General features: G+C 42.0%; 109 protein-coding genes and 1 pseudogene (2 of these 110 cut by a window edge). 89 read left to right on the top strand and 21 right to left on the bottom strand.

What is annotated here, in order from left to right; all coding sequences use genetic code 11:
- Positions 1-350: the 3' portion of a ParM/StbA family protein gene (locus EIZ39_RS08490; RefSeq protein ID WP_129199470.1), read on the top strand. Its footprint begins 832 nt before the window's first position; only the last 350 of its 1182 coding nucleotides appear in the window; its start codon lies beyond the left edge, outside the window; its stop codon occupies positions 348-350.
- Between the two features lie 9 nt (positions 351-359).
- Entirely contained in the window at positions 360-956 is a 597-nt protein-coding gene (locus EIZ39_RS08485; RefSeq protein WP_129199468.1) for a hypothetical protein, read from the top strand.
- A 189-nt stretch (positions 957-1145) separates the two neighbouring features.
- Here EIZ39_RS08485 and EIZ39_RS08480 read toward each other — a convergent pair whose 3' ends face one another.
- From EIZ39_RS08480 to EIZ39_RS08470, 3 genes are all read right to left on the bottom strand, one after another.
- Complete coding sequence (locus tag EIZ39_RS08480) at positions 1146-2060, bottom strand: nuclease-related domain-containing protein (RefSeq protein WP_129199466.1); 915 nt, start codon at positions 2058-2060, stop codon at positions 1146-1148.
- Between the two features lie 137 nt (positions 2061-2197).
- Positions 2198-3541 carry a S8 family peptidase gene (locus tag EIZ39_RS08475; protein WP_129199464.1) on the bottom strand — a complete coding sequence of 448 codons (1344 nt, stop codon included), beginning with the start codon at positions 3539-3541 and terminating at the stop codon, positions 2198-2200.
- A 133-nt stretch (positions 3542-3674) separates the two neighbouring features.
- Positions 3675-3890: a hypothetical protein gene (locus EIZ39_RS08470; protein WP_129199462.1), complete on the bottom strand. Its 216-nt coding sequence runs from the start codon at positions 3888-3890 to the stop codon at positions 3675-3677.
- 206 nt (positions 3891-4096) lie between these two features.
- On the opposite strand from EIZ39_RS08470, the gene EIZ39_RS08465 reads away from it, so the two are divergent.
- From EIZ39_RS08465 to EIZ39_RS08305, 33 genes are all read left to right on the top strand, one after another.
- Positions 4097-4654 (top strand): class I SAM-dependent methyltransferase, encoded by a 558-nt coding sequence (locus EIZ39_RS08465; protein ID WP_129199825.1) that lies wholly within the window; start codon positions 4097-4099, stop codon positions 4652-4654.
- A gap of 7 nt (positions 4655-4661) precedes the next feature.
- A complete protein-coding gene (locus EIZ39_RS08460; protein ID WP_483296030.1) occupies positions 4662-5852 on the top strand; it encodes a DEAD/DEAH box helicase in 1191 nt (396 codons plus the stop codon).
- A 143-nt stretch (positions 5853-5995) separates the two neighbouring features.
- Positions 5996-7654 (top strand): glutamine--tRNA ligase/YqeY domain fusion protein, encoded by a 1659-nt coding sequence (locus tag EIZ39_RS08455; protein WP_129199460.1) that lies wholly within the window; start codon positions 5996-5998, stop codon positions 7652-7654.
- Between the two features lie 125 nt (positions 7655-7779).
- On the top strand, positions 7780-8886 hold the full coding sequence (locus EIZ39_RS08450) for a M24 family metallopeptidase (RefSeq protein ID WP_240675745.1): 1107 nt from the start codon (positions 7780-7782) through the stop codon (positions 8884-8886).
- A gap of 103 nt (positions 8887-8989) precedes the next feature.
- Positions 8990-10402 (top strand): NADP-dependent phosphogluconate dehydrogenase, encoded by a 1413-nt coding sequence (gene gndA, locus EIZ39_RS08445; protein WP_129199458.1) that lies wholly within the window; start codon positions 8990-8992, stop codon positions 10400-10402.
- A gap of 172 nt (positions 10403-10574) precedes the next feature.
- A complete protein-coding gene (locus tag EIZ39_RS08440; RefSeq protein ID WP_129199456.1) occupies positions 10575-11759 on the top strand; it encodes a class I SAM-dependent methyltransferase in 1185 nt (394 codons plus the stop codon).
- A 160-nt stretch (positions 11760-11919) separates the two neighbouring features.
- Positions 11920-12216, top strand: a complete 297-nt coding sequence (locus tag EIZ39_RS08435) for a DUF2325 domain-containing protein (RefSeq protein ID WP_129199454.1) — start codon at positions 11920-11922, stop codon at positions 12214-12216.
- A gap of 137 nt (positions 12217-12353) precedes the next feature.
- Positions 12354-13388 (top strand): sporulation integral membrane protein YtvI, encoded by a 1035-nt coding sequence (gene ytvI / locus EIZ39_RS08430; protein ID WP_129199452.1) that lies wholly within the window; start codon positions 12354-12356, stop codon positions 13386-13388.
- Positions 13389-13400: 12 nt separating this feature from the next.
- The gene (locus EIZ39_RS08425) at positions 13401-13724 is read left to right on the top strand and encodes a hypothetical protein (protein ID WP_129199450.1); all 324 of its coding nucleotides are present in this window, start codon (positions 13401-13403) and stop codon (positions 13722-13724) included.
- A 565-nt stretch (positions 13725-14289) separates the two neighbouring features.
- Positions 14290-15402, top strand: coding sequence for a 4-hydroxyphenylpyruvate dioxygenase (gene hppD / locus EIZ39_RS08420; protein WP_129199447.1), 1113 nt, complete (start codon positions 14290-14292; stop codon positions 15400-15402).
- Positions 15403-15420: 18 nt separating this feature from the next.
- Positions 15421-16530 (top strand): histidinol-phosphate transaminase, encoded by a 1110-nt coding sequence (gene hisC, locus EIZ39_RS08415; RefSeq protein WP_129199446.1) that lies wholly within the window; start codon positions 15421-15423, stop codon positions 16528-16530.
- The gene (locus EIZ39_RS08410; protein WP_129199444.1) at positions 16527-17153 is read left to right on the top strand and encodes a flavin reductase family protein; all 627 of its coding nucleotides are present in this window, start codon (positions 16527-16529) and stop codon (positions 17151-17153) included. The genes hisC and EIZ39_RS08410 overlap by 4 nt, the downstream gene beginning before the upstream one ends.
- 30 nt (positions 17154-17183) lie before the next feature.
- Complete coding sequence (locus EIZ39_RS08405) at positions 17184-18104, top strand: fumarylacetoacetate hydrolase family protein (RefSeq protein WP_129199442.1); 921 nt, start codon at positions 17184-17186, stop codon at positions 18102-18104.
- A 14-nt stretch (positions 18105-18118) separates the two neighbouring features.
- Entirely contained in the window at positions 18119-19279 is a 1161-nt protein-coding gene (locus tag EIZ39_RS08400) for a homogentisate 1,2-dioxygenase (RefSeq protein ID WP_129199440.1), read from the top strand.
- Between the two features lie 228 nt (positions 19280-19507).
- Complete coding sequence (locus EIZ39_RS08395; RefSeq protein WP_240675744.1) at positions 19508-20551, top strand: ABC transporter substrate-binding protein; 1044 nt, start codon at positions 19508-19510, stop codon at positions 20549-20551.
- Between the two features lie 31 nt (positions 20552-20582).
- A complete protein-coding gene (locus EIZ39_RS08390; RefSeq protein ID WP_129199438.1) occupies positions 20583-21515 on the top strand; it encodes an ABC transporter permease in 933 nt (310 codons plus the stop codon).
- Positions 21502-22290 carry an ABC transporter ATP-binding protein gene (locus EIZ39_RS08385; protein ID WP_129199436.1) on the top strand — a complete coding sequence of 263 codons (789 nt, stop codon included), beginning with the start codon at positions 21502-21504 and terminating at the stop codon, positions 22288-22290. Before EIZ39_RS08390 ends, EIZ39_RS08385 begins: the two co-directional genes overlap by 14 nt.
- A gap of 123 nt (positions 22291-22413) precedes the next feature.
- The gene (pdhA, locus tag EIZ39_RS08380; RefSeq protein WP_129199821.1) at positions 22414-23475 is read left to right on the top strand and encodes a pyruvate dehydrogenase (acetyl-transferring) E1 component subunit alpha; all 1062 of its coding nucleotides are present in this window, start codon (positions 22414-22416) and stop codon (positions 23473-23475) included.
- 3 nt (positions 23476-23478) lie between these two features.
- Positions 23479-24462: an alpha-ketoacid dehydrogenase subunit beta gene (locus EIZ39_RS08375; protein ID WP_129199434.1), complete on the top strand. Its 984-nt coding sequence runs from the start codon at positions 23479-23481 to the stop codon at positions 24460-24462.
- Between the two features lie 39 nt (positions 24463-24501).
- Positions 24502-25767, top strand: coding sequence for a dihydrolipoamide acetyltransferase family protein (locus tag EIZ39_RS08370; RefSeq protein WP_129199432.1), 1266 nt, complete (start codon positions 24502-24504; stop codon positions 25765-25767).
- Positions 25768-27192: a dihydrolipoyl dehydrogenase gene (lpdA, locus tag EIZ39_RS08365; protein WP_129199430.1), complete on the top strand. Its 1425-nt coding sequence runs from the start codon at positions 25768-25770 to the stop codon at positions 27190-27192.
- 114 nt (positions 27193-27306) lie between these two features.
- Positions 27307-28584: an MFS transporter gene (locus EIZ39_RS08360; RefSeq protein ID WP_129199428.1), complete on the top strand. Its 1278-nt coding sequence runs from the start codon at positions 27307-27309 to the stop codon at positions 28582-28584.
- 133 nt (positions 28585-28717) lie between these two features.
- Positions 28718-29017, top strand: a complete 300-nt coding sequence (locus tag EIZ39_RS08355) for an EthD family reductase (RefSeq protein WP_129199426.1) — start codon at positions 28718-28720, stop codon at positions 29015-29017.
- A gap of 9 nt (positions 29018-29026) precedes the next feature.
- Complete coding sequence (locus EIZ39_RS08350; protein WP_129199424.1) at positions 29027-29488, top strand: PaaI family thioesterase; 462 nt, start codon at positions 29027-29029, stop codon at positions 29486-29488.
- A 70-nt stretch (positions 29489-29558) separates the two neighbouring features.
- The gene (locus EIZ39_RS08345) at positions 29559-29951 is read left to right on the top strand and encodes a PaaI family thioesterase (protein ID WP_129199422.1); all 393 of its coding nucleotides are present in this window, start codon (positions 29559-29561) and stop codon (positions 29949-29951) included.
- Between the two features lie 30 nt (positions 29952-29981).
- On the top strand, positions 29982-30764 hold the full coding sequence (locus tag EIZ39_RS08340) for an enoyl-CoA hydratase-related protein (protein WP_129199420.1): 783 nt from the start codon (positions 29982-29984) through the stop codon (positions 30762-30764).
- 120 nt (positions 30765-30884) lie between these two features.
- A complete protein-coding gene (gene paaK, locus EIZ39_RS08335; RefSeq protein ID WP_129199418.1) occupies positions 30885-32210 on the top strand; it encodes a phenylacetate--CoA ligase PaaK in 1326 nt (441 codons plus the stop codon).
- Between the two features lie 22 nt (positions 32211-32232).
- Positions 32233-33006, top strand: coding sequence for an enoyl-CoA hydratase-related protein (locus tag EIZ39_RS08330; RefSeq protein WP_129199416.1), 774 nt, complete (start codon positions 32233-32235; stop codon positions 33004-33006).
- An 8-nt stretch (positions 33007-33014) separates the two neighbouring features.
- A complete protein-coding gene (locus EIZ39_RS08325; RefSeq protein ID WP_129199414.1) occupies positions 33015-33791 on the top strand; it encodes an enoyl-CoA hydratase-related protein in 777 nt (258 codons plus the stop codon).
- Between the two features lie 39 nt (positions 33792-33830).
- Positions 33831-34688: a 3-hydroxyacyl-CoA dehydrogenase NAD-binding domain-containing protein gene (locus EIZ39_RS08320; RefSeq protein WP_129199412.1), complete on the top strand. Its 858-nt coding sequence runs from the start codon at positions 33831-33833 to the stop codon at positions 34686-34688.
- A complete protein-coding gene (locus EIZ39_RS08315; protein ID WP_129199410.1) occupies positions 34672-35409 on the top strand; it encodes a 3-hydroxyacyl-CoA dehydrogenase family protein in 738 nt (245 codons plus the stop codon). Before EIZ39_RS08320 ends, EIZ39_RS08315 begins: the two co-directional genes overlap by 17 nt.
- A gap of 14 nt (positions 35410-35423) precedes the next feature.
- The gene (locus tag EIZ39_RS08310) at positions 35424-36623 is read left to right on the top strand and encodes a thiolase family protein (RefSeq protein WP_129199408.1); all 1200 of its coding nucleotides are present in this window, start codon (positions 35424-35426) and stop codon (positions 36621-36623) included.
- 22 nt (positions 36624-36645) lie between these two features.
- The gene (locus EIZ39_RS08305) at positions 36646-37842 is read left to right on the top strand and encodes a thiolase family protein (RefSeq protein WP_129199406.1); all 1197 of its coding nucleotides are present in this window, start codon (positions 36646-36648) and stop codon (positions 37840-37842) included.
- Between the two features lie 53 nt (positions 37843-37895).
- Here EIZ39_RS08305 and EIZ39_RS08300 read toward each other — a convergent pair whose 3' ends face one another.
- Entirely contained in the window at positions 37896-38195 is a 300-nt protein-coding gene (locus tag EIZ39_RS08300; protein ID WP_129199404.1) for a hypothetical protein, read from the bottom strand.
- A gap of 354 nt (positions 38196-38549) precedes the next feature.
- Here EIZ39_RS08300 and paaX point away from each other — a divergent pair, with 354 nt between their 5' ends.
- The 14 genes from paaX to glgP all read left to right on the top strand — a co-directional run bounded on the left by paaX (position 38550) and on the right by glgP (position 53255).
- On the top strand, positions 38550-39374 hold the full coding sequence (gene paaX / locus EIZ39_RS08295; protein ID WP_129199402.1) for a phenylacetic acid degradation operon negative regulatory protein PaaX: 825 nt from the start codon (positions 38550-38552) through the stop codon (positions 39372-39374).
- 184 nt (positions 39375-39558) lie between these two features.
- Complete coding sequence (locus tag EIZ39_RS08290) at positions 39559-40437, top strand: branched-chain amino acid ABC transporter permease (RefSeq protein ID WP_129199400.1); 879 nt, start codon at positions 39559-39561, stop codon at positions 40435-40437.
- On the top strand, positions 40437-41444 hold the full coding sequence (locus EIZ39_RS08285) for a branched-chain amino acid ABC transporter permease (RefSeq protein ID WP_129199398.1): 1008 nt from the start codon (positions 40437-40439) through the stop codon (positions 41442-41444). The genes EIZ39_RS08290 and EIZ39_RS08285 overlap by 1 nt, the downstream gene beginning before the upstream one ends.
- Complete coding sequence (locus tag EIZ39_RS08280; protein WP_129199396.1) at positions 41441-42244, top strand: ABC transporter ATP-binding protein; 804 nt, start codon at positions 41441-41443, stop codon at positions 42242-42244. The genes EIZ39_RS08285 and EIZ39_RS08280 overlap by 4 nt, the downstream gene beginning before the upstream one ends.
- A 5-nt stretch (positions 42245-42249) precedes the next feature.
- Entirely contained in the window at positions 42250-42990 is a 741-nt protein-coding gene (locus EIZ39_RS08275; protein ID WP_129199394.1) for an ABC transporter ATP-binding protein, read from the top strand.
- Positions 42991-43050: 60 nt separating this feature from the next.
- Positions 43051-44259, top strand: a complete 1209-nt coding sequence (locus EIZ39_RS08270) for an ABC transporter substrate-binding protein (RefSeq protein WP_129199392.1) — start codon at positions 43051-43053, stop codon at positions 44257-44259.
- 74 nt (positions 44260-44333) lie between these two features.
- Positions 44334-45155 (top strand): methyl-accepting chemotaxis protein, encoded by an 822-nt coding sequence (locus EIZ39_RS08265; protein ID WP_129199390.1) that lies wholly within the window; start codon positions 44334-44336, stop codon positions 45153-45155.
- A gap of 187 nt (positions 45156-45342) precedes the next feature.
- Complete coding sequence (paaA, locus tag EIZ39_RS08260) at positions 45343-46326, top strand: 1,2-phenylacetyl-CoA epoxidase subunit PaaA (protein WP_483296027.1); 984 nt, start codon at positions 45343-45345, stop codon at positions 46324-46326.
- A 15-nt stretch (positions 46327-46341) separates the two neighbouring features.
- Positions 46342-46671 (top strand): 1,2-phenylacetyl-CoA epoxidase subunit B, encoded by a 330-nt coding sequence (locus EIZ39_RS08255; RefSeq protein WP_129199388.1) that lies wholly within the window; start codon positions 46342-46344, stop codon positions 46669-46671.
- A 24-nt stretch (positions 46672-46695) separates the two neighbouring features.
- Positions 46696-47523, top strand: a complete 828-nt coding sequence (gene paaC / locus EIZ39_RS08250) for a 1,2-phenylacetyl-CoA epoxidase subunit PaaC (protein WP_129199386.1) — start codon at positions 46696-46698, stop codon at positions 47521-47523.
- Between the two features lie 15 nt (positions 47524-47538).
- Positions 47539-48027, top strand: a complete 489-nt coding sequence (paaD, locus tag EIZ39_RS08245; protein WP_129199384.1) for a 1,2-phenylacetyl-CoA epoxidase subunit PaaD — start codon at positions 47539-47541, stop codon at positions 48025-48027.
- A 37-nt stretch (positions 48028-48064) separates the two neighbouring features.
- Entirely contained in the window at positions 48065-49510 is a 1446-nt protein-coding gene (locus tag EIZ39_RS08240; protein WP_129199382.1) for an NAD-dependent succinate-semialdehyde dehydrogenase, read from the top strand.
- Between the two features lie 301 nt (positions 49511-49811).
- Positions 49812-50486 (top strand): hypothetical protein, encoded by a 675-nt coding sequence (locus EIZ39_RS08235; protein WP_129199380.1) that lies wholly within the window; start codon positions 49812-49814, stop codon positions 50484-50486.
- A gap of 642 nt (positions 50487-51128) precedes the next feature.
- On the top strand, positions 51129-53255 hold the full coding sequence (gene glgP / locus EIZ39_RS08230) for an alpha-glucan family phosphorylase (protein WP_129199378.1): 2127 nt from the start codon (positions 51129-51131) through the stop codon (positions 53253-53255).
- A gap of 55 nt (positions 53256-53310) precedes the next feature.
- Here glgP and EIZ39_RS08225 read toward each other — a convergent pair whose 3' ends face one another.
- Positions 53311-53955, bottom strand: a complete 645-nt coding sequence (locus EIZ39_RS08225) for a thiamine diphosphokinase (RefSeq protein ID WP_129199376.1) — start codon at positions 53953-53955, stop codon at positions 53311-53313.
- 119 nt (positions 53956-54074) lie between these two features.
- Between EIZ39_RS08225 and EIZ39_RS08220 the strand changes: the two genes are divergently transcribed.
- The gene (locus EIZ39_RS08220) at positions 54075-54791 is read left to right on the top strand and encodes an iron-containing redox enzyme family protein (protein ID WP_240675743.1); all 717 of its coding nucleotides are present in this window, start codon (positions 54075-54077) and stop codon (positions 54789-54791) included.
- Positions 54792-55054: 263 nt separating this feature from the next.
- Here EIZ39_RS08220 and fabF read toward each other — a convergent pair whose 3' ends face one another.
- Positions 55055-56287: a beta-ketoacyl-ACP synthase II gene (gene fabF, locus EIZ39_RS08215; RefSeq protein ID WP_129199374.1), complete on the bottom strand. Its 1233-nt coding sequence runs from the start codon at positions 56285-56287 to the stop codon at positions 55055-55057.
- Between the two features lie 160 nt (positions 56288-56447).
- Between fabF and EIZ39_RS08210 the strand changes: the two genes are divergently transcribed.
- On the top strand, positions 56448-58217 hold the full coding sequence (locus tag EIZ39_RS08210; RefSeq protein ID WP_129199372.1) for a M3 family oligoendopeptidase: 1770 nt from the start codon (positions 56448-56450) through the stop codon (positions 58215-58217).
- Between the two features lie 51 nt (positions 58218-58268).
- Here the strand turns inward: EIZ39_RS08210 and EIZ39_RS08205 are convergent, their stop codons facing one another.
- Positions 58269-58571 carry a 2Fe-2S iron-sulfur cluster binding domain-containing protein gene (locus EIZ39_RS08205; protein ID WP_129199370.1) on the bottom strand — a complete coding sequence of 101 codons (303 nt, stop codon included), beginning with the start codon at positions 58569-58571 and terminating at the stop codon, positions 58269-58271.
- The gene (locus EIZ39_RS08200; RefSeq protein WP_129199368.1) at positions 58568-59047 is read right to left on the bottom strand and encodes a CBO0543 family protein; all 480 of its coding nucleotides are present in this window, start codon (positions 59045-59047) and stop codon (positions 58568-58570) included. Before EIZ39_RS08200 ends, EIZ39_RS08205 begins: the two co-directional genes overlap by 4 nt.
- A gap of 63 nt (positions 59048-59110) precedes the next feature.
- Here EIZ39_RS08200 and EIZ39_RS08195 point away from each other — a divergent pair, with 63 nt between their 5' ends.
- Positions 59111-59575 carry a hypothetical protein gene (locus tag EIZ39_RS08195; RefSeq protein WP_129199366.1) on the top strand — a complete coding sequence of 155 codons (465 nt, stop codon included), beginning with the start codon at positions 59111-59113 and terminating at the stop codon, positions 59573-59575.
- A 5-nt stretch (positions 59576-59580) separates the two neighbouring features.
- On the opposite strand, the gene EIZ39_RS08190 is transcribed toward EIZ39_RS08195, so the two are convergent.
- A complete protein-coding gene (locus EIZ39_RS08190) occupies positions 59581-60261 on the bottom strand; it encodes a TerC family protein (RefSeq protein ID WP_129199818.1) in 681 nt (226 codons plus the stop codon).
- 227 nt (positions 60262-60488) lie between these two features.
- Here EIZ39_RS08190 and EIZ39_RS08185 point away from each other — a divergent pair, with 227 nt between their 5' ends.
- Both EIZ39_RS08185 and EIZ39_RS27705 read left to right on the top strand, forming a co-directional pair.
- The gene (locus EIZ39_RS08185; protein WP_129199364.1) at positions 60489-60776 is read left to right on the top strand and encodes a 2Fe-2S iron-sulfur cluster-binding protein; all 288 of its coding nucleotides are present in this window, start codon (positions 60489-60491) and stop codon (positions 60774-60776) included.
- Between the two features lie 223 nt (positions 60777-60999).
- Positions 61000-61473: a DUF5366 family protein gene (locus EIZ39_RS27705; RefSeq protein ID WP_368666308.1), complete on the top strand. Its 474-nt coding sequence runs from the start codon at positions 61000-61002 to the stop codon at positions 61471-61473.
- A 34-nt stretch (positions 61474-61507) separates the two neighbouring features.
- On the opposite strand, the gene EIZ39_RS08180 is transcribed toward EIZ39_RS27705, so the two are convergent.
- On the bottom strand, positions 61508-63388 hold the full coding sequence (locus EIZ39_RS08180; RefSeq protein WP_240675742.1) for a transglycosylase domain-containing protein: 1881 nt from the start codon (positions 63386-63388) through the stop codon (positions 61508-61510).
- 75 nt (positions 63389-63463) lie between these two features.
- Between EIZ39_RS08180 and EIZ39_RS08175 the strand changes: the two genes are divergently transcribed.
- A complete protein-coding gene (locus EIZ39_RS08175; RefSeq protein ID WP_129199362.1) occupies positions 63464-64165 on the top strand; it encodes a glycerophosphodiester phosphodiesterase in 702 nt (233 codons plus the stop codon).
- 7 nt (positions 64166-64172) lie between these two features.
- Here EIZ39_RS08175 and EIZ39_RS08170 read toward each other — a convergent pair whose 3' ends face one another.
- Positions 64173-65237 carry a YheC/YheD family endospore coat-associated protein gene (locus EIZ39_RS08170; RefSeq protein ID WP_129199360.1) on the bottom strand — a complete coding sequence of 355 codons (1065 nt, stop codon included), beginning with the start codon at positions 65235-65237 and terminating at the stop codon, positions 64173-64175.
- A gap of 126 nt (positions 65238-65363) precedes the next feature.
- Here EIZ39_RS08170 and EIZ39_RS08165 point away from each other — a divergent pair, with 126 nt between their 5' ends.
- On the top strand, positions 65364-66983 hold the full coding sequence (locus tag EIZ39_RS08165; RefSeq protein WP_129199358.1) for a M20/M25/M40 family metallo-hydrolase: 1620 nt from the start codon (positions 65364-65366) through the stop codon (positions 66981-66983).
- Positions 66984-67015: 32 nt separating this feature from the next.
- Here the strand turns inward: EIZ39_RS08165 and EIZ39_RS08160 are convergent, their stop codons facing one another.
- Entirely contained in the window at positions 67016-68395 is a 1380-nt protein-coding gene (locus EIZ39_RS08160) for a sigma-54 interaction domain-containing protein (protein WP_129199356.1), read from the bottom strand.
- Between the two features lie 215 nt (positions 68396-68610).
- Here EIZ39_RS08160 and EIZ39_RS08155 point away from each other — a divergent pair, with 215 nt between their 5' ends.
- The 12 genes and pseudogenes from EIZ39_RS08155 (at position 68611) to EIZ39_RS08100 (ending at position 85102) form a co-directional block, all read left to right on the top strand.
- The gene (locus EIZ39_RS08155; protein ID WP_129199354.1) at positions 68611-69801 is read left to right on the top strand and encodes an ornithine--oxo-acid transaminase; all 1191 of its coding nucleotides are present in this window, start codon (positions 68611-68613) and stop codon (positions 69799-69801) included.
- 38 nt (positions 69802-69839) lie between these two features.
- Positions 69840-71405, top strand: a complete 1566-nt coding sequence (pruA, locus tag EIZ39_RS08150; protein WP_129199351.1) for an L-glutamate gamma-semialdehyde dehydrogenase — start codon at positions 69840-69842, stop codon at positions 71403-71405.
- A gap of 122 nt (positions 71406-71527) precedes the next feature.
- Positions 71528-73285, top strand: a complete 1758-nt coding sequence (locus EIZ39_RS08145; protein WP_129199350.1) for a LytS/YhcK type 5TM receptor domain-containing protein — start codon at positions 71528-71530, stop codon at positions 73283-73285.
- A gap of 2 nt (positions 73286-73287) precedes the next feature.
- Positions 73288-74034 carry a LytR/AlgR family response regulator transcription factor gene (locus EIZ39_RS08140; RefSeq protein WP_129199348.1) on the top strand — a complete coding sequence of 249 codons (747 nt, stop codon included), beginning with the start codon at positions 73288-73290 and terminating at the stop codon, positions 74032-74034.
- 157 nt (positions 74035-74191) lie between these two features.
- Complete coding sequence (locus EIZ39_RS08135; RefSeq protein WP_129199346.1) at positions 74192-74536, top strand: DUF485 domain-containing protein; 345 nt, start codon at positions 74192-74194, stop codon at positions 74534-74536.
- Between the two features lie 7 nt (positions 74537-74543).
- Positions 74544-76109 (top strand): solute symporter family protein, encoded by a 1566-nt coding sequence (locus tag EIZ39_RS08130; protein WP_129199344.1) that lies wholly within the window; start codon positions 74544-74546, stop codon positions 76107-76109.
- 297 nt (positions 76110-76406) lie between these two features.
- Entirely contained in the window at positions 76407-78074 is a 1668-nt protein-coding gene (locus EIZ39_RS08125; RefSeq protein WP_129199342.1) for a sigma 54-interacting transcriptional regulator, read from the top strand.
- A complete protein-coding gene (gene gabT / locus EIZ39_RS08120; RefSeq protein ID WP_129199340.1) occupies positions 78071-79405 on the top strand; it encodes a 4-aminobutyrate--2-oxoglutarate transaminase in 1335 nt (444 codons plus the stop codon). The genes EIZ39_RS08125 and gabT overlap by 4 nt, the downstream gene beginning before the upstream one ends.
- A gap of 26 nt (positions 79406-79431) precedes the next feature.
- The gene (locus EIZ39_RS08115) at positions 79432-80829 is read left to right on the top strand and encodes an APC family permease (RefSeq protein WP_129199338.1); all 1398 of its coding nucleotides are present in this window, start codon (positions 79432-79434) and stop codon (positions 80827-80829) included.
- A 321-nt stretch (positions 80830-81150) separates the two neighbouring features.
- Positions 81151-82089 (top strand): glutarate dioxygenase GlaH, encoded by a 939-nt coding sequence (gene glaH / locus EIZ39_RS08110; protein WP_129199336.1) that lies wholly within the window; start codon positions 81151-81153, stop codon positions 82087-82089.
- 17 nt (positions 82090-82106) lie between these two features.
- A complete protein-coding gene (gene lhgO, locus EIZ39_RS08105) occupies positions 82107-83321 on the top strand; it encodes an L-2-hydroxyglutarate oxidase (protein ID WP_129199816.1) in 1215 nt (404 codons plus the stop codon).
- 243 nt (positions 83322-83564) lie between these two features.
- Positions 83565-85102: pseudogene (locus EIZ39_RS08100) on the top strand (solute symporter family protein).
- A 306-nt stretch (positions 85103-85408) separates the two neighbouring features.
- Here EIZ39_RS08100 and EIZ39_RS08095 read toward each other — a convergent pair.
- Positions 85409-85774 (bottom strand): 2Fe-2S iron-sulfur cluster-binding protein, encoded by a 366-nt coding sequence (locus EIZ39_RS08095; RefSeq protein ID WP_129199334.1) that lies wholly within the window; start codon positions 85772-85774, stop codon positions 85409-85411.
- 188 nt (positions 85775-85962) lie between these two features.
- Here EIZ39_RS08095 and EIZ39_RS08090 point away from each other — a divergent pair, with 188 nt between their 5' ends.
- Complete coding sequence (locus tag EIZ39_RS08090) at positions 85963-86553, top strand: chromate transporter (RefSeq protein ID WP_129199332.1); 591 nt, start codon at positions 85963-85965, stop codon at positions 86551-86553.
- Positions 86550-87080, top strand: a complete 531-nt coding sequence (locus EIZ39_RS08085; protein ID WP_129199330.1) for a chromate transporter — start codon at positions 86550-86552, stop codon at positions 87078-87080. The genes EIZ39_RS08090 and EIZ39_RS08085 overlap by 4 nt, the downstream gene beginning before the upstream one ends.
- A 54-nt stretch (positions 87081-87134) precedes the next feature.
- On the opposite strand, the gene EIZ39_RS08080 is transcribed toward EIZ39_RS08085, so the two are convergent.
- The 4 genes from EIZ39_RS08080 to EIZ39_RS08065 all read right to left on the bottom strand — a co-directional run bounded on the left by EIZ39_RS08080 (position 87135) and on the right by EIZ39_RS08065 (position 93593).
- Positions 87135-91469 (bottom strand): leucine-rich repeat domain-containing protein, encoded by a 4335-nt coding sequence (locus tag EIZ39_RS08080; protein WP_129199328.1) that lies wholly within the window; start codon positions 91467-91469, stop codon positions 87135-87137.
- Positions 91470-91820: 351 nt separating this feature from the next.
- On the bottom strand, positions 91821-92669 hold the full coding sequence (locus tag EIZ39_RS08075; RefSeq protein WP_129199326.1) for a carbon-nitrogen hydrolase family protein: 849 nt from the start codon (positions 92667-92669) through the stop codon (positions 91821-91823).
- An 18-nt stretch (positions 92670-92687) separates the two neighbouring features.
- Complete coding sequence (locus EIZ39_RS08070; protein ID WP_129199324.1) at positions 92688-93305, bottom strand: GNAT family N-acetyltransferase; 618 nt, start codon at positions 93303-93305, stop codon at positions 92688-92690.
- Positions 93306-93398: 93 nt separating this feature from the next.
- Positions 93399-93593, bottom strand: a complete 195-nt coding sequence (locus tag EIZ39_RS08065) for a hypothetical protein (protein ID WP_129199322.1) — start codon at positions 93591-93593, stop codon at positions 93399-93401.
- A 421-nt stretch (positions 93594-94014) separates the two neighbouring features.
- Here EIZ39_RS08065 and EIZ39_RS08060 point away from each other — a divergent pair, with 421 nt between their 5' ends.
- The 8 genes from EIZ39_RS08060 (at position 94015) to EIZ39_RS08025 (ending at position 101269) form a co-directional block, all read left to right on the top strand.
- Entirely contained in the window at positions 94015-94854 is an 840-nt protein-coding gene (locus tag EIZ39_RS08060) for a sulfurtransferase (RefSeq protein WP_129199320.1), read from the top strand.
- Positions 94855-95205 carry a toprim domain-containing protein gene (locus EIZ39_RS08055; RefSeq protein WP_129199318.1) on the top strand — a complete coding sequence of 117 codons (351 nt, stop codon included), beginning with the start codon at positions 94855-94857 and terminating at the stop codon, positions 95203-95205.
- An 82-nt stretch (positions 95206-95287) separates the two neighbouring features.
- Complete coding sequence (locus EIZ39_RS08050; RefSeq protein ID WP_129199316.1) at positions 95288-96124, top strand: mechanosensitive ion channel family protein; 837 nt, start codon at positions 95288-95290, stop codon at positions 96122-96124.
- Between the two features lie 215 nt (positions 96125-96339).
- Entirely contained in the window at positions 96340-98028 is a 1689-nt protein-coding gene (locus tag EIZ39_RS08045; RefSeq protein ID WP_129199314.1) for a PhoX family protein, read from the top strand.
- A gap of 14 nt (positions 98029-98042) precedes the next feature.
- Positions 98043-98276: a twin-arginine translocase TatA/TatE family subunit gene (locus EIZ39_RS08040; protein WP_129199312.1), complete on the top strand. Its 234-nt coding sequence runs from the start codon at positions 98043-98045 to the stop codon at positions 98274-98276.
- Positions 98277-98338: 62 nt separating this feature from the next.
- Positions 98339-99067, top strand: a complete 729-nt coding sequence (tatC, locus tag EIZ39_RS08035) for a twin-arginine translocase subunit TatC (protein ID WP_129199310.1) — start codon at positions 98339-98341, stop codon at positions 99065-99067.
- A gap of 100 nt (positions 99068-99167) precedes the next feature.
- Positions 99168-100925, top strand: coding sequence for a SulP family inorganic anion transporter (locus EIZ39_RS08030; RefSeq protein ID WP_129199307.1), 1758 nt, complete (start codon positions 99168-99170; stop codon positions 100923-100925).
- A gap of 17 nt (positions 100926-100942) precedes the next feature.
- Positions 100943-101269, top strand: a complete 327-nt coding sequence (locus tag EIZ39_RS08025; RefSeq protein WP_129199305.1) for an ArsR/SmtB family transcription factor — start codon at positions 100943-100945, stop codon at positions 101267-101269.
- A gap of 78 nt (positions 101270-101347) precedes the next feature.
- Here EIZ39_RS08025 and EIZ39_RS08020 read toward each other — a convergent pair whose 3' ends face one another.
- Positions 101348-101560 (bottom strand): hypothetical protein, encoded by a 213-nt coding sequence (locus tag EIZ39_RS08020; protein ID WP_164984969.1) that lies wholly within the window; start codon positions 101558-101560, stop codon positions 101348-101350.
- A gap of 212 nt (positions 101561-101772) precedes the next feature.
- Here EIZ39_RS08020 and EIZ39_RS08015 point away from each other — a divergent pair, with 212 nt between their 5' ends.
- Genes EIZ39_RS08015 through mnhG form a run of 7 tightly spaced genes read left to right on the top strand, consistent with a single transcriptional unit; the run spans position 101773 to position 107554 of the window.
- A complete protein-coding gene (locus EIZ39_RS08015) occupies positions 101773-104190 on the top strand; it encodes a Na+/H+ antiporter subunit A (protein WP_129199301.1) in 2418 nt (805 codons plus the stop codon).
- Positions 104177-104602: a Na(+)/H(+) antiporter subunit B gene (locus EIZ39_RS08010; protein ID WP_129199299.1), complete on the top strand. Its 426-nt coding sequence runs from the start codon at positions 104177-104179 to the stop codon at positions 104600-104602. Before EIZ39_RS08015 ends, EIZ39_RS08010 begins: the two co-directional genes overlap by 14 nt.
- Positions 104602-104940: a Na(+)/H(+) antiporter subunit C gene (locus EIZ39_RS08005; protein ID WP_129199297.1), complete on the top strand. Its 339-nt coding sequence runs from the start codon at positions 104602-104604 to the stop codon at positions 104938-104940. Before EIZ39_RS08010 ends, EIZ39_RS08005 begins: the two co-directional genes overlap by 1 nt.
- The gene (locus tag EIZ39_RS08000; protein WP_129199295.1) at positions 104933-106411 is read left to right on the top strand and encodes a Na+/H+ antiporter subunit D; all 1479 of its coding nucleotides are present in this window, start codon (positions 104933-104935) and stop codon (positions 106409-106411) included. The genes EIZ39_RS08005 and EIZ39_RS08000 overlap by 8 nt, the downstream gene beginning before the upstream one ends.
- 6 nt (positions 106412-106417) lie before the next feature.
- Complete coding sequence (locus tag EIZ39_RS07995) at positions 106418-106894, top strand: Na+/H+ antiporter subunit E (RefSeq protein WP_129199293.1); 477 nt, start codon at positions 106418-106420, stop codon at positions 106892-106894.
- The gene (locus tag EIZ39_RS07990; RefSeq protein WP_129199291.1) at positions 106894-107178 is read left to right on the top strand and encodes a Na(+)/H(+) antiporter subunit F1; all 285 of its coding nucleotides are present in this window, start codon (positions 106894-106896) and stop codon (positions 107176-107178) included. The genes EIZ39_RS07995 and EIZ39_RS07990 overlap by 1 nt, the downstream gene beginning before the upstream one ends.
- Positions 107156-107554 carry a monovalent cation/H(+) antiporter subunit G gene (gene mnhG, locus EIZ39_RS07985; protein ID WP_368666307.1) on the top strand — a complete coding sequence of 133 codons (399 nt, stop codon included), beginning with the start codon at positions 107156-107158 and terminating at the stop codon, positions 107552-107554. Before EIZ39_RS07990 ends, mnhG begins: the two co-directional genes overlap by 23 nt.
- Before the next feature lie 91 nt (positions 107555-107645).
- Here mnhG and EIZ39_RS07980 read toward each other — a convergent pair whose 3' ends face one another.
- Both EIZ39_RS07980 and pyrR read right to left on the bottom strand, forming a co-directional pair.
- Positions 107646-109001: a uracil-xanthine permease family protein gene (locus tag EIZ39_RS07980; protein WP_129199287.1), complete on the bottom strand. Its 1356-nt coding sequence runs from the start codon at positions 108999-109001 to the stop codon at positions 107646-107648.
- A gap of 4 nt (positions 109002-109005) precedes the next feature.
- A complete protein-coding gene (gene pyrR, locus EIZ39_RS07975) occupies positions 109006-109572 on the bottom strand; it encodes a bifunctional pyr operon transcriptional regulator/uracil phosphoribosyltransferase PyrR (protein ID WP_129199285.1) in 567 nt (188 codons plus the stop codon).
- A gap of 312 nt (positions 109573-109884) precedes the next feature.
- Between pyrR and EIZ39_RS07970 the strand changes: the two genes are divergently transcribed.
- Complete coding sequence (locus EIZ39_RS07970; protein WP_129199283.1) at positions 109885-111072, top strand: M20 family metallopeptidase; 1188 nt, start codon at positions 109885-109887, stop codon at positions 111070-111072.
- 109 nt (positions 111073-111181) lie between these two features.
- On the opposite strand, the gene EIZ39_RS07965 is transcribed toward EIZ39_RS07970, so the two are convergent.
- Positions 111182-112312, bottom strand: a complete 1131-nt coding sequence (locus EIZ39_RS07965) for a M20 family metallopeptidase (protein WP_240675741.1) — start codon at positions 112310-112312, stop codon at positions 111182-111184.
- A 142-nt stretch (positions 112313-112454) separates the two neighbouring features.
- Between EIZ39_RS07965 and EIZ39_RS07960 the strand changes: the two genes are divergently transcribed.
- The 3 genes from EIZ39_RS07960 to hutH all read left to right on the top strand — a co-directional run.
- A complete protein-coding gene (locus EIZ39_RS07960) occupies positions 112455-113636 on the top strand; it encodes a M20 metallopeptidase family protein (RefSeq protein ID WP_129199279.1) in 1182 nt (393 codons plus the stop codon).
- 77 nt (positions 113637-113713) lie between these two features.
- Positions 113714-113971: a YuzB family protein gene (locus EIZ39_RS07955; RefSeq protein WP_129199277.1), complete on the top strand. Its 258-nt coding sequence runs from the start codon at positions 113714-113716 to the stop codon at positions 113969-113971.
- A 109-nt stretch (positions 113972-114080) separates the two neighbouring features.
- Positions 114081-115343: the 5' portion of a histidine ammonia-lyase gene (hutH, locus tag EIZ39_RS07950; RefSeq protein ID WP_129199275.1), read on the top strand. The gene runs 243 nt beyond the window's last position; only the first 1263 of its 1506 coding nucleotides appear in the window; the start codon lies at positions 114081-114083; its stop codon lies beyond the right edge, outside the window.

Genomic DNA, 115343 nt, shown 5'->3' with positions numbered 1-115343 from the left:
ATGATAGAAATCATATTATGGTAAAAGGTAGCCGGACAAGCGTCCATGATATAGTAGATCGTATTTTATTAGAATTAGCCAAAAAACAATATCGACACCTACGTAATATCTGGCAAAAGAACTCTCAGACAGAAATTGGGTACTTTGTTGGAGGCGGCGCCATTGTCTTAAAAGAGTATCTGAAGGCATTAAATAATAACTTAGATGGATATAACATTGATTTCTTTGAGGATGAAAAAGAAAGCATCTGGATGATGGCGAATGCTTATTATAAACTAATTGCCGATTTTGAAAGAAAAAATTTAAAGGCAAGTCAAAATGAAGAACAAAAAGTAGTAAAGTCCAATTAGGGTGATATCATGAAGGAAGCAGAAATCAAGAGAGGACAGCCTGTTACATTTCGAATCCCCTCGGATACACCTGAACATATATTAAGAACTTTGCAGCAGCTGAAGAAAACAGAAAGAAGGAATTTCTCCAGTAAAATTGCTGAGTTTGTGATAAATGGGGTAAGTGGGTCCATATCCAGACAACGTGAAACTCTAACGATCCCCTTGCCGAAAGGACTAAGCAAAGCTCAGCGAGATTGGTTAAAGCATGAGCACTCTGAGGCGCTTTTAGGGAGTATTGTCTATCAATTGCTGGCTAATCCTGTTCGAACAGCATCGCTTTTTACTTCAATTAACAGTAATGCACTGGAAATAGATGAGGCGCTCTATCTGCAGGAAGAAGTAGCTGTAAGTAGTGAAATAGAATGGGATACTATCGATTCTTCTTCACTTAGTAGTGAAGATAGTACTGATGAAAAAGTGGAGGAAGATGATTTAGATAACTTTAATTGGGAGACGGCAATAAGAGTTGAAACGCCATACTCCGAAAAAGAGGAAGAAGAAGAGGAAGAGGAAGGAGATCTTGATGATCTCCTTGGTGACTTCCTTGCACAGATGAATAAATAAACGATGGAGGGCCGAATGAGACCCCGAAATCGTAGAAGCTGCCATTTGGGGTAACCAAAACGGCGGAATGAGACCCTGAAATCGTTGAAGCTGCCATTTGGGGTAACCAAACCTGTCGAATGAGATCCCAAAAACGCCCAAGCTCTGACTTTGGGTAACCAAGGCGAGTTATCCCATGGACAAAGGATATTAATCTTTATCACTATAATAAGAGATCTTACCATAACCGATTTGTTTAAAGTTTCTCGAAAGTAACTTGCGAATGGTTTTTTTGGTTTTAATGATATCACACCATTCATAAATATAGTTTGTTGTTATTCTACTACTTGGAAAAAGTGTCCTAAATTCCTCAATACTACGTAAGACTGCCGGATAAAATTCTTCATTGAAACCACAACCGTGACATATTAAAACCTTTTTTATGAAGGTATCAAAAAGTTTATGGCAATTGGGACAGGCAATTCCTTTCTTAAGTTTAGAATAGTGGTATTCAGGTAAACGGTTGTAAGGTGATTCATCCAAGTGTAGAGACAACAAATGCTCAGCTAATTTTGAATGTGTATCTTTTAGTTTGGAGGGGATCTTATTTAATTTGCTAATGAAGCGATTAAGTTGAGTTGGAAAAATGATAGGTAGATTTTGAGGGGCCAGATATAACTGAAATTCGGGGTTTACAAAAATAAGATAAGATTCGATGGGTAAGGTAAATCCCAGATCTTGAAGTAGCCTTCGAAATAAGGATTCATTGCGCTGCAACTGCAATAGGGGATTCTTTATTTCATTTTTTGATAATGAGTACCATCTATCTGCCTCAATATAAAAATCACCCTCATAATTCTTTACCTCGAAGAGATATATGGTGTTTGAGGTTATTAATAATGAATCGATTTGAAATAAAGTATGGTTATATTCTAGTAATAAATCATTTAAAATAAGTCTTTCATGAGAAAGGTCATCTAACCTTTTATCAAACACTTTCTCTCCTATGTAGCCTTTTTCAAGATTAAGATAATAAGTTTCTTCTTTCGCTGAAAAACTCATACGGGCATATAGAGCTCTCATCATCTTAAGTTCTAGAGATTCGCTACGGGGTTTTATAATCAATACGCTTAACTTCTTTCATTGTTCACTTTAAATTAATAATATGACTAAATACAGAGATTAACAAGATTGGAAATAGAGTCTCTTACTTTGAGATGATAAAAAAGGAACCACTGACGGTTCCTTTTTAATCACTCTAGTTATCCCTCTTCTATCAACTCAACTGAGGCCTTAACATCTAAATAGCCAGCACCATAAATATACCCTTCCCTATTTCCCCATGGAGTTGCCCCTTTCATAAGGTATTTCTTTACTTGGTCGGGAGTCAAATTTGGCTTTAGTTCGAGTAGTTGGGCAGCTGCGCCGGCGCATATAGGGGTAGCCATGGATGTACCGGATAGCTCAAAGTAATTTTGCTCTCTGCGGCTAGCTTTTTGTAATTTATCTAGATATGAGTTAGGGGCTCTTAGGGAGATGATATTTACACCGGGTGCGAGGATATCCGGTTTTGGGTGATTATCAAAAGGGGTAGGCCCGCGGCTAGAGAAGCTTGCTACATCATCATCATCACGCGAAGGTGTATTTCTATCATCCATCGCTCCAACCGTAATGACAACGGGACTATTACCAGGGCTCGAAATTGTTCCTTCACTAGGTCCATCATTTCCGGCAGCTACTAGTACAACAATTCCTTCTCTCCAAGCAGCCTCTACCATTTGTACCATGGGATCGTCCTTAGCAGGGCGGTCAGGTGCACTTCCTAAGGACATTGAGATAATATTAATTTTGTGGGTTGTATTAGGATTATTATTATAATCGATGCACCATTGCACCCCATCCATTACGGTAGATAGAGACCCTGAACCCAATTTATCCAATACCTTTACCCCTATTACATATGCGTCTGGAGCCGGACCGGCATAATTTCCTCCAGATGCAGCCCCATTCCCTGCAGCATCACCAGCACAGTGAGTTCCATGCCCATTATCATCATAAGGATTGGTTCCTGTACCTACTAAGTCGACAAAATCAACGATACGACCTTCGAGATCAGGGTGGGGGTGAATTCCAGTATCGATCACAGCAATGGTTACCCCTTTACCCGTTAAAGGAACACCAGATGGGTTTACAACTTGATCAGAACGTACGGAAGGTTTAGCCACGTTAAGAAGAGCGCGAACCTCGCGATCCATATGAATCTTTCGAATGTGGTTACAATTTTCGAGGAGGGCTTCTATTGCTTGGGGAGTCATTTGAGCGGAACAACAATTTGTACTAGCAAAAGACTTTTTAATATGGCATTTGGTATGCTTCTGGCTTGTATCATGCACCTCTACTAAACCTTTCTCGTAACCTTCGCTTCCTTCAAATTCAATGATAACGGGGAAAGCTCGAAGCCTTTTTATACGCCCCTCCATCAGTCCATGAAGGAAACATGGGGTCCAGCGAAAGGGACGATATAAATTGACTAGTTCTTTGCGGAGAGTGTAATCGATCTTATCCCCATGGCGACGAACGAGTTGAACCATAGAAAATCCAAACATATCCCTTTCTCCTTTCTTTTTTTAATAGAAACGATAGTTATTTCTATGAAAATAGAAGAAGAGTGGAAACGGTATATGTCTATGAATCTATGAAAATGGGTTAAAGGGGGGGACCCGCTAGGTCAGCATGTCGTTATCCCTCACTTACCACCCTAAAATCCTCCTCTCGATGATCATGAAATGCATCACATACTTCTTGTAGAAACGCCTCTATACTTTGTCGGGGTTGACGATGGTAACCATATCTCCATCTTTGATTGTTTTCGTCCACCACATAAGCGTGATAGCCTTGGATCTCTTCTCCTTCGATGCGATCAAAAAAGTCCGTAAGCTCCACTTTAAATTCCATTTCATCTGTTCCTCCAATAGCAAAGAGTATAAGTAATTTTAAAAATTCCCTTTAGGTCCTATTGTTATTCATTTTAATGAAGAGATAGGTTTTGGACGTCGTTGAAAAATGGTGTAAGATATAAAGATCAAAATGGAAATTGGTGATGTTTTTTGGAATGGACAGGTGAAAGAATAGTACCAAAGCTTCTCAAGCCAACTAATGGAATGTTACTAGAGCATCTAGCGAGATATTATTTTGCTGCTCCTTATGTACAGGGACGGGTATTAGACATCGCCTGTGGGACGGGTTATGGAAGTCATATGGTGGCTAAGGAACGCAAGCGTGAGGTCAAAGAAATTATTGCTGTGGATAATGATGAAGAAACCCTATCCTATGCGAATCGAGAATATAATCATCAAAAGATTACCTATAAGAAGGCCGATGCTCTAGATCCTCAATTACCTGAGCAACTTGGGAAGTTTGATACGATCTTAAGCTTTGAGACGATTGAGCATGTACAGGAAGACCGGGTTTTTATGGACAATTTATATAAAATGTTGAAACCAGGAGGGACCTTGGTCATATCAAGTCCTTTTGGAAGGGGAAGAGGAATGCCCACGAGCGAGCCTTTTCACTTTCATCAGTTTACACCGGAGGAATTTGAACAATTATTTTTCCGTTTTTCCGAGGTTGAGATTTATTATCAAAGAGGCGTAACCTTTGAGATAAAGCCGAGAGATGGAGTACGATATTTTATTGGGATGGCTGTTTGTAAGAAATAGAATAGGGGTGCCAAATTTGTCAGCATTTTTAAATCTAGGAATACGTCCAACAATCAATGAAATACTTCAAGCAAATGGTCTTGTTCTTCCAACAGAGGTTCAAGAAAAAGTAATTCCTGTGCTTCTTGAAGGGAAGGACGTTATTGCCCAGGCCCAAACCGGTACGGGGAAGACGTTATCCTTCATCCTTCCCATCTTAGAAAGAATAGAAGTGGGATTACCCCATGTACAAGCTCTTATCTTGACTCCAACAAGAGAGTTAGCTCTTCAAGTGACCTCAGAAGTGAAAAAAATGACAGCTGGCCTTGATGACATCCATGTATTAGCTGTCTATGGGGGGCAAGATGTTGACCAACAGATTAGAAAGCTACAAGGTCACGTTCAAGTGGTCATTGCTACTCCTGGTAGATTATTAGATCACCTGCGTAGAGGAACGATTGAACTTACCAAGGTATCGATGCTTGTCCTCGATGAAGCCGATCAAATGCTTCATATGGGTTTTCTAACAGAAGTAGAGGAGATTATTAACAAGACTTCTGCCGATAGACAAACGATGCTTTTCTCTGCTACAATGCCTCAACCTATCCGTGATTTAGCATCTCAATATATGAAGAATCCTCAGGATATAAGAATAAGGAAGCACAAGATCACTTTAGATCTAATTAAACAATATGTAGTAGAGACTACGGATCGAGCCAAACCCTCCACGCTGCGAACGATTATTGATCAATATCGACCTTATCTAGCTGTCATTTTCTGTCGGACGAAGCGGCGTGCTAGTAAAGTAAACGAAACATTAACTCAAATGGGATATGTATCGGACGAGCTTCATGGAGACCTCTCGCAAGCGAAACGGGAAGAAGTCATGGAGCGATTTCGAGAAGCGCGCATTCAGTTGCTTGTAGCGACAGATGTTGCCGCCCGTGGACTAGATGTGGAAGGCGTAACACTGGTTGTGAATTATGATATCCCACATGATGTAGACAGTTATATACACCGAATCGGGCGAACAGGACGAGCGGGCGGAAAAGGGGTAGCCCTTACCCTTGTTGCGGCAAAGGATCGGGGTTACTTGGATCTTATTGAAAAAGGAATCGGCCAAACACTAAAACGAAAAGTGATCGAAGCAACTGAGAATAAGCCGAAGGATCAGTCAGGGTTTCCGGTAGAAAGAAGGAAAAGAATGAGATCACGCTAATGCCGTAAGCTCAAAGCTGAATAAATGGCATTGAATATGGTCAAAGCTGAGATACGTAGCTATATTTGGGTTTTTATGATATAAATACAAGTAAATAAGTGTTATCGGAATCGTTGATTAGATATAGAAAGGTTGGTATCCCTATGGAGAATAAACAAGGATCCTCTAATTTTATTAAAAATATTGTCATTGAGGATTTACAATCAGATAAATATGATCAAATCATCACGCGTTTTCCGCCTGAGCCTAATGGATATTTACACATTGGACACGCCAAGTCCATCGTATTAAATTTTGAGCTGGCTGATGAATTTAAAGGGAAGACGAACCTTCGTTTTGACGACACGAATCCATTAAAGGAAGACCAAGAGTTTGTTGATTCAATTAAAGAAGATGTATCCTGGTTGGGATATGTTTGGGACAGTTTGTTCTTTGCTTCCGACTACTTCGAAGAAATGTATAACCGGGCTGTTCTTTTAATAAAAAAAGGGAAAGCTTATGTCGATGATCTTACGGCAGAAGAGATTCGCGCCTATCGAGGAACACTAACCCAACCTGGGAAGGAAAGTCCATTCCGCAATCGTAGTGTCGAAGAGAATCTTGACTTGTTCGAGAGAATGAGAAAGGGAGAGTTTAAGGACGGTGAGAAGGTTCTTCGTGCTAAGATTGATATGTCTTCCCCGAATATTACCTTAAGAGATCCTGTTTTGTATCGTATTGCTCATGCTACTCATCATAATACGGGTGATCAGTGGTGTATTTATCCTTTGTATGACTATGCTCATCCATTGGAGGATGCGTTTGAAGGTGTAACGCATTCGATTTGTACATTAGAGTTTGAAGAACACCGTCCTTTATATAATTGGGTAATTGAAGAGTGCGAAACCGAAAGTAAACCTAAGCAAATTGAATTTGCTAGATTGAACATAACCAATACCGTAATGAGTAAGCGAAAACTTAAGAAGTTGGTTGATGAAGGGATTGTCGACGGATGGGATGACCCGCGCATGCCGACTATCTCTGGACTTCGCAGAAGAGGCTTTACGCCAGAGGCCATACGCAACTTCTGTATGGAAATTGGTGTTGCAAGAAGTCATAGTGTGGTTGACGAACAGATGCTTGAGCACTTTATCCGTGAAGATCTGAAAATGAAGGCTCTAAGAACCATGGGGATTCTTCGTCCCTTAAAGGTAGTGATAACAAACTATCCAGAAGGTAAGGTTGAGATGCTAGAGGCTGAGAATAACCCAGAAAACCCAGAGATGGGGCACCGACAAATTCCATTCTCTAGAGAAATCTATATTGAGCAAGATGATTTTATGGAAGAACCGCCAAAGGGGTATTTCCGCCTTTTCCCAGGCAATGAAGTGCGCCTCAAGCATGCTTATTTTGTAAAGTGCGAAGAAGTCATTAAGGATGAGCAAGGAAATGTTGTGGAAATTCATTGTACGTATGACCCTGAAACAAAGAGTGGTACCGGTTTTACAGGAAGAAAGGTGAAGGGGACGATTCACTGGGTCGAAGCAACGCATGCTGTTCCTGCTGAGTTTAGATTATACGAGCCTTTGATCCTTGATGAAAAGGAAGAAGAGGGAGAATCCTTCCTAGATCATATCAACCCAAATTCCTTGGAAGTGGTACAGGGATTTGTAGAATCCAACATGACCGAAGCGAAGGTGCAAGATAAATTTCAGTTTTTCCGCCATGGTTACTTTAATGTAGATCCTAAGTACACTACAGCTGAAAAGCTTGTGTTCAATCGAATTGTTTCCTTAAAGAGCTCATTTAAAATGGGAAAGTAAAGAAGAAGGAATGAGGGATGTCTGTGAGGCATCCTTTTTCCTTGTTTTCAACGATCTTTCTTGTTGTTTATTTCCACTATTTGTGTCACGATACGGATAGAAGATTCAAGTTTAATGGAGGTTAAATGATGGATAACATATTCACACAGCGTATAAAGCGCACGCTTTCCTATCTTGAAGAACAAAAGCTAGATGTAGCGATGATCACTTCTCCAACCAATATTTATTACCTGACGGGTTTCTATTGCGATCCACTTGAGAGGTTTATGGCCTTAGTATTTGACGTCGAAAAAGGGATTGTGCAGTTATTCGTTCCTTCCATAGATCTAGAAAGTGCAGCTAAGGCAACAGGGATGGATGGACTTACACCGATATCCGATATGGATCAACCCTATACCATCTTGAAGAATTGGGTAGGACGTTCCATTTCACAACTGGGCGTTGAAAAGAAGATGATGAGTTTGTTCCAAGCGGAAAGATTAAAAGAATGTTTTTCCGATGTTCGTTTTGTGGATGTTGAGGAGTTCATTACTTCCATGCGCCTCATCAAGTCTAGCGAGGATATTCAGATCGTGCGTAGAGCGATCGAAGTCATTGAAAAAGTCCTGCAACATGGAGTTTCTAAGGTGGTACCTGGGGTTACTGAATTAGAGATTACAGCCGAGCTTGAGTATCAGATGAAAGTATTGGGGGCAGATCGCCCAGCGTTTGAGACCATCTTGTTATCAGGCCCTCAATCAGCTCTGCCTCATGGCCGCCCGGGACAAAGGAAAATTCAATCTGGAGAGTTCTTATTGTTTGATTTAGGTGTATTTGTTGACGGATATTGCTCTGACATTACACGGACTTTTGTAGTAGGAGAAGCATCGGAGGAGCAAAAATCCATGTATGATGCTGTTCTTCAAGGAAATTTGAGAGGGATTGAAGCGGTTCAAGCAGGGAAGTCATTTGGAGAAGTCGATCGTGCAGCTCGGGAGTATATTGAGTCAGCAGGATATGGGCAGTATTTTATTCATCGATTGGGTCATGGACTTGGTTTAGATGTTCACGAAGCCCCGTCGATTCACGGACAGAATGAGATGACAATGCAGCCAGGCATGTTGTTTACCATTGAACCTGGCGTTTACATTTCTGGAGTCGGTGGTATTCGCATTGAGGATGATGTCTTTATCGGAGAAGACGGAAAAGCGAATGTCTTGACGACGTATCCGAAACATCTGATCGAGTTATAATGGAAGAGGATCTGTTGAGTACTTCTTGCACCAACTTCTGTTAAACTTTACTCTTTTTTCGTATAATAAATACTAAACTAACGCAGAGAAGGGCGGATACATAATGTCTAAGCAGCAAATCGGGGTCATCGGACTTGCCGTAATGGGTAAGAATCTGGCGTTGAATATAGAGAGCCGGGGATTTTCTGTTTCGGTCTACAACCGATCAGCGGAAAAAACGGAGGAACTACTAAAAGAAGCTGAAGGGAAAAACCTAGTAGGGACATACAGTATTGAAGAATTTGTAGAGTCATTAGAGACACCTCGTAAGATTCTTATTATGGTGAAGGCTGGGAAGCCTACTGATGATACCATTGAACAATTGAAGCCTCTTCTAGCTGAGGGGGATATTTTAATTGACGGAGGAAATGCCTACTTCCCGGATACTTTGCGCAGAAACAAAGATCTAGAATCTCAAGGCATTCGTTTTATTGGAGCAGGGGTTTCTGGTGGGGAAGAAGGAGCATTAAAAGGCCCAGCTATCATGCCAGGTGGACAGGAAGATGCTTACAAATTAGTTGAACCCATCCTAACTGCTATTTCTGCTAAAGTAGGGGATGATCCTTGTTGTACGTATATCGGTCCAGACGGGGCTGGTCACTATGTAAAGATGGTACATAACGGAATTGAATATGGGGATATGCAGTTAATTTGTGAAGCCTACCACTTGATGAAGCATACCCTGAACTTGAGTGCAGAGGAGTTCCACGAAGTGTTTGCTGAATGGAACAAGGGAGAACTCGACAGCTATTTAATTGAGATTACGGCTGATATCTTCACGAAGATCGATGAAGAAACAGGTAAGCCTATGGTTGATCTCATCTTGGATACCGCAGGCCAAAAGGGAACTGGAAAATGGACAAGCCAAAGCTCATTAGATCTTGGGGTTCCTTTATCCATTATTACAGAATCGGTGTTTGCTCGATTCCTCTCCGCCATGAAGGAAGAAAGAGTGGCTGCAAGCAAGATCTTGCGGGGCCCAAGTTCGACTGGCGTTTCTGTGAACCGTGAAGAATTTATTGAAGCTGTTCGCAAAGCTCTTTATGCAAGTAAGATATGCTCTTATGCACAAGGCTTTGCCCAGATGAGAGCGGCATCTGAAGAGTATAATTGGAACCTGAACTACGGCAACATTGCGATGATTTTTAGAGGGGGTTGCATTATTCGTGCGCAATTCCTGCAGAATATTAAGAATGCGTATGATCATAACTCAGAGTTAAAGAATCTCCTATTAGATCCTTACTTCCAGGATATTGTGGAGACCTATCAAGATGCCTGGAGACAAGTTGTATCCGTAGCGATTGCAAGTGGAATACCTGTACCAGCTTTTGCAAGTGCATTGGCTTACTTCGATAGCTACCGAACAGAAACACTTCCTGCTAATCTACTTCAAGCTCAGCGTGATTATTTTGGAGCACATACTTATCAGCGTATCGATAAGGTAGGGACGTTCCATACACAATGGATAAAAGAATAAAAAGAGAAAGAAGGCTATGGGTGTAAACTCATAGCCTTCTTTGATCATCGACTTATACGTTGTTAATAGGATGATGAACGGGGAATAATACCCATTATTGCTTGGATTTCTATCATCATTCCTGATATCTTGTAGTTAGCTTAAGGTTGATATGTGAAGGAGTAAATAAGGAATGGAAAAACTACAGTCATTACTTGCAGGGATTATCCCGTCGCGTTTATTGTATCAAGCCGTACTTAGTGGTGTAAGAAAGAAAGAACCTGATGGCATCCAAAAAGTTACCGTAAAACCGGTCGAACTAAAAGGGCAGTTCTTCTATCAATTCAGCTATTATTACGAGAAGAAGGTTCTTCACGATAATTTAACTGTGGAGGAAACGGAACAAAAGTTACAAGAGTTGTTTTCAGAAGTATTTAAGCAAGGAATGATCCATACGGCTGAAGCCGACTATCAGGTTTTAATAAGCAAGAAATTTAAGGTAACGATCTTAAAGAAACCCGCCTCAATAAAACAGGTTGAGCTTACACATAATCGGAAGAAAAATTACTTACTTGAAGAAGGAACCCCGATTCCGTTCTTAGTAGAATTAGGGGTAATGAACCCAGAAGGAAAGGTTCTCGCTAAGAAGTATGATAAGTTCAGGCAGATTAATCGATTCCTTGAGATGATTCGAGACATTGTACCGCATCTTAATAAGGATAGAAAGTTGACTATTTTAGATTTTGGGTGTGGAAAATCTTATTTGACGTTTGCTATGTATCATTATTTAAGGGAAGTAGAAGGACTTGACTTCCAAGTGGTGGGCTTGGATCTAAAGGAAGACGTCATCTGTCATTGCAATGAGTTGGTGGAGAAACTACAGTACAAGGACCTTCGTTTCTTAGTCGGGGACATTGCCAAATATACGGAAGTGGACCATGTCGATATGGTCGTTACCTTGCATGCTTGTGATACGGCAACGGACGCGGCACTAGAAAAAGCAGTTCGTTGGGGTGCGGATGTTATCCTTTCCGTTCCTTGCTGTCAGCATGAGATGTTTACCCAAGTGGAAAATGAGGTCTTGGATCCGATGTTAAAGCATGGAATCATTAAAGAGAGGTTCTCCGCTTTAGCAACCGACTCTGTAAGAGCTACCTTACTGGAGCTAATGGGATACCGAACGCAGATACTAGAATTTATTGATCTAGAGCATACTCCTAAAAATTTACTTATTCGCGCCGTCAAGGGAAAACAGACGAATGTGGATCAAATCGCGGAAAGTTATCTAGAGTTTAAACGATTCCTCCAAGTCACCCCGTATTTAGAAAAAGCACTCGAGGATAAGCTCGAGCCGATACTCGCAGGAATGAAAAAATAGAGCAAAGCCCGTTCGTGGAACGGGCTTTTTACTGTTATTACACTTTCTTTGGATCGGACAAAATTTTTTGTAAAATTAATTGACAACGATTATCATTACCTGTTATTATAAAGATAACGAAAATCGTTCTCAATAATATCAGGTGCAGGAGGGATTGGAAATGTCACTTATGATCGTAGGCGCAGACCACTTAGGGAATATTGAAGAAAAGTTATCTGAAATTGGCTATAGGGAGATTCTTCATATCACAGGAAGAAAACCACAGGAAGTGAAGAAAGATATACCGGAGAAAATAAACCTGATTCTCGTGCTTACGGATTATGTGAATCACAATCTTTCTAAGGTCATCAAACAAAAAGCCAAAGAACAATCCCTTCCCATTTGTTTTGCCAAGCGCTCCTGGAGCAGTATTCATCAAGTTCTGAATGAACATAGGCAAATCAACTACATATCATAACATGAAGTGATGCAATCATTCTGCATTACTTTTTTTCTTTTTAATAAAAAGAAATTTATCCCTGCCTATATATCCACTGTACAAGATTTTGGGTAGAATAAGGGTATAACATAAAAAAGGGGAAATGAAATGAGTTTATGTCCATACGTAAATTAATCTTGCCGTTACTAATAGGTGTACTGGGACTAATATTAGTTCTTCATGGAATTCCTCTTGTCCTTGCACTGATTACCGCCATTTTGCTTGAGCCCATAATACAACTAATGATTCGAGTCTTCAATATGAAGCGAATGCCCGCGGTAACCATTACTTATATCTTGTTCTTAGCTTCTTTTGGAATGGGTTCCTATTGGTTATCTACCCTACTGGTTGTTCAAAGTGTAGAGCTCGCACACAAGTTACCTATGCTTTCTGCCCATTTCTTCGAGACCCTAGAAAGATATATTATTGTATGGGAGAAATATTATGCTCTTCTTCCTGTAGAAACTATCTCTACGATTCAACAAGTCCTTAATTCTTTGAAGAATTCAGCTATGATAGCCGCATCCACCGTTACGAAGTGGATATTTAATATCGTGGCTGCACTTCCAGAGTTGTTACTAATTTCGATTGTTTATTTAATTAGCTTGTTTCTTATCAGTTTCGATCTACCTTCCTTGCGAAACGGGTTCATGAATTTGTTTACCCCTTCAGCTAAGGAAAAAGTGGATTTAGTCCTCAATCAATTATCAAGGGCCTTAGTTGGATTTCTTGGAGCACAAATTATATTGAGCTTAATGACATACCTATTGGCATTGATTGGGTTACTGATATTAGATGTGAAATATGCCTTTTTAATTGCCTTTATCATTGTATTGGTAGATATCCTTCCAATTTTAGGGACAGGCTCGTTCATTGTACCTTGGGCAGCGTACCAATTTTTTATTAATAATGATCAATTCTTAGCTGTGGGTCTTATTATTCTGTTTCTTGTGATCACTGTAGTGAGAAGAATTGTTGAACCTAAGATCCTCGGTGAGAGTTTGGGAATCAGCGCATTAGCGGCGCTCGCAAGTCTTTATATAGGTTTCCAGCTATTGGGGTTTGTAGGATTTATTTTAGGGCCTGCGATTGTTATTATTATTGAGGCCTTGTTAAAGGCAGGATTCTTAAAGGTGAAACTTGATTTCTAAAGGAGATATACAATGTTCTATTTAATTACTCAAGTTTTTTTAGAGGATCTAGAAAATCAGGATTTTGCGCAACAGGTCTCTTCCTTTCACGAGAAATTAGTGCAAGAGGGCTGTCGATTGTTAATCCATAGTGATCGTTTAGAGACATTCGTCTATAGCCTACAGGAGGAGAAGGAACCCGAACTTCGCAAGCTATGCAAGTCTTTTAGCCAATACTCAAAGCAGGTAGCCCAAGCAGACTTTCTTTTTGACTTCTTTACAAGAGAAGAGATTGAGAATAGCGGGCACTTTGAAAAGGAATTTATTGCAGCTCTAACCAGAGCAGAGGAGCGTTAGAAGGGAGGCCACTAGTTTTTTGACTAGTAAAGCCAAATGGAACAAAAAAGAGTAATTCTTATATTAACCATAATCTTTACATTTCTTATCAGTTTATTTTCTTATTTCGTATGGCTAGAAAGACAATTGTAATAGAATCGAAGTATAAAATAGGAGGAAAAAGGAGATCATAATACAAATCTCCTTTTTCTTGACCCTGTCTGAAAAAAGTTTGGACAGGAAGAGGAAACTTGCAGCTTATAGCTTCCAGGTTTTCTTGTTCTCCCCTTATAATTGCCCGCTAACGAGAGGTTAGTGGGTTTTTTTTGTCCAATTCAACGAATTCGGTAGATCATTATCTTTTCCTATCATATTAGAAACGATAGAAAAAATTTTACAACTCTCAAATACTTTGTTTATCAACAAATTAAACAGCTAGTAAATGCATCTTCAATAAGTTAAAGCGTTATTACATATGCGCAAAGCCCCTTTAATGTATATATTTGCTCAATTTATATTATTTAAACTATACTAATGGTAATTTCAATTAGTAATTTACAAATATAACTTTTAGGAGGTTTTATATATGCAAGAACAAGGTCTAATGCAACAAAATAACCAAGATTTTTTCCCAGTTCATGATGTCGACTATGTAGAGATGTATGTTGGTAATGCCAAGCAAACGGCTCATTATTATGCTACAGCTTTTGGATTTAAGCCAATGGCTTACTCTGGATTAGAGACAGGTGAACGGAGCAAAGTTTCTTATGTCCTTGAGCAAAATAGGATTCGTTTTGTGATCAGTGGGACGCTAAACTCTGAGCATCCCGTTGCGCAATTTGTGCTCAAGCATGGAGATGGTGTAAAGGACGTTGCTCTTCGCGTAGATGATGTTGAGAAGGCTTACAAGGAAGCAATTTCTCGTGGTGCTATTGCTATTATGGAACCGCATACATTAACCGATGAGCATGGCTCGATAAAGAAAGCTGTAATCGGTACCTACGGAGATACCATTCATACTCTCATTGAACGAAAAGACTATAAAGGTTCTTTTATGCCAGGCTATCAAGCGTTCGAATCAAACACTCCTTATCTTTCAACCGGTTTAATTGGTATCGACCATGTTGTAGGAAACGTTGAGAAAATGGAAGAGTGGGTTTCTTATTACGAAAAGGTAATGGGTTTCAAAGCGATGATTCACTTCGATGACGAAGATATTAGCACAGAATACTCCGCTTTAATGTCCAAGGTAATGACCAATGGAGCTAGAATTAAATTCCCTATTAATGAACCAGCAGAAGGAAAGAGAAAGTCCCAGATTCAAGAATATCTGGAGTACTATAACGGAGCTGGGGTACAGCATTTAGCCTTGCTTACGAACGATATTATTAAAACCGTAACTTCCTTGCGTGCTAACGGAGTAGAATTCCTTGAAACTCCAGATAGCTACTATGATATGTTGAATGAGCGCGTAGGTAAAATTGACGAAGATGTAGAAAGACTACGTGAATTGAAAATCTTAGTTGACCGTGATGATGAAGGGTATTTATTACAAATCTTTACAAAACCCATTGTAGACCGACCTACCTTGTTTATTGAGATTATCCAGCGTAAAGGGGCAAGAGGTTTCGGAGAAGGTAACTTCAAAGCTCTTTTTGAGTCTATTGAACGTGAACAAGAACGCAGAGGGAATCTATAGTCTGGAGGAAGAGCAAAAATGAATCTATTAGATAAGATTCCAACAAGGAAAGAGATTGAATCTCTAGGTGTCTATGTCCCAGGAAAACCAATTGAAGAAGTAAAGAGAGAACTTGGTCTCGAAAAAATTTATAAGTTGGCCTCTAATGAAAACCCTTTCGGGTTTTCTGATTTGGCCAGAGATGCTATGATACGCGAAGTGAACACAACAAATTCTTATCCTGAGGGGACTGCACCAGTCCTTGCAGAAAAAATTGCTCTTCACCTAGGCGTAGCAAAAGAATCAGTCATCGTAGGGAATGGATCTGATGAGTTAATTCGTTTATTAAGTCGTGCGTATATTCGTCCTGAAGACGAAGTGATTATGGCGGACGTGACTTTCCCTCGCTATGAAACAAATATCCAAATTGAAGGCGGCAAGGTGGTTACCGTTCCTTTAGTAGATGGTGTCCATGATCTTTCAGGCATGCTAGAGGCTATAAACGATCAGACAAGAATGATTTTTGTATGTAACCCGAATAACCCAACAGGAACGATTGTAGGACGAGTTGCCTTATCCGAATTCATAGAGAAGGTTCCTCCGCATATCCTGTTGGTGGTGGATGAAGCTTATTACGAGTACGTAACGGATGAAGACTATCTGCAGACTTTGCCCATGCTTGAGGATCATCCCAATTTAATTATCTTGCGAACTTTTTCTAAGATTTATGGGTTGGCAGCTTTAAGAGTAGGCTATGGTATGATGCATCCTTCTATTGTGAAAGAACTCATGAAGGTCAAAGAACCATTCAATACGAATCGGATTGCTCAAGCTGCCGCTTGCGCATCGCTAGATGATGCAGGATTTGTAGAGGATTGTAAACAAAAGAATGCGGAAGGAAGAACGTATTTAGCAGAGGAAGTCGCTAGATTGGGGTATTCTTCGTTTCCATCGCAAGGAAATTTCATTATGATCCAACTCGATCGTTCAGGGGACGAGGTATTCCAAGCTCTTCTAAAGCAAGGAATCATCGTTCGTTCTGGAGGCCTGCTAGGCTACCCGCAAACCATTAGGGTATCTGTCGGAACTCCAGAGGAGAATCAAGCTTTTATTCAGGCATTTAAGGAAGCGATGGTGACATCCCAATGATCGTTGAGCCAAGTACATTAGCCTGGAAGGATGCCTATAAATTATTAATTGGTTCCATCCTTCCTCGGCCGATCGCCTTTGTTTCTACAATAGATAAAGAGGGCCTAGCTAACCTGGCCCCCTTCAGCTTTTTTACGGGAATATGTGCGGATCCTTTCCTCGTTTGTTTTGCCCCAATGCGCAGGGGAACGGATGGCGAGAAAAAAGATACCCTTAAGAATATTGAAGCTACAAAAGAGTTTGTAATCAATATCGTTGGTGAAAAAATCGTCAGCCAGATGAATGATTGTGCCATTGATTATTCTTCTGAAATTGATGAGTTTGAGCAGGTGAAATTGACCAAAGCATCCAGCCAGATTGTTTTGCCTCCTCGAGTAGAAGAAAGTGATGTCCAGTTGGAGTGTGTACTCCGTGAAATTCTTGACTTTGGTGATCAACCAGGTGCAGGTAGCTTAGTCATCGGGCAAGTGGTTGCTGTTCATATTCGTGATGAACTATATAAGGATGGAAAAATTGATACCGAGATGCTTCAACCGATTGGTCGTCTGGCAGGACAGTCTTATACTCGGGCTGCTGCAGATACCTTCGTGCTGGAGAGAAAGACAGCAGCGATGAAACCCTAAGAAAGGGTTGACGTGCAGGGGGATAAACAGATGAGATTAGTGACATTTATCAATCCAGAAGGTGAGAAGAGAGTTGGCTTGGTAATGGATAATTCCATTATGGATGTAGAAAAAGCAAGCTCTGGAAAGATTCCTGCAAACATGCTCGACTTGTTAAAAGAGCAGGAGACTCATCTTCCCTTACTAAAACAACTAAATGATTCCACTCTAGCAAAAGAGGCAGTTAGCTATCCGCTTGGTGAAATTACGCTTTGTGCGCCGATTCCTAATCCTCCAAGTGTTCGAGATTTTTATGCGTTCGAACAGCATGTAAAGACGGCAAGGGAAAGAAGAGGGTTGTCCGTAGTGCCTGAGTGGTATCAGATCCCTGTTTTCTATTTTACAAATCATCATGCCATTATTGGTCCGAATGATCCGGTTCATCGACCAAGGAAAACCAACTGGTTAGATTATGAGTTGGAAATAGCTTGTATCATTGGTAAAAAAGGACGAAATATCAAGGCAGAAGAGGCGGATTCTTATATATTTGGGTTTACCATCCTTAATGATTGGAGTGCCCGAGATCTACAAAGACAAGAGGTAGCGGTTGGGCTTGGGCCTGCAAAGGGCAAGGATTTTGCGACTTCTATTGGGCCTTATTTAGTCACGAAGGATGAACTCGAAGTTTATCGAGTTGGAGATCGATATGATCTCTCGATGACTGCGAAAGTGAATGGGAAGCTGCTGTCAGAAGGTAACTTTAAAGATATTTACTATACTTTCGGCCAGATGATTGAGAGGGCGTCTGAAGATGCTACCCTATATCCAGGAGATATTATTGGATCAGGGACAGTAGGAACCGGTTGTATTCTTGAAATAGGGACAGAAGTGCATCGTTGGCTTGAGCCAGGGGATGTGGTAGAGCTTGAAATTACGGGGCTAGGAACATTGCGAACTGAAGTGAAGGATTAGGGGAGGGGCTAGCTATGCCTTTTTATAAACAGATGGGGGAGATTCCCAAGAAGCGGCACGTTACATTTAGAAAGGAAGATGGCTCTTTATACAGAGAGCAAGTGATGGGTACCAAGGGTTTTTCCGGTATTCAATCCATTCTCTATCATCACCATATGCCTACTTCCGTGTCAAAAGCAGAATTAATAGGGTCTTATATGCCTCAGTATGAAGAGCAGGGTGCACTTACTCATCGGCATTTCCGGACCGCTATGCATCATGAAGTTGGAGATGCGGTAAGCGGAAGAGAGTATGTGTTAGGTAATGAGGACTTGTTGATTGGTATTGTCAATCCAACGAAAGCGATGGATTATTTCTACCGCAATGGTGATGGGGATGAATTATTGTTTGTCCATAAAGGAACTGGCAAGGTAGAGACCATGTTTGGGACCCTATCTTACCGACCAGGTGATTATATTGTCATGCCTATAGGGACCATTCATCGTTTCTTACCGGATAGTGGAGAATCTAAATTTCTAGTTGTGGAAACCAACAGCTGGATTAGTACGCCTAAGCGTTATCGGAATGCTCACGGCCAGTTGCTTGAGCATAGTCCTTTCTGTGAAAGAGATATACGCGTCCCTGAAGAGCTCGTTACTCATTCGGAAACCGGGGAGTTTGAAGTTAGAACCAAGTCTCGTGGGCTGATTCACCGTCACGTCATGACTCATCATCCATTAGATGTAGTGGGGTGGGACGGCTATCTTTTCCCTTGGATCTTTAATGTGGAAGATTTCGAGCCTATTACAGGCCGTATTCATCTGCCTCCTCCAATCCATCAGACGTTTGAAGGGAATAACTTTGTCATTTGCTCATTTGTTCCAAGGTTATACGATTATCATCCTGAAGCCATTCCAGCCCCTTATTACCATAGCAACGTGGATAGTGATGAAGTGCTTTATTATGTTAAAGGAAACTTCATGAGCAGAAAGGGAATAGAAGAAGCATCCATTACGCTCCACCCGCTTGGCATTCCTCACGGACCTCATCCAGGTAAAATTGAGGCGAGTATTGGAAAGAAGGAAACACTTGAGCTGGCTGTCATGATTGATACCTTCCGCCCTCTCAAAGTGGTAAAGAAAGCCCAGACCTATGAGGATCAGCCATATATGTACAGTTGGTTGGAAAGCAAATAAAAAGGAGGAGTGTCTTCAAGGATTGAAGACACTCCAATATAATAAAAAATTCTAAATTAATGAATTATATACTATTGTCTTGACCTAAGCAAAATTGCAATTATACTAAAAAATAGAGTCCGTTATTTTTGCGTCATATTATGAGTGCTTCGTAACGGCTAATTCCAAGCCCAGACAAATGTGGGTTTTGGAAGCGTATACATCACTACACTAAAGGGGGCCAGTAATTTGAGAAAAATCTTTGTACCAATCGTATGCAGCTTAATGATGTTGATGACAGCTTGTGGAGGTTCGTCTTCTACGACTCAACCAGCTGAACCAGCTAAGCCAGCCGAATCGACAGCTGCCCCAGCAGCGGGAAATGCTGAAAAGAAGACCGTGAAGATTGGAATAACCCAGATCGTAGAACATCCATCCTTGGATGCGGCGAGAGAAGGTTTCCTAGCTGGTCTTAAAGATGGTGGTTATGTAGAAGGGGAAAACTTAAAGGTTGATATTCAGATCGCTCAAGGGGATATGAATAACAATACAACCATTGCACAAAAATTTGCTGCGGATAAAGTAGATTTGATTCTAGCCATTGCTACACCAAGCGCTCAGGCTGCGGCTCAAGCCACATCTGATATTCCTATTTTCTTTACAGCGATTACAGATCCGCTTGGAGCTAAGCTTGTAGGTTCTCTAGAGCAGCCTGGAAAGAATGTAACAGGAACTTCTGATACGCATCCAGAGGCGATTCCTAATACAGTCAAGACAATTAAAGAGTTCTTCCCTGATGCAAAGAATGTAGGGGTTATCTATAACTCTGGTGAACAGAACTCTGTTGTAAACGTAGAAAATGCAAAGAAAGTAATGCAAGAACAAGGATTAACAGCAGTTGAAGCAACAGCCTCAAATAGTTCTGAAGTAAAGCAGGCAGTAGAGTCTCTAGTAGGACGCGTGGATGTTATTTATGTACCTAAAGACAACACAGCCGTTTCCGCTCTTGAATCCGTTACACAAGTGGCAAACCAAAACAAGATCCCTATGTTTGTTGGAGAAATGGATTCCGTTAAACGTGGAGGATTTGCAGGATTTGGTTTCGAGTATTATGACTTAGGATACACCACTGCAAAAATGGCTATGGAAGTATTAGATGGCAGCAAGAAGCCTGCTGATATTCCAGTTGGCTTCCCAGAAGAATTGAACTTGGTCATTAACAAGAAGGCAGCTGAAGCTCAAGGTGTGACCTTGACTGAAGCAATGACAAGCAAGGCAGTAATGGTTGAATAAAAAGGAATAAAACAAGAAGGGAAGTGCAGGTATGGCAACAGCATTAATGGGTTCACTCGAATCTGGTATCATATTCTCGCTGATGGCATTGGGGGTTTATCTAACCTTCAGAATCCTCAACTTTCCCGACTTGACTGTAGATGGTAGTTTTACCACAGGGGGCGCCATGGCAGCAGCCATGATCGTAGCGGGTTATCACCCGCTACTTGCCACCTTTGCTGCAGTTATAGCGGGATGTATAGCAGGTACAGTAACAGGTCTCTTACATACGAAAGGGAAAATTAATCCCCTTCTTTCCGGTATTTTATCAATGATAGCGCTTTATTCAATTAACTTGAGAATTATGGGTAAAGCAAACATTGGTTTACTAGGAGAAGACACATTATTTAGTCAAGTAATGGCGATTGCTTCAAGCCCATTTACCATCATACTCACGATGGCAATCTTAATTTTACTTGTTAAAAAAGTAATCGATTGGTTCTTAGATACTGAGATTGGATTGTCCATTCGCGCTACAGGTGACAATGAAAAGATGATTCGCAGCTTCTCGGCGAATACGGATAACACCAAAGTGGCTGGTCTTGCTATTTCAAACGGATTAGTCGCTATGTCCGGAGCATTGATGGCCCAATATCAAGGATTCTCAGACGTATCTATGGGTATTGGGATGATCGTTATCGGTCTTGCGTCTGTCATTATAGGGGAAGCAATTTTCGGTCATAAGAACATTCGCCGTGCGACCATTGCGGTCATTGGTGGAGCCATCGTTTACCGCATTATCGTGGCTCTAGCATTACGTGTTGGTTTGAATCCTTCTGATATGAAGCTTATGACAGCTCTTATTGTTATAGCTGCTTTGATTGCACCAAAGGTAATAGACAGTTGGAAAGAAAAGAGAAAAAAAGCTCAGAAAAAACAGGCTTCCAGCACAGTCGTGAGAGGTGAAAATCATGCTAAAACTTAAAGCTATCAACAAGATATTTAACGAGGGTACCGTTGATGAAAAGATTGCTTTAGCCGATATTAACTTGACTTTAAAGCCAGGGGATTTCGTTACGATCATCGGAAGTAATGGAGCAGGAAAATCGACAATGATGAATATGATCTCAGGCGTGTTAACTCCAGATGAGGGTACGGTAGAGATTGATAATACCGTGGTGAATGACTTATCTGAGCATCAACGTGCACCTTTGATTGGCCGAGTGTTTCAGGATCCCATGGCAGGAACGGCTCCAACCATGACTATTGAAGAGAACCTAGCTATGGCCTTCTCTCGCAATAAGCGCCGTACGTTAAGTAAAGGGGTCAATGCCAAGCGTAAGGAAATGTTTTATGAGTATCTTAAATCGTTAGGTCTTGGACTCGAGGGTCGTTTAACTGCGAAGGTTGGACTTCTCTCAGGGGGAGAAAGGCAAGCGCTAAGTCTTTTAATGGCCACCTTTACTCAGCCCAAAGTATTATTGCTAGATGAACATACAGCTGCCTTAGATCCAGCCAGAGCAGAGCTCATCACGCAGTTAACGAAGGAAATTGTGGAGAAATCAAAGCTAACCACTTTGATGGTTACTCATAATATGAAGCAAGCAATTGATTTGGGCAATCGATTAATCATGATGGATAAAGGTCGAATCATTCTTGATGTTCCAGAAGAGGAGAAAAAGGATCTCACCATTGAAAGTCTGCTTAAGGAGTTTGAACGATTTAAGGGTGTAGCAAGCGACCGAGTTTTACTTGGATAACGACTGCTCAGTGGAGAGGGAACATATAGATAAAGGAAGGTGATGTGAATGGTAACGATCCATAACCTGAAAGAACAAAACGCTCAATTAGAAGCAATCACATCTTTGACGGGGGGAAACATGATGACCGAGTTGGTTCAGGTTTTGACACCGCAAGGAGAGCTTGTAGTAGATATTGAGGACAAAATTGATCCTGAAACTATGGTAAAAATGTATGAAAACATGGTCTTTGTTCGAACGTTTGACCGTAAATCGGTTATCTTGCAAAGACAAGGACGAATGGGGACATATGCCCCGTTTGAAGGTCAGGAAGCCTCTCAAGTTGGCAGCGCCATGGCCTTAACTGCAGGAGATTGGCTTTTCCCAACATATCGTGACCATGCCGCTAGCATTACTCATGGGCAGTCGCTCATGCGCGTATTCCTATATTGGATGGGACATATGGAGGGTTCAATTAGCCCAGAAGGAAAAAATATTATGCCTCCTTGCGTGCCGATTGCTACCCAGATGGTTCATGCCGTTGGAACAGCTTGGGCCAGTAAATTAAAAGGAGAAAAGAAAGTTAGCCTAGCCTATTTCGGTGATGGAGCCACATCGGAAGGTGATTTCCATGAGGCGCTAAATTTTGCTGGAGTTTATAAGGCACCAGCGATCTTCTTCTGTCAGAACAATGGATTTGCTATTAGTGTACCGTTCGATCAACAATCTGCTTCAGCTACAATCGCTCAGAGAGCACTTGCCTACGATATTAAAGGGGTAAGAGTTGATGGAAATGATATCTTTGCGGTTTGGCTTACGATGCAAGAGGCTATCGAGCGGGCTCACGCAGGTGAAGGCCCTACTCTAATCGAGGCTATGACGTTCCGTTATGGAGCCCATACGACGGCCGATGACCCGAAGAAGTATCGTAATCAGGAGACTCTATCTCAAGAGTGGCGAACGGAGCGTGATCCGATTGATCGACTTCGCACTTATCTAGAGAAGAGAAACTTGTGGAATCAGGATAAAGAGGAACAATTGCTCAAGCAAGCGGATGAGAAAATTGATGCAGCGGTAAAGGAAGCAGAGGATTATCCGAAATCAAAGCCATCTGATATGTTCAAGCACGTTTTTGCTGAGACGCCTTGGATGATCCAGGAGCAAGAGCAGGAACTCAAGCGGTTTACGGATAAAGGAGGGAACTAAAACATGAGTCGCAAAATAACCATTATCCAAGCCATTACAGAAGCCATGGATCAGAAGCTAGCCGATGATTCCCGAGTGATGCTGTTAGGTGAAGATATCGGAGTCAATGGTGGAGTATTCCGCGCTACAGAAGGGCTAATTGAAAAGTATGGAAAAGACCGTGTTGTAGATACCCCCCTTGCCGAGGCTGGTATTATGGGTTCTGCTATTGGTTTGGCGCTAAACGGAATGATTCCTGTTGCAGAAGTTCAATTTTTAGCCTTTATCTATCCGGGGTTTGAGCAAATTGTATCCCATGCCGCGAGAATGAGATATCGTACAAGAGGTCAATACCATGTACCTATGGTCATTCGTACTCCTTACGGAGCTGGTATTCGCGGACCTGAACTGCATTCTGAGAGTGTAGAAACCTTCTTTACGCATGTTCCGGGGTTAAAAGTAGTTGTACCAAGCAATCCTTATGATGCAAAAGGGCTACTGATATCGGCTATCGAAGACCCAGATCCGGTGATGTTCTTAGAACCAACCAAGATGTATCGAGCGTTTAAAGAAGAGGTTCCAGAAGAAATGTACCGTGTGCCTATCGGTAAAGCGAAGGTTGTTCAAGAGGGTACGGATCTATCAATTTTTGCTTGGGGCGCTATGCTGCGTGTCGCAATGAATGCAGCGAAGCAAATCGAGCGGGAAAAGGGCTGGAAATGTGAAGTGGTGGATCTTCGAACCTTATATCCACTTGATCGAGATACCATCATTGCATCTGTTAAGAAAACAGGAAGAGCCCTCGTTGTCCAAGAAGCTCATAAAACAGTAGGGGTGGCTTCTGAAATCGTTTCTTTGATTAACGATGAAGCGCTCATTTATCTAAAGTCACCAGTGAAACGGGTTACCGGATTTGATGTTCCTGTTCCACAGTTCTCTATTGAAGATGACTACATGCCTACGGAAGCTAGAGTCAAACACGGAATCGAGGAGACAATTCTATTTTAATATAGATTTTCTTCGTTAAATGGGAGGAGAGATATACAAATGGTTGAATTTAAGCTCCCTGATGTTGGAGAGGGTATGCATGAAGGGGAAATCTCCAAGTGGTTAGTCAAAGAAGGCGATCAAGTCAAGCAAGATCAGCCGCTACTAGAAGTACAAACAGATAAAGTGAATGCCGAACTAACTTCTCCAGTTAGTGGCTTAATCAAGAAAATCATGTTTGCTGAAGGGGAAACTGCTCATGTAGGTCAAACATTGGTCGTTATTGATAACGGATCAGCAAGCGAAGTTGCAGCGACAGCACTCATGTCAAAACCAGAAGAAGTCGTTGAACAGACTCAAGAAAGAAGCAAGGTTCGTCCTAGTGCCCTATTTGACCGAGCGCTCGCTACGCCTTATGTAAGGCAATTAGCGAGAGAATTGAAGATTGATATTGAGTTGGTAAGCGGCAGTGGCCCAGTGGGACGTGTAACCGAAGAGGATCTTCGAGCTTTCCTAGCAAACGGGCAAGTTCAGAGTAAGGTGGAAAAAGAGATCGTTACACCTCCTGCTGTAGCAGTCGATAAGAAAAAGCCGTCGTCTGCCGTAACGCTAGAAGAAAAACAAATGGAAGAACGCATTGCTTTAAAAGGAGTTCGTAAAAAGATTGCAGAACACCTTGTTAAATCCGTCTCTATTATTCCTCATGTAACGCATGTTGATGAGTTAGAGATGGACTCTCTAAAGGCGCTAAGGGAGAAGTGGAAAGCTGTTGCAGAAGAACGTGGAGTGAAGCTGACCTTTTTACCTTTCTTTATTAAGGCATTGGTTATTGCATTGAAAGAGTTTAAGACTCTGAACGCCTCCATAGATGACAGCACTCAAGAAATTGTATTGAAAAATTACTATCATATCGGAATCGCTACGGATACAAAGGATGGTTTGATTGTCCCTGTTTTAAAGAATGCGGATAAAAAGACGATCTACCAATTAGCAGAAGAGATTAGTGAGCTGGCTCTTCGTGCTCGCGAAGGAAAACTTACCTTAGACGAAATAACAGGTGGAACCTTTACGATCAGCAATGTTGGCCCTATCGGAGGGCTGTATGCGACACCGATTATCAATCATCCTGAAGTAGCTATTCTAGGATTGCATAAGATGGAGCCTCGAATGGTTGTCCGCGATTGGGAAGGAGTGATCCGTTTGATGATGCATATGTCCCTATCATTCGATCATCGACTCATCGACGGTGTCACAGCCGTAAGATTTACAAATCGGATCAAGCAGCTTCTTGAAAACCCAGATTTACTGATGATGGAGATGGTATAAATGGTTGTCGGAGAAATTGCAGTAGAAACAGATGTCGTTGTGATTGGCGGGGGGCCCGGCGGTTATGCCGCGGCTATCCGTCTTGGTCAATTAGGACAATCTGTCGTTCTTATAGAAGAGGATAAATTAGGTGGAGTCTGCTTAAATCGCGGTTGTATTCCTTCTAAAGCGTTGATCCACTCTGCTGGGGAATATCATAAGCTAGGAAGCTTAGGGAAAATGGGAATTCGTATTCCAACGAATGATTTTTCATTTGAGATGGAAGGTTGGCAGGATTGGAAAGGAGGCATCGTTTCTCAGTTAAACAAGGGGATTGAACATCTCTGCAAAGAGAACGGTGTCACGGTGGTGAAAGGAAGAGCATCCTTCTTATCGGATGATCGGGTAGGTGTGGAAACCGGAGGCGATTTTGAAACCTATAAGTTTCAACAAGCGATCATCGCCACGGGCTCAAGACCTTTTATTCCAGCCTTTATTGAGGTGGACCATACTCATATTCTGGACTCGACCTCTGCTCTCCAATTGAAAGAAGTTCCTAAATCACTAGCGATCATCGGCGGCGGATATATAGGAATGGAGATGGGGATGGCATTTGCCAAGCTTGGAAGTAAGGTAACGGTTGTTGAAATGGCTGATCGTATACTTCCACAAGTTTCTGCTGGCTTAGTTCGTGAAGTTACCCGTAATGCGAAAAAATTGGGTATGACGATCAAGACATCAACAAAGGTTGAGAATATCGGCTTGGATAACGGAAAAACGGTGTTAGAGGTTACTTCTGAAAAAGCAGGTAATGAAACCATTGTCAGCGATAAAGTGTTAGTGACAATTGGACGAATCCCGAATTCCGGTGGGCTTGGCTTAGATCAAGCTGGGGTCGAAATGGATGAACGAGGCTACATTCCGGTTGATGCTAAGTGCACAACCAATGTTCCACATATCTATGCTATTGGAGATATCACTCCTGGTCCAGCGTTAGCTCATCGTGCTTCTAAGCAGGGAATCGTAGCGGCGGAAGTGATATCAGGTTTAGCCAGCTCCGTAGACTCGCCGTTAATTCCTTATGTCATCTTTACTGAACCTCAAATTGCTGGAGTAGGCTACTCAAAAGAGGAGGCTGAACAACGGGGATTTGAAGTGAAGGTGGGGCAATTTCCATACCGGGCTAACGGACGTGCTCTGGCTACAGCTGAAGTGGATGGTTTTGCCGAAGTGATCGTGGACGCGAATACTCACTTGCTGTTAGGTATGCACATGGTAGGTGCGGATGCCTCCAATATGATTGGTGAAGGAGTCCTTGCTTTAGAACTCTCAGCAAGAGTAGAAGACTTAGCGCTGACTATGCACCCGCATCCGACGCTCTCGGAAGTATGGTTAGAGGCAGCTGAAGCAGCACTTGGCCATGCGATCCATATTGTGAATAAATAGGGTTATAGGAAGAATCCGTGAGAACGGGTTCTTTTTTTTACTTATTAGGGCTTGACTTAATGAGATATAATTAAATCAATTCTAAACATTTATATAATAACAGGAGTGGGGGAAATGGGAAAAACGCTACATCGGAGTTGGTGGATCCTTGTGATTGCCACGCTCAATTTGCTGGCATGTTTAGGCTTTGGAAGATTTTCTTTTGGGGCCATTATGCCCTTCATGAAGGAAGGTCTTACGCTTAATTACAGTCAGACGGGTTTAATTGCTTCTTCGGTTTTTCTTGGATATTTGTTGAGTGCAACGACAGTGGGGTATGCCGTCATGCGCTTTACAGCTAAGAAGGTTATCATTGTTTCGCTGTTTATAACCGTGTTAGGGATGATTGGAAGTGGACTATCCTATAATTTCTGGACAGCTTATCTTTCCTGTTTAATTATTGGAATCGGTGCAGGAGCCGGAAATGTAACCAACTTAGGGTTAGTAGGAAAATGGTTTGTCTCGCGGTACAGGGGAATGGCGTTAGGAGTAGTCAATGCTGGTTCAGGGATTGGAATGGTTTTAAGTGGAATATTCGTACCCTATATGATGGTCAGTTATGCAGATGATGGGTGGAGATTTAGTTGGTATATACTAGCTGCTGCGATACTATTATTTATATTGCTGAATCTCCTTTTTATGAAGAATGACCCTTCTGAAGTAGGAATGAATCCTTATGGAGATAGCGAGAGGAAGGAGGATAAAAAGACTGCGAAACAGGTCCATAGAGAGGATGAACATAAATCGCAAACGGTTTATCGCAATAAGCTGTTATGGATGATTGGATTTGTTTATCTCACTTGGGGTTTTAGTTATCTCATTTTTTCCACCTTTTTTATGGACTATCTGATTCAAGACGTAAGACTGGGAGAGAAAGCAGCAGGACAATTATTTGCAGTGGCTGGTTTTGCTAGCATACTAAGCGGTTATATCTGGGGTAGTGTATCGGATCGAATCGGGAGAATGCCATCTTTATTCCTCGTCTATATATCGCAGGCTGTCCTCTTATTAGCTTTTAGCATGACAGATCATTATGTCTTGTTATTGGTGGAAACGGTGTTGTATGCGGTTACGTTATGGGGAGTGCCGACCGTAATGGTAGCAGCGGTTGGCGATTTTGTTCATCCATTGAAGACCCCTGTTGCGATAGGATTTATTACACTCTTCTTTGGAGTGGGACAATTTATTTCTCCTGTTATTACCGGTACATTGGTTGATTTATCGGGTTCTTATTTAACAGCCTTCTTTTTGTCCTCTTTTGTCTGCTTTCTTGGCAGTGTGGGGTGCATTGTATTACACCTCAAGAGAAAGAAAGAATTGTCTGTTGTCCAGGATAATAGAATAACAATTTAAAACATATAAAATATACCTTGACTAGTCATTAACAATATTAATATACTAAAAATAAAAGATACGTGATAATAACGTTATATAAATTAAACGTTATATATATTACGTAATTACTTCGTTTGGAGGAGAATATCCCATGGTAAAATTAATCGCAATCTATCGCAAGCCGGAGAATGTAGAGGAATTTGATCAACATTATCATGACGTCCATGCACCGTTAGCGGCTAAGATGCCAGGACTGATTAAGCTTGAAGTGAATAAGATTTACGGTACTCCTATGGGAGAGAGTGACTTGCACTTAATCGCAGAGATGTACTTCGAAACCAAAGAAGCCTTGGTGCAAGCGTTGTCATCCCCAGAAGGAAGAGCAGCAGGAAAAGACTTAATGGGTTTTGCAGGTAAAGTCGTATCCATGCACTTTGCTGAAGTCCTTTAGGAGGTTCCTTTGAAACCGAAATTAGATGACCGTGAGATTCATCAGAAGTATTACGAGCAGATCTGTGAGAAGCTGCGAAACGATCCATTTGCTCAGTATCTTGGAGTTGAGTTAATAGAGGTCGGGGAAGGAACAGCTACGGCAGAAGTGGTTGTCAGGGATAATTTGCTGAATGCTCATGGCACAACACATGGAGGGGTCGTTTTCTCCCTAGCTGATGTGGTTTTCGCTGTAGCAAGCAACTCTTACGGGAAGACATCTGTCGCCCTATCCATGAATATTGGATTTCTGGCAGCAAGTTGGAAAGGGACGAAGTTGAGAGCAACAGCAGTAGAAGAGAAGCGAAATAACCGGACAGCTTGGTATCGCATTAAAGTGGAAAGTGAACGTGAGGTTGTAGCGATCCTTGATGCCTTGGTTTACCGTAAAAACGATTATTTTATCCCCCTGGAAGAAGCGGCGGAGATATAAACGAAAGGGAAGGGATGAGACCATCTGCTATACAGGGGTCTCTCCTTCTTCCAAGGATAGGGGTGAGACAATGAGCAATCAAACAAAAAATAGATTTAATCACTACTTAGGAATTGAGATTGAACAAGTCAATGATGAAGGTTGTGTCGCTGTCTTAAAGATTAGACCTGAACTTTACAATAGCTTAGAAGGCGTCGTCCACGGTGGGGTGACTAGCACGTTAGCTGATGTTGCAATGGGCCACGGAGCAGCACCACACGTAGACGGTGTGCAGCAGTGTGTAACTGTAGAAAGTAAAGTTAATTTTCTAGCTCCAGCTAGAGGAGAGTATCTAAGAGCAGAATCTAAGGTACTTAGAAGAGGCGGCAATACGATTGTCATGGAAGCCCGAATTACGACAGATGATGCGACACTTGTCGCTGTCGCTTTAGGAACTTACGCGAGGGTTCAACCTAAGAAATAAGCTAATATCAAGAGAGGGGCATGTAGAAAGATGGAGCAACCTGTACTACTAGAGCGAGATGGCCATCTGGCTATCATTAAGCTAAACCGGCCAGAGGAATTAAATGCCCTTAACTATGACACCTTGGCCAAGTTGGGTGAGATTGTTGAGCAGATACAGCTAGATTCCAAGGATATTCGTGTGGTAATCGTTGCTGCACAAGGACGTGCCTTCTGTGCTGGTGCAGACCTGAAGGAGCGCCGTACGCTCAATGAACAGCAAGTTCGCCGTAATGTGAGAAAAATTCGTGATGTATTTACGGCTATAGAGAGATTGCCTCAACCTACGATTGCGGCGATTAATGGCTATGCTTTTGGTGGAGGATTCGAGCTAGCGCTCGCTTGTGACTTCCGATACGCGGTTCAAGATGCGATGATGGGACTTACAGAAGTGAGCTTAGGGATTATTCCAGGAGCGGGCGGAACACAACGTTTATCTCGATTGATTGGGCCATCAAAGGCAAAAGAATTAATCCTTACAGCACGGAAGATATCAGCAAAGACAGCTCTTGATTATGGATTCTTAAATGGTGTGGCGGAAAGCCAAGAGCAGTTAACGGATCAGGCTCTTAGTCTTGCTAATGAGATTTTAGGAAATGCACCATTAGCTGTATACCAAGCGAAGTATGCGATAGATAAGGGAAGCAGCGTTGATTTACAGACGGGATTAGATCTTGAATCTAAAGCCTATGAAGTGATCATTCCAACGAAAGACCGACTAGAGGCCTTAGAAGCCTTCAGAGAGAAAAGAAAACCGGTTTTTCGAGGAGAGTAAACAAGTTTCTACTTGATTGAATATAGTTTAAAAAACTATTTATTTTGATATGTAATCGGTGCCAACGGTTTGTGGGGGAAATAAAAAAACCTGAAAAAGAGGATATGGAGGAGAAATAAAATGATATTCAATCCCGTAATGGAGACAATGTCGCGTGAGGAAATGCAGAAGCTGCAGTTGGAGAGATTAAAGGAAACATTACAGCGTGTTTATGAGAAGGTTCCTTTCCATAAAGAGAATTTTGACAAAGCTGGAATAAAGCCTGAGGATATTGGGTCTCTTGAAGATTTAAACAAAGTACCATTTATGAAGAAAACCGATCTTCGTGAAAACTATCCATTCAATCTGTTTGCTGTAGAGATGAATGAAGTGGTTCGAATTCACGGGTCCTCTGGTACGAAAGGAAAACCAACTGTTGTAGGCTATACCAAAAAGGATATTGAGAACTGGTCAGAGCTTGTTGCACGTGCTTTATGCTGTGCTGGCGGACGCCCTGGGGACATCTTCCACAACGCTTATGGTTATGGATTGTTCACGGGTGGACTTGGTTTGCATTACGGAATTGAATATATGGGAGCTGTAGCTGTCCCGATCTCTGGCGGTAATACACCACGTCAAATTACCCTGATTCAAGATTTCCAGCCAAGAGGGATTGCGGCTACACCATCTTATACTTTAAATATCGTAGAAGAAATGAAGAGAATGGGACTTGATCCAAGAGATACAAGCATTAAATATGGAATCTTCGGAGCAGAGCCTTGGTCTGAAGAGATGAGAGCTCAATTAGAAGCGGAATTGGATATTAAGGCGATTGATATCTATGGATTGAGCGAAGTTATGGGCCCAGGGGTTTCTATCGAGTGTTATGAAGCTCAAGACGGATTGCATATTGCAGAAGATCACTTCTTAGCGGAGATTGTTGATCCGAAGACAGGAGAAGTCCTACCATATGGTGAAGAGGGAGAATTAGTCTTTACTTCTCTTACGAAGGAAGCATTTCCAGTTGTTCGTTATCGTACGGGGGATATTGCCTCTTTAAACCCTGAAAAATGTAAGTGTGGACGTACCTCATTACGCATGTCCCGTATTAAAGGTCGCGTAGATGATATGTTAATTATTCGTGGAGTAAACGTGTTCCCAACGGAAATCGAATCCGTGTTATTAGGATTTAAAGAGCTTGCTCCATATTACCAAGTGGTCATTGAACGAGATGGTGCTCTGGATCGTTTTGAGGTTCATTGTGAAGTAACAGAAGAGTTCATGAACCAAATTGGAGCCATTGAGGGAAGTGCAGAGGTTGGTAAATTAGTAAAAGCGATCGGTCATGATATGAAGAATGCTCTAGGTGTGTCGGTTGTGCTACGTGTGAATAAGCCAAACTCTATTCCTCGCAGTGAAGGAAAAGCGATCCGTATTGTAGATAATCGTAATAAGGTTCTAGCTTAGTTGTTGTTAGGAGGAAAAAGGAATGGCCTACGAATTCATTAAAGTAACAGCAGAAGGACCGATTGGGATCATTACCTTGAATCGCCCAGAAGTCCTCAATGCCTTGAATTTAAAAATTGTAGATGAAATCGTGGGAGAGATGGAGCGGATGGATCGTGATGATGCCATCCGCGTCATCCTTATCACGGGTAATGATAAAGCTTTTGCAGCTGGTGCAGATATTGATGAAATGGCAGATGAAGCGGTTATATCAATGTTATTAAAGGACCAATTTGCGGTTTGGGATCGTATGAGTAAAATTAATAAGCCAACCATTGCTGCGGTGAGTGGATTTGTACTAGGCGGCGGTTGTGAACTTATGATGAGCTGCGACATGGTGGTTGCTTCGGAAACAACGAAAATTGGACAGCCTGAGATTAAATTAGGGGTTATGCCAGGAGCAGGCGGAACGCAACGTTTAACGAAAGCAGTCGGTAAGGTTAAGGCTATGGAGATGCTGCTTACAGGAGATCCTATTTCAGCAGAAGAAGCCCTTCATTATGGTTTGATCAATAAGGTTGTACCCGTTGAAGTCTATATGCAGGAAGCATTAAAACTAGCGAAGAGGATTGCTGTTCAACCCCCTGTAGCTGCTCGTTTGATTAAGAAATCCGTGCTTAAAGCCATGGATAATCCGCTTGATGAGGGAATGGAATACGAGCGCAATTGCTTCTATTTATTGTTTGCTAGTGAGGACAAGAACGAAGGGATGAAGGCTTTCGTGGAAAAGCGCCGTCCCCAATTTAAGGGAAGGTAGGGGCCAACATGTACGAAACGATACTCTTTGACCGAGTTGGAGGAGTGGCAAAAATCACGATGAACCGCCCGGATAAGTTCAACTCCTTTACCGAACAGATGCACAAGGAGCTAATGGATGCTCTTAAGAAGTCAGAGAAGGACGCGGAAATACGTTGTATTGTGTTAACCGGAGCGGGAAAAGCCTTTAATGCGGGTCAAGACCTCGGAGAGGTTCAAGGTGGCAAGGTGGATTTTGGAGCCTTCTTACGCAACCGTTATAATCCGCTTATCACTCAATTACAAAAGATAGAGAAACCGATTATTGCTGCTGTGAATGGAGTTGCTGCAGGAGCTGGAATGAGTCTAGCTCTTGCTTGTGATATTCGTTTAGTAAGTGAAAAGGCTTCTTTCGCAGATGTTTTCGTAAATATTGGCTTAGTTCCTGATTCAGGTGGATGCTACTTCCTTCCTCGAATTGTCGGTATGGGTAAAGCATTAGAATTAGCGATGACAGGTGATAAGGTCACTGCGGAAGAGGCCTATCGTATTGGTTTAGCCAACAAGGTAGTAGCTTTAGAGAGTTTTGACCAAGAGGTCATGGAATATGCAAATCGTTTAGCTAACCTTCCTACAAAGGGAATGGGGTTAATTAAGCGTACAATGTACAAAGGATTAACGATGGGCTTAGAAGAGACATTGGAATATGAAGCATACGCACAAGAGATTGCCGGTGCTACGCATGACCATCAGGAGGGTGTACAGGCCTTCTTTGAAAAAAGACCCCCAGTTTTCAAAGGAAATTAGACATTCTTCAATAGAATGGAAGAAGGAGGGATATTCAACATGACTGCTTATCAAGTAGGAGTAATTGGAGCTGGAACGATGGGAGCGGGAATCGCTCTTGTCTGTGCTCGCAAGGGCCATCGTACTTGGCTTTTGGATGCGAATCCAGTTGTATTGGATAAAGCACAATCTTATCTTCAGGCAACCTTAAAGAAAGACGTAGAAAAAGGAAAAATTACGGAACAACAAAAAGAGGAAATCTATCAATCTATCGTTCCCGTATCTGAGATTCAAGCTTTAGCGAATTGTGATATCGTCATTGAAGCAGTACCCGAAAGACTAGAGTTGAAAAAATCAATATTCTCCTCGCTTGTTGATATCTGTTCGCCAGAAGCGTTGTTGTTAACCAATACATCCTCGATCTCGATCACAGAGATTGCAGGAGGGCTTAAGAATCCAGAGCGAATTTTAGGATTTCACTTTTTCAACCCTGCTCCTGTTATGCCGTTGGTTGAAGTCATTCACGGGAAGAAATCTAGCCCAGAGAATACAGAGAAAGCTTATCAATTTGCCAAAGATCTTGGTAAGGTCCCTGTCCTTGTAGGGGATACTCCAGGCTTTATTGTAAATCGCGTAGCACGTCCTTATTATAATGAAGGTTTACGAATTCTCGGGGACCGTGTGGCAACAGCAGATCAGATTGATAACATTATGAAAAAAGCTGGCGGATTTAAGATGGGTCCGTTTGAATTACAAGATTTAATTGGTATTGACATTAATTTTGCGACAACGGAATCTGTCTATACCAACTTCTTTCATGAAGGGCGCTTTAAGCCGAGCCGTATTCAACAGCGTATGGTTCAAGCTGGCAATCTAGGAAGAAAGACAGGTGAGGGTTTCTATGACTACAACAAATAGGATCATTCTACTTACCGGGATAAGCCCTCTCTATCAAGAGCTAAAAGAGTTAATAGAAAGCCAAAATCATCAAGTTGTCTCTATTCAAGAGTTAGACCAATGGAAGGATCGCATTGATCTCGTAATGGAAGTTAGCAGTCTTGATTTAGAGGCAAAAAAGCAATCTATTAAGATTTTAGATGAGGTCTTGCCAACAGACGTACCGATTCTAACAAGTTCACTTGCCATCACCGCAACAGAAGTAGCGTCTTGGGCAAATTCATCCGAACGAATCTGCGGATTTGGTACCCTTGTCCCACTAGCAGAGCGTGAATTGTTTGAGGTGGCTCCGGCCCTGCAAACCTCAGAAGCCACCTTGGATCAAGCTAAGATGTTTATTGAAAGTCTTGGAAAAGAGGTTGCTGTGGTAGAAGATGAAGTAGGATTGGTCTTCCCAAGGGTCTTATCTCTCATTATTAATGAGGCTGTTTTTACCGTTATGGAAGGAACGGCTACACCTGGTGATATTGATATTGCCATGAAAAAAGGAACCAACTATCCATACGGTCCTCTCGAATGGGCAGATCGAATTGGACTAGATGAAGTTTATGCGATTATCCGTGGGTTGCATCGAGATCTTGCAGAGGAGCGCTATCGTCCAGCTCCGTTATTGCGCAAGCTTGTTCTCGCGGGACGGGTAGGTCAGAGAAGCGGTCAAGGCTTCTACAATTACCAAGGATAAGAGGTCGGATAACGATGACACTATCAAATAAGGATGTATATGTTGTAGCAGCTGCTAGAACACCTGTCGGAAAATTAGGTGGAAGCTTAAAGGATGTCCCGATGGATGATTTATGCGTTTCGGTTATGCAAGAAGTTGTACGGCGCTCTCCCATCACAGGTGAACAAATTGACGGCGTCATTATGGGGAATGTCATTTCTGCAGGTCCTTTTATTAATATTGCTCGTGTAGGGTTGCTTAAGGCAGGGCTTCCAGAGTCATTACCTGGCTTATCCGTAAACCGCGTATGTGCTTCTGGCTTAGAAGCTATTAACTTATCAGCTCAATCGATTCAAGCCGGCCACGCTGGGATTATGTTGGCGGGAGGGGTTGAAAATTTGACTCGTTCTCCTTATATCATGGAGAAGTTTTCCCAGCCTCATCAACGTGGAGCACAAACATTAATAGAATCCTTTGGTGGCCCTCGTTCAGCGCCTGTGTCTTTATATGGTGAATTAACGATGGGAGATACAGCTGAGAACGTAGCAGAGAAATTTGAGATTAGCCGTGAGGATCAGGATGAATTTGCTCTAGAGAGTCAACGACGCGCTATTCGAGCGATCGATCAAGGGTTATTTAAAGAAGAAATTGTTCCGGTTGTTATCCCTAATAAGAAGGGTGAACCTACCGTATTTGACACGGATGAGTACCCGCGCCGTGATGCATCTCTAGAATCTTTATCCAAGCTGCGACCTGCATTCCGAAAAGGTGGTACAGTAACTGCTGGTAACTCTTCTGGAATTAATGATGGAGCAGCAGCGGTTTTGTTGATGAGTGAAGAGAAGATGAAGGAAACTGGTGCTAAGCCGTTAGGGCGAATTGTACATTTTGCTTGCGGTGGGGTTGATCCAAAAATTATGGGTATCGGACCGGTTGTAGCCATACGAAAACTACTGGCTGATGTTGATCTATCCATTGACGATATCGACCTGTTCGAACTCAATGAAGCATTTGCCTCACAATCCTTGGCATGTATCCGAGAGCTGGGTCTTCCTGCCGATCGAACCAATGTCAATGGAGGAGCGATCGCCTTTGGTCATCCACTAGGAATGAGCGGTACTCGACTGCTAATTACCGTTCTTTATGAGCTTCGTCGCCGCAATAAGCGTTATGGCGTTGTTTCCTTATGTATCGGTGGAGGACAAGGGCTGGCAACACTAGTCGAGGCGCTGTAACAAAAGAGGAGGAGAAAATCCAATGAAGACGCCGGTAATTATTGACGGAGTTCGTACCGCTATTGGTCGACATGGAGGAGCTTTAAAAGATGTTCGTCCAGATGATCTAGGAGCTGTAGTCATCAAGAAATTATTAGAACGAAACCCGATTGATCAGGAGCTGATCGATGACGTCATCTTCGGTTGTGCCAATCAAGCTGGAGAAGATAATCGAGATGTAGCAAGGATGTCCCTGCTACTTGCGGGGTTGCCTGTGACTGTCCCTGGTGTTACGGTTAACCGTCTATGTGGTTCAGGTTTAGAGGCTGTCAATCAATCCGCTAATGCCATTGCGGCTGGTCGTGGTCAGGTTTACCTTGCCGGTGGTACGGAAAGCATGACCCGTTCACCCCTAGTTATGATTAAACCGGGAACGGCTTATCAAAGAGGAAACATGCAAATGCATGACACCACTTTAGGGTGGAGACTGATTAATCCTAAAATGGATGCGGCGTATACGATATCTCTAGGTGAAACGGCAGAAAATGTAGCCGAACAGTTTAACATCAGCCGTGAGGCGCAGGACGAATTTGCTCTTGCAAGCCAACAAAAGTATGGCAAAGCTCTAGCAGAAGGAAAGTTTGCTTCTGAGATTGTGCCTGTGGAAATCAAAGGGCGTAAGGGCGATGTTACGATCTTCGATCAAGATGAGCATCCGCGTCCAGAAACGACCATGGAGCAGCTGGTGAAGTTGAAACCTGCATTTAGACAAGGAGGAACGGTTACGGCGGGTAATTCCTCTGGTTTAAATGACGGAGCAGCTGCACTGCTTATGATGGATGAAGAGATGGCACAGCAGTTGGGTCTAAAGCCGAAAGCAAGAGTAATAGCTTCAGCGGTGGCAGGGGTAGATCCGACAATTATGGGTATTGGACCTATACCAGCCACGAGAAAGGCATTAAAGCAAGCCGGATTAACGGTTGACGACATTGATTTATTTGAGTTTAATGAAGCATTTGCTGCTCAAGCGCTTGCCTCTATTCAAGAATTAAATGTTGATATGAATAAAGTGAATGTGAATGGGGGAGCGATTGCCCTAGGTCATCCGCTAGGATGCAGTGGAGCTCGTATCTTGACTACTCTTCTTCATGAGATGGAAAGACGACAAGTACGTTATGGTTTGGCTACGATGTGTATTGGTGTAGGCCAGGGGATTGCTACTATTATTGAGCGCGTATAAGATACATTGTTCAAGATGTGTAAAAAAAAGCCACGAGGGCATTAAACTCGTGGCTAAACTCTTAATACTTGAGATAAAAATAAGGTAATTTCCCCTCTGGTAAAAAATTGCCCTTCTTCGCCTTCATCAGGGAGAACAAGAGCGGTTGAAACCGAGAAGATCTCTGAATTTTCAGGTGTGTAAAAAAGGAGCTGAACCATTTCGTTATTAGGAAACAGCCACGTTACTAACTCACAATTCGTTGTCGTGCTGCTATTAACATTGATGATGTAGTCTTCATAAGGATAGGTTTCCTCGTGTTGTATTGCAATTTCTGTCCCCTCGTAATAATGAAGCAAGGTTCTGGCCATCATTCGCAGTCCACCTTTCCGTATTGAATTTCTCTATTTTATCCCTAAATGAGCACTTATATAGAGGCTCTGTTAGATCGTATTGTTGAGATTGTTTATTGTACATCAATTACTTTTCCAATGGCAATAAACCGGTTTAGTTGTTCACAAAAACTTAACAAACAAAAACGCTGCCAGTTTAAAAGAAGACTATATCAAAGATTCAAAAAAATAAATTGACGACGTAAATTGTATTTAATATAATAACGTTAATAATACGTTATACTAAAATATCGTCATACAATAACGTGAAACGGATGCAGTCGTTAACATAATAGTGCATAATAGATAAGACGATTTTTAAAGGAGTTGATCTCATTGAAGCCCCAATCGCTGCTATTTACTATATATGGGGAATACGTAAGGCATTATGGAAGCGAGATATGGGTGGGGAGTTTAACGAAGCTGATGGGGGAATTCGGTATGACGGAGCAAGCTGTTCGAGCGGCGATCTCCCGAATGCTTAGACAGGGATGGTTAGAATCTAAGAAGCTAGGTAATCGAAGCTATTATTCGATGTCGAGTCGTGGGAAGAAAAGACTAGATGAAGCTGCTGCCCGTATTTACAAGGTGGACAGTCAGGGCTGGGACGGAACTTGGTGTATTGCTAGTTATAATATTCCTGAAGATCATCGCAAGCTGCGGGACCAGCTGCGTAAGGAGCTTAGCTATTTAGGATTTGGGATGTTAACTAATAGTACGTGGATTTCCCCTAATGACTTGGTTGATCGACTGAAGGATATCACACATGCCTACGAAATTAATGATTATGTTGAAATCTTCTCGGCTTCCCATCTAGGCTGGAGTGAAGCGCAACAATTAGTTCAGAAGTGCTGGAATCTAGAAGAGATTAATGAATCATATAAGGAATTCATTAATATATATCAGCCACAATACAAGGAACACATGGAACAAATGAACAAGAAGCAAGAGATTCCAGATAATGAATGCTTTGTAGAGAAGACAAAGTTAGTCCACCACTATCGGAAATTCTTGTTTATTGACCCTGATCTTCCAGAAGAATTACTCCCAACTATTTGGTTTGGGGGAGAGGCAGATGAGCTGTTCAAAAATTATTACAACCTACTTCATCCAGGAGCGGTTAAGTTCTTTGAAGGCGTTTACGAACCGATTCCAGTGTAGCTTCCAGAATTAAATATGTAAGGGCTCTAAAGCTTAAGGAATTAGAGCCTTACTATAGATAATAAAAAAAGAGAAACAACTGTTTTGGGAGGGAGAGGAAGTTTTTTAGTCCTGATGAAACCGTATTCAAAGAAACTAAGTTGGTGGGAGAACTAGGGAATCTGAACTAGGGGGGGGAACGTAAGTGACAGAGTTATTTCAGTATATTGCAAACGGTATCGTTTCTGGCGGTATTTATGCCATTGTCGCAGTTGGATTTATCACAATCTATAACGTAAGTAAAGTAATCAACATGGCCCAAGGAGAGTTCCTAATGCTCGGGGGGATGTTGACGGTTACATTTATTAGTATGAAGCTTCCCTATGCTGGGGCATTCATCCTGGCAGTGCTACTTGTAACTGGGCTAGGGATCTTAATTCAAAAAGGAATTATAGCCAACGCAAAAAATGCCAATCCAGTTAGTTTGATTATCTTAACCATTGGGGTGTCCATCCTCATTCGTGGATTAGCGAGCCTCTTTTGGGGGAAGGATCCCTTCGCACTAGAACCATTAACAAGTAATAATCCAGTTTCTGTAGGCGGTGTAAATGTAGCACAACAGAGTATCTGGGTTATTCTATCGGTATTACTTATTCTTTTAGGTTTATGGTATTTGATGGACAAGACGATGTTAGGTAAGAAAATTAATGCCTGTTCTGTCAATCCTTTAGCAGCTAGATTAATGGGAATTAGTCCTTCGAAGATGACCATGCTGTCCTTTGCGATCAGCGCGGCAACAGGGGCTGTTGCAGGAATCGTGATCGCTCCGTTAAGTGTTACTGCTTATGATGTTGGAGTGCTGCTAGGGGTAAAAGGTTTTGCTGCAGCGATCCTTGGTGGGTTAGGAAATCCGTTAGGTGCAACGGCAGCAGGGTTCTTGTTGGGATTATTGGAATCAATGGGGGCAGGTTACGTAAGTTCAGGTTTAAAGGATGCCTTTGCCTTTTTGATCCTCATTGCGGTACTACTGATTAAACCAACCGGACTCTTTGGAGAACGCAGTGTTGGAAAGGGAGGCCTGTAATGAATAAAGACAAAAAATTCAGAAAAGGCATATTGGTTTATCTACTAATTGTTCTGCTTTTTCCTATTGTAATTACGGATGATTACTATCAATCGGTTGGAGTTATTATTGGACTTCATGCTATTGTTACCATTGGTTTGTGTTTAGTGATGGGGCTTGCAGGACAGATTTCACTTGGACAGGCTGCATTTTGGGGATTAGGAGCTTACACATCTGCTGTATTAACAACGAAATACGGAGTACCACCAGCACTTGGTCTAGTGGCAGCGGCGCTAGTACCTGGATTCTTTTCCTACCTGTTAGCTCGAGCAATCGCTGGTTTGCAAGGTTACTACCTAGCGATGGCTACTCTTGCTTTTGGATATATCGTCCAAATTGGAATTAAAGAGTGGGAACCTGTAACCGGTGGAGCTAATGGGATCATCGGGATACCTTCTATCGCTTTCTTTGGCCAATCAGAGATGGGAATGTACTATCTTGTTTGGGGATTTGTAACACTTGTTTTGCTTTTCTCTTTAAATATTTTGAATTCCCGTGTTGGACGTGCTTATCGCGCTATTCATAAGAGTGAAATTGCTGCAACATCCATGGGAATTGATGTTCGAGAATTTAAGTTAAGTGCATTCGTAGTAAGTGGAATGTTTGCTGGGATTTCGGGCGGTCTCTATGCTCACTATATTGGAATTCTAGATCCACAGCCATTCGGTATGCATGAATCTATTGTCTTTATCACAATGGTTGTGGTAGGTGGTATGACGAGTATATGGGGGGCTCTAGTAGGGACGGTCATTATTGAGCTTATTAGCGAAGGCTTAGTAGCTGCTAGTCACGTCATTCCTGGACTTAAGGGAGATATCGATACGATTGTATTCGGAGCCATTCTTGTTCTTATCGTCATGTTTATGCCAGAGGGACTCGTTCCTCGTATTCGAGCAGCTTATCTAAAATATCAGGTGAAGAAGTCAGAGTATCCTCAACAGAAAAAGGAAGGGAAGACGGTAGCATGACGGAAAAACTACTAGACGTTCAGCAGATCACAATGGATTTTGGTGGGGTCCGTGCCGTTAATAATGTTTCCTTTGAAGTAGGTGTAGGAGAGATTGTAGCTCTTATTGGACCCAATGGAGCAGGGAAGAGTACCGTATTAAACATGGTTTCTGGTGTTCTTCTACCGACACAAGGAGAAATATTCTTTAAAAACCAGAGACTATCAAGAGTGAAGGGTCATGAGTATCCAGGTCTGGGCATTGCTCGAACCTTTCAGAACTTACAAACCTTTGATGATATGACTGTTCTAGAGAATGTTATGGTAGGCTTTCATTCTAATACGAAGTCAGGAATTCTATCGTGTGGCCTAAAGCTTCTTTCCTCTCGTAAGGAAGAAACAGAGATGTATGACCGTGCCTACGAATTGCTTAAGTTGGTTGGGATTGCAACACTAGGACATCATCAGGCAGGAAGCCTATCCTATGGTAAACTTCGCCTCATGGAGATTGCACGTGCCCTTGCTACGAATCCTAAATTGCTGTTATTGGATGAACCTGCTGCGGGTCTAAACCATTCGGAAACCCTAGAGATGACTGAGATGTTTAAACATATTCGAAAGCAGGGTACTGCCATCCTTCTCGTAGAGCATGACATGGATATGGTTATGAATGTAGCGGATCGAATTGTTGTACTAGATCAAGGAGGAAAAATTGCAGAAGGCCTCCCTGCAGAGATTCAAGAGAACCCGAAGGTCATCGCTGCCTACTTAGGACAGGAAGATGAAGCGGCAGAAGAACAGTCCGTACAAGGGGGAGTGTAAGGCTTATGGCAGCTAAAACCATATTACAAGTACAAAATATTACAGCCCGCTATGGTCCTGTTCAGGTTCTTCATGGGATTAATATGAACGTAAAGGAAGGGGAAATCGTTTCCCTTCTTGGCTCCAATGGTGCGGGAAAAACGACACTATTAAACTGTATTTGCGGTTTGCATGCGGCAAAGGAAGGAAGCGTTGAATTTGATGGTCAGAACATAAGCTCCGTTCCAGCCGAGAAAGTTGTATCCTTAGGGATGGCGCATGTACCGGAGAGAAGACAGATCTTCTCTACGCTATCTGTTGAGGATAATCTATGGCTCGGTGCTTCCCATCGAATGCCTAAGGTGAGTAAGAAAGAGATTCTTAAAGAAATGGACACCATCTACCAGCGCTTTCCGATTCTTTCGGAGAGAAAGTGGCAGATGGGCGGGACATTATCCGGAGGACAACAGCAGATGTTGGCTATAGGACGTGCCCTACTGTCTCGACCTAAACTCCTTCTACTCGATGAGCCATCTCTAGGTTTAGCTCCATTAATAGGGAAGGAAATCTTGCAAATTGTTCAGGAAATACGAAATCAATGGGGAACGACTGTTTTGTTAGTAGAGCAGAATGCTAGAGCGGCTCTCGCCATCTCTGACCGCGCTTATGTGTTGAATACCGGTAAAGTCGCTATGGAAGGTAGTGCAGCGGAAGTCTTGAAAGATCCTAGGGTTCAATCTGCTTATTTAGGGAAAGCCCACGCTTAGGTGTTATTGCAAGATAACATAGATGTTTATTGTATAAAAATTAAAGGGGGATTTTTTCGAATGAGAAAGCTGATCAAAAAGAGTTTACTACCAATTATGACTGCTTCCTTAATGTTGATGACGGCTTGTTCTGGGGGTGGCTCCGGTACACCGGCAGCTGAACCAGCTTCATCCAACAGCAATGCAGAAGCGCCGGCAGCAACAGATCCAATTAAGATTGGAGCTATCTTCTCATTAACGGGTCCTAACAGTCCGCTTGGTGTACCTGAAAAGCAAGCAGTTGAGCTTTTAATGAAGGAAATTAATGCAGAAGGCGGCGTGAATGGACGCCCATTAGAGGTTATTTTTGAAGACGACAAATCTGATAATACAGAAGCCGTAAAAGCTATTAAAAAGCTTGTTTCTTCTGATAAAGTAACAGCGGTATTAGGTTCTTCTGGTAGTGGTCCATCTCTTGGAATGGCAGAATATGCTTCCAGCCAGAAGGCTACCATGATCTCCATGGCAGCTGCTGACCAAATTACGAACCCTGTACGTGCTGGCATCTTTAAAACACCTCATACGGACGTACATGCTACCAAGCGTGCTTATAAGTTCTTCCAAGAAAAAGGATGGGACAAAGTTGCAATTCTTTATGATAGCAACTCCTATGGAAGCGGATTTGCTGTTCAATTAAAGAAGTTTGCTCCTGACTTTGGAATTACTATTGTTGCTGAAGAAAAATATGGAACACAGGATCCTTCTATGAGCTCCCAGTTAACAAAGATTAAGGGAACGGATGCTCAAGCTATCTTTATTGCAGGTACAAACCCTGGACCGGCTACAATTGTTAAGGAAGCAAAACAACTTGGGGTTAACATCCCGATCGTAAGCTCCCACGGTAGTGCAAATGGTAAATTCTTAGAACTAGCTGGCGATTCTGCTAATGGTGTTTACATGGTTGCTGGTAAGTTGCTTGTAGCTGATCAAGTAGATCCAAGTGATTCCCAAGCTGCTATTATCAAGAAGTTCGTTGAAGGCTATCAAGCGGCTTACAATGCTCCAGCTGATGGTTTCGCGGGTTATGGTTATGATGGATTAAACATTCTTGTAGAAGGGTTAAAATTAGCTGATGGAGATGCTGCGAAGCTTGCTGATGCCCTACAACAAGTGAATTATGTTGGAGTAACAGGAGAGTTTAAGTTTACTGCTGAAGACCATAACGGTCTACATGAAGACAGTATGATTATGGTTGAAGTGAAAGATGGTAAGTACGAGCTAGTTAAGTAGTCACCTATGGAGAAAAGAGGGTTCTTTAACCCTCTTTTTTTTGACCAAAGATGGTAAAAGGAGCGGGTATTATCATGTCGGAAATCTTAAAAAGCTTGTTAGCAGTTGCTCCTATTCTAAGTAAGGGGCTTGTCTACGATTGTATGGTAGGAGTTACAGATACGGAAAAATTTCTTGCTTATTATCCGGGAGGAAATCTGGATTTGAAAATTAAAGTGGGGGATCAGTTACGTCCAGGAAGCATTAATTATACGGCGGTAAAGGAAAAGAAGAGAATTATGAAGGTTGTACCTCGAGAAGTTTATGGGATCCCCTATATTGCCGTGGGCTTTCCCATTGTAGAACATGGCCAAGTGGTTGGTTGCTTAGCAACCGGTGTTTCTACAGACCGTGAGGACCGTTTGAAGGCCATGGCAGATGAATTAGCTGATGCCGTTGGTAACATTATGCTCAACACAGAACAGGTCTCTAAATCCTCGATTCAACTGGCTTCTACAAGTCAGGAAATTAGCTCCTCTACACATATTGTTCGGCAAAGAATAGAGGAGACCTCGAAGATGAGTGAGTTGATTCGGAATGTATCCACACAGACCAACATTTTAGGAATTAACGCAGCTATTGAAGCAGCCCGAGCTGGTGTTCACGGAAGAGGTTTTTCTGTGGTGGCTGAGGAAATTCGAAAATTGTCCGACAGCACGGCGTCCTCTACTCAATCTATTTCCCGCCATCTTCAAGAAATGAGTCAATTGATTTCGGTTGTAACTCAAGAAATGGAAAACACAAATCAATATACCTTACAGCAATCATCCCAACTGCAAGAGCTTTATTCTGTCATTCAGAGACTACATGGAATGGCGGAAGAGCTAAAGAGTCTAGCCAAGCTAGAAGTAAAGTAAGAAACAACTATACCAATTTACTAAATATTAAGGTCAGTGAATGAATTCGGAATATCCTATTGACAAGAATATATGACGGTATGTTATTATAACGTTATAAAAACGTATTACGATCTGTGCATATCGTAATAGATGGCTAGCGTAGATAAACAACGGGGCTGACTATGTGTTGAAAGGGGAGGTTTAAATGGTAAAGATGGTTGAAAAGGCAGAGATGGTAACGACTCAAGAAGAGCAAGCGAAATACAATGAGTTTATTGCAAAGATTGGACGTGGAGAAAAGATTGAGGCAGACGATTGGATGCCAGAAGATTACCGTATTCAGTTGATTAAACTTATCGCTATGCATGGTCTTAGCGAGATTATGGGAGCGTTTCCCGAGAAGGAGTGGGTACCTAAGACTCCTACCTTAAAGAGAAAGCTATCCCTCATGGCTAAGGTTCAAGATGAAGTTGGACACGGACAATTACTCATTCGTGTTGCGGAAGATTTAATGAAGCCACTGGGTAAGTCCAGAGAGGATATTATGTCTGATTTATTCTCCGGTAAATTGAAGTTCCACAACGTCTTCCATATGGAAACGAAGAGTTGGGCAGATGCTGCACTCATTGGTTGGCTAGTGGATGGAGCTGCGATCGTTACACAGAAGATGTTGGCTCATACCTCTTATGCGCCATACGCTCGTGCACTGAAGCGAATTATCCTAGAAGAAAGATTCCATGCTTACCATGGTGAAGATATGGTTATCGCTCTTGGCGACGGTACGGAGATGCAACGTGAGATGATGCAAGACGCATTAAACCGTTGGTGGCCAGCTCTGTTAATGTTCTTCGGTCCACCAGAAGAAGGCGGACTCAAGAGTAACCAAGAACAAAATATTCGTTACAAGATCAGATATAAGACAAATGAGGAGTTAAGACAAGAATTCCTTGATAAATATGTCCCACAAATCCAAGCACTTGGACTCAAGGTCCCAGACGAGAATATCTATTACGATGAAGAAAAACAAAAATGGGTATATACTCATGCCGATTACACTTACTTAAGAGATGTTATTGCCAAGAACCAAGGGCCGCGCTCTCAGAACCGCTTGAACCTTCGTAAGATCGGCTTCGAGAATAATGCCTGGGTAAGAGAAGCTCTACTTAAAAAGCAAGAGGAAATCAGCTAGGGAGAGGTGTAATCCATGAGTAACCAAGAAATCAAAGATTATGATGTATACGAGGTCTTCAGCCAGAAGGATTTAACGTCGAAGTTTGAGAGCCAGTTCAGCTTACTGGCTCCAAACCCTGAGATTGCTTTAAGTATGGCACAGGATAACTTCATGCGAAGAGAAGAAGTACCAGCCAATCTTTTTGTCGTCAAGAGAGATCATATTCACTACATGTCTCCTGAGAACCGCCAAGCACTTCTTCGCCTTGAGAATAAGGACTATCGTCAGCCAGCTCACTATGGATACATTCCATCGAAGTGGCGTGAGTTAAAAGAAAAAAACACACCAAGTGCAAAAGTGTAAGGGATAAAGGGAGGGGCGAGTAAAGTGAGTAAAATATATCAAACACCAGAAGAAGCGAAGCAAGACCAACAATACTTGGAAACCTTAGCTGAACTAATTTACCAATTAGCAGATGATGACCTATTAATTAGCCACCGTGGATCCGAATGGTTAGGATTAGCTCCACATATCGAAGAAGATGTTGCCTTCTCCTCGATTACTCAGGACACGATGGGCCATGCAGCTATGTATTATCAAATGCTAGAAGAACTGGGATTTGGGAAGGCCGATGACATCGCTCATCTTCGTAAGCCAGAAGAGTATCGGAATGCTGCTCTTACAGAACGAGTGAATGGTCAAGGACACTATAAAGAAAATCCTGATTATGACTGGGGTTACGCAATTATGCGTAATTATGCCTATGAAGTATTTAAGAAAGCTCGCCTTGATGCATTAGAGAATTCCTCTTACGCTCCATTAGCTGATACGGCAGCTAAAATTAAGAGAGAACAATTCTATCATCTATATCACTGGGAAGTATGGATTGATCAGCTTTCTCACAGCACAGAAGAAGCTCAAAACCGTCTGAATGCTGCACTTAAGAAGACTTGGGAAGACGTTTCCTCTTTATTTGACCTTGGATCTAAGGGTGCGAAGATGGTTGAGCTTGGACTAATTGAATCTGTGGATGTGTTGAAGGAGAAGTTCATCAGCAGAATCCAAGCTAAAATAGAAGGTGCTGGACTGGAATGGCCAGGTGAGTTTAAAGCGCTTGAGACAACTGGAAGAGAAGGAAAGCATTCTCAAGAATTTGTTGATGCGTTAAATGAACTTAACGAAGTTTATAAGCTAGACCCGCAAGCATCCTGGTAAGAGGAGTTGGTTACGATGCAAGAGGCATTAACGTCGCTTGAGAAACAGGTTTGGGAAAAACTTCAGCTCGTTACAGACCCTGAAATCACTTCCGTAAGCTTGATTGAAATGGGAATGGTCGAAGCGGTCGAGATTGCTGAAAGCAAAGTGACCGTTCGAATGATTCCAACGTACATTGGCTGTCCAGCATTAAATATGATGGAAAATGATGTCGTGAAGTCCGTATCAGATATTGAAGGAATTGACGAGGTAGAAGTGATTTTCCTTAAGAAGCCGATCTGGACTTCCGACCGCATTACAGCGGAAGGAAGAGAAAAGTTAAAAGAGTATGGAATTGCACCTCCACCCCTTGAATCTAAGCAAGAAGGGGTTTGGGAGATTGAATGCCCATATTGCAACTCTCCTAAAACTGTTATGAATAATATTTTTGGACCTACAGCCTGTCGTAGTATTTTTTACTGTAATAGCTGTAAGAATCCTTTTGAAGCGATTAAACCTGTCTAAGCTAAACCTTTAGTGAGATAAAACCTAGGAGGGAATTATGTCGGATTTAGTGAAAAAGATGTATATTAACGGAGAATGGATTTTAGCAGAGAGCGAAGAAACCTATGAAGTCATTAATCCGGCAACGAGTGAACCGGTTGGTGTAGTTAGCTATGGAGATGATCGTGACACAGCGAAGGCGATTGATGCTGCTCATGCCGCATTCAAAGGTTGGTCTCAGCTAACCGCTCGCGAAAGATCAAAGTATCTGAACAACCTGTATGAATTAATTCGCAAGAACCGTGATGAGCTAGCTGCTATCATGTCCGCAGAAATGGGTAAACCACTTGGAGAAGCGAAGTTTGAGGCACTTGGTGCTGCAGACAACTTTATGTGGTATGCCGAAGAAGGGAAGCGGATTTACGGTGAAACGATTCCTTCCTCTATGGCCAATAAGCGTTTGATGGTTATCAAGCAGCCTGTTGGTGTTGTTGCAGCGATTACTCCTTGGAATTTTCCTGTTAACATGTTAGCAAGAAAAATTGCCCCAGCGTTAGCTGCAGGTTGTACGGTTGTTGTTAAGCCAGCTATGAAGACCCCTCTTAGTGCCATTCGTATGTTTGAGTTGATCGAAGAGGCCGGGTTCCCTAAGGGTGTTGTAAACCTTGTATTGGGCAAAGCAAGTGCGATAGGAAGAGAGATTACTGAAAATCCTAAGGTGGCTAAGATCACTTTCACCGGTTCTACAGACGTTGGAAAGAAACTGATGGAAGGGGCAGCAAAACAGGTTAAACGAATTAGTATGGAGCTTGGCGGACATGCACCATTCATCGTATTCGAGGATGCAAACCTAGATGCAGCTGTACAAGGATTGTTTGAGAGTAAGTACCGCAACACCGGTCAAATGTGTATTTGTACGAACCGCCTATATGTTCAAGAATCCATTGTGGAGGCGTTCACAGAAAAGCTAATTGAGCGCTTGAAGAATACCAAAGTGGGTGACGGAAGAGTAAAAGGGGTTGAAATCGGACCGCTTGTTGATGAGGGCTCTTTAAATAGCGTTATGGCTCACATTGAAGATGCGAAGGAAAAGGGTGGGACGATTGCTTTCGGTGGGAACCGCTTAACTGAAGGAGAGTACAGTAAAGGATTCTTCTTAGAGCCAACGGTTATTACCAACGTAACTCCAGATATGAAAGTTTGCTATGAAGAAACATTCGGTCCTGTTGTACCTATCATTCCTTTCAAGGATGAAGCATCTGTTATTGAAATGGCAAATGATACGGTTTATGGATTAGCTGCTTATGCTTATACGCAAAACAACAGCCGTTGCTTCCGAATTGCTGAAGCGCTTGAATACGGAATTGTAGGAATCAATGATGGCTCCCCTACTCAAACTCAAGCTCCGTTTGGTGGGTTTAAGGAAAGTGGAATTGGTCGTGAAGGTGGACACTATGCATTAGAAGGATTCCTAGAGACGAAATTTGTTTCTTTCGGAATTTAATAGAATAATTAGTCGAATCTATGAATATACTAATTAAATTATGTGGAATATCGACGATAATGCCATATATTCTATGCCGCCAATGAGCGGCTTTTTTTATTTTTATAAAAATGAGAGTGATACCCCTCGGAGCCTGTCGAACATTTCTCTGAGAGTAGACAATCTCTTACAATTTACACCTCTTTCCAGGCTTGTCCTATGCATGTAAAATAAAGGTAACAAATGAAACGGACGGCGTGGCCTAGCCCGGGATCAGGCCAACAGTCAGTCAACTGAAAAACATTAAAGGAGAGTGTAAATAATGGATAAGCTGAATGTAAGAGTAGGTTTAATATTCACTCAAGTAATGTTTTGCGATGGGAATGGAAAACTCCACTACTACCGTGTGATGACTGACCTGGCTAGCCCTAGAAAGAGTATTCGAGAAGTATTTTCTATGATGAAAAAGACTCTTCTTGAAAGTCCTTGGCAAGATGGGAGAAACCCTTTTGATTTAATCCATATCGAATTAAAGTACAAGAATATTAATTATACAAGCATACTTGAATCCTTAAGAGAGGAACTAGGGCACTATCTATCAGAAGGTTGTCTCGTAAATATCCAAACAGTAAATGAAAATGAGGAGGCGGTAGAAATGAAAGAATTCGAGTTGGTGCAAAGCAGACGTTTAGGGAATTTAAGTTATATTCATAAGTCTGACCAAGACCTTACTTCGATCTTCTATATGGAAGGTGTAATATTCCCTTTATACCGTCAAGAGACAGGTATTATGCAAGTTGATGATTCAGTAGAGCAAAAATGGATGAATCGCACAAGTATGGTGTATACCGATAGAAAAGTAAGACCTGAAATGAGAACGAGAGGTCATTATATTTCACAACTGAATACTACAGAACATCGCAGGGGCTCACCGCAAACAAGTCTTGTCGCTGAAAGGCGAAGTGGAGAGAATGCTGTAAAGCTCTGGGACGGATAAGAATTATCTAAAATAATCTGGAAAGAAGGGGGTGGAATAACTCCAAATTGTTTTAAGCGGGTTAAGGCGTCCTTTTAAGGCATAGGATTAACTATGTCTTTTTTTTATTTTTACTTCTCTGTCAGTTGATGTCGATAGAATGCAGAGTTTGTTGAAGGATTTCAGGAACCTTTCTGATGAACTTCTGATAAGATTGAATCTAGATATCCTAACCAAATTGTGGAGGTAAGTATGATGAAATATACTTGTGAGTATTGTTGCCAGATCTTTCAGATGCCAACCAAATGTCCTACGTGTGGAAGTGGCAAGGTAAAAACCCTTATTATTATAAACCAAAAAAATACAGATAAAAAGTAGTTTAGTAGGGCTCATTTAGGCTTATGGCTTACATCACCCATTTCCCTCACTTTTTAACTTTTCCACGAAAGGATCAGCCGTAATAGAATAGGAATACGGTCTGTGGGTAATCATAGTTGTATCCCCCACTAGTTTTGATTAAGGAGCCACAATGGTTCCTTCTTTTTTTGTGCCCTAATCTATGAATGCTATCATATTTGAAGAAGGATTTCTCGAGCAAAGGAACCCCATTTCACTGTCCGCATATCCTATAGGTAAACATCACGTTTGCGATGAGGTGAAAATATGGAAGCGAAGATCGCCTATTTTTCTGCGGAGTTTGGGATAGACGCGTCTTTACCCATCTATTCTGGAGGTTTAGGGGTATTGGCAGGAGATCACGTGAAGGCCGCGAACGATCTAGGTGTTCCGCTAATAGCCGTAGGAATATTATATCGAAGGGGATACTTCCAACAAAGTTTAGATGAGGCAGGGAATCAGCAGGTGTATTATCCCGAGCATCAACCGGAAGATCTACCTATTCTTCCGATTCTAGATGACAATGGTCAGCCTAAATGGATTACTGTTCCCATTGAGGGCCGTACCGTTTACTTAAGGATTTGGAGGGCTGAGGTTGGAGATGTTCCGGTGTATTTATTGGACGCTCATCATGAAAAAAATACTAAAGAAGACCAAAGCTTAACGAATCATCTGTATGGAGGAAACACAGATACAAGGATAGCACAAGAAATCATTCTTGGAATTGGCGGTGTGCGATGTCTTCGTGCGGTTGGGGAAGAGCCTGAGGTTTGGCATATGAATGAAGGGCATTCCGCGTTTATGTCTCTGGAAAGAATTCGAGAATATTCAGCTCAAGGCATTTCTTTTGAAACAGCGCTTGAGGCAGTTAGAGCCTCAACGGTTTTTACTACTCATACTCCCGTGCCCGCAGGACATGATCATTTTTCCTTTGAACAGATGGATCGTTACTTAGGTCAGTATTATTGGCAACTAGGTGCGTCAAGGGAAACGGTATTAGAACTTGGCCGGATTGAAGATCGGTTTAATATGACTCGATTAGCAGTAAGTACGGCATGCAAGGTCAATGGAGTAAGCAAACTTCATGCAGAAGTCACCAAGGAGCTGTTCCATCAGTGGACGCCAGATATCCCAAAGGAGCATATTCAAGTTACTTCCATAACCAACGGAATTCATACCAAAACGTGGGTTTCAAAGGAGATGGAGAAGCTTTATAACCGATATCTTCAACCGGAGTGGAAGACAAGAATTGCCGAGCGAAAGATTTGGGAAAAAGTAAAAATGGTTTCAAACGAGGAACTTTGGTCAGCTCATCAGCAAGCCAAGCAAGAGATGATCCAAGCATTAAGGCTACCTGATCTTGCATCTACTTTAACGGTTGGGTTTGCAAGGCGATTTGCAACCTATAAGAGAGCATTGCTTTTGTTTAGGGATTTAGAGCGGTTAGAGCAGCTAGTGGGGCAGCTAGAGCGTCCTATTGCCTTTCTTTTTGCTGGTAAAGCTCATCCTGCGGATCTTCCTGGACAGAAGCTCATTCGTCAGATATGGCAGTTATCGCAAGAGGATCGTTTTAAAGATAAGATATTCCTTCTCGAAAACTATGATATGACAAAAGCAAAATATTTAATATCTGGTGTAGATGTTTGGTTGAATACGCCTATCAAACCCATGGAGGCAAGTGGAACCTCCGGGCAAAAAGCAGCAGTAAATGGAGTCCTAAATTGCAGTATCTTGGATGGTTGGTGGGCAGAGGGATATAACGGGAAGAACGGGTGGGCCATTGAAAGTGGAACACACCATTCTCCTGAAGAGCAAGATCAGGCAGATAGTGAAGAGCTTTATCGTTTGTTAGAAGAAGAGATTGTACCTATGTATTATCAAGAGCATACAACCTGGGTAGATAGGATGAAGGAATCCATTCAAACCCTTACCCCTGTTTTCAGTACTAGTTGTATGTTAGCTGAATATTGGGGTAAGCTGTATATTCCCACAGCCATTAGGGGGCGGAGATTTGCGGAAAATGGGTTAGAAGTTGCGAAACGTGTGTCTTCCTACAAGAAGTTTATTCGAGAAAACTGGCACCAAGTGCATATACAGAAGGCAGAATTAGTTGCTACCTATCCCAAAGTATTTACAGCTCATTGTAAGGTAAGGCTAGGTCCAATCTGGCATAAGGATGTACGCATTGAAGCTGTTGGACATCATGAACAGGAGGGACTATGGCGCAAAGAACTGCAGTTAGTAAAGGAACTTGATCAGGGGTATTACCTCTATGCAGGAAGTTTTCCTGGTACATTGGAGGATTGGAATAAGGCGATGGCAAATGTACGTGTCTTGCCAATCAGTCCAGATTTTTCTCACGATTTTGAGTTGGAATTGGTCAGATGGGGGTAAGACATGAAGCGAGCCTTAGAATGTTATTCTAAAGGCTCGTTTTTTTGTGTGTTGGTTAGTCCTTGCTTTTGATTACCAGCAATAAGCCAGAGTCGATTTCAATTTGTCCCACTTCCTTCACCAGCACATTACTAATTCCAAGCGAGTCTCCAACGTTCAGTGTCGCTTTATTTAAAGGGTATTGAAAACCAGTCAATGTTATTCCTGTAACTTGCAGGCTGAGAGGAAGAAGGGAGACGTGGTTATAATGGCTTTTTTCTACTTCCAAGTATCGATCCATAATCATAAGCTCATTTTTTTCATCGATGATGCGGCATGGAATTCTTTTTTCCAACCCTCTTCGTAATAAATGAACATTGGCCAGAGAATGATCAAATCGCGTACCAAGAGCACCAAGAAGCAAGATCTCTTCAGTGTTTTGCTTTAAAGCCCATTCAAAAGCCATTTCCGTATCGGTTTGGTCCTTCATAATCGGATCGCAATCGGAGTAGCTTACAGATTGGCGGCGGATAATTTCTCGTTCTTCTTCTGTAACAGAGTCGAAGTCTCCTAGTGCCAAGTCTGGTTGCAAGTGATTTAGAATAAGAAACAACGCTCCGCGGTCCACACCGATTAGCCTATCTCCTTGTTGAATTTCTTCTAGTGCCCAAGAACCAAGATTCCCGCCGGTAAAGAGTAAGATCCGATTTTTCTTTTTCATGATTTTTAGGTCCCCCAGGTCGAAATTGGCATTCGTTCATTAATTATACAACGGGGTAGGGGCGAGGGAAAAGTTATGATATGATACGTAGAGAAAAAGTATAGAAAAGGGGAGCTAAGGTGTTGTTTACAGACTATCAACAAGTAGAACAAGCGATCTGGGAGATCGTCGAGAAAGAGATTATACAAGGAGAATTCATGCAGTCGCTGCTAGCTGGAGAGTGGACACCAGAACAAGTCAGTGAGTTTGCTTTACAATATAGCTATTACAGCCGAAATTTCCCTCGTGTCTTAGGGGCAGCCGTTGCTGCTGTAATGCCTGAGGATGATTGGTGGGTACCGCTAGTCGATAATCTATGGGATGAAGGAGGAAGAGGGAACCCTAAGGCTTATCATTCCAAGCTTTATCATTCTTTTCTGATTACAGCTGCACCGCATGTCTCAACAAATGAGAAATATGTACCGGATTATCCTGTTTCACCGGCAACGGTGGGTGCGGTGGATACGTTTATTTCCTTCCTTCGTTCAGCCACTCCGTTAGAAGCTATGGCATCCATCGGATTAGGGTCGGAGTTGTTTGCGGGAAAAGTGATGGGATTGATTGGTGAAGGGTTGAGCCATGATCGTTATAACCAAGACCGGAAATTAAATTTAACCTTCTGGAAGGTTCATGCTGATCATCATGAGCCTCGTCATTATCAGCTTTGTAAGGATGTTCTTGTACGCTTTACCAGCCAAGAGGATTTACAAACCATCTACCGTGCAGGAGCCTATATCACTCGTTCCGAAGCTCGCTTCTATCAGGGGCTTATGGATCGCATGAAGAGCTTTGTTTAAGTGATCGTGGTCTGACCAAGGATTAGCGGAACGTTTTTCCCTTATTTCATGTTTAGGGGCTAAGATGGCCTTAATAGGGGGAAAAAGTTCCTTTATTCATATATGGAAGCGATTACATCCCTCCACAAAAGGAAATAACGGAAAAAATTCCTCTTATTCTGCTGTAAAACTGTGATTTCTGCAAAATAGGGGAAATTCTTACCGTTATTATTTTTGATGCCCACCAGAATACCAATAAGAGGTATCTGGATATGGCTCACCTCTTATAACTTCCTAAACGCTAACGTAACATTATGACCACCAAACCCTAGAGAATTGCTTAACACGACTCGAATATCCGCTTTTCTAGCTTTATTTGCAACATAGTCTAAATCACAATCTTCATCAGCTGTTTGGTAGTTCATGGTTGGAGGCATGATGCCATCCATGATAGCCTTCACGGAAAAGATCGCCTCAATGGCTCCAGCAGCTCCTAATAAGTGACCTGTCATAGACTTCGTAGAGCTAACGGCTAGCTTGTGGGCGTGCGCTCCAAATACGGTTTTGATCGCAGCGGTCTCATACTTATCGTTGTACGGTGTGCTTGTCCCATGGGCATTAATATAATCAACTTCTTCTGGATGCAACTCACCATCTTCTAAAGCTAGCTGCATCGCTCGAGCACCGCCTTCGCCATCAGGAGCAGGAGTCGTCATATGGTGTGCATCGCCTGTAGCCCCGTAGCCTATGATTTCGGCGTATATCCTTGCGCCACGTGTCATAGCATGCTCTAATTCTTCTAGGATCAGAATCCCACAGCCTTCTCCCATAACAAAGCCGTCCCGATTCTTATCGAATGGGCGACTTGCTGTCGTTGGATCTTCGTTAAAAGAGAGCGCCTTCATGGAGCTGAAGCCAGCCAAAGCCATGTCCGTAATAGGTGCTTCACTTCCCCCTGTGATCATGATATCTGCATCCCCACGTTCTATTACTTTAAAGGCATCTCCAATGGAATTGGCGCCAGAGGCGCAGGCCGTAACCGTACAGGAATTAATCCCTTTTGCTCCAAGGAAGATGGAGACTTGTCCAGAGGCCATATCTGGTATCAGCATCGGGACAAAGAAAGGACTGACTCGCTTATAACCCTTAGCCTCAAAGTTGCGGAATTGCTCTTCATAGCTTTCCATCCCACCATTCCCTGATCCAATCCATACCCCAACACGGGCAGCGTTGTCTTCATTAATTTCAAAGTTGGCATCTTTCATAGCCATCATGGAGGAGGCTACGGCAAACTGGGTAAAGCGGTCCATTCTTCTTCCTTCTTTGAAATCAATATAGTTGCCAATTTCAAAATCCTTTACTTCAGCAGCGACTTTAACTGGAAATTTAGATGCGTCTCTCCTGGTTAAAGGACCAATTCCGCTTTTCCCTGCTAAGAGGTTATTCCAGGTCGTCTCCACATCTAAACCTAATGGAGTAACACAGCCAACACCTGTTACGACAACACGTTTTTTCATTTTTTACACTCCTCAAGAGGTTGTTTTTCGAAATATCCCTATTTGTTATCATAACATCCTTAGCGTTTAGGGGCTATAACTGTTCTTTTTCTACACAGGGTTCCTTGTGTTACAATAGGTTTAAGAATTATCCAATTTTAAACAGAAAGAAGGGGAACCTATGGACATGCATTGGAGTCTTGATGCCTTATATCCTTCCTTTGAATCTGACTCATTCCAACGTGATTTTGAGAAGTGTCTTACAGAAATCGATAATATAAAAGAATGGGCAATGAAAAATTTGAAAGATCACGATTCCCCCGTGAAGACTATGGAGGAATATATCTCTCAGTTGAATGCCTTTTATCATCTTTATACCCGATTACATAGTTTTGCGGAATTAAATTTAAGCGTAGATGCGAAAAACGAGACAGCGATGCAGATGTCGGAGCGCCTTGAAGAAAAAGGGACGGATCTGGTGGAACCGACCGTGATGTTTCAGAAGTGGCTTGGTGTCTTTGAAAATCTAGAAGCCATTATAGCCGAAAGTGAGCTGCTTAAAGAACATCGCTACTACCTAACAGAGGCAGCCAAGCAAAATCGATACCTTCTTAGTGAGAAGGAAGAAGTGCTCATGGCAAAAATGAAAAATACAGGCTCCAATGCTTGGTCTAAGCTTCAAGAATTGCTTACTTCCACATTGTTGGTTGATATTCATATAGATGGAGAAGATAAACAGCTTCCCTTGTCTGTCGTAAGAAATATGGCTTACGAGAGCGATGCGAAATTAAGAAAAACAGCATATGAAGCCGAGCTTAAAGCGTATAAGAAAATTGAAGATTCCTCTGCTGCTGCTCTCAATGGGATTAAAGGAGAAGTAATCAGCACTTCGAAGATGCGAGGGTATGCCTCTGCTTTAGAGAAGACGCTGATAGATTCCCGAATGGATCAGGAAACTCTTGATGCTATGCTTACGGCGATGAAAGAAAGTCTGCCAGCCTTCCATCGATTTTTCCAGAAGAAGGCGGAGTTGCTTGGACATAAGCAAGGCTTACCTTTTTATGATTTATTTGCCCCAATGGGTGAAGTGAATATGACCTTTACCTATGAAGAAGCTAGAAGGTTTATTGTGGAACATTTCCGTTCTTATAGTGAGAAGCTTGCTCAATATGCAGATCATGCTTTCGAGGCCAAATGGATTGATGCAGAACCGCGAGAGGGGAAGCGAGGAGGAGCCTTCTGTTCGAATCTCCATACGATAAAAGAAAGCCGGATCTTATCCAACTTTACAGGAAGCTTCTCAGATGTCACCACCTTAGCGCATGAACTGGGTCATGGGTATCACGGAGCCTGTTTGAACGAAGAAAGTTTTTTAAACAGTGATTATCCTATGCCTATTGCTGAAACAGCATCCATCTTTTGTGAAACCATTATTAAGAATGCTGCGATTAAAGAAGCTAGTGAAGATGAGGCCTTTATTATTTTAGAAAATGAACTTTCTGACGCTGGTCAGGTTATCGTAGATATCTATAGCCGCTTCTTGTTTGAAAGTGAAGTATTCAAGCGTCGCGAAAACAGCTCTTTGTCCGTTAAGGAGCTCAAGCAAATTATGCTCGATAGCCAAAAACAGGCTTATGGTGATGGACTCGATTCTGAGTATCTTCATCCTTATATGTGGGCATGCAAGCCTCACTATTATTATGCTGAATATAATTATTACAACTATCCCTATGCGTTTGGATTGTTATTCGCTAAGGGGCTTTATGCAGAATATTTAAAGCGTGGAGATAGCTTTATTGTAGAGTACGATCATTTGCTCTCCGTAACCGGAAAGATGGACATTAAGAGTGTTGCAGCAATCATGAATGTGAATGTGACTTCTGTGGATTTCTGGAGAGGATCCTTGAAACTAATTGAAAAAGATATTGAGAAGTTTATTAGTCTTAAATAATTATGGAGAGGCCCGCTTATTACAAGCGGGCCTAGTTTAATGCTTGCCCACTCACTCCAACTCTTCTTTGAATCGAGTCATACAAGCCAGGCGGTAGCCTCCTGCAATGGTGGTTTTACCCACTTGAAGCGCTCTCTGTTCAAGTGGAGTAGGGGGAACTAAAAGTTCGCTGCCCTCTAATACATGGACGACACAGCTGCGGCAAGCTCCTTTTCTACAAATGAAAGGAATGCCTTCGCGTTTAGGATCGCTAAAGGGTTCATTGACAGTCTCCAATAAAAGGAGACCGGGTTGGTAGTCTAAAGAAAACCTTTTGCAATCATTGTTAAAGACAGAAATCGATAGTTGCTTCATGGCTGAAAATTTCCCCTTTTTGATAGCTGATTATGTATGTAAGCTGGGCGATAAAGCCGATAAATAGCCCAAATGGATAGATAGATTAATATGTCTGAAACTAAAGAAAATCCTAAAGTCCACCATTTATGGTGCTGAATGTGTCCAGTAATGAGGGTAACCCATTCTAACAGAACAGAAAAAAAGGTCCATCCAACCACGCGTTTGATGATGCCTCCCCACGCAAGAGGAGCATCTTGAGTAAAAAGATAAGCAACAACAGGGTACACACTAAAGTCCAGAAGCAGAGGGATGAGGTACTTAGAATGCGGCAATCCGTGATAGGACCAAAGCTTATAGTGAACCATAATGAGGTCCGTCCATAAGGCAAGGAAGCTTGTGTAAATCATAACCCCATATAATTCTCGAATTCGAGAATTATCCGCTTTCTTATAGAACCAGATCCAGGAAGCAAAAAACAGAACAATAAAATACATAGAGGGTTCTCCTAACATATTGGGTATATTATCAATAAATAGCCCAAATAACCGGGGGATGCTATGGTAACATTGATTGTAATTGAACTCATATCTCTTATTATTTTTTTAAAATTTGCTGATTTTAATCGGTTCCGTGAGCTAGTTCCGATTATTTTTACTGGCATTTATCTGAGATTCTTAGAGCATTATATCGTAATTGATTGGCTAGAACTTTGGCATATCCATGGAGCGAAAAATTCGGCATTATGGTTGCCTATTAGCGCTGATTTAACGGTATGGCCCATTGTCGCTTACTTTTACATTCAATATCTTCCTTCAAAGAGGGTAGGGGTGTACACCTTATTGTGGTCTTTACTCATGTTTGGCTATCTTCAGTTATTATTCAAGATTGATGTTGTTTCCATTAAGAAAGGATGGCATCCCATTTTATCTGCCCTTTTTATGATAGGTTATTTTACCGTACTTCTCCAGATTTGGAAATGGCTTAGAGGGCCGTATACATCAGAAAAGACTAGTCGAAACTAGTCTTTCTAAGCAGCCGGCTTCATCGCATTCGCTTGTTTTTTCATTCTTCCAAGGGCAAGCACTCCAATAATCACAAGGACTGCAAATCCCCACCGAATAAGAGCATTGTCTCCAATGTAATTTGCAATAAAGGGTTCTTTAACGATCATTTTGGCTGCTGTTAAGGCTAACACACCAGAGCCGATGTAAATAATAACGGGATAGCGTTCGATTAATTTTACGATCATGGTGCTACCCCAAACCATAATTGGCACACTGATAATTAACCCTAAAACAACAAGTAAGAAGCTTCCGTGTGCAGCACCAGCGACGGCTAATACATTATCTAGTCCCATTACCGTATCGGCAATAATAATGGTTCTAATGGCTGCAGCGATATTATCACCGGCGCTAACATTTTCATGATCTTTTTCGTCAGTCAATAGCTTGTAGGCAATCCAGATAAGGAGTAAGCCACCCGCTAAAAGAAGCCCAGGAATACGCAACAACCAAACAACAGCCAAGGTAGCAAGGGCACGAACCACAATGGCACCGGCGGTGCCCCAGAAGATTACTTTTCTTTGATGTTCTTTGGGAAGGTTACGTGCTGCCATACCAATAACGATCGCATTATCTCCAGCTAAAACTAAGTCGATTACAATAATCGCAAGCAACGCGGAAAAAAACTGAGCGGAGAAAAAATCCATTGTCTTCACTCCCATGTTAATGGTCTTTAGAAAATAGTCTATCCCAAACATGAAAAGAAGACGCTTGCCAAAAAACGGCTCTATTTCTATAAAATCAAAAGAAAAAGTAGTTGATTTAATAGTCGGAATACTGTATATTGTATACCAAGAATATTATTATCGTTAACACAGTTTATATATAACAAATAAGAGGTTCACAATATAGATGGACAAGGAGAGTGAATGATATGCCTCAAGTAAAATTTCATTATGGCAACGGTGAGTTGCATGAGCAGGAAGTAAAGGAGAATAGCAACTTAGTTGTACTGGCGGGTATTAAGAAATTTCCACATTTGAAGTACGGTTGCGGGATGGGAAAATGCACGAAGTGCAAGGTTCAAATCCTAGATGGCGCAGAAGCGTTGGCACCACCGAATTGGAAAGAAGAGAAGATGCTTAAGGAACAACTTGAAGACGGTTACCGTTTATGTTGCCAGTTATTCATTCAAGATGATATTGAGTTAAAACAGGAGTAGATGATGAAGAAGTAGGGCTTATCCTTAAGTTTAGGAGGAGCTCTACTTTTTTCTCTTAGTCAGGGTTTTCTTTACAGTTGTTTATCCACTTTGTATAGTAAGTAAAAGAAAAACAAATCAAGATAGGCTGTGAAGGAAACTGAAGAAAATACCCTATTTTACTCATTATCTAACCTTCTTTTCTATTTTACTGTTTAGTACGGCTTTCTCCATTAATGCAGAGATGTACATTTTGCAGGAACTGTCCAACTTCGGAATATATAAGAGCTTTATGGATGTCTTTTCAGAAAGTCACATTAAGTTAGCTCTCTGGTTTGCTTTGTTCTTGCTTTATTTTATGTTGTTCTCTGCGGTTCGCCTTATTGCTGATATGATGCTGGAGGTCTCTTTGTATTTCTTTTCTAAAGGGGATAAGCATCCTACAGTGCCTAGGCATTCAGGAGGAATATTTTATTTAATCCATAGTATAATTTCCATCTTTTTTGTTCATTCGATTTGGGTGCTCCTCTTTCTTTACGTTCTTGCGAACTTCATCGCCTTTGCTTTTTTATTGCAGCAGTTGCGGAGAAAATTGACACCTTTTAGGAAGATTGGGTTAATTTTTATGAATGTATTTTTTTGGGTTACGTTCTTTTCAACTGTCTTCTATGTCGGGCTTAAGTTGTATAATGGTTTGTTGAAAAGTATAGGAATTTAGTAGAAAAAAGGAATGGCTGTATACACGCCATTCCTTATTTCAATTCCGAGGAAACATACTGCATTAAGTCCTTCCACACCCGAAGATGAGGATGAGATTTCTCTACTGAGGCTAAGCTGATCGGTTTATCACTTCCTAACCAGATTCCAGCTGTGTGTCGATCCGTCAAACCAATAAACCATAGATCCTTAACTTGATCGGTGGTGCCTGTTTTTCCGCCAATGTAAGGAGAAGAAAAATCAGCGGTCTTAGCTGTTCCTTCTTTGACGACCTTAGATAAAAGGGTACGCATTGTCTCATTCGCGGGTGGACTCCAAACACGAATAGGCTGCTCCTTCCATTCATATAAGAGGTTGCCTCGCCGATCCGTTACTTTCGTTATGGAACGGGCTGGGAGGTATTGACCCTGATGGGCAAACGTAGTGTAGGCATTGGTCAACTCTAATGGAGTCATACCATAGGTGAATCCCCCGAGGGCCGCAGGGAGCCGGTAATCTTGTTCCGTTACTTTAGAAAAGGAAAAGGGCTCTAGATAAGAGAATCCTTTCTCTGGGCCTATTTGCCTTAGTAATCTGACAGCTGTTGTATTAAGCGAATATTTTACTGCAGTTTCTAGCGTAACTTTCCTATATTGGCGGCCGCCGTAATTCTTAGGACAGTAGTTATTAATGCAAATATTTTCTGCAGCCACTATGGAATGAATGGAAGGTCTGTATGCCTCTACATAAGGTCCATAGACAAGAAGAGGCTTAATGGAGGAGCCTGGCTGTCGATAGCTTTGGAAGACACGATTAAAACCATGTCTCTGCACGTCTTTCCCTCCTATTAAGGCTAGGATTTGGTTTTTCTCGTGGTCAATAACAGCAATGGCCCCTTCAATTTTCTTTTGTGGTACATGTTGAATCAATAACTGCTTGGCTTTTTCTTGTACGGCTGGGTGAAGACCTGTATGTATGACGACCCCTTGCTCATGCAGAAGCTCCTGTACACGCTGATTTAGTCGTTCTTGAATGACTTTTTTCTCTTCATCATTAACAGCCTGCAATAAAGCTTCTTTATATCCCTCCTGAATGGAAATAAGCTCATAAAACTCATGATAGACATAGGTGGAATAATCGGCAAATAAATGTTTGGGTTGTCCAATTTTTAGTTGTATAGGTTGTTGGATAGCCTGTTCAAGCTCAGTTGAAGTAATAAACTTCATGTCCAGCATTCTATGAAGAATCCATTTCTGACGTTCCACTGTGTGAGTGAAGTTCTTCAGCGGGTTATAGTAGGATGGATTATTCGGAATAGCACAGAGAAAAGCAATCTCCGCTAAGGTTAACTGTGAAGTTGGACGGCTGAAATAAAACTGGCTAGCTGCCTCGATCCCGTAGAGGCCATTGTGGAAAAAGACGGCATTGATATACAATTCAAGTATCTCTTGCTTTGTTAATTTTTTTTCAAGTTGATAGGCTAGAAGCACTTCTTTTAACTTACGATCCACTGTTTTTTCGTTACTGAGATACAGATGTCGTATAAGTTGCTGGGTTATGGTACTTCCCCCCTGTTCTATCTCATCCTTCTTGATGTTTACAATAAAAGAACGAGTAATTCCTGACACATCAAACCCCTTATGGTCAAAGAAATACTGATCTTCTGTTGCAATAAAGGCATGAATGACGTGGAAGGGAATCTCCTCCCATGAGATATATCGACGGTTTTGCTCTGAGATCACCTCTTCAAATAGAGCTCCAAGACGATCATACATAAAACTGTTTGTAGGAAGAGAGATTTCATCGGGTTGAACGAGTTGGTTGAGATTGTGAGAGAATTGCCGTGATAGATGGATTTCCCTGATAATATTCATAAATAGGATTGAGTATAACAATATGCAAAGGATGATGAGAAGAACACCGAGGCTTTTCTTCATATTCCTTATCCCTCGTTTCTCGGAAACAGTAATAAAATAATTTGTAGACACCAAAACAAAGAGGAGACTGATGCAATGAATCTTTGTATGGCTCATCGTGGTTGGTCGGGAAGAGCACCAGAAAATACGATGGCTGCTTTCCAATTAGCCTTTCAAGAACCACGAATACAGGCTATAGAGCTTGATGTACAGCTCTCAAAGGACGGAGTTCCTGTAGTTATACATGATTTTACCTTAGACCGTACAACAAATGGAACTGGATTTGTTTATCAATATACGTATAAGGAGTTGTCCCGATTGGATGCAGGGAAGGGGGAGAGGATTCCGACTCTTGAAGAGGTCCTACATGCGAGCAAAGGGAAGTGCAAGGTAAATATCGAATTGAAGACGGCCGGTAATTTGTATCCTGATATAGAGAAGAGAGTAGTTGAGGTAGTAAAAGACAATCAAATGGAAGAAGAAGTGTGTCTTACGTCCTTTGATCATCTAGTTATTCGTAAAGTGAAGGAACTTAGTTCACCTCCCCCAACGGGACTGATATTGAGCGGCATGCCCACTATGATATGGGAGCAATTGAAGGAAACAGGAGCAACGATTCTTTCTATGGATTACACTTTTTTAACGAGTGCTTTTGCCGAAGAGATGATCTCTAAGGACGTAGACTTGATCGCTTGGACGGTTAATGAAACGAATATGATCGAGCATGTGATGAATTTGCACCCTAGCATTCAAATTTGCACTAATTACCCCGAAAGGATGTTTTCAATTATAAAGTAAAGGGACGCTAAGGCGCCCCTTTTTCCATTCTGTCCAGCAGATACTTTGCATATTGAATGGGATTGCGCAGACTGGTTCGATCAGCTTCCCAATCGGAGATCTTTCTCCAGAGAGTCCTTCCTGGTTTAATATTAACCTCGATAATCCATATTTTTGCCTTCCGGTCTACGGCTATATCAAGGCCGAGTTCAACAAGTCTCTTGCGATATGCTTTTTCCAAGTACCTGGGAATAAGATAAGCAATTTGTTCTATTTTCTTGTTTAGTATCTTCGCTAATGGTTCAGTAAACTGTTCTTTTAGATAGGGATAAACAGGAAAAGCCTGACCGCCCCCTGTTAAGTTCGAGGTGATTTTTTCTTGATTGCCCTGTCTGACCCCCATACCAGTTAATACCCACTTTCCAAGACCGTTTTTCTGCATAAGCACTCGTATGTCGTAGACAGAACCTTTATGATCTCGGATGTCGATCCATTTTTGTACAAGATACCTTTCTGTGCGAATCAGCTCAGAAAGAATACGATGGAGTTCTTGCTCTGATACATACCTTGCTTCTTTGTTGTTCTCCTCCAGAGAATAACCTTGATTTTTAATAGAGAGTTTAATAATCCCGGTTCCGCCTTTTCCATTCAAGGGTTTGAGCATCACGGTTTGGTGTTTTTTTAGCATTGGTATAATACTAGATAAATTCAATGCTGCAGCAGTAGGTAGTAAATAAGGGGATAGCTGGCGTGATCGAAGCAAATGCTGTTGGATGGTCCACTTGTTCCCTAGACCGTATCCAAGAAAGGGGAGGTGTGGATGATTCTTAATTTTTTTTACCAAGTTAAGGGTTTCTAAGTCTGGATAATAGCCTATGTCATGATTTATAGAAGGAAAGGGTCGAGTGTGCTTGATCCATCTGCCATATTCATAAATATAGCCAAAAATAAATTGATCGGTTAAGTTTACTTCCTTAGGGGTGTACACAATGACGGTAGAAAAGCCTTCTTCAAGAGCAATGGAGGCGAGGGGGTGAAATCGGTGAGGATCGTTTACTTGGTGGACCATAATGCCAAGTACTCTTTTTTCCAAGGGGATCACCTGACCGTTAGAATGTCTTATACTACTTATATTCTTGATTTTAAGATTGGGGAAGGTGGATGCGGTAGAATTCAGAAAGTTGTATAATAATCTAACTAGGAATGGGAGGCGCGGAGAATGAAACGTTGGCAAAGTAGGGAACAACGAAAAGAGCTATTATTAAATCTAGTACAAATCCCCAGTGTTACAGGATCAATATCAGAAGTGGAGATCCCAAAATATATTGTAGAGCAGATTAACAAGTTGGAGTATTTCCAATTAAATGAAGGACATGTTCGTCTATATCCAACCGACGATGGACGGCAGTTGGTCACTGCACTAGTAAAAAGGGATCCACAGGTAAAGAAAACCGTCATTTTGGTGAGTCACTTTGACGTGGTCGATGTTCAAGATTACGGTTCATGGAAAGAGAAGGCTTTTCATGCGCAAGAGCTGACGGAGCTTTTCTACTCGTCTAAGCAAGACATGCCTCTGCAAGTCCAGAAGGATATGGAACAGGGGCGTTGGCTATTCGGACGAGGTACGATGGATATGAAGTGCGGTTTAGTTATGCACATGTCTATGTTGGAGAAGGCAGCCTTAGGGGAATTGGATGGAAATGTTCTACTATTGGCCGTCCCAGATGAGGAAGCCAATTCTGTCGGTATGAGGGCAGCAGTGCCTGCTTTATTGGAACTAGCGCGGGAATTTGAATTGGAATATCAGGTTGTATTAAATTCAGAGCCGATGTTTGCCAGATATCCGGGTGATTTAAATCAATATATCTACACTGGCTCCATCGGAAAGATCCTTCCCGGATTCTTATGCTATGGGAAGGAAACACATGTAGGAGAACCTTTTTCAGGGTTAAATGCAAACCTAATGGCTTCACAAGTTACTTGTGAAATGGAGTTGAATACAGAATTTTGTGAGGTAGTGGAGGGCGAAGTAACACCACCTCCAACCAATCTTATTCAAATGGATCTAAAGGAAGAATACTCTGTACAGATTCCCCATCGTGCGGTTACTTTGTTTAACCTGTTTTTGTATGAAAGGTCGATGACTGAGTTACAAGAGCTGTTGGTTACGGCCGCCACGAGAGCCGCTGGTCAAATCGAGCAATCCTACAAGCAGCAATCAGAACGGTTCTCCAGATTGGAGAAATCCAAGCCGGGAGAAGTTGAAGTAAAGGTCAAGACCTTTAGTGAGCTGATGGAGTATGCTACAGAGGTATACGGAACGAATAAAGTCCAAGAGGTTATCCAGACCGTTACCGCAGCACGAGGTGACAAGGATGATCGTGATGCGACAATCTCCTTAGTAGATGAAATAGCTATACTGTGTAAGGACTTGGCACCGATGATTGTCGTCTTTTTTGCTCCACCTTTTTATCCTGCGATCAGTTCAAGGAATCACCCGCTCGTTGAAAAGGTTGTAAAGGATATGGTTGATTATGCTAAGGTAGTCCATGGGTTGGAGTGGCTGGAGCAAAACTACTTTGGCGGAATTTCGGATTTGAGCTATGCAGGACTTCAGTTCCCTGTCGATCAAATGAGCCCGTTGGTAAACAACATGCCATTGTGGAATCAAGGCTATTCTTTACCACTTAAGGAGATGGAGGAATTTGATGTACCTGTGTTAAATATTGGTCCGGTAGGTCGGGATGCTCATAAGTGGACAGAGAGGCTAGATGAGGATTATGCCTTCGATATCTTACCAGACGTGCTGGAGGTAGCTATTAAGAAGCTTTTGAAGTAAGGGATAAGGACGGAGTAGTTCAAAGAAATGAACTACTCCCTAAACTTCCGTAACCGATATTGCAAGCTCTGCCGGCTTATCCCCAGTTGCTTGGCCGCTTGGGATATATTCCCGCCGAATTCTTTTAACGTTTTCTCTACATAGAAGCGCTCAAATTCTTCTACCTGTGTTTTCAATTCTTTGCTAAGGGTTTGGGAAGGGCTCCACATCATACTAGCTGAAGGGTCACTCGCTTCCGTGATCTTTACTTTCTTTCGCAAGTGATGAATAGGTAGATGATTATATTGAATGAAGGGCTCATCAACAATCAAGTTCATGGCTCCTTCAATCATATGCTGGAGCTCTCTAACATTTCCCGGCCAATCATAATCCATAAAAAACTGATGAACCTCTCGACTCACACCTTGGATTTCCATTTGAAAAAGTCGATTGTATTTCTTAATAAAGTGGTCAACTAACAAGATAATATCTTCTTTACGTTCCCGTAGAGGAGGGACGAATAGCGTTACGACGCCTAAACGATAAAATAAATCTTTGCGCATGTGATGCTTGGCTATCGCCTCAATGGGATCTTCGTTAATTGCTGCTAGAATTCGAACATCGATTTTGCGGTCTCTAGTATCCCCTATGCGTCGAATGACTCTTTCTTGCAAAGCATGTAGTAGCTTCGCTTGAAGAGCAATACTTAATGAATTCATCTCATCAAGAAAGAGAGTCCCCCCTTCAGACTGCTCAAAGAGGCCTGGTCGTTCTATAGCTCCGGTAAAGGCACCTTTCATTGTTCCGAATAGTAGACCTTCAATTAGTGTATCCGGAAGGGCAGCGCAGTTTTGGGAAAGGAAAGGGGCTGCTTGGCGCATGCTAGCATAATGAATGCTTTGAGCAAATAGTTCCTTGCCTGTTCCCGTTTCCCCCACAATGAGAACTGAGGAAGATGTTCTCGCTGCTCTTTTTGCATTATGAATAACTTCTTTTATAGCAGAGCTTTCCCCAATAATACTGTCAAACGTATATTTGATAACCCCTTTTTCAAGGATATTTTCTCGAATCAGTCGCTCTACTTTCGTGACATCGTTAGCAATTTCAATTGCACCATGAATCTTTCCGTCCTGAATAATGGGGAAAGTATGATTTATCGTTGTGATTTCTTTTCCCTTGGCATTAAAATACGTTTGTCTCACATTGTGGGAAGATACCCCTTTATTCAGCGCTTGTAAAAGTGTGCTATCCTGATCGCTTGGAAAGTGGAACACTTCGGCGATGTTCTTGTGTAAAACATCATGCTTATTCATTGCTTCAATTTCTTCCATTTTTCGATTGTATAAAATGGAAGTTCCTCGCTCATCAACGACATGAACCCCTTCGTTAACCTCATCTAAAATTTTTTCTAGGATATGCTCTCGATTTAACATACCTTCCCTTCTTTCTCATGCCATCTCTTATGTACTTATCATACTGCAAAAATAATTTGCCTTCTACGTGCCAAAATAAATTGCACTGCTAATATTTTCTGCACATAAATATGGAAATTTACTTATCTCCTCTGGGAGGTTTAAGTTGGCATATAAATTGCATAAAGTATAAAGAAGAAAATATGCTAGCGCAGTTTTAAAAGGAGGACATCGGTTTGAATACATCTCATATTATTAATAAAACAGAACAGTTTGGGGCAAGGAACTACCACCCGCTACCGATTGTCATTTCGAAAGCCGAAGGGGTATGGGTTGAAGATCCCGAAGGTAATCGATACATGGATATGCTTAGTGCCTATTCGGCATTAAACCAGGGACACCGTCATCCTAAGATTATTCAAGCTCTTAAGGATCAAGCTGATTGTGTTACTTTGACTTCACGGGCTTTTCATAATGATCGACTAGGAGAGTTTTATGAGCAACTCTCCAATCTTACAGGGAAGAACATGATTCTTCCCATGAACACGGGAGCAGAAGCGGTAGAGACTGCCATCAAGGCGGTTCGTCGTTGGGCTTATGAAGTAAAGAAGATTCCTGAAAATCAAGCGGAAATTATTGTGTTTGAAGGAAATTTCCATGGCCGGACGATTACCGTGACCTCTTTTTCATCTGAAGAAGAATATAAGCGGGGGTTCGGACCGTTCACTCCAGGATTCAAAATCATTCCTTATGGAGATTTGAATGCCTTGAAGGAAGCGATCACACCGAATACAGCGGCCGTCCTTATTGAACCGATTCAAGGAGAGGCGGGAATCCTCATTCCTCAAGAAGGATTCTTGAAAAAAGCCTATGAGCTTTGTAAGGAAAACCGTGTCGTCTTTATTGCAGATGAAATACAAACCGGCTTTGGACGGACGGGCAAGCTATTTGCTTGTGATTGGGATGAGTTTAAGCCTGATATGTATATTATGGGGAAAGCATTAGGTGGAGGGGTGTTCCCTATCTCCGCTGTAGCTGCCGATGAAGAAATTCTTGCTGTATTCAACCCGGGCTCCCACGGCTCCACATTTGGCGGTAATCCTCTTGGATGTGCCGTAGCAATTGCTGCGATGAATGTACTTGAGGAAGAGGACCTGGTAAACCGTTCAAGGGAAATGGGTCAATACTTCATGGACCAACTGAAAGAAATTCAAAATCCAATGATAAAAGAAATTCGGGGAAGAGGATTGTTCATTGGAGTAGAGCTAAAGGAAAAGGCTAGACCTTATTGTGAACAACTGAAAGAGAAGGGCTTATTGTGTAAAGAGACACATGAGACCACGATTCGTTTTGCACCGCCGCTTAATATTTCAAAAGACGATCTCGACTGGGCTATTACACGCATTAAGGAAGTCCTAGAGGTATAAAGATATAAAAATATAGAAACCGAGAGGAGAAACAGAATATGACGACCAGAACCATCCCGGCTTTTGTAAACGAGCCCTTTACTAATTTTTCTTTAGAAGAGAACAAGCAAGCCATGCTCGCTGCCTTAGCGAAAGTGAAGCAAGAGATAGGCAAGGACATTGCACTTCATATTGGAAAAGATAAGGTCATGACAGAGGACAAAATTGTCTCTATCAATCCAGGAAATGTAGACCAAGTTATCGGGAATGTAAGTAAGGCTACGAAGGAAATGGCAGAAAGAGCGATGCAAGTAGCCTTACAAACGTTTGAAACGTGGAAGAAGGTTTCTCCTAGGGAAAGGGCGGAGTTTTTGTTCAAGGCTGCTGAACTCATGCGTCAGCGCAAGCATGAGTTCTCGGCTCTATTGGTACTAGAGTCAGGGAAAAACTGGGGAGAAGCCGATGCGGATACAGCAGAAGCGATAGATTTTATTGAGTACTACGCAAGAGAAATGATCCGTTTAAGCGAAACAAACACCCATCAACCACTGGTTAAGATACCTGGAGAGGATAATCAATTAAGCTACACTCCTCTAGGTGTAGGAGTAGTTATCCCCCCTTGGAATTTCCCATTAGCCATCTGTGTAGGGATGACAACGGCTGCTGTGGTATCTGGTAATACGGTACTTCTTAAGCCGGCATCTGCAACACCGGTGATAGCTCATAAGTTTGTTGCCTTAATGGAAGAAGTAGGCTTACCTGCCGGTGTCATTAACTTTATTCCAGGCAGTGGGGCAGAGGTGGGAGATTATCTCACTACTCATCCGAAGACTCGATTTATTAGCTTTACAGGTTCGAAGGAAGTAGGCCTGCGTATTAATAAGTTAGCTGCTGAAACAGCAGAAGGACAAATTTGGATTAAGCGAATTGTAGCAGAGATGGGTGGAAAAGACGGCATTGTTGTGGATGAAACCACAGACTTAGACGTTGCGGCGGAAGGTATTGTTGCTTCGGCTTTCGGTTTCCAAGGTCAGAAGTGCTCCGCTGGATCTCGTGCTATCATCGTAGAATCTGTTTATGATCAACTTGTAGAAAAAGTCGTAGAAAGAACCAAGGCACTAAAAAACGGGCTTCCTGAGGAAAATTGCCCAGTAGGTCCTGTTATTGACAAGCAGGCTTATAATCGAATCTTGGAGTATATTGAAATTGGTAAAAGTGAAGGTCGGTTGCTCACTGGTGGAGGAAAAGCGGAAGGGAATGGGTACTACATTCAGCCGACCGTGTTTGCTGATGTCAGTGGTAAGGCCCGTATTATGCAAGAAGAAATCTTTGGGCCTGTTCTTGCCTTAGCGAAAGCTAAGAATTGGAAAGAAGCGATCGACATGTATAATGACACGGAATTCGGATTGACGGGATCCTTCTATTCTCAAGATGAAGATCGAATTGCTTATGCCCTAGAGACAATGCACTGTGGAAACTTGTATATTAACCGTAAGTGTACAGGAGCGTTGGTTGGGGTGCATCCATTCGGAGGGTTCAATATGTCTGGAACGGATTCTAAAGCAGGCGGTCACGATTATCTGTTATTGTTTACACAGGCGAAGTTAACGTCTAGAAAAATTTAGTTAGGATTAGGGTACCCCAAAGGAGTTTATAGGGGTACCCTTTTCTTTTCTATTAGAATCTTATCTCTTTTCGAAATAAAAATTGTTATAATAATAGTAGTGCCATGTAAGGGGGACTGAATTTGGAGCAGTTAACCTTGCTTTTATTTGAGCGAACGGGAATTCTCTTAATTCTAACATTCATACTCACACGAATTCCTATGTTTAGACAGCTGTTAGACAGAGAAGTGAGTTTTCGTACTTCTCTCTATTTTTCTATTATCTTTGGGACATTTGGAAGTGCCGGTATCTATGCCGGTGTGATTGTGACGGAGGACCAACTGATCTCTTCGTTTTGGATCACTACCTTAGAGCTGGATGAGGGACTAGCTCACTCCGCATTGGTTGGAGTAGTGATTGGGGGGTTATTGGGCGGTCCGGTAGTCGGAGTGGGTGCAGGATTGATTACAGGCATTCATCTTTTTAGTCTGGGTGGATTTACTGCCTTAGCTAATGGCTTATCTGCCCCGATTACGGGGTTATTAGCGGGGTGGATTGCCCGGTTCTTTTCCCATGAACGAGTGATTACTGCTTCTAAAGCTTTATTTATTGGAATGTTCGCGCCCATATTGCTCATGGGTCTCATTCTTATTTTTTCGTATCCACCAGACGAATCGATCCGATTAGTGAATACGATAGGGATCCCCATGGTGCTGACGAACAGCGTTTCTATTGCCATTTTTACCACGATGATTCGTGTAGCTCTGCATGAGGAAGAACGCTCTGCTGCATTTGAGACTCAGAGAGCGCTTAAGATTGCTGAACTGACCTTACCCTACTTGAAGAAGGGGCTCAAACCAGAAACTGCGCTTGCCACGGCCCATTTATTGAAAAAAGAGTTGAAGGCAGCGGCAGTGGCCGTGACAGATACAGAGCATATTTTAGCTCATGTTGGTATTGGGTCTAACCATCACTTGCCAGGAGAAGAGCTACAAACCGAATTAGCACGGACGGCAATTCGGACGGGAGAGGTTCAGATTGCTTACCACCGAAATCAAATTCAATGCAGGGAATCTAAGTGTCCTTTAGGGGCCTCTATTAAAGTTCCTATTATCCAAGCGGGCCGGGTTACAGGGATTATTGCTTTATATTTTAAGCGTCCACAGCAAATTACGAAAGTTGAGGAAGCGCTAGCCCGAGGACTTGGAACCTTGATTTCCAATCAATTAAATTTAGCACTTGCTGAAAACATGGCAAACCTGATGAAAGATGCAGAGCTTCGCATTCTACAAGCTCAGATCCATCCGCATTTTATGTTCAATACATTAAATTCTATTAATACTTTGATCCGACTAGATCCTCAGTTAGCGCGCCATGTAACGGTACAGCTCGGGACCTATATGAGATTAAATTTAAAGATGGTTTCCTCTCAGCTCGTCCCCATAAAGCAGGAAATGAGTCACTTGCAAGCCTATATTGAGATTATTAAAATACGATTTGCGGACCAATTTGCGATCCATTGTGAGATGGAAGAAGAGCTAGAAGAAGTTTTTATTCCGCCAGTCATCCTCCAGCCCTTAGTGGAGAATAGTATTCATCATGGTTTGAAGGGGAAGCCGAATGGCGGAGAGATTCGTATTCAAGTGAAGCGAGAAGGTAATCAGGTTAAAGTGGTTGTGGAGGATAATGGGTCAGGGATAGCTGAGGAAGTGATTGAACATATTGGCAAGACCTCTGTGAAAAGCCAAGAAGGGAACGGAATTGGTGTTTATAATGTGAATCAACGCTTAACTAGCCTGTTTGGACCAGATGCCAAATTGAATTTTGAAAATAGAGAGGGCGGGGGATGTCGGATTTTCTTTTCGATACCTTATGCTGCGCATAGAGAGGGAGAGATCTAGCCATGAAAATTCGTGCGATGATCGCAGAGGACGAAAGATTAGCTCGTGAGGAACTAAAGTATTTGCTTGAGCAAGAAGAGGTTGAAGTGCTTCCTAGTGCGACGAATGGCTTAGAGCTATTGAAATTAGTAGAGGAGCATGAACCGGATGTTGTTTTTTTAGATATTCATATGCCGGAGATGCAGGGTTTACAAGCTGCTCGAATGTTGTCTTCTCGTAAGAAGTGCCCGTTAATTGTGTTTTCGACAGCACATGAAGATTATGCCGTTGAGGCTTTTGATTTGGACGCAGTTGATTACCTATTGAAGCCGTATGATCACCATCGTTTAAAGCAGACTCTACAGCGAATCCGTAATCGTTTCCGGGAAACGGATGCCCATGAGAATGCACCCGTTTCTGCTCAAGCCTCTACGAAGGTGTCCAAGCTTCTAGTAGATGATGGAGAGCGTCTTATTGTTCTCGATCCCGAAACGATTCTTTACGCTTCTAGGGAAGAGCGAGTAATTGAGATTCACACGAAGACGCAAGTATATACCTCTAAGATGACGTTGCAGCAAATGGAAGAAAAGCTGAACTCCTATTCTTTTTATCGAACCCATCGCAGTTTCCTAGTTAATATGAACTATGTGTTAGAATTGATTCCATGGTTTAATGGAACGTATAATCTCGTGCTTAATGATGGAAAGAGAACGCAGATTCCGGTATCGCGTTCCTCGGCTAAAGAGCTCTTACAACGCTTGCAAAGATAATGACCGTTTGCTTTTGCCAGACCAGCCATCTAAGGCTGGCTTTTTGCTATTTGCACTTTCGATTTAACCATTCGCGCTAATTTTTACAATACTAGGAAATTTGCTTATATAATGACCATTAAACGCTTACAATTTTGAAGGAGGGTATGAAACGAAGATGAGCCAGGCGAAGAAGTTATCTGTCCACAATCAGGAGGAGCAGTCGGTTAATTACACGGAAATTGTTCAATCATCGCAATTCCAAAAGCTTATGAGAAGTAAGAACGCTTTCATTTTACCGATGTCTATTTTCTTTTTTCTCTTTTACTTTAGCTTGCCACTCATGACCTCTTACACCAAGGTGTTAAATCAACCTGCCATTGGTCCGGTAACTTGGGCTTGGGTATTTGCATTTGCTCAGTTCGTAATGACATGGACACTTTGCATTCTTTACTCCAAGAAGGCGCAGAAGTTCGATGAAGACGTAAAGCATATTATGAACGATATTAATAAAGGGAGGTAAAAAAAACGTGAATGCAACAGCTTTTTCACTTTTTTTATTGATTGTACTAGGAACTCTTGTTATTACGTATTTTGCCTCGAAGAAGACGAAGTCTACGAGTGACTTTTATACAGCAGGAGGAGGGTTAACCGGTTGGCAAAATGGACTAGCCATCGCTGGTGACTATATGTCTGCAGCGTCCTTCTTAGGGATTGCTGGGACGATTGCCCTCGTTGGATTCGATGGTTTCTTCTATAGTATAGGTTTTCTCGTTGCTTATCTTGTCGTATTGTACATTGTTGCTGAACCGCTAAGAAACTTAGGGAAATATACGATGGCTGACATGATTGCTGCTCGTTTTAATGATAAGAAGATTCGCGGAGTAGCCGCCTTAAACACCATTTCAATTTCCATATTTTATATGATTGCCCAGTTAGTGGGGGCTGGTGGGCTGATAAAGTTGTTATTGGGTCTTGATTATACGACCTCCGTTCTTATAGTCGGTACGCTTATGACGATCTATGTCGTGTTAGGTGGAATGACGGCAACTAGCTGGGTACAGATTATTAAGGCTGTCCTCTTGATGGTTGGAACCTTTATCATTTCCCTCATCGTGTTTGCTAAGTTTGGCTTTAGCTTCACTACGATGTTTGAACATATGAAAACAGCAACACCTATTGGAGATGCATTTTTAAATCCAGGGAATAAATATAAGGATCCGATTGAAACTCTTTCTCTTAACTTGGCTCTTGTACTGGGTACGGCAGGATTACCGCACATTCTTATCCGCTTCTTTACAGTAAAAGATGCAAAAACGGCTCGTCAATCCGTTGTCGTAGCTACATGGATCATTGGTGTTTTCTATATCATGACGATCTTCTTAGGGTTTGGAGCGGCAGCATTCGTTGGACATGAAGCTATTCTTGCTGCAGACAAAGCAGGTAATATGGCAGCACCACTACTTGCTCAAGCGCTTGGTGGAGATTTCTTGTTTGCTTTCGTTTCTGCCGTGGCCTTTGCAACTATTCTAGCGGTAGTAGCAGGACTCGTTCTATCAGCTGCATCAGCTTTTGCACATGACTTTTATAGTCATATCATCCGTCGTGGGCATGCAAGTGAAAAGGAACAAATGCTTGCGGCACGTTGGGCTTCCATCGGGGTAGCAATTCTGTCTGTTGTCTTAGCTCTCTTTGCTCAAAGTTTGAATGTTGCTTTCTTAGTTGCTCTAGCGTTTGCTGTTGGGGCAAGTGCTAATCTCCCTGTTATTATCTTCACGATTTTCTGGAGAAAGTTCAATACAACCGGTGCGGTTACCGGAATGATTGTTGGTTTGTTTAGTTCCTTACTCATTGTTGCATTAGGACCTAATGTATGGAGCCCTGAGGTAGGAAAAGCGATTTTAGTAGGTGAACCACTAATTAACTTGGCGAATCCTGGAATAGTTTCCATTCCGCTAGGTTTTCTAGCAGCATACCTTGGAACCGTGCTTTCATTTGGTAAAGCCGAAGACAAGAAAGCTGTTGATAAGAAATATGATGAGATCTTAGTTAAGTCTAATACCGGATATGGGGTTGCGAAAGTTTCAAACCATTAATAAAAAAGGAACTTGCTGCTAGTCATAGTAGTAAGTTCCTTTTCACATTTTAGACACTTTAGTAAATGTTGGTTGTAATGCTAAAATGCATTATATAGATGTTATTTTGCATTGTCTAATGAAAATAGTTAATTTCGACTGTTCGATTCGATTTGCATTATATAAATGTAAATGAATGATGCATGCGTGCATTAACAGTCGTCGTACTCCCTAGTAAAATCAAGGTTTCCACTGTTGGCACGATAATTGCATTTATAGTGTGCGAAGGGGGGATTCACATACAGAGGATGTGGGGAAATGGATAGGGAGGATTTAATTCATCTCTTCGATTCGGTAGATATAGGATATGTTATGTTTGATTCTGACCACCGGATCATCTTTCATAATCAACAAGCGAAGCAACTATTTAAAACAGAGAAGCTAGAGCATTTTAGTCAGTTGCCTTTATTCGTTCAAGAGATAGTAGGAAAATGGAATAGAGATGGGAATCGGCTTCCGACGAAGATAGACAGGTATCGTATGCATCTTAAATCGTTTCACTGGAAGGGTCAAGATGTTTCGTTACTAAGCGTTGTAGAAGATATAGAATATAACGAATTAGAATTGATCATTCGGGAGTCATTTGATGAGATTCTAGTCACAGATAGGCAAGGCACAATAAAAAAGATTAGTGCTCGCTGTGAAGAGTTATATGGAATGCCTGCCGAGAGATTAATCGGAAAAAAAACATCGGAGTTAGCTCATGATGCAGTTTTTACGCCTTCTCTAACACCGCTTGTTCTACAAGAGAAGAAGAAGGTTTCTGGAATTCAGATGACTAAGACAGGTAAGAAGCTTTACGTCATTGGAAACCCTATCTTTGATGATGAGGGAGAGATTTACCGAATTGTATTTAATTCACGTGAGTACTCAGAAATTGAAGCCTTAGAAAGTAGATTGCTAGAAACAGAGGATCTGCTCAATAAGTACCGGGAAGAGTTAAATCAATTAAAGCAAATCGTTTCCGATCAGAAGCCCGTCATTTACAATTCCAAAGAAATGAATCAAGTCTATCAGATCGCTTCTAAAGTGGCCCAGGTAGACTCTACTGTCCTGATTGTTGGGGAAACGGGAGTAGGAAAGGGTATGATGGCCCGATATATCCATCAAGAAAGCAGCCGCAGCAAGAATAAGTTAATTGAAGTGAATTGTGGTGCTATTCCAGAAAACTTAATTGAGTCAGAGTTGTTCGGATATGAACGGGGAGCCTTTACAGGGGCAAACAAGGAAGGGAAAAAAGGCGTAATTGAGCTGGCTGATAAAGGGACGTTATTCCTTGATGAGATTGGAGAATTACCGCTAAGCACTCAAGTGAAGTTACTTCAATTTCTGCAGGATAATACCTTCCGCCGTGTTGGGGGAAGTGAACTCATCCAAGTAGATACACGAATTATTGCTGCAACGAATCAAGAATTACCGCGCTTGGTGAAAGAAAAAAAGTTTAGAGAAGACTTTTATTATCGGTTAAACGTTGTGCCTATAACGATTCCTCCCTTACGTCATCGCAGTGAGGATATATCCATTCTTATTCAATTTTTTGTCTCTTCTTTTAATTCTAAATATGGGCTGCATAAGCAGTTGCATGAGGATATCTACCCGATGCTGTGTCAATATGCATGGCCGGGAAATGTTCGAGAATTAGAGAACTTAATCGAACGCCTTCTGGTAACTTGTGATGGGAATATCGTAAAAGTCGAAGAGCTTCCTAGCTATCTCTTAGAAAACAACACGGCAGACCAAGGCATTGTTGTAAAATCCTTAATCCCATTAAAAGAAGCGGTAGAGCAGTTGGAAAAGAAAATGATTACGATGGCTTATGAAACCTACAAAAATACGTACAAATGTGCAGAAGTATTAGAAGTAAATCAATCTACCGTAGTAAGAAAAATGAAGAAGTACTTAGAAGATGGAGGGACCAAAGTATGAATACTGTACAAGTCAACACAAGAGCGACATCTGATTCGCTTCATGAAAGAAGAATGAAGGCTGTTCCTAAAGCACCTTACCACGTGACATCCGTTTATGTGGATTCCGCTCAAGGAGCCCTTGTGAAAGATGTCGATGGGAATCGATATATCGATTTTGCTGGTGGAATAGGCATTCAAAATGTGGGGCATTCCCACCCAAAAGTAGTTCAGGCGGTTACCGAGCAAGTTCAAAAGTCGATTCATACGTGTTTTCACGTTGCTCCTTATGAATCCTATATTGAATTGGCAGAAAAGTTAAACGAGTTGACTCCTGGACAATTTGAGAAGAAGACGATGTTTGCCAATAGTGGAGCTGAAGCGGTTGAGAATGCGGTAAAGATTGCACGTAAATTTACAGGCAAGCCCGGAGTCATCTCTTTTGATCGCGGATACCATGGACGTACGTTACTTACCATGTCTTTAACAAGTAAAGTGAAGCCTTATAAAGACGGATTTGGACCGTTTGCACCTTCCACATATAAACTTCCTTATCCTTATTACTATCGTGCTCCTCACCAGATGAGTCCTGAGCAATTAGATGAAATGATTCTAAGTCAACTTAAGGATTTCTTCGTGAAGGAAGCTTCTGCAGATGAAGTGGGTGCTGTCATTCTCGAGCCGGTACAAGGTGAAGGTGGATTCGTGGTTCCATCCCGTGCATTTGTTCAGGGTTTAAAAGAGATTTGCGAGCAAAATGATATTCTATTTATCGCTGATGAGATTCAGACGGGATTTGGGCGTACAGGAAAGATGTTTGCTATTGAACACTTTGGTGTTGCTCCAGATTTAATGACCCTTTCTAAATCGATTGCTGCAGGATTACCGCTTAGTGCGATAACAGGACGTGCTAATATGATGGATGCACCGGATTTTGGTCAGTTAGGTGGAACATTCAGTGGAAGTCCAGTTTCTTGTGCGGCGGGTCTTGCTGTGTTGGAAGTCTTGGAAGAAGAAAGATTAGTAGAGCGTGCACGAGTCATTGGTGAAAAAATGACAAATAAATTCCTAGAGATGCAGGAGAAATACCCGATCATTGGGGATGTGCGCGGATTAGGTGCTATGTGTGCAATGGAACTAGTTAAGGATCGTCAAACGAAGGAACCTGCGAAAGAGGAAACAGCACAAATTGTAAGCGAATCTTGGAAGAATGGATTGTTTAGTCTAAGCGCTGGAATGTATGGGAACGTCCTTCGTTTCTTGCCGCCTCTTGTGATTACAGATCATCAGCTAGATGAAGGTCTTCAAATCCTTGAAGAGACGATTGCTAAAGTAGTCAATAACAAAACATAAAAAAATACAGGAAAAGGGGTAAGTCAATGAAGAATAACGTTAAATTCGAAAGAGTACTTTCTCGCTTTGATGTTTTATGTTTATCCTTCGGTGCCATGATTGGTTGGGGATGGGTTGTATTAACTGGAGACTGGTTAACATCTGCAGGGTTATTAGGTGCCATTCTTGCTTTCTTAGTCGGTGGAATTATTGTTACCTTTGTAGGATTGACTTACTCTGAATTAACTTCTGCTATGCCAAAGGCTGGAGGAGAGCACGCATGGACACATCGTGCTCTTGGCTCCAAATGGTCTTTCGTCGTTTCTTGGTCGATTTCACTAGGATATATTTCAGTGGTAGCATTCGAAGCGGTAGCTCTGCCAACGGTTATTGAGTATATCTTCCCTAACTATAAAGTGGGCTTTATGTGGACTGTTGCAGGATGGGATGTTTATGCTTCCTGGGTAGCTGTCGGAATGATTGGTGCCATTATTATTACGGCTCTTAACTATTTTGGATTAAAACAAGCAGCGAAATTCCAATTTATTGTAACCGTTCTCCTTGCTTTGGTTGGATTAAGTTTAGTAGGTGGTGCCGCCATCACACCAACTCCATCTGATGCAATCCCTTCTTTTATTAATGGTTGGACTGGATTTATGGCGGTTCTTGTCATGATTCCCTTTATGTTCGTGGGATTTGACGTTATTCCACAAGCAGCTGAGGAGATTAATCTTCCTCATAAACAAATTGGAAGTGTCCTAATTATCTCAGTTATTATGGCTGTAGTTTGGTATATTGGGATGATATTCGGAGTGGGTAAAGGATTAGGTCAGGGGCAATTAGCAGATTCTAGTCTAGCTACGGCCGATGCAATGGGAGCAATCTTCTCTAGTCCAGTTGCAACTCAAATTCTGATAATTGCAGGTGTTGGAGGAATTTTAACAAGTTGGAACTCTTTCTTGATCGGAGGAAGCCGAGTTATATACGCGATGGCTAAATCACACATGCTTCCAAGCTGGTTAGGTGAGCTTCATCCAAAATATAAAACGCCATCGAACGCCATTCTTTTCATTGGAGTACTTTCTGTGTTAGCTCCACTTTGTGGAAGAAAGATGCTAGTTTGGTTAGTTGATGCAGGTGGTCTTGCGATCGTTATTTCTTATTTACTTGTTGGTATTTCTTTCATCATCTTAAGGAAGCGTGAACCCCAGATGCCTCGTCCATTCCGTGCGGGGAATAACAGTGCAGTAGGCTATATTGCGGTGATTTTAAGTATTGGGTTAGCTGTTCTTTATATGCCTGGAATGCCAGCTGCGTTGGTATGGCCATACGAGTGGATCATCTTTGGAGGATGGTGGGCACTTGGTGCTTACTACTTAATTAAAACTCCTCATGAGGAATATGATTACTCAGAAGAGAAAGTAAAGAGCATACAAGTTTCTTAGAGGATGTAACGAAGTCATTGTTGAACAAAAAAAAGGGTTGACGGAATGTTATTAATATAATATGATATAAGTATAGTAGAAATATTGTTAATAACGCCTAAGCAGATAGCTCTGCTTAGTTCCGTAAAGCCTACAGTTCTACTGCTTCACAACTTCAATTATTAACTGAGAAAAATACGAGACTCTGAGAGATCAGAGAGGGAAGTATTTACAGCCAGTTATATCATTCTAGCTTTATTTAGAATGATGTAGCTGGCTTTTTGGTTTTACAAACAACCCCAAGCCCCTATTTTTTGATGGATAATAAGGAGGATATGAAACATGAGCACATTGGTAAACGAAAAGAAGATGAAGTATGAACAGAAGCAGGCTGGTTATGAAATCATTCCACATCCAGAGCATCACCGTCTTTACCATATCAAGTTAGATCAAGCAGTTATTTCTGAATTCTTGAAATCAACAGTGGATGCTATTCCTCAACGCTTAGAATATACTCCGTATGCTCGATTTGAGATGGCGAATAAGATGAAGCAGCTGCTTGGTGAGCAGTTCCAGCAAACGATTCGAGATATCTTACAAGATCGTGAGTCAGGCGGATTTACAATTGGAGTTCAAGGTGAAACAAGCAACCCAGATGATTATGTGCGATTTGCTACAGCTTTCTCTTATCTTGTTGGGATTGCCAACTTTGACGCGATGACGAATACGTTCTACGCTCGTTTTACCGTGAAGGATACGGATACCAGCGACTCCTACTTGCGTCAAGCCTACAGATTGTTCACCCTTCATACAGACGGAACATTTGTTGATGAACCAACGGATTGGTTGCTAATGATGAAGATGATTGAGCAAAACGCCAAGGGCGGAGAATCTCGATTGCTTCATCTTGATGATTGGGAAGAGTTAGAGAAGTTCTCGACTCATCCGTATGCATCCTTTAGAGTTCCTTATAAAGCGCCTGCTAGTAAGAACGTACAAGAAACTATCTATCGTGAGACGTTCTACTGGCAGAATAACAAGCCTTGCATTTGCTTTATTGACCAATTTGCTTACCCTGAGACGATTGATCTTGCAATGTACTTGAAGGAAATGTCTGACTCCATGGAGAATAGTTCTGCTACAAAGGCTATGCCGCTACCAGTTGGAGACTTAATTCTTTTGAACAATCGTTTCTGGTTGCACGGTCGAGCAGCTTTCGAGAAGCATCCTGAATTGCACCGTGAACTGATGCGTCAACGCGGACTGTTCTTTAATACCTAGAAGATGGGGGATTTATGATGTATGATTTCGCAATCGTTGGGGGCGGGATTGTAGGATTATCAACGGGGATGGCGCTGTCTAAACGCTATCCCAAAGCTCGCATTCTCGTTCTTGAAAAAGAGTCACAGTGGGCCAAACACCAAACCGGTCATAACAGCGGAGTAATACACTCTGGTATTTATTATAAGCCAGGGAGCTTTAAGGCGAAGTTTGCACGTGCGGGCAGCAACTCTATGGTTGAATTCTGTAAGGAATATGGAATTGAGCATGAGATCTGCGGCAAGGTCATCGTGGCTACGAAACCAGAAGAAGTTCCGCTTATGGATAACTTGTTTCAGCGTGGATTAGATAACGGGTTAGATATTTCCAAGATCGGAAAAGAAGAATTAAAAGAAAGAGAACCGCATGTTAACGGACTAGGAGCGATTCTTGTTCCAATGGCAGGTATCGTTAACTATAAGCAGGTATGCGAGACGTTCGCTGACATTATTCAAAAAAATGGCGGCGATCTTCGATTGAATACTACAGTCCAGAAGATCCACGAGACGAAGGGCGAAGTTGTCATCGAGACGAGTGCAGGGACGTTCCGCTCTAAATTCCTCATAAGCTGTGCCGGTCTGCATAGCGACCGAGTAACAAGATCCGCAGGAGTAGACACTGATTTAAAGATTGTTCCTTTCCGCGGGGAGTATTATCAATTAAAACATGATAAGAGACATCTTGTTAAGCACTTAATCTATCCGGTTCCGAACCCTGCCTTCCCATTCCTTGGCGTTCATTATACGAGGATGGTAGGCGGACATGTCGAAGCAGGGCCAAATGCTGTACTTAGTTTTAAGCGTGAAGGCTACACAAAAACAGACATCGATATAAAAGACTTAATGGAAGTTATGACTTATCCTGGTTTCTGGAAACTAGCGTCCAAGTACTGGAAAGAGGGAGCTGGAGAAATGATTCGTTCCTTCAGCAAGCAGGCCTTTGTTCGTAGTCTTCAAGAGTTAATACCTGAGATTCAGGCGGATGACTTAGAGACTGCTCCAGCAGGAGTTCGTGCGCAAGCCTTGAAGTCAGATGGTACTCTCGTGGATGACTTCCACATCCTAACTGGAAAGAGCAGTATCCATGTCTGCAATGCTCCATCTCCAGCAGCTACAGCATCGATTGAGATTGGAAAGTATATTACTGAACAGATTCCAGAAATGACGGACAAGAAGCTCTACGCCATATCTTAAGTGACTGTTTAGGGTCTTTACCGCTAGTTAGCTCAATACATGTCTATTGAGCTAACCATGGGGTGTTTGACGATTAACTTGGATTTATCAGCAGCACTCTTTTTTAACTCCATGAGGTGTACTTAGCGTACACCCCTTCTATACCCATTTGGAGGGATGATTCCCTCCTTTTTTTCGTTTCAGCTACCCTTAGAAGTGATATAATGGAAGAAATTTGGAGTAGGTCACTGGGGAGGCGAGTCCATGAATATATCCGGGGTCATCTTTTTTCTCGCTATCTTGGTTGGAACATTAGCTATAACGTATTCTGCTGTAAAGAGAACGACCAATACCAATGAATTCTATGTAGCGGGAAACCGATTAACAGGTTTACAGAATGGACTAGCTATTGCTGGAGATTATATGAGCGCTGCTTCGTTCCTGGGGATTACAGGTACGATCGCGCTATATGGGTTTGATGGGTTTTTCTATGCTATAGGTTTTTTGGTCTCATACTTAGTATTGTTACTCATTGTTGCAGAGCCTTTACATAATTTAGGTAAATTTACCTTAGCGGATTCTATTGCGGTTCGGTTTGATCATCAGTGGCTTCGCGGGATGATCGCGATGAATACGATGTCCATTTCTATCTTCTACATGATAGCTCAACTTGTAGGCGCGGGTGCCTTAATCCATCTTTTGCTTGATCTGGACCCCTCTATATCTATTTTTATTGTTGGTATGCGCTCATGACTGTCTATGTTGTGTTTGGAGGAATGGTAGCCACTTCGTGGGTTCAAATCATTAAGACTATTTTATTGTTATCTGGAACCATTATTATCAGCTTAATTGTCTTATCACGCTTTGATTGGAATATGTTTAAGATGTTTCATCACGTGACCACAGCAACTCCCTTAGGAGAGGGATTTCTCTTACCGGGGAATGAATTGAAGAATCCTCTTGAGACCATCTCTTTTCATTTAGCTCTTATACTGGGGACAGCCGGACTTCCACATATCATTACAAGGTTTTTCACGGTTAAAGATGCCATTGCAACAAGACATTCCCTAGTTACAGCAACTTGGATAATTGGATTTTTCTACTTGATGACCATCTTTTTAGGATTTGGTGCTGCCTCGTTTGTTCCTTGGGAGAAGATGCAAGGAGGGAATTTAGCCGTACCCCTTCTAGCTCATGCTTTAGGCGGAGATTTTTTAATGGCTTTTATCTCAGCCGTAGCTTTCTCAACCATTCTGGCCGTCGTTACAGGATTGGGCTTGTCGGCATCGTCTGCTTTTGCTCATGATTTTTATAGTACGATCGTACGTAAAGGACAAGCTTCAGAAGAAGAGCAAATGGTGGTGGCCAAGTGCTCTGCTGCTGCCGTAGGAATTATTTCTATATTCTTGGCCATTGCCGTACAAAACTGGAACGTCGCTTTCCTCGTATCCTTGGCTTTTGCTGTTGCTGCTTCAGCCAATCTTCCCTTAATCCTGTTGACTCTTTTTTGGAGAAGATTCAATCCTGTCGGGGCGATATCAGGGATCTTGACTGGTCTCATAGCCTCTGTCGTTCTTGTCATGATTAGTCCTAATGTTATGGATCCAAGTTCTGGGCTCATTCGTGCTGAAGCGATCTTCCCATTAAAAAATCCTGGCATCGTTTCCATCCCGCTTGGGTTTTTAGGAGCTTATATTGGTACGGTACTCTCAAGTAGACGAGGACATGCCGATAAGTATGATGAGTTACTATTTCGGGCCCATACAGGGGCTGTGTTGGAGAAAAAGGAGAATCCCGTCTAGTCAGGCGGGATTGTATAATGAATATACCCATTGTAGGGTATTTCGGAAGACATTTTCGGGTATAGTCTACTGGTGGCGGACGATTAAATGTAGCCAAAATACGATAGCAGTAAAAAGTTCCTTTATTTTATAAGAACATGGAAATTACAGAAAAATAGCAGGAAAAAGGTCCGTTATTTCCACTTTTGAGGGGCTAACAGCGCTTTCAAGCCCTATTAACGGAACTTATTTCCGTTAATAGGGCTCTTTTTTGCTTAAATGAGAAAATAGCGGAAAAATCTCCGCTTAGTCAGAGCCGTAACTTCGTTATGAAATCACAGCCTGACAGGCTAATCGATAGCCTTGAGAGAGGGCCCCATCCAATTTTTTATTTTCCTGTTGGTTCGGAGCGGATAGAAGGGACTGTCCATCTAGCACTTTTACCGTGCATTTGCCACATGTGCCCTTCATGCATTTGTACTCAACACTTTGCTTTTGTTCTAGTGCTGCAGATAATAATGTCGTATGTTTGACAGGTGTAATGGAAAAGTGGCTTTGTCCTTGGGAAATTCTAATCGATTGGTCCATTTGTTCTGGTTGCTTAGGTATACTGATGTTCGTGGGTGATGGTACCGGGGACTTGACTTTACTCCCTGGCTTTAAGGACCCGACAGACAAAGACTTCTTTTTCATTGGTACTCCTCCTGTAAGCTTTTTAACATCATAGCATGATTTCTGCTTGGAACAAAGGAAGGAAGAATGGATCGATAATAGATGGGTCTGTAGCTGGTTGGTAAACTATGTTAAAATGGTAAGTATTCGTCTATCCCTCTAGCAACAGCTAAGAGGGATACTTACTTTTGCTAAACGGAGGTGGAGAGATGCTAAAGAGTTATGGGGAATTGTTTATCGGTTTCTTCCGAGCGGGTATGCTGGGCTATGGAGGGGGGCCTTCTTCCATCCCTCTATTTCATAAAGAGGCCGTTGATAAGTTCAAATGGGTGTCTGATGAGGAATTTGGCAATATTCTTGCAATAGCCAATACGTTACCTGGCCCTATTGTAACAAAGTTAGCGGGATATATTGGCTACCGAGTGGCAGGAGTCTTGGGACTTCTTATATCTGTTCTTGCAACGGTGGTGCCTACAGTCCTCCTAATGGGATTGTTGCTGGGTTCTCTATATTCGATTAAAGATGCGTCTTGGGTAGTGGGGATGACTACCGCTATTCAACCTGTTATTGGAGTTATGATGTTTGTGTTGGCTTATGATTTTATCAAAAAGTCATGGAAGGGTGAAGGTCGTATCCTCACTCTTAGCCTAGTCGCTGCCAGTATTATTGCTCTTCAATTATTAGGAATTCATCCTGCTTTAATCATTGGGGTTTTATTAGCTTATGCTCTCCTTTGGGGTAGAAAGAATAAACAACAGGTGGAACAGCAGCCTGAGCAGAAGGAGGCAGCTAACAAATGATTTTTTGGGAAATATTTTTAGCCTTTTTTATACCCGGGATCGTTGGATACGGCGGTGGACCTGCTACTATTCCTCTGATTCAATATGAGGTAGTTGATCGCTATGGCTGGTTGACGATTGAGGAATTTGGTAATATGTTGGCCTTAGGTAATGCGCTTCCTGGACCGATCGCAACGAAAATGGCTGGATTTATTGGATATCAGGTTGGTGGAGTAACGGGGGCTATTATCGCCTTGCTAGCCACAGTTGCTCCTTCTTTAATTGCCATGATGGCATTAATGGGAATTCTCTATAAGTATAAGGACTCGCCTAGAGTGAAGAAAATGACGGCTTTAATCAGACCAACGATTGGTGTTATGCTAGGACTTATAGGTTATCAATTTGTCATTAATGGTTATATGAAGGCCGGAATTTGGCATACAATTATACTTATTGCAGTCAGTTTCTTGTTAATGGAAAAGTGGAAGGTGCACCCTGCACTGGTCATTGTAGGGACCCTCGCTTACGGGGGGATTGTGTTGGGGTAATATACAAAAAAAAAAGAAGGACTTAGGTTTTTGCCTAAGTCCTTAGGTTTAAGGTTACTTTAAGAAGTTTCTTGCTGTAATCACGATATCATATAGATCGATCTTACCGTCGCCATCGATATCGTAAGTTTTATTTTCTACCGTGCGAGTCTTCTCGAATTGTCTTGCCTGCAAACTGATATCCTCGATGTTGATGTTTTCGTCGGAGTTAAAATCCCCTGCATATAAGGTTAAAGTCGGCACAGTAACAGAAAGGAGCTCCTGCTTAACTTCAACATTACTTACAGAAGTCTTGTATCCCGGTGTTTTAATTTGAACAGTATAGTTACCCGTTGGAGCATCAAAGGAGTAGCTTCCATCTTTTTCTGTAACGGTATTAGCAACAACTTGGTTGCCATCTTTAAGCTCGACCGTATAGCCGCCTAGGTCACGCTTGCCAGCTTCGTCTTTAGGCAGTCGAGTGATATGTGAGTCAGGTAACGTAATGGAACCAGTTATTGATTTATATACTTCACCCTCATAGTTTTTGCTATAAGCTGGTATGGAAGTGTTACTGCTGCTAGCTAGCTTAATATTGTTTTCAGTAAAGTTTAGAGATAGCTGTCCTTCTGCATCATCGGCTACTTTAAACGTAATATAAGCTAAATCTCCGTTGCCGGAAAATCCGCCAACATCTCCAGTCTTAGTCACTGCGAAGGAGATGGTCCCAGCTGGGTTATCTACCATATTTTTAATTTCAGCCCCATGAATAATGACTCCTGGAGCTATCTCAATTTGTTCCGTGCTAATATCTGCATCAACTACTGACAATAGATTAGGGTTGAAACTCAACTTAAGAGAAGCCCCATATAGTTCTTGAGCTCCAGAGATGTGGATAGCAACGGTAAATGTGCTTCCTTTCGCTGCGCTTTGTGGTCCAACTAAAGTGAGAGTTGGCCCTAGATGTGGTACAGGACTTAGAATATCATATTGAACAAATACACCTTTAGCCTTTAGTTGTTCAATTACAGATGTAGAGTTTTCGTCTAGAGGATTTCCTGCTACAGAGACCCATTTAAGCTTGTTGAGATTTAATAAAGCACTAATATCAGAAATCTTGTTGTTGGATAGATCTACTTTTCTAAGATTAGAAAGGTTGGCGATTGCTCCGATGCTCTCAAGATGGTTTCCGGAAAGCCCAAGCTCTTGCAATTCAGAAAGACCAGAAAGCGATCCAACGTCATCAATTTGGTTTAAGTCAAGCCTTAAGGTTCTTAAGTTAGTTAGATTAGAAAGTATATCAATACTACTGATATTGTTCTTTATTAGACTTAACTCAGATAGTTCAGTTAAAGAGCTCAATGAGCTTAGATCTGTGATAGAATTGCGGTTTAAATGTAGAGTTTTAAGCTTTGTTAGCTTCTCTAAGTAGTCAACGAATTCAATATGGTTACCAGAAAGGTCCAAGTCATGTAATTGCATTAAATGACTTATTTGTTCTAATGTTTGTGGCGTTGCATGGTTATCGGCAAAGTATAAAGAAGATAAATTCTCAAACAACTCGATTCCTTCTAGGTTAGCAATTTGGGACATAGAGGCAGGCAACATGCCAAGGAAAAATACATCGCTCCAGTATAACTGTCCTTCTGGCTTTTGAATAAGGTCACGAACGACTTTTTCAAATTTTTGATCAGCAAGCTGAATTTCTTTATCAGGGAAGATCTCAATCGGACTCAAGATGTCGTATTGAACAAATACCCCTTTTGCTTGAAGCTGTTGGACAACCTCTAAGGTTGAATCGTTTATAGGATTACCTGCAATGGATACCCAGGTCAAGCTCTCCATATCAAGAAGTGGTTTGATATCTTCAATATGATTGTTAGAAAGGTCTAATTTACGAATATTCTTTAAGCTGCTCAAGCTATTAATTTCTTTGATTTCATTAGTAGAGAGATAGAGCTCCTCTAATTCCCTCAGGTTACCAAGCGAGCTAAGTCCCTCGATTTTATTCATATCAAGCTTTAATGTTCTTAGCTTTGCAAGATTGGATAAAGAGCTAATATCAGTGATATTGTTCTGGACAAGGGCTAGTTCTGTCAAGCTTGTCAACTGATTCAAAGGCTCGATATCAGAAATGTTATTGCGGTTTAGGTATAACGTTTGAAGCTCAACTAAATTAGCTAGCGGGCTAATATCCTGAAGGGAATTTCCAGACAAGTCTAGGTCAAGAAGGTGAGTAAGCTGACCAAGTTGGTAGACCGATCCTGATACGGAGTTATCCGCTAGATATAGTCCTGTAAGATTTTCTAGCAACTCTATTCCCTCTAGATTAGTAATTCCTTGCTTAGCTGCATTGAGTGATCCAAGGTAGTAAACGTCACTCCACCACAGTTCTCCATTAGGCTTCTGAATGAAATTACGGATCGCTTTTTCCAACTTCTTATCAGCGAACTCAATAATGCGATCATTCTCCAGGAAATCATAAAGGAACGGACTAGTAATATCATATTGAACAAATACGCCCTTTTTCATGAGTTCACGGATCACTTCGGCAGCGGAGTCGCTCATAGGGTTGCCAGCAATCGAAACCCAAGATAGGTTACTCATATTGAGCAATGGACTAAGGTCTTTAATCTTGTTGTTTGATAGGTCCAACTTACGAACTTGTTGAAGATTTCTTAAGCTTTCTATGCTTTCGATTTGGTTCTGAGATAATCGAAGTTCAACAAGATTGCTAAGGTTGGCTAGTGGGGTTAAGTTGTCTATTTGATTCTGATCTAGTTTTAAAGTTCTTAACTTCGTTAAGCCGCCTAAAGAGGCCAGTTCGCTGAATTGATTGTCTACGATACTTAGTTCTGTGAGTTCAGTCATATTGCTTATTGGATCTAAATCAGATAGATTATTGTGATCCAAGTATAAAGTTTGCAAAGCAGTTAGTTTAGAAAGCAAATCCATTCGATCCAAATCGTTGCCGGATAGATCTAAGTCAAGCAGGTTGTTCATTTCACTTAGATAAACAGCATTCGTCACCGTATTATCAGCGAAGTACAACCCAGATAAACTGTTGAACCATTTTAAATCTTCAAAGCTTGTAATATTGGCCTTAGATGCTGGTAAAGAGCCCATAAAATAGACATCACTCCACCAGATCCCCTCGCCTTCTTCTTTTTGCAGCAGACTATAAACGATCTTTTCTAGGTTCTTATCTTCAAATTCAATTAATCGATCTCCAGGAAACGCTCCTGGTGAAGGAATATCATACTGAACCATAACACCCTTGTCTTGAAGGGCTTTAATCGTATGGAAGGCAGAAGGCAATAATGGATTGCCTGCAAGAGAGACCCATTCTAAGCCATCTAAGGAAAGCAGTGCATCAATGTTGGTGATTTTGTTGTTGGACAGGTCTACTTGACGCAATTCTTTCAGGTTGGACAAAACATCAATATCTTTAATCGAGTTTCCTGAAAGTCCTAACCTAGTTAGAGCGGATAACGAGGAAAGAGAGCTAATATCAGAAATCTGGTTGTTAGCTAAATAAAGAGATTGTAATTTCACAAGGTGTCCTATGGCATCAATCGAGCCAATCTCGTTTTCTTGCAAAGCAAGCTCTGATAGCTCAGTTAAATGACTTAATGCACCTACGCTTTGAACTTGATTCCTATGAGCATGAAGCGTCTTCAGCTGTCCTAAATGGGTTAGGGAGTCCAAAGTGGATAATCTAGTTCCGGAAAGGTCTAGATCTTCTAGCTGGGTTAAGGTCGCGATTTGATAGACATCATGGGTAACCGCGGTATCGGCTAAATATAAGGAGGAGAGGTTTGCTAGCTTGTCGATACCATTTAAGCTTCTAACTTCGGAGTTTTGCAGAGGCAGCATGGCTAAAAAATAGACATCACTCCACATTAAGTCTCCATCTGGCTTATTTGCAAGGGTACGTAGGGCCTTATCTAAATGCTCGTCATCAAATTGAATGACGCGATCACCAGGAATGAAGCTGTAGACCTCAGAATAGACAGATTCTCCAACAGAATTCTCGGTTGTTAGCTTATAGTTGTACTGAGTCATAAATTCCAAGCCGCTGTCTACCAAATAGGTTTCCTCTGTTACAGAAATTGGCTTGAAGGTTTGCTCCGTAAGGGTAGAGCGTTGGATGTTATAATATGTAGCTCCTGTTACCGTATTCCATTCCAGTTTTACTTCATGGTCGGATACCGGTGTTCCTCGCAATTCACTAAACTTAAATTGTGGTGTCAATGAATGGCCTTCTGCTGTTTGCTTTGTATTATCCAGGCTGTTCGTTGACTCGACGACATCACCATTCTCAGCAGTTGCAGGCATCATCACAGATGAAGAAATCATGACGGGGACCATAAAAGAAGATAATTCACGAAATGCTTTTTTCTTTTCCACGATGGTTCTCCTCTCCTTTTTTGAATTGATTGGAGTAATACTCCATTTGTTAATATCCTTTATGACTCTATAAAAGTAGGTTATTAACTACTAAGATAGTAAATAGGCACTACCTGAATAAGGTAGAGTTGTCCCAATTACAAGCTGAGTGTACAATAACGGAAATAGGCGATACAATAAGATGGAAAAGAATTTACAAACTATTTACAATTATTCATGGATAGTTAACGTATAATTTACTTTACTTTTACAAGTTGTTAACGTTTCATGAAAATACAAGAAAATTAGGCTGATCTACAAACAAAAAGCTCTTACGTGATATCCACGCAAGAGCTTCTTTTACACATTACTTTATGCTTTATTATAAACTTCTGGTCTACGATCCCAATAAGGAGCCACATTCCCTTGTTCTCTGTTCTCTTTAAGAAGGGTTAAATCTGCTTGTCCTACTACGACGCCTCTCTCATTGACTTTTCCTTCCGCTAGGATGCCATCTGGTGGAAACGGGCGATCACAAGGTGCAAATAAACCGCCTTGGCTATAGCCTAGATCGATTTGCTCTACGCCTGAAACTTCCCCAATAATTCCGCACATGGCAACATAAAGTTGATTCTCGACCGCTCTCGCTTGGCTGCAGTTCTTTACGCGATGAAAGCCTGCTGCTGCGTCCGTGTAAGAAGGACATAGGATAATCTCAGCGCCTTTATCCGCAACGATTCGACCAGCCTCTGGGAATTCTACATCATAGCAGATAAGGATGGCGACTCGTCCGAATTCGGTATCAAAAACTTTAAACTCTTCACCAGGGGAGAGTTTCCATGCTCTTCTTTCTTCAGGGGTGAGATGGACCTTTCTCTGAGTTTCCAGACGCCCATCAGGAAAGAACAGAAAAGCAGTGTTGTAGAATTGACCATTATCCTGAACAATATGGGTTCCTGCTTGGATGATCATACCGGTTTCACGGCTGATACTAGCGAAGGTCTGAACATATTCCTCTGTCTGTTCATGAAGGAATTGGCAGGCTTCCTCATGAGTAAGGACAGGGCATAGGGCAAGTAAATTCCCCGTAACGTACTCCGGAAAAACAAGTAGCTTTACCCCTTGTTCTTGTGCAGACTTAACATGATTGTTGATTTGATTCCAGAAGTCTTCCCGTGTATTCAAAGATTGAAGTTCATATTGAACAAGACCGATTGTCATCGTATAGATACCCCCTGTTTAAATGTTAGGATTCTTCCATTCCACTAAGACGGCTTTATTTAGCGATTCTTCGTCGTCTAAATAATCATCTAGAATCTGAATCGGATGCAGGCCCTGTCTTAACATGAAGGTGAGTACAAGATCTTTAATCTCCCCACGTACGACCCGCTCAACGTATTCTTGACTTGTCAGCTGGTTTGCATAAAGGTGGAAGTTAGGGATTCGACATCCCGCTAAATAACGCTTTAGCCCTAGTTCAACTACGAGATCTTTGCGAGCTTGGTACAAGGCTGCTGCGATGCCGTTTCCACGATAGCTTGGCCTTACACAAACATCAATCCCATAAAGACTATCACCAGCAGGATCATGACTTCCTTCGATATAGCCGTTATCTGAAACTTCTACCCAAGTATGAGGCTTTCCATCAAATTGTATTAATAGAGAGGTGGCTGACCCGACAATTTTATCATCTAATAAGGCCACCATTGCTCCCTTAGGGAAGTTGCGAATATGGGCCTGAATTTGTTCTGGCTTCCACCAAAGATCCTCTGGAAATGGAGGGGGGAATGCTTCTCTTTGAAGGTCTAGAAGTCCTTCGAAGTCGTTCATCGTATAAGGGCGAATGACCAGGCTCATGTACAAAGATCTCCTTTCTGTTACCTTAAAATTCCTATCTTTTGATCATACCACATGACTCGAAAAATAGAAAAAAACGGGGAGAGTTCCCCGTTAAGATACACCAAGCAGTTCATTCATAAGCTGAATACGTTGGTTGATTACACTAATAAGATTGTGGACTTCAATCGTTTCATATTCGGATAGCTTATTTACATTTAAGGCTTCGATAAGGTCTTTTCTCTTTGCATATAACTCACTTATGCTGTAGGATTCGTAGATTTCCTCTCTAGTATAACTAACAGGCATGGTTTGAGCTCCTCTCTGGTATACCATTCTCTTTCTTTTATATAAAACTATAATATGAATGATAATTCATTGAAAGTTAAAAGATTCGATATTTATCGACAACTTACACAGACACCTATACTTTCCATTGGTGAGAAGATAAAATAGAAGAAACTGCCAATATTTGTTGGCTAACGGAGATGGTGGGATCCATAACAGGAGAATTTCCGGTTATTCTTGAAGTTGGCTTTATTTTAGGGGGAATAACGGGAAAAATTCCTCCTATTTGCGAAAAAAATGCTCATAAGGAGAGTTTTAGGCCAAGTAGCGGAAAAAATTCCTCCTATTTCGGTCCATTTTAATGCATATCTTAAAATAACAGGAATTCCTCCGCTTATGCTTCACCCACCTCCCTATAAAGGAAACGAAGGATGTGACCAATATGAGTAGATATCTAGTTACAAGTGAGTGGTTGAAGGAGAGATTGGATAATTCTCAAGTAAGAATTGTAGATTGCCGATTTATTTTGGGCAACCCTGGTGCAGGAAAACAAGCCTATGAAGAGGGACATATTCAAGGAGCTGTCTATTTTGACTTGGAGCAAGATATGTCAGGAACGAAAGGACGTCACGGAGGAAGACATCCTTTGCCTCCAATAGAGGAGTTTGTGGAAAAGCTCAGCCAAGCAGGAATAGGCAATCAAACGACCGTGGTGGCTTACGATGATCAGGGTGGGGCCATGGCTTCTCGTTTCTGGTGGCTATTACATTATCTAGGGCACGAAAATGTGTATGTACTAAGTGAGGGATATACAGCTTGGAAGGAAAAGGACTATCCCACTACGATAGACATCCCGTCTTTTGACTATGCTCCGTTTAAAGCTAGCGTCCGTCAGGACTTAGTAGTAGATATGAGTCTGGTTAAAGAGAAAAAGGGCCTAGACGAAGTAGTCTTAATTGATTCTCGTGAAGAGCGTAGATACAAGGGAATAGAAGAGCAGATAGATCCGGTTGCTGGCCATATACCCGGAGCGCAGAATTACTTTTGGAAGGGTGTCTTGGGTGAGAAAGGAACTTGGAAAGAGGCTGAAGAATTAGCACAGCAATTTAAGAGTATAGATCGAGCTAAAGAGATCATTGTTTATTGTGGATCTGGCGTTACAGCATGTCCGAATATTCTTGGTCTTAAAGAAGCAGGATATGAAAATGTAAAACTCTATCCAGGAAGCTGGAGCGATTGGTGCTCGTATGCCGACAATCCGGTGGGAAAGGAAAAGGAATAAATGGATCAACCAAAGATTATCATTGTGGAAGGCAAAACAGATAAGGAAAAGCTTCTTCAAATCCTCAATGAATCTGTGGAGATTGTATGTACCTTTGGCACGTTAAGTGACGATAAAATAGAAGAAATGATTTTACCCTTACAAGATGAGGATGTTTATGTTTTAGTGGATGCAGATGGAGCAGGGAATAAACTCAGACAGCAGTTGAAAAGGGAGCTTCCTAATGCTAAACATCTCTATACCCGGAGGATGTATAGGGAAGTAGCTACAACTCCATTAGAACACCTTGCAAAAATTTTGGACGACGCTCATTTCTCTGTACATGAACAGTACTTAATCGAACAGGAATAAAACATAAAAAACACATAATTCTTTGAGCCTCCTGAGTATATTTGTTAAACTATAGAACTAACAATGAAAAGGAGGCGTAAGTATGAATTTCCAGTGGGAAGAATGGCTTTCCTTGGGCTTGTATCTTTCCTTAATTGAAACAATAGGAAAGGCCTTGCTCGTTGTTGTCCTTGCATTAGTAGGATGGAAAGTGGCGAATAAAATTAGTACCCAGTTATTTGATAGTTTAGGAAATAAGTATCAATATAGTGAAAGAAAAGTGAAGACCTTAAGTAAAACGATTAATAGTTTAGTAGGTTATGTTGTATTTTTTATTGCTGCGATTATGATCCTTGGATTGTTTGGCATACCGACCGCTAGTATTCTGGCTGGTGCTGGGATTATTGGATTAGCTGTAGGTTTTGGCGCTCAAGGACTTGTAAGTGATGTCGTTACAGGCTTCTTTATTCTTCTAGAGAATCAGATTGAAGTAGGGGACTATGTTACCATGGGCGGCTACTCTGGAATTGTGGAGGAAGTAGGAATTCGAGTAACGAAGGTTCGTTCTTTTGACGGCTCTCTTCATTACATCCCTAACCGTGAAATTGGATCGCTCACCAATCATTCTAGGGGCAATATGAGAGCGTTGGTAGATATGAGCATTTCCTATGAGGATGACATCGATACCGCGATAAGCGTTCTTCAGGCCGCTTGTGATCAAGTTCGCGACAGGATGCCCGAGATTAAGGAAGGGCCCAACGTACTTGGGGTCCAGGCATTTGGCAGCTCAGATGTGGTTCTTAGGGTCATTGCAAAGACTGAAAATATGCAACAGTGGGCTGTAGAAAGAGAGTTAAGGAAAGCATTAAAGAAGGCACTTGATGATAATGGAATCGAAATTCCCTACCCTCATCAAGTTTATTTAACTAAGCAAGGATAAATAGAAGCTGTATGCAGCCTAAGACTGCATACAGCTTTTTTTGTGCAAAAGAAAGTGAATGTAAAAGTTTCAAATCCAACCTTGACATTTTCTTAACATTCTCAACAAAACGTTAACATGATCCACATAGTAAATTGATATTCTTTCGGTAATATAGGTTTTGTACTTAGGACAAGCTATCAAACTAAATTTTACATAACGAGGGAGAGGAAACAATGGAAAACATGAATCGTCGTAAGTTTTTGGGGTATCTTGGAACAGGAGCTGCTGCTCTAGCTGCTGCATCCGCCGGATTAGGAACTCTAGCACCAACTGCTGAAGCTGCTAATTCTGCAGATCACCTTTTTGGGTTTGACAAGGTAAAGAAGACAAAAAAGCCTCACGGTTTCTTCAAGCCAATTGATATCGATTGGTCCAACGATCTTAAATTGCCTGAAGGGTTCACTCATGATGTAATTGCGGTTTATGGTGATGTAATTAATCCTGCAGGGGACACTTTTGGTATGGGTGCAGATTTGAATGTGTTCTTCCCAATGAATGGATCCAGTGATAGAGGTTTGTTGTGGACGAATTGTGAGTATATAAGTGATGATAAATTATTAATCGATAGTGCAATGCCTGCTTCTATGCAAGGATCAAGTCTATTAACAAAGCAACTCTATCATCAGGGTGGCGCCATTATCGAAGTTTACAAGGATGCTAACGGTTCTTGGAAGATGGATACAACATCCACGTATGCTCGTCGTCACAATGGGCTAACTCCATTTAAATTGACGGGACCAGCTGCAGCTTCTTCCGCTGTAGGGGGAGCGACAACAGTTGAAGGTACTTGGGCGAATTGCTCCGGAGGTATGACGCTTTGGAATACGGTTTTATCCTGTGAAGAGAATTTTGAGAAGCAAGCTGGGCTGGCTAATCGTAATTCAACACATTACGGCTGGGTAATTGAAGTAGATCCTTTTGACGTAACTGATGCTGGTGTAGATAAGAATTTTACTCCTCGCAAACACACATCACTTGGACGTTTCAACCACGAAAATACGGCTATGGGATTAACGAAAGACGGTCGTATCGCTGTTTATATGGGTGATGATAAGAGAGGTGCATGTGTTTACAAATTCATATCGAATGGTAAATATGAACCTTCTAAAGGAAAAGCAAACTCCGCTTTACTAGAAGACGGAAAGCTTTACGCTGCTAACCTTGGATCTGGGAAGTGGGTAGAGCTAACGATTGCAGCTGTAAGAGCAGCGGTAGACAAATCCGATTTCAAAGTGCCTACAGCTATCCGTGCATACTCTGATGCAACAGTGGATGATCTTCGTGCCATGTTCCAGACTCAAGCCGATGTGTTAGTTAACACTCACGTTGCTGCCATTATTTTAGGTGCATCTCCAACTGACCGTCCTGAGGATGTAGAAATTAGCCCGTTTGACAATTCCATTTTCGTAGCCCATACGAATAATTCTCATCATGGTAATATCCATGGTCACATCACTCGTTTTATCGAGAAAGATAACGACTTAGGTTCCGTAGATTTCACTTATGAGATTTTTGCTGCTGGCGGAAGACAAAGTGGATTTAGCGCACCTGATAACTTAAGTTTCGATAGCAATGGCAATCTTTGGACAGTGACGGATTATAGTCCTAACCAAAATTCAAATATTATGAAGGATTTTGGAAACAACTCCATGTTCGTCATCCCGACATTTGGACCTAATGCAGGAGAAGCATTCCGTTTTGCTTCTGGTCCATCCGGATCTGAGTTAACAGGACCTTGGTTTACTCCGGATGAAAAAACTTTATTCCTTTCTGTTCAGCATCCGAGTGGTACTTGGCCACATCGTTCTGGAGACTCGATTCCAAGACCAGGTGTAGTAGCAATCAAAGGCTTTAAATTCTAGGAGTTGATGAAACTATGTTCTCTAACATTGGAATACCAGGGTTGATCCTTATTTTAGTCATTGCGCTTATTATCTTTGGACCTTCTAAGCTTCCAGAAATCGGACGAGCATTCGGACGCACCTTGACGGAGTTCAAGAGTGCAACGAAAGGGTTAGTGTCAGGTGACGAAAAGGAAGAAGAAAAGAAGGAAGAACAAAAGCCAGAGCTTGTAGCTGTTGAAAAAAAACAAGATAAGCCTGCTGTTTAATACACGGGGATGTAGACGGGATTACACCCGTTTACGTCCTTTTTATATATTGGAGGGGGAAAATGGAACAGCAAGAAATGCACTTAGTTGATCATTTAGGAGAGCTGAGAGGTCGTTTAATTAAAACGGCTATCGCTTTTTTGGTAGCCCTGGTTGCTTCCTTTATTTATGTGAAAGATATCTACAATTGGCTTGTGAGAGATCTAGATGGAAAACTAGCCATCTTAGGGCCAAGTGATATTTTATGGGTCTATATGATGATTGCAGGAGTCTTTGCTATTACGGTAACCATCCCTGTTGCTGCGTTCCAGACGTGGCGTTTTGTTTACCCTGCGTTATCGGTGGAAGAACGAAAGGTGACATTAAGCTTTATTCCGGGGTTGTTTATCCTTTTTGTCATTGGTCTGTCGTTTGGTTACTTTTTGCTATTTCCTAGCGTGTTAGGCTTTTTAACGGCTCTTTCGGCTGCACAATTTGAAACGATGTTTACGGCCGAAAAGTATTTTCGCTTCATGTTGAATCTAACATTACCCTTTGGGTTCCTATTTGAGATGCCGCTAGTGGTTATGTTTCTTACACGTTTAGGCATTTTGAATCCCATTCGCTTAGCTAAAGCGAGGAAACTAGCCTACTTTTTGCTAATTGTCGTATCAGTCTTAATTACTCCACCAGATTTCATTTCAGATATTTTAGTTCTAGTTCCCTTAATTGTTCTTTATGAGATTAGTGTGACTCTATCTAAATTTGTCTATAAAAAAAGGCTGAATGCACAAGCAGAGGCCGAAGTTTAAACCATCAAAACTCTTGGTGGTTTTTTTTTTATTATCCAATTTATAATGTTTATATATTCAAATATTCAAATATAACAAATATGACGAGAGAAGGGTTAGCATGAAGCTAGCGTGGTCAGGGAGATTTGAAGGATATTCATTAGAGCATGTTAAGAAGGACTTGTTGTCCGGCTTGATCGTGGGTATTATTGCAATACCTTTGGGAATGGCCTTCGCTATGGCCTCTGGAGTAAAACCGGAATACGGAATTTATACCACCATCACGGCAGGTATACTCATCTCTTTATTTGGCGGCTCTAAGTATCAAATCGGGGGTCCCACAGGTGCCTTTATTCCAATACTTTTCGCCGTTGTCATGCAATACGGATATGAGAACCTGCTGATTGCAGGGTTTATGGCAGGCGGGCTGTTGGTGTTAATGGGGATGTTTAAGCTAGGTGCCCTAGTGAAGTACATGCCAAGGCCTGTAACCATTGGTTTTACAAGTGGAATTGCGGTTATCATTTTTACTGGACAAATTGCTAACTTTCTCGGATTAGATGATGTGAAAAAACATGAGTATTTCCTTGATAATATGGTTGAATTGGTCACTCATCTGGGCACGTTTAATATCTATAGTTTTCTTACGGGACTTATCTGTTTAGGAATCCTGCTTGCTACACCGAGATGGTTTCCTAAGATTCCAGGCCCGCTCATGGGCTTGGTCATTTCTACAATAGTAGCAACTGTATTTTTTTCTGACAAAGTGGAGACGATTGGAACGGTGTTTGGAGGTATTCCTCAAGGCCTTCCTGAGTTGCGATTACCTGAGCTTACTTGGGATAAGATACAGATGTTATTTATACCGGCCTTTGTTATTGCGATGCTCGGAGGTATAGAGTCGTTGTTATCGGCCGTAGTAGCAGATGGAATGTCAGGGAGTAGACACAACAGCAACAAGGAATTAATAGGGCAAGGGATTGCGAACATGGTGACGCCTTTATTTGGCGGAATCCCTGCTACGGGAGCGATTGCTAGAACCGCTACAAACATAAAGAATGGGGCCGTATCTCCTATGTCAGGGGTGATTCACGGAGTTGTTGTTTTGCTGGTGCTCCTTTTTCTTGCTCCTTATGCATCCCACATCCCCATCGCGAGTATGGCACCGATTTTAATGGTAGTCGCTTGGAATATGAGTGAGCGGAAAGAGTTTTTTCATGTGGCAATGACAAGGACGAGTGACTCTTTTGTTCTTATTTTGACCTTTCTACTAACTGTTTTTACGAATCTAACGATAGCAGTGGAAGTTGGTTTAGTTCTAGCCGTACTGTTATTCGTTAAGCGTATGAGCGATATTTTAACTGTTGCTAAAGTACTTCCTGATCCAGCTGATAAAATAGTTAAGGCCCATATGGTTCGTGAAGGCCATGACTGTCCGCAGATTAGTATTTATAATATCGAAGGACCTCTCTTCTTCGGGGCAGCTCAACACTTTGAGAAAACCATTATGAATACAATCAAATTTAAACCGAAGGTTTTATTACTTCGTATGGGCAAGGTTCCTTATATGGACACAACCGGAGAATTGAATTTAGCAAGCATTGTAAAACATTTTCAAAAAAGTGGAGGGATTGTCCTAATATCCAAACTGGCTGAACAGCCTGAAGAGATGTTGAAAAAAACTGGGCTATACGAGAAAATTAGAGAAGATCACTTCTTTGATCACACAGGTGATGCCATTAATTATGCGCTTGCTCACCTCAATCGACTCCAATGTTTAGGTTGCAAGCATTTTGCCTTTCATGAATGTCAGCATCTTTCAGTGGCTGATCCCCATTATGAAGCAGGTCTCCCTAAGAGTGATAATATAACGGTTTAAAGGAAGGGGGAGAACAGATGAACGAATTGCCAAAGTTTAAAGCGGAATTTTTCAAAGCACTAGCCCATCCTTTGCGAATAAGAATACTAGAACTTTTATGTGATGGAGAAAAAAATGTAAATGAACTTCAAACGATCCTGGGTAGTGAGGGTTCGGCCGTATCCCAACAGTTAGCCGTCTTAAGAAATAAAAATATCGTGAGTTGGCGTAAGGAAGGAACAAATGTGTTTTACGCCTTACGGGACCCGATGATCAAGAATTTGCTGGAAGTGGCAAAAGGAATATTTAATAATCATTTAATTGATAACATTTCTATGTTGTCTGCTATGCAAAAAGAAAAATAGCGAATTAGATGAAAAAAGAGGCTTTGTATCAGCCTCTATTTTTTCTGTCCTTTATAAAATTCAGGCAGGACAAAGGTCCTAGTTCCTAAACCGTTCACGAATCTTAATATACTCGCGTGGCTGGAAAGGATCGAAAGGTTGGAAATCTATCTGTTGTATCCGGGCAATTTCAACATCCGCCTCATTATGATGAATGGCACCATAGCGATCTAATTGAGTGTGGACAAACCATGCCGATGCAAAAAGGGCAAAGAAAAGCAGAATTGCCACGATTGCCGATCTGAGGACCATATCTACCACCTCTTTCACTTCATAAGATGGAGCAAAGAGGGAGTTTTTATACATGCTTTTTACATAAAAAAATTTTTTTAAAGCTGTTTCTACCTATTTATAATACCGAGTAAAAAGAGTGAAATCAGAGTACGATAAGGTGAAAAGGTAGAAACTTTAATATATAATGCTAATATATGCACTAGAGTTCATCGGAAAGGGAGGTTTTAGTTTTGGCCTGGCTACAGCTCGTTATATTATCACCTTTCATTTTGGCCATATTTATACCATTTTTGTATAAATATGTACGCCAAATACACACGGGTTGGTTTGTCCTCATTTTGCCCGTTTTGTTGTTTTCTTATCTCATTCAATTCCTTCCTGTTGTTTCTAACGGAGAAACCGTTCAGCATACTGTAGAGTGGATTCCCTCACTTAACATTAATTTTACAGCTTATGTTGATGGGCTAGGGCTACTGTTTGCTCTTTTAATTACAGGAATTGGGTCTTTGGTGGTGTTGTATTCCATCTATTATTTATCTAAGGAGAAGGAAGCGCTCAACTCTTTCTACGTGTATCTCCTCATGTTTATGGGAGCGATGTTAGGAGTTGTTCTATCTGACAACTTAATTGTTCTTTATGTATTCTGGGAACTTACGAGTTTAGCGTCCTTCTTACTAATTGCCTATTGGTATCAGAGAGAAAAGTCCCGGTACGGAGCGCAGAAATCGATGCTCATTACCGTATTCGGAGGCTTTGCTATGTTTGCTGGAATCATCTTGCTCTACTTGATGACAGGGACATACAGTATTCGTGAGATCATTGCTCAAGTGGGGACGATTTCTACCCATGAGCTGTTCTTACCCGCTATGCTACTTATTTTGCTTGGCGCTTTCACGAAGTCGGCTCAATTTCCGTTCCATATCTGGCTGCCTGACGCGATGGAGGCACCGACACCTGTCAGTGCTTACTTGCACTCAGCAACTATGGTTAAAGCTGGGATCTACCTTGTAGCAAGGCTTAGTCCCATTTTCGCAGGTCAAGCGGAATGGTTCTGGCTGGTTGCAGGGTTTGGGATTGTCACCCTGTTCTGGGGCTCTTTCTCCGCCGTGAAGCAGACAGACTTGAAGTCGATCTTGGCCTTCTCAACAGTGAGTCAATTAGGACTAATCATGTGCTTACTCGGATTGGGTTCGGCTGCCGTTCATTTCGGTTATAGCAAGGAAAATGCCATATATACAACGGCTACGCTTGCGGCTATCTTCCACTTAATTAATCACGCTACATTTAAAGGTGCCCTGTTTATGGTAGTGGGTATCGTTGATCATGAAACAGGTACAAGGGATATTCGAAAGCTGGGCGGCCTGATGTCGCTTATGCCAATCACTTTTACACTAGCCATTATCGGTACGTTCTCTATGGCCGGTTTACCTCCGTTTAATGGATTTTTAAGTAAAGAGCTTTTCTTCACAGGTGTCCTTAATGCAAGTCAGTTAGATATATTCAATATGCAGACTTGGGGAATGATTTTCCCGGTTTTAGCTTGGGCAGCTAGCGTCTTTACTTTTATCTACAGCATGGTGTTGGTGTTTAAAACTTTTACAGGCAAATATCAACCAGAAAAGTTGGACAAAAAGCCACATGAAGCTCCAATAGGAATGTTGATTCCACCTATTATTCTAGCTTCATTGGTTGTCATTTTCGGGATCTTTCCTAATCTATTGTCCTATACGCTCATTGAACCGGCTATGGCTTCTATATTGCCAAGCTTACTGGCACCGGAGCAGCAATTCTATGTCAATATTTATCATTGGCACGGATGGACAACGGAATTGTTTATGACAATGGGGGTTATCGCTGTAGGTACGATATTGTACTTCACCTTAACCAGATGGTCAGGAATCTACAACAAGTTTCCCAAACGTTTGGCCCTTAACCATTTTTATGACCATGGCCTTATCTCGATGGAAAGGGTTGCTAATAAAATCACCCGTTTCCACATGACAGGTTTTATGCGAGACTATTTGGTTTATATCTTTGCTTTTTTGATCGTATTACTAGGTGGCGGACTGTTTACCTTGAATGCTTTCAGTTTTGGACAGGGTCAAGTGGCGCCTATAGGGGTATATGAAGTTATCTTAGCGTTGGTCATGGTGTGTGCTGCTGTAGCTGTACCCTTCGCTGAATCCAGACTTACAGCCATTCTCTTGGTTGGGGTAGTAGGTTTTTCTGTAGCCTTGTTCTTCGTTATATTCAGGGCTCCTGACTTAGCCTTAACCCAGCTTATTGTAGAGACGGTTTCTACGGCTTTGTTCTTACTCTGCTTCTACCACTTACCTAAACTGCGGAAGGAAATTTCCCGTGTCCCGTTTAAGGCAACCAATTTCCTTATTTCGCTAGGGGTAGGGGTAGTTATGATGCTGATTGCCTTTTCTGCGATCGACAACAGATTGTTTGTTCCCATCTCCGAGTATTTTCTTGAAGCAAGCTATAAGGAAGCGGGAGGAAGAAACGTCGTTAATGTCATCTTGGTAGATTTCCGGGGGTTTGATACAATGCTGGAAATTCTAGTGTTAGGGATAGCTGCTCTAGCAGTATTTTCCATGATTAAGCTTCGTCTAGCAAGGAGGGAAGACTTTGAGAACCAATGATGTAATTTTACAGACGGTAACGAAGACAGTCTCCTTCATTATCTTGCTGTTTTCGGTCTATTTATTTTTTGCTGGACATCATAATCCGGGTGGAGGCTTTATTGGTGGTTTGATGACGGCTGGGGCCATTGTTTTGCTTTATATTGCTTATGACATTGAAACGATGAAGAAGGTTATACCGCTAGATTACAAAAAGATGATTGCTTTAGGTCTGCTAATTGCCGTTTCTACAGGGATAGGTTCATTTTTATTCCATGTTCCCTTCCTTAGTCACTCCTTTGGTTATTTTTATCTTCCTGTACTTGGGAAGACCGAATTGGCTACTGCCGTCTTATTCGACTTAGGGGTGTACTTGACGGTAGTTGGCGTTACGATGACCATTATTCTTTCGATTGGGGAGGATGATGAATAATGGAGATTTTGATGTCTGTAGTAATTGGAATATTATTTATGGTTGCCACATACCTGATTTTAACGAAAAGCTTATTGCGCATTGTTATTGGGACGGGAATCATAAGCCATGCTGTTCACTTGTTGATTCTTACCATGGCGGGTGTAAAAACAGGGTCACCACCATTATTAGGTGAGGAGGCTGCCCTTTACACTGATCCCCTTCCACAAGCACTTATCCTTACAGCTATTGTAATTAGCTTCGGGGTAACCGGATTCTTCTGCGTTCTAGCTTATCGAGCTTACAAAGAATTAGGGACGGACGATATGGATCAGCTAAGGGGAAATGAACATGAATAACCTTATTGTTTTACCTATTGTACTTCCGATCATGACAGGAATAATCCTCATTTTCTTTAGCAAGCATATTGTTGTACAAAGATGGCTGAGCTTGATATCTTTGCTCGCTTTCATTGGGATCGCCAGTTCGATTGTTCAGCAGGTCTATACCGAGGGAATCCAAACGTTATATATGGGAGGTTGGCTTCCTCCATTCGGGATCGTCTTTGTTGCAGATATGTTTGCTAGTTTGTTAGTACTTACATCGGGGATTGTTGCGCTAAGCTGTTTATGGTTTTCTTTCCGTGGAATTGGACTGGATAGAGAAAAGTATTATTACTATCCCTTCTTTCAATTCTTGTTGACGGGTGTAAGTGGTTCGTTCTTAACCGGAGATATATTTAATTTGTTTGTATTTTTTGAGGTTATGCTCATCTCTTCTTATGCCCTTATTGTGTTAGGAGCTACTAAAATTCAGCTCCGAGAGACGATAAAATACCTAGTGGTTAATATTGTTTCTTCTGCCTTGTTTGTAGCCTCTGTGGCTTACTTGTATGCGATCACGGGAACTCTAAATATGGCAGACTTATCTGTAAGAGTAGCGGAAGTAGGGCAAACTGGACTTTTGAATGTTGTAGCTCTTATGTTCTTGATTGTGTTTAGTCTAAAAGCAGGCTTGTTTCTATACTTCTGGTTACCAGGTTCCTATAGTGCACCTCCTACGTCCATAGCGGCTATATTTGCAGGGTTACTAACGAAGGTAGGGATTTATGCGCTGTTTAGAACATTTACGTTAATCTTCTACCATCAACCAGAGGTCACTCACCAAATAATAGGTTGGATGGCAGGGGCAACGATGATCTTAGGAGCCATCGGTGCTATAGCTTTTTCTGATGTTCGTCAAGTGTTAGCGTATAATGTTGTGATTGCTGTTGGTTTTATTGTTTTTGGCCTAGCTGCTCATACTACTGCAGCAGTAGAAGGGGCTATCTTCTACTTGATTAATGACATGATCATAAAGGCTCTGTTATTCCTTCTTGGGGGAGCGATGATTGGAATTGCTGGAACTAGTCACCTACAGAAGATGGGCGGTCTAATTAAGTATCATCCTGTGCTTGGATGGATGTTTTTTATAGCAGCCATTGCTTTAGCTGGTGTCCCACCGTTAAGTGGTTTCATTGGGAAGCTGTTAATTGTCCAAGGCGGTCTCACAGCTGAGATGTATTGGCTTGTTGGGATCAGCTTGGCAACAAGTTTAATCGTGCTATATTCCATAATGAAGGTATTTATGCATGGATTCTGGGGTGAAACCAAGTTAAGTCCTAAGGAAGAAAAAGGTTCGGATAAAGGGTTACTAGCCCCATGTGCTGTCTTAGTATTCTTATCTTTTGCACTAGGCTTAGGAGCAGATTTCTTCTATCCGTATATTGAGATAGCTGCCGAAACGCTAATGGATCCAACCATCTATATTCAAGCCGTATTAAAGGAGTAGATCACTATGGCCGTGCAAGTCTTATTAAACTTTTTACTGGCTTTTATCTGGATGTTCTTAAATCAGAGTTGGGATCCGGTTACGTTTATATTGGGGTATATTATTGGCTTGGGGTTAATTTACTTTTTGCACCGATTTCTCCAGGGTCCCTTCTACTTTAAAAGGGTAATTGCCATCGTCAGTCTTATCTTGTTATTCATTAAGGAACTGATTTTGTCGAGTATTAGTGTAATCAAATTAATTCTTCGTCCAAATATGGACTTTCGCCCTGGTATTTTCGCCTTGCCTACAGATTTGAAGAGCGATTGGGAGATCACCTTGTTGGCGAGTTTGATTACTTTAACACCGGGTACACTTACGCTTGAGGTTTCACCAAAAGGAGATACGTTGTATATCCACGCGATGGATCTGCCAGATACTCAAGAAGCTATTAGCCAGATCAAGAATTCGTTTGAGAGAGCTATTAAGGAGGTGACGCGGTAATGTTTGAAATGTTGCTTATGACCTCATTAATCTTAATTGCCGTATCTATACTTGGAACCTTCTATCGGGTCTTCAAGGGACCATCTACTCCTGATCGTGTAATCGCCCTAGATACCATTGGTGTTAATATTATTGGCCTTGTTGCGATTCTTTCTGTCATGCTAAATACTCAGGCGTTCTTGGAGGTCATTTTATTAATCGGAATACTATCTTTTATTGGAACGATCTCCTTCTCGAAGTTCTTAGAAAGAGGTGAAGTCATTGAACGTAATCGAAATCGCTAAGATCGTGGTAGGGATCCTCCTTGTTATCGGATCTTTACTAAGCCTGCTAAGCACGTATGGTTTACTGCGCTTGCCGGATATTTATAACCGGTCACACGCTGCTACGAAAGCAGCGACGCTTGGAATCATGTCTATTTTAGTGGGAGCGTTTATCTTTTTCTATTTTGTCGATGGCTTGATCAGTGCAAAGCTTTTATTAGGGATTGTATTTGTTTTCATAACTGCTCCAGTGGGAGGTCATCTGATCGCAAGGGCAGCCTACCGAACTCAAGTACCCCTGTGGGAAAAAACAATAAAAGACGATTTGAAGCGTGATGATTTGAAAAGAGATAAAAGAATGACTAAAAAATTAAAGAAGGCAGCAGAAAATCAATAAATCTATACGTGTGATGGACTAGCCTTTAGGTCCTCACACGTTTTTTTGCATATAAAAACGGCTGTCCAATTAGGACAAGCCGTTCTTTAGATTATGATGCCTTGCGTACTTCTTTTTCCACTTCACCAAATGCAGTTTCCTTACCTGGAAGGATAGCATGAAGCAGGATACCAAGGAAGGTAGCCATTGCGATATTGTCAATGGTGAGGTTAGCGATGATATTGCTAATGGTAATGTCATGGAATTCTAGTTTGAATCCGCCGATTCCGGTAACGAGGATGATGGCTGCGATCACCATGTTGCGTTTGTCCGCAAATTCGACTTTATGTTCTACATACATCCGTACCCCTTGAGCTGCGATGATCCCAAATAGGATAATAGTGACACCGCCAAGGACAGGTTTTGGAATCGTCATCAGAGCAGCACCGATCTTACCTACAAAGGCAAAGATAATGGCAAAGATGGCAGCAAGTCCGATGACATTACGGCTGAATACGCGAGTAATCGCAAGTACCCCGATGTTTTCTCCATACGTGGTGTTAGGAGGTCCACCGATGAATGCCGCTAAGGAAGTAGCTAAACCATCTCCTAACAGGGTGCGATGCAATCCTGGTTTTACCATTAAATCACGATCCATTACACGGCCTGTTACAAGTAAGTGACCAATATGTTCAGCTAAAGTAACAAAGGCGACAGGAACAATAATTAAAGCACCAATCCAGGCTCCAGGAGAGCTAAAAGCTCCAAGCAATTGTGTGGTAAGCAGATGTTGCGTAAACATTTCTCCTGGTGTAATAAACCACGATGCGTTAGCGATAGAAGTTAGGTCGATCCATTCAGGAAATCGGATTAAAGTATAGATATAACCGGTAACCATTCCCGTTAGGATCGGGATGACAGACAAGAATCCTTTAAAAAAGATAGTGGCAACAACAGTTGTAATGAGTGTAACAAAAGCAATTTCTACAGCACCAACGGAATAAACGGGATCAGCACTTAATGGGTCATTAATGGCCCAATTTACTGCAACCCCAGATAAGCTAAGTCCAATTACAATGATAATTGACCCGATAACCATAGGCGGGAGCAGACGATGCAGCCAATTCACTCCGACTTTGGACACGATTAGGGCGACGATCACGTAGACGATACCCGCTAATAAACAGCCTAACATGGCAGCTCCAGGTCCTTCACTAGCAGAGACGGTAATAATCGGACCAATAAAGGCAAAAGAGGAACCCAAATAGTTGGGAACAAGGCCTTTGGTTAGGAAGATAAAGAGCAAGGTGCCAATTCCGCTAGATAAAAGAGCAGCTTGTATATCCAGTCCTGTAATAAGTGGGACAAGAACGGTAGCTCCAAACATCGCAAACAAGTGCTGTAAGCTTAAAGGGACAAGCTTTTGAATAGGTGGGGTTTCGTGGACATCAATAAAATTTTTAGCCATAGGATTAATTTTCCTCCTCAATTTTCTCTTGAATCGTAACGCGCTCTAGGTTGTCTATTTCCATGAGGTCCACCACGATGGTCTCTGATCGGGAGGTTGGCACATTTTTCCCTACAAAATCTGGACGGATGGGAAGTTCCCTGTGTCCTCGGTCGATGAGTACAGCCAGTTGGATCATCTCTGGTCGTCCATTATCCATTAAGGCATCAAGTGCAGCCCGTACCGTGCGTCCTGTAAATAAGACATCGTCAATCAAGATGACTTTTTTATCTGTTATTTTCTCTGGAAGGATCTTATCGCTGTCCTGAGGCAGCATATCTTTTTCAGTAAGGTCATCTCGGTAAAGTGTAATATCTAATTCTTCAACGGAGATGCTTTGCCCTTCAATTTCTTCTATACGAGTCGCTAGTCGTCTCGCTAGATATACTCCTCGCGTGCGAATCCCTACGAGAACACAGTTCTCAATCCCTTTATTCCGTTCAATAATCTCATGAGCAATTCGGGTCAAGGCGCGTCGAATTGCGGCTTCATCGAGAAGGACACTTTTTTCTTGCCATTTTTGTGCGGTCATTATTCCACCCCTAACATACTTAAGATTATTATGTTCCACTTTCTGCTGAGACTCAAAAAAACTCCTTGCCATATTCTGACAAGGAGCTGTATGCACGAGAATAGAAGGATAGACATTACCATAAAAGGTACCTACTTATCCTTAAGATCCGTTCACCTTGTCAGCCTCACGGGACTGCATTTAAAGGTAGCTATTGAATTGAAATCATTATGGCATGCCTATTACAGGTTGTCAATATAAAACTTTGCAATCGAGATGTGTTATGATGTAAGAAATGTGAATAACAATTGAACGAAAAAAAGGATGATCACGATGCGGAATCAATTATTTTCAAGACTTCAGGAGATCTATCCCGAGCTAGTGAAAATTCGGCGTGATTTCCATATGTATCCGGAGCTCTCGTTTGAAGAAGAGAGCACACCAAAAAAGGTAGCGGAATTCTTGACGTCACTAGGGTTAGAGGTGAGAACAGGGGTAGGAGGAAGAGGGGTTGTGGGACTCTTGCGCGGAGGAAAACCTGGAAAGACGGTAGCTCTTCGTGCTGATTTCGACGCTCTTCCGATCCAGGATGAGAAGGAAGTGGAATACAAGTCTCGTATACCTGGTGTCATGCATGCTTGCGGTCATGATGTGCATACCACGACGCTTCTTGGGGTGGCTCAGCTATTGAGTGAAGTGCGTGAACATTTGCAAGGAAATGTAGTATTTATCCACCAGTTTGCTGAGGAGGTGGCTCCCGGAGGTGCGCTTCCTATGATTGAAGATGGCTGCTTGGATGGAGTGGATGTTATCTATGGTGCTCACGTTTGGTCTGGGATTCCTATAGGAAAATTAGGTTATGTTGAGGGTTATATGATGGCGGCTACGGATGATTTTGACATTGAGATCATGGGCAAAGGGGGACATGGTGCAACTCCGCATCTGACGGTAGACTCTCTTGTTGTAGGAAGTCAACTTGTCCTCAATCTGCAACAAATTGTAAGTCGTCGAGTCGATCCATTGAAGCCGGCTGTTCTCACGGTAGGTTCCTTTATCAGCGGAAATGCTTATAATGTCATTCCAAACACAGCCAAGCTTATGGGAACGGTAAGGACATTCGACGAAGAAGTACGTGATGATATGGAGGATTCTCTCAAGGCCGTAACGGAAGCTACCTGTCTAGCATCCGGGGCTCAAGCGAATGTCGTCTATCATAGGGGTTACCCAGCGGTGTGGAATCATCCTGAGCAAACACGTGTTATCGTGGAACAAGCCAAGGAAGTGCTTGGCACAGAAAACGTATTTGAGATGAAGCCGATCATGGGTGGAGAGGACTTTGCTTACTATACGCAGAAAGTTCCAGGGTCATTCTTTTTCGTAGGTGGAGGAAATCCTGAGCTTGGGGCGGACTATCCCCATCACCACCCTAAGTTTGATGTAGACGAGCAATCGATGCTTGTGGCGGGAAAGGTTTTTTTATCGGCGGTACTTTATCATATTGGGGAAAGTTTTCTTGAGTAATCTTAGGTAATATAAAATAATATGATGTATCCATGAGTAATATATGATAATTAATAGTAAATAAAAAGCCCGTTGACCAGACTCAAGTGCTGCCAACGGGTTCTTTATTTTATTTTTGTAGCCTCATTAATAAATGGGCGAATAAAGCCGAACGTAAGGGCAGCTGATCAATAAGAACATGCTCATACTCCGCATGTGGCCCATCTCCCATAGGACCGAGCCCATCAAGCGTAGGAACTCCAAGAGCAGCTGTGAAGTTCCCATCACTTCCACCACCGACAAAGGCTTCGGTTAACGGTATTCCAAGATCTTCTCCGCATTCTTTTGCCAAGTTGAACAGCTCTACTGTTTTTTCTGTGCGTTCCATAGGTGGACGTTCCAAATCCCCCTCCACCGTTATGGATGTACCGGGTACCTGAGGTTTAAGGTTATGCAAGAGGTGGGTAATGCGTTCAGCTTCAGCCATGGAGGTGACACGTAGATCAATAACAGCTTCCGCTTCGTCTGGTACGACATTCACACGTGTTCCTCCGCGAGCGATACCCACGTTAAGGGTCGTGCCTAATGAGTAATCTGTAAGACTATGTATGTACATGATTTGTCGGGCTAACTCTTCAACTGCACTAACTCCTTCTTCATGATGATTACCGGAATGTGTAGCTTTTCCTTTAATCTTTAGCCGAAACTCTCCAACGCCCTTTCTCGCAGTTTTTAATGCCCCAGAATCAGCGACAGCCGGTTCGGGGACAAGGACATAACGACTCTTTCGTGCTTCTTCTTCAATTAATTGACGTGAGCTAGCGCTCCCGATTTCTTCATCAGACGTACAAAGAAACACAATCTTATACTGCAAAGGAACATGGAGATCTACGCACGCTTTGAGTGCCCAAAGAGATTGGATAATACCGCCTTTCATATCGAAGATGCCGGGGCCGTAAGCTTTATTTTCTTCTACACGATAAGTTAAACGACCAATATCCCATACGGTATCAAAGTGGGTGATGATAAGGATTTGCTCTTCACCAACACCGAGGGCAAAGCGAAGATGATCCCCTGTCTTTTCCTGAGGAAAAACGTCAGCTTGCACTCCAAGATGAGTTCGGAAGAGCTGTTGTAAGACATGGCCACACCGATCTACAGCTTGTTTATCCTGTGAAGGCGACTCTGCACGGACAAGGGTTTCAAGGTCGAAAAGAATGTTCTCTTGGTTTTCTTGAAGATAATCTAACAGCTTAGACAAATGAAAAGTCACCATCCTTTGGGTAATAGTCCCAGTTTATTGACATTAAACTATAGGCCACTTATATTCTACTAATAAGTATACCTGTTTAACATTGTCTTACAAAATATTCATACAGATTCATCTAAGAGGAGAACCGAATATGAAGAATACTATTATGGAACAGGCCAGTAAGTTAAAAGAAGAGATCATTGCATGGCGCCGTGATTTCCACCAGAATCCAGAGCTAAGCTTTGAGGAACATCGAACAGCAGAGAAGGTAGCTCTTCATTTAAAATCTTTAGGATTAGACGTTCAAACCGGCGTAGGACGTACAGGAGTAGTAGGGATTCTCTACGGAAAGGAACCGGGCCCGACCATTGCTCTTCGTGCAGACATGGACGCCTTGCCTATTCATGATCAAAAGCAAACCGGATATAAGTCTACCATACCAGGAAAAATGCATGCCTGTGGACACGATGCCCATACCAGTATCCTTATGGGGGCAGCGCAGTTCTTATCCCAAGTGAAAAGACCGGAACGAGGAAATGTGAAATTTATCTTCCAACCAGCGGAGGAGAACGGTGGAGGCGCAGAAGTCATGATTCAGGACGGTGTCCTGCAAAATCCAAAGGTTGATGCCATAGCTGGACTCCATGTATTCCCAGGTGTTCCGACAGGAAGTATTACGGCTGTAAAAGGGGTAGGTTGTGCAGCAGCCGATTTTATTCGCATTAAGGTTATTGGTCGTGGCGGTCATGCCGCTCATCCGCATACAGCTGTTGATTCCGTAACGGTAACGGCCCAGGTCATTACCGCGCTTCAACATATCGCTAGTCGTCAGGTGGACCCGTTAGATTCTGTCGTAATCACGATCGGAACGATTCAAGGGGGCTCTGCAAACAATATTATTGCTCCGGAAGTGGAGTTGACAGGAACGGTTCGAACGTTGAACCCCGCTTTAAGAGAGCAGATGCCGGAGAAGATCGAGAAGGTGATTAAAGGAGTGACCGAGGCCATGGGGGCGACATACGAATTCCTCTATGACAAAGGTTACCCTTCCATTATTAATGATGATCAGATGGTCGAGCTCGTTCTCCAGACGGCTGATGCTGTCCTTGGTGCTGGGAAGCAAAGCTTAGTAAAGCCTTCTATGGGTGGAGAGGATTTCTCCTACTATACACATGTTGTTCCTGGTGCTTTCTTCCGTCTAGGGGTGGGCAATACAGAGAAGAATACAACGTATCCCTTACATCACCCGATGTTTGATGTGGATGAGGACGCCCTCCCCCTTGGTGTAGCGATGCTGTCTGCGATTGCCTTGAATTATCTTAGTCAGAAATAATTAAACTCTGTTTTATTTTCTATAGGTTTTTACTTATACTATTAAGTATCGACCGTTAATAAGAAAGGGTTTTATATATGTCTAATGAGTTTCGGATTTGTGATGAATGTCGGATGACGAATGTCAAAACGCTGATGCCTAAGCTAAAGAAATTAGATCCTGCTGCTGATATTAAGATGGGCTGTCAGTCCTATTGTGGAATCGGGTATAAAAAGAGCTTCTGTATCGTAAACGGAAAGCATGTAACGGCCCTCTCTGAGGAGGAACTCTTGGAGAAGGTAGAAAAAGCTGTGCAGCGTGCAGCAAGAAGACAGGCAAGTACGACGTCATCTTAGCATAAACATAGTTTAGGGGGTCATGCCGGAAACGAGGGTTTCTATGGTATTGACCCTTTTTACTTTCTCTGAACTCTTAAAGGATCCTTTATAAGGAGAGGACAATAACATGACAATACTTCTTGACGGCAATCAGCTAAGTCTGGATCAGGCTGCAAGAATTATATTTGAAGGAGAGAAGGTTGAGTTAACGGAAGAAGCATGGATCAAAGTAGAGGAGAGCCGCAGCATCGTTGAACAGAGCATTCAAGAAGGGCATGTGATTTATGGTGTAACAACCGGTTTTGGAAAATTTAGCGAAGTGCTGATTTCATCACAGTACTTAGAAGAGTTGCAGCTTAATTTAATTCGGAGCCATGCCGTGGGAGTCGGTGAGCCTTTTGATGAGAGAGTAAGCCGCGCCATGCTGTTGTTGCGGGCGAATGCATTGGCAAAAGGATTCTCAGGGATTCGTAAGGAAACCGTTCAACAGCTTCTAGCTCTATTAAATTCGAACATTCATCCCATCATTCCGTCACAAGGTTCACTTGGTGCGAGTGGGGATCTAGCCCCCTTATCTCATTTAGCTCTGGTGTTAATTGGTGAAGGAGAGGCGATTTATCAAGGAAGAAAGGTAAGTGGAAAAAGGGCGTTGCAGAAGGCTGGACTTTCACCTATCAAGCTAGAGGCAAAAGAAGGGTTGGCTTTAATTAACGGCACCCAAGCCATGGCGGCTGTTGGACTCATCACCTACCTCGAAGCAGTGCGATTGGCTAATCAAGCAGACTTGACAGCTGCACTGACGATAGAAGCCTTGCGAGGCGTTGTCGATGCCTACAAAGAAGGCGTACATGCGGTCAGACCCTATCCAGAGCAACAAGAAGTAGCGAAGCGGTTAAGGGGATTATTGGAAGGGAGTCAGCTGGTGACGAAGCAAGGGGAATTGCGTGTCCAAGATGCCTATTCTCTTCGTTGCATTCCGCAAGTGCATGGAGCTGTTAGGCAGGTGCTTAATTATGTAAAAGAAAAGCTCCTCATTGAAATGAATGCCGCCACCGACAATCCCCTGATCTTTGCTGAGAAGGGTGAGGTGATATCTGGTGGTAACTTTCACGGTCAACCGATTGCTTTTGCCATGGATTTTTTAGCGATTGCCTTAGCGGAGTTAGCCAATATCTCCGAAAGGCGCATTGAAAGACTTGTAAACCCTCAGCTCAACGATTTGCCCCCCTTTTTAAGCTCAGATCCTGGTCTTCAATCCGGGCTGATGATCCTCCAATATACGGCTGCCTCATTAGTCTCTGAAAACAAAACGCTAGCTCATCCTGCCAGTGTGGATTCGATTCCTTCTTCAGCTAACCAAGAAGACCATGTCAGTATGGGAACGATCGCT

This window comes from Ammoniphilus sp. CFH 90114 (assembly GCF_004123195.1).
Taxonomy (GTDB): Bacteria; Bacillota; Bacilli; order Aneurinibacillales; family RAOX-1; genus YIM-78166.
Note: the sequence above shows the minus strand (reverse complement) of the source record. Positions and strands in the feature narration are given on the sequence as shown.

Coding starts and splice junctions, on each gene's coding strand:
- EIZ39_RS08485 (WP_129199468.1), top strand. CDS start 360: ATGAAGGAAGCAGAAATCAAGAGAGGACAGCCTGTTACATTTCGAATC.
- EIZ39_RS08475 (WP_129199464.1), bottom strand. CDS start 3,541: ATGTTTGGATTTTCTATGGTTCAACTCGTTCGTCGCCATGGGGATAAG.
- EIZ39_RS08470 (WP_129199462.1), bottom strand. CDS start 3,890: ATGGAATTTAAAGTGGAGCTTACGGACTTTTTTGATCGCATCGAAGGA.
- EIZ39_RS08465 (WP_129199825.1), top strand. CDS start 4,097: ATGTTACTAGAGCATCTAGCGAGATATTATTTTGCTGCTCCTTATGTA.
- EIZ39_RS08455 (WP_129199460.1), top strand. CDS start 5,996: ATGGAGAATAAACAAGGATCCTCTAATTTTATTAAAAATATTGTCATT.
- EIZ39_RS08450 (WP_240675745.1), top strand. CDS start 7,780: ATGATGGATAACATATTCACACAGCGTATAAAGCGCACGCTTTCCTAT.
- gndA (WP_129199458.1), top strand. CDS start 8,990: ATGTCTAAGCAGCAAATCGGGGTCATCGGACTTGCCGTAATGGGTAAG.
- EIZ39_RS08440 (WP_129199456.1), top strand. CDS start 10,575: ATGGAAAAACTACAGTCATTACTTGCAGGGATTATCCCGTCGCGTTTA.
- EIZ39_RS08435 (WP_129199454.1), top strand. CDS start 11,920: ATGTCACTTATGATCGTAGGCGCAGACCACTTAGGGAATATTGAAGAA.
- ytvI (WP_129199452.1), top strand. CDS start 12,354: ATGTCCATACGTAAATTAATCTTGCCGTTACTAATAGGTGTACTGGGA.
- EIZ39_RS08425 (WP_129199450.1), top strand. CDS start 13,401: ATGTTCTATTTAATTACTCAAGTTTTTTTAGAGGATCTAGAAAATCAG.
- hppD (WP_129199447.1), top strand. CDS start 14,290: ATGCAAGAACAAGGTCTAATGCAACAAAATAACCAAGATTTTTTCCCA.
- hisC (WP_129199446.1), top strand. CDS start 15,421: ATGAATCTATTAGATAAGATTCCAACAAGGAAAGAGATTGAATCTCTA.
- EIZ39_RS08410 (WP_129199444.1), top strand. CDS start 16,527: ATGATCGTTGAGCCAAGTACATTAGCCTGGAAGGATGCCTATAAATTA.
- EIZ39_RS08405 (WP_129199442.1), top strand. CDS start 17,184: ATGAGATTAGTGACATTTATCAATCCAGAAGGTGAGAAGAGAGTTGGC.
- EIZ39_RS08400 (WP_129199440.1), top strand. CDS start 18,119: ATGCCTTTTTATAAACAGATGGGGGAGATTCCCAAGAAGCGGCACGTT.
- EIZ39_RS08390 (WP_129199438.1), top strand. CDS start 20,583: ATGGCAACAGCATTAATGGGTTCACTCGAATCTGGTATCATATTCTCG.
- EIZ39_RS08385 (WP_129199436.1), top strand. CDS start 21,502: ATGCTAAAACTTAAAGCTATCAACAAGATATTTAACGAGGGTACCGTT.
- pdhA (WP_129199821.1), top strand. CDS start 22,414: ATGACCGAGTTGGTTCAGGTTTTGACACCGCAAGGAGAGCTTGTAGTA.
- EIZ39_RS08375 (WP_129199434.1), top strand. CDS start 23,479: ATGAGTCGCAAAATAACCATTATCCAAGCCATTACAGAAGCCATGGAT.
- EIZ39_RS08370 (WP_129199432.1), top strand. CDS start 24,502: ATGGTTGAATTTAAGCTCCCTGATGTTGGAGAGGGTATGCATGAAGGG.
- lpdA (WP_129199430.1), top strand. CDS start 25,768: ATGGTTGTCGGAGAAATTGCAGTAGAAACAGATGTCGTTGTGATTGGC.
- EIZ39_RS08360 (WP_129199428.1), top strand. CDS start 27,307: ATGGGAAAAACGCTACATCGGAGTTGGTGGATCCTTGTGATTGCCACG.
- EIZ39_RS08355 (WP_129199426.1), top strand. CDS start 28,718: ATGGTAAAATTAATCGCAATCTATCGCAAGCCGGAGAATGTAGAGGAA.
- EIZ39_RS08345 (WP_129199422.1), top strand. CDS start 29,559: ATGAGCAATCAAACAAAAAATAGATTTAATCACTACTTAGGAATTGAG.
- EIZ39_RS08340 (WP_129199420.1), top strand. CDS start 29,982: ATGGAGCAACCTGTACTACTAGAGCGAGATGGCCATCTGGCTATCATT.
- paaK (WP_129199418.1), top strand. CDS start 30,885: ATGATATTCAATCCCGTAATGGAGACAATGTCGCGTGAGGAAATGCAG.
- EIZ39_RS08330 (WP_129199416.1), top strand. CDS start 32,233: ATGGCCTACGAATTCATTAAAGTAACAGCAGAAGGACCGATTGGGATC.
- EIZ39_RS08325 (WP_129199414.1), top strand. CDS start 33,015: ATGTACGAAACGATACTCTTTGACCGAGTTGGAGGAGTGGCAAAAATC.
- EIZ39_RS08320 (WP_129199412.1), top strand. CDS start 33,831: ATGACTGCTTATCAAGTAGGAGTAATTGGAGCTGGAACGATGGGAGCG.
- EIZ39_RS08315 (WP_129199410.1), top strand. CDS start 34,672: ATGACTACAACAAATAGGATCATTCTACTTACCGGGATAAGCCCTCTC.
- EIZ39_RS08310 (WP_129199408.1), top strand. CDS start 35,424: ATGACACTATCAAATAAGGATGTATATGTTGTAGCAGCTGCTAGAACA.
- EIZ39_RS08305 (WP_129199406.1), top strand. CDS start 36,646: ATGAAGACGCCGGTAATTATTGACGGAGTTCGTACCGCTATTGGTCGA.
- EIZ39_RS08300 (WP_129199404.1), bottom strand. CDS start 38,195: ATGATGGCCAGAACCTTGCTTCATTATTACGAGGGGACAGAAATTGCA.
- EIZ39_RS08285 (WP_129199398.1), top strand. CDS start 40,437: ATGAATAAAGACAAAAAATTCAGAAAAGGCATATTGGTTTATCTACTA.
- EIZ39_RS08280 (WP_129199396.1), top strand. CDS start 41,441: ATGACGGAAAAACTACTAGACGTTCAGCAGATCACAATGGATTTTGGT.
- EIZ39_RS08275 (WP_129199394.1), top strand. CDS start 42,250: ATGGCAGCTAAAACCATATTACAAGTACAAAATATTACAGCCCGCTAT.
- EIZ39_RS08270 (WP_129199392.1), top strand. CDS start 43,051: ATGAGAAAGCTGATCAAAAAGAGTTTACTACCAATTATGACTGCTTCC.
- EIZ39_RS08265 (WP_129199390.1), top strand. CDS start 44,334: ATGTCGGAAATCTTAAAAAGCTTGTTAGCAGTTGCTCCTATTCTAAGT.
- paaA (WP_483296027.1), top strand. CDS start 45,343: ATGGTAAAGATGGTTGAAAAGGCAGAGATGGTAACGACTCAAGAAGAG.
- EIZ39_RS08255 (WP_129199388.1), top strand. CDS start 46,342: ATGAGTAACCAAGAAATCAAAGATTATGATGTATACGAGGTCTTCAGC.
- paaD (WP_129199384.1), top strand. CDS start 47,539: ATGCAAGAGGCATTAACGTCGCTTGAGAAACAGGTTTGGGAAAAACTT.
- EIZ39_RS08240 (WP_129199382.1), top strand. CDS start 48,065: ATGTCGGATTTAGTGAAAAAGATGTATATTAACGGAGAATGGATTTTA.
- EIZ39_RS08235 (WP_129199380.1), top strand. CDS start 49,812: ATGGATAAGCTGAATGTAAGAGTAGGTTTAATATTCACTCAAGTAATG.
- glgP (WP_129199378.1), top strand. CDS start 51,129: ATGGAAGCGAAGATCGCCTATTTTTCTGCGGAGTTTGGGATAGACGCG.
- EIZ39_RS08225 (WP_129199376.1), bottom strand. CDS start 53,955: ATGAAAAAGAAAAATCGGATCTTACTCTTTACCGGCGGGAATCTTGGT.
- fabF (WP_129199374.1), bottom strand. CDS start 56,287: ATGAAAAAACGTGTTGTCGTAACAGGTGTTGGCTGTGTTACTCCATTA.
- EIZ39_RS08210 (WP_129199372.1), top strand. CDS start 56,448: ATGGACATGCATTGGAGTCTTGATGCCTTATATCCTTCCTTTGAATCT.
- EIZ39_RS08205 (WP_129199370.1), bottom strand. CDS start 58,571: ATGAAGCAACTATCGATTTCTGTCTTTAACAATGATTGCAAAAGGTTT.
- EIZ39_RS08200 (WP_129199368.1), bottom strand. CDS start 59,047: ATGTATTTTATTGTTCTGTTTTTTGCTTCCTGGATCTGGTTCTATAAG.
- EIZ39_RS08195 (WP_129199366.1), top strand. CDS start 59,111: ATGGTAACATTGATTGTAATTGAACTCATATCTCTTATTATTTTTTTA.
- EIZ39_RS08190 (WP_129199818.1), bottom strand. CDS start 60,261: ATGGATTTTTTCTCCGCTCAGTTTTTTTCCGCGTTGCTTGCGATTATT.
- EIZ39_RS08185 (WP_129199364.1), top strand. CDS start 60,489: ATGCCTCAAGTAAAATTTCATTATGGCAACGGTGAGTTGCATGAGCAG.
- EIZ39_RS27705 (WP_368666308.1), top strand. CDS start 61,000: ATGTACATTTTGCAGGAACTGTCCAACTTCGGAATATATAAGAGCTTT.
- EIZ39_RS08180 (WP_240675742.1), bottom strand. CDS start 63,388: ATGAAGAAAAGCCTCGGTGTTCTTCTCATCATCCTTTGCATATTGTTA.
- EIZ39_RS08175 (WP_129199362.1), top strand. CDS start 63,464: ATGAATCTTTGTATGGCTCATCGTGGTTGGTCGGGAAGAGCACCAGAA.
- EIZ39_RS08165 (WP_129199358.1), top strand. CDS start 65,364: ATGAAACGTTGGCAAAGTAGGGAACAACGAAAAGAGCTATTATTAAAT.
- EIZ39_RS08160 (WP_129199356.1), bottom strand. CDS start 68,395: ATGTTAAATCGAGAGCATATCCTAGAAAAAATTTTAGATGAGGTTAAC.
- pruA (WP_129199351.1), top strand. CDS start 69,840: ATGACGACCAGAACCATCCCGGCTTTTGTAAACGAGCCCTTTACTAAT.
- EIZ39_RS08140 (WP_129199348.1), top strand. CDS start 73,288: ATGAAAATTCGTGCGATGATCGCAGAGGACGAAAGATTAGCTCGTGAG.
- EIZ39_RS08135 (WP_129199346.1), top strand. CDS start 74,192: ATGAGCCAGGCGAAGAAGTTATCTGTCCACAATCAGGAGGAGCAGTCG.
- EIZ39_RS08125 (WP_129199342.1), top strand. CDS start 76,407: ATGGATAGGGAGGATTTAATTCATCTCTTCGATTCGGTAGATATAGGA.
- gabT (WP_129199340.1), top strand. CDS start 78,071: ATGAATACTGTACAAGTCAACACAAGAGCGACATCTGATTCGCTTCAT.
- EIZ39_RS08115 (WP_129199338.1), top strand. CDS start 79,432: ATGAAGAATAACGTTAAATTCGAAAGAGTACTTTCTCGCTTTGATGTT.
- glaH (WP_129199336.1), top strand. CDS start 81,151: ATGAGCACATTGGTAAACGAAAAGAAGATGAAGTATGAACAGAAGCAG.
- lhgO (WP_129199816.1), top strand. CDS start 82,107: ATGTATGATTTCGCAATCGTTGGGGGCGGGATTGTAGGATTATCAACG.
- EIZ39_RS08095 (WP_129199334.1), bottom strand. CDS start 85,774: ATGAAAAAGAAGTCTTTGTCTGTCGGGTCCTTAAAGCCAGGGAGTAAA.
- EIZ39_RS08090 (WP_129199332.1), top strand. CDS start 85,963: ATGCTAAAGAGTTATGGGGAATTGTTTATCGGTTTCTTCCGAGCGGGT.
- EIZ39_RS08085 (WP_129199330.1), top strand. CDS start 86,550: ATGATTTTTTGGGAAATATTTTTAGCCTTTTTTATACCCGGGATCGTT.
- EIZ39_RS08075 (WP_129199326.1), bottom strand. CDS start 92,669: ATGACAATCGGTCTTGTTCAATATGAACTTCAATCTTTGAATACACGG.
- EIZ39_RS08070 (WP_129199324.1), bottom strand. CDS start 93,305: ATGAGCCTGGTCATTCGCCCTTATACGATGAACGACTTCGAAGGACTT.
- EIZ39_RS08065 (WP_129199322.1), bottom strand. CDS start 93,593: ATGCCTGTTAGTTATACTAGAGAGGAAATCTACGAATCCTACAGCATA.
- EIZ39_RS08060 (WP_129199320.1), top strand. CDS start 94,015: ATGAGTAGATATCTAGTTACAAGTGAGTGGTTGAAGGAGAGATTGGAT.
- EIZ39_RS08055 (WP_129199318.1), top strand. CDS start 94,855: ATGGATCAACCAAAGATTATCATTGTGGAAGGCAAAACAGATAAGGAA.
- EIZ39_RS08050 (WP_129199316.1), top strand. CDS start 95,288: ATGAATTTCCAGTGGGAAGAATGGCTTTCCTTGGGCTTGTATCTTTCC.
- EIZ39_RS08045 (WP_129199314.1), top strand. CDS start 96,340: ATGGAAAACATGAATCGTCGTAAGTTTTTGGGGTATCTTGGAACAGGA.
- EIZ39_RS08040 (WP_129199312.1), top strand. CDS start 98,043: ATGTTCTCTAACATTGGAATACCAGGGTTGATCCTTATTTTAGTCATT.
- tatC (WP_129199310.1), top strand. CDS start 98,339: ATGGAACAGCAAGAAATGCACTTAGTTGATCATTTAGGAGAGCTGAGA.
- EIZ39_RS08030 (WP_129199307.1), top strand. CDS start 99,168: ATGAAGCTAGCGTGGTCAGGGAGATTTGAAGGATATTCATTAGAGCAT.
- EIZ39_RS08025 (WP_129199305.1), top strand. CDS start 100,943: ATGAACGAATTGCCAAAGTTTAAAGCGGAATTTTTCAAAGCACTAGCC.
- EIZ39_RS08020 (WP_164984969.1), bottom strand. CDS start 101,560: ATGGTCCTCAGATCGGCAATCGTGGCAATTCTGCTTTTCTTTGCCCTT.
- EIZ39_RS08005 (WP_129199297.1), top strand. CDS start 104,602: ATGGAGATTTTGATGTCTGTAGTAATTGGAATATTATTTATGGTTGCC.
- EIZ39_RS08000 (WP_129199295.1), top strand. CDS start 104,933: ATGAATAACCTTATTGTTTTACCTATTGTACTTCCGATCATGACAGGA.
- EIZ39_RS07995 (WP_129199293.1), top strand. CDS start 106,418: ATGGCCGTGCAAGTCTTATTAAACTTTTTACTGGCTTTTATCTGGATG.
- EIZ39_RS07990 (WP_129199291.1), top strand. CDS start 106,894: ATGTTTGAAATGTTGCTTATGACCTCATTAATCTTAATTGCCGTATCT.
- EIZ39_RS07980 (WP_129199287.1), bottom strand. CDS start 109,001: ATGGCTAAAAATTTTATTGATGTCCACGAAACCCCACCTATTCAAAAG.
- pyrR (WP_129199285.1), bottom strand. CDS start 109,572: ATGACCGCACAAAAATGGCAAGAAAAAAGTGTCCTTCTCGATGAAGCC.
- EIZ39_RS07970 (WP_129199283.1), top strand. CDS start 109,885: ATGCGGAATCAATTATTTTCAAGACTTCAGGAGATCTATCCCGAGCTA.
- EIZ39_RS07960 (WP_129199279.1), top strand. CDS start 112,455: ATGAAGAATACTATTATGGAACAGGCCAGTAAGTTAAAAGAAGAGATC.
- EIZ39_RS07955 (WP_129199277.1), top strand. CDS start 113,714: ATGTCTAATGAGTTTCGGATTTGTGATGAATGTCGGATGACGAATGTC.